The sequence below is a fragment of the Enterococcus infantis genome, from assembly GCF_049166715.1.
In the GTDB taxonomy this organism is placed as follows: Bacteria; Bacillota; Bacilli; order Lactobacillales; family Enterococcaceae; genus Enterococcus_C; species Enterococcus_C leclercqii.
In genome coordinates, this window is record NZ_JBMHFB010000006.1 from 1 (window position 1) to 114973 (window position 114973).

At 41.1% G+C, this 114973-nt stretch carries 112 protein-coding genes and 2 pseudogenes (1 of these 114 cut by a window edge); 74 read left to right on the forward strand and 40 right to left on the reverse strand.

Going from position 1 to position 114973, the window contains the following annotated elements; all coding sequences use genetic code 11:
• Positions 1-335: 335 nt before the first annotated feature.
• The 3 genes from ACOMA8_RS08095 to ACOMA8_RS08105 all read right to left on the reverse strand — a co-directional run bounded on the left by ACOMA8_RS08095 (position 336) and on the right by ACOMA8_RS08105 (position 1251).
• Positions 336-845, reverse strand: coding sequence for an FUSC family protein (locus ACOMA8_RS08095; RefSeq protein ID WP_421369922.1), 510 nt, complete (start codon positions 843-845; stop codon positions 336-338).
• Between the two features lie 119 nt (positions 846-964).
• Entirely contained in the window at positions 965-1087 is a 123-nt protein-coding gene (locus ACOMA8_RS08100; RefSeq protein WP_421369926.1) for a hypothetical protein, read from the reverse strand.
• A 14-nt stretch (positions 1088-1101) separates the two neighbouring features.
• Positions 1102-1251, reverse strand: coding sequence for a hypothetical protein (locus tag ACOMA8_RS08105; RefSeq protein ID WP_421369928.1), 150 nt, complete (start codon positions 1249-1251; stop codon positions 1102-1104).
• A 207-nt stretch (positions 1252-1458) separates the two neighbouring features.
• Between ACOMA8_RS08105 and ACOMA8_RS08110 the strand changes: the two genes are divergently transcribed.
• From ACOMA8_RS08110 to ACOMA8_RS08125, 4 genes and pseudogenes are all read left to right on the forward strand, one after another.
• Positions 1459-2841, forward strand: coding sequence for a bifunctional metallophosphatase/5'-nucleotidase (locus tag ACOMA8_RS08110; RefSeq protein WP_421369930.1), 1383 nt, complete (start codon positions 1459-1461; stop codon positions 2839-2841).
• A gap of 195 nt (positions 2842-3036) precedes the next feature.
• Positions 3037-3489 (forward strand): annotated as a pseudogene (locus ACOMA8_RS08115) (YutD family protein); the annotation flags it as partial.
• Positions 3490-3878: 389 nt separating this feature from the next.
• The gene (locus ACOMA8_RS08120; protein WP_161898416.1) at positions 3879-4649 is read left to right on the forward strand and encodes a TIGR01457 family HAD-type hydrolase; all 771 of its coding nucleotides are present in this window, start codon (positions 3879-3881) and stop codon (positions 4647-4649) included.
• A complete protein-coding gene (locus tag ACOMA8_RS08125; protein ID WP_421369932.1) occupies positions 4646-5362 on the forward strand; it encodes a TIGR01906 family membrane protein in 717 nt (238 codons plus the stop codon). The genes ACOMA8_RS08120 and ACOMA8_RS08125 overlap by 4 nt, the downstream gene beginning before the upstream one ends.
• 439 nt (positions 5363-5801) lie before the next feature.
• Here the strand turns inward: ACOMA8_RS08125 and ACOMA8_RS08130 are convergent, their stop codons facing one another.
• Both ACOMA8_RS08130 and ACOMA8_RS08135 read right to left on the reverse strand, forming a co-directional pair.
• Positions 5802-6311, reverse strand: coding sequence for a phosphatidylglycerophosphatase A family protein (locus tag ACOMA8_RS08130; protein WP_161898414.1), 510 nt, complete (start codon positions 6309-6311; stop codon positions 5802-5804).
• A gap of 258 nt (positions 6312-6569) precedes the next feature.
• On the reverse strand, positions 6570-7568 hold the full coding sequence (locus ACOMA8_RS08135; protein ID WP_161898413.1) for an NAD(P)/FAD-dependent oxidoreductase: 999 nt from the start codon (positions 7566-7568) through the stop codon (positions 6570-6572).
• A 306-nt stretch (positions 7569-7874) separates the two neighbouring features.
• Between ACOMA8_RS08135 and ACOMA8_RS08140 the strand changes: the two genes are divergently transcribed.
• Positions 7875-8465, forward strand: coding sequence for a peptidylprolyl isomerase (locus tag ACOMA8_RS08140; protein ID WP_161898412.1), 591 nt, complete (start codon positions 7875-7877; stop codon positions 8463-8465).
• Positions 8466-8853: 388 nt separating this feature from the next.
• On the opposite strand, the gene ACOMA8_RS08145 is transcribed toward ACOMA8_RS08140, so the two are convergent.
• Entirely contained in the window at positions 8854-10503 is a 1650-nt protein-coding gene (locus tag ACOMA8_RS08145; protein ID WP_421369935.1) for a MutS-related protein, read from the reverse strand.
• A gap of 17 nt (positions 10504-10520) precedes the next feature.
• Complete coding sequence (locus tag ACOMA8_RS08150; RefSeq protein WP_421369937.1) at positions 10521-11345, reverse strand: LysR substrate-binding domain-containing protein; 825 nt, start codon at positions 11343-11345, stop codon at positions 10521-10523.
• A gap of 198 nt (positions 11346-11543) precedes the next feature.
• On the opposite strand from ACOMA8_RS08150, the gene ACOMA8_RS08155 reads away from it, so the two are divergent.
• On the forward strand, positions 11544-12506 hold the full coding sequence (locus tag ACOMA8_RS08155; RefSeq protein ID WP_421369939.1) for a TDT family transporter: 963 nt from the start codon (positions 11544-11546) through the stop codon (positions 12504-12506).
• Between the two features lie 154 nt (positions 12507-12660).
• On the opposite strand, the gene nrdI is transcribed toward ACOMA8_RS08155, so the two are convergent.
• On the reverse strand, positions 12661-13113 hold the full coding sequence (gene nrdI, locus ACOMA8_RS08160; protein WP_421370233.1) for a class Ib ribonucleoside-diphosphate reductase assembly flavoprotein NrdI: 453 nt from the start codon (positions 13111-13113) through the stop codon (positions 12661-12663).
• Between the two features lie 185 nt (positions 13114-13298).
• Between nrdI and ACOMA8_RS08165 the strand changes: the two genes are divergently transcribed.
• Entirely contained in the window at positions 13299-13862 is a 564-nt protein-coding gene (locus ACOMA8_RS08165; RefSeq protein ID WP_161898408.1) for a GNAT family N-acetyltransferase, read from the forward strand.
• Positions 13863-14087: 225 nt separating this feature from the next.
• Here the strand turns inward: ACOMA8_RS08165 and ACOMA8_RS08170 are convergent, their stop codons facing one another.
• The 3 genes from ACOMA8_RS08170 to ACOMA8_RS08180 form a co-directional block, all read right to left on the reverse strand.
• On the reverse strand, positions 14088-14453 hold the full coding sequence (locus tag ACOMA8_RS08170; protein WP_161898407.1) for a hypothetical protein: 366 nt from the start codon (positions 14451-14453) through the stop codon (positions 14088-14090).
• A gap of 468 nt (positions 14454-14921) precedes the next feature.
• Positions 14922-15440 (reverse strand): LURP-one-related/scramblase family protein, encoded by a 519-nt coding sequence (locus ACOMA8_RS08175; RefSeq protein ID WP_161898406.1) that lies wholly within the window; start codon positions 15438-15440, stop codon positions 14922-14924.
• Positions 15441-15504: 64 nt separating this feature from the next.
• Positions 15505-16374, reverse strand: coding sequence for a Cof-type HAD-IIB family hydrolase (locus ACOMA8_RS08180; protein WP_421369942.1), 870 nt, complete (start codon positions 16372-16374; stop codon positions 15505-15507).
• 246 nt (positions 16375-16620) lie between these two features.
• On the opposite strand from ACOMA8_RS08180, the gene ACOMA8_RS08185 reads away from it, so the two are divergent.
• The 3 genes from ACOMA8_RS08185 to ACOMA8_RS08195 all read left to right on the forward strand — a co-directional run bounded on the left by ACOMA8_RS08185 (position 16621) and on the right by ACOMA8_RS08195 (position 19305).
• Positions 16621-17310 (forward strand): uracil-DNA glycosylase, encoded by a 690-nt coding sequence (locus ACOMA8_RS08185; protein ID WP_161898404.1) that lies wholly within the window; start codon positions 16621-16623, stop codon positions 17308-17310.
• A gap of 225 nt (positions 17311-17535) precedes the next feature.
• Positions 17536-18522, forward strand: a complete 987-nt coding sequence (gene pta / locus ACOMA8_RS08190; RefSeq protein ID WP_421369944.1) for a phosphate acetyltransferase — start codon at positions 17536-17538, stop codon at positions 18520-18522.
• Positions 18523-18771: 249 nt separating this feature from the next.
• Entirely contained in the window at positions 18772-19305 is a 534-nt protein-coding gene (locus ACOMA8_RS08195) for a 3'-5' exonuclease (protein ID WP_421369946.1), read from the forward strand.
• Positions 19306-19532: 227 nt separating this feature from the next.
• Here ACOMA8_RS08195 and ACOMA8_RS08200 read toward each other — a convergent pair whose 3' ends face one another.
• The gene (locus ACOMA8_RS08200; RefSeq protein ID WP_421369948.1) at positions 19533-21704 is read right to left on the reverse strand and encodes an alpha-galactosidase; all 2172 of its coding nucleotides are present in this window, start codon (positions 21702-21704) and stop codon (positions 19533-19535) included.
• Between the two features lie 90 nt (positions 21705-21794).
• Here ACOMA8_RS08200 and ACOMA8_RS08205 point away from each other — a divergent pair, with 90 nt between their 5' ends.
• A complete protein-coding gene (locus ACOMA8_RS08205) occupies positions 21795-22589 on the forward strand; it encodes a helix-turn-helix domain-containing protein (RefSeq protein ID WP_421369950.1) in 795 nt (264 codons plus the stop codon).
• 82 nt (positions 22590-22671) lie between these two features.
• On the opposite strand, the gene ACOMA8_RS08210 is transcribed toward ACOMA8_RS08205, so the two are convergent.
• From ACOMA8_RS08210 to ACOMA8_RS08220, 3 genes are all read right to left on the reverse strand, one after another.
• The gene (locus ACOMA8_RS08210) at positions 22672-23199 is read right to left on the reverse strand and encodes a GNAT family N-acetyltransferase (RefSeq protein ID WP_421369951.1); all 528 of its coding nucleotides are present in this window, start codon (positions 23197-23199) and stop codon (positions 22672-22674) included.
• On the reverse strand, positions 23196-23663 hold the full coding sequence (gene tsaE / locus ACOMA8_RS08215; protein ID WP_421370235.1) for a tRNA (adenosine(37)-N6)-threonylcarbamoyltransferase complex ATPase subunit type 1 TsaE: 468 nt from the start codon (positions 23661-23663) through the stop codon (positions 23196-23198). The genes ACOMA8_RS08210 and tsaE overlap by 4 nt, the downstream gene beginning before the upstream one ends.
• A gap of 196 nt (positions 23664-23859) precedes the next feature.
• Positions 23860-24615, reverse strand: a complete 756-nt coding sequence (locus ACOMA8_RS08220) for an exodeoxyribonuclease III (RefSeq protein WP_161898298.1) — start codon at positions 24613-24615, stop codon at positions 23860-23862.
• A gap of 213 nt (positions 24616-24828) precedes the next feature.
• Here ACOMA8_RS08220 and ACOMA8_RS08225 point away from each other — a divergent pair, with 213 nt between their 5' ends.
• The 3 genes from ACOMA8_RS08225 (at position 24829) to ACOMA8_RS08235 (ending at position 28546) form a co-directional block, all read left to right on the forward strand.
• The gene (locus tag ACOMA8_RS08225; protein WP_421369953.1) at positions 24829-25737 is read left to right on the forward strand and encodes a Gfo/Idh/MocA family protein; all 909 of its coding nucleotides are present in this window, start codon (positions 24829-24831) and stop codon (positions 25735-25737) included.
• Between the two features lie 325 nt (positions 25738-26062).
• Positions 26063-26962: a UDP-N-acetylmuramate dehydrogenase gene (gene murB / locus ACOMA8_RS08230; RefSeq protein ID WP_161898296.1), complete on the forward strand. Its 900-nt coding sequence runs from the start codon at positions 26063-26065 to the stop codon at positions 26960-26962.
• A 396-nt stretch (positions 26963-27358) separates the two neighbouring features.
• Positions 27359-28546 (forward strand): hypothetical protein, encoded by a 1188-nt coding sequence (locus ACOMA8_RS08235; RefSeq protein WP_421369956.1) that lies wholly within the window; start codon positions 27359-27361, stop codon positions 28544-28546.
• A 103-nt stretch (positions 28547-28649) separates the two neighbouring features.
• Here the strand turns inward: ACOMA8_RS08235 and ACOMA8_RS08240 are convergent, their stop codons facing one another.
• From ACOMA8_RS08240 to ACOMA8_RS08255, 4 genes are all read right to left on the reverse strand, one after another.
• The gene (locus ACOMA8_RS08240) at positions 28650-29294 is read right to left on the reverse strand and encodes an ECF transporter S component (protein ID WP_161898294.1); all 645 of its coding nucleotides are present in this window, start codon (positions 29292-29294) and stop codon (positions 28650-28652) included.
• A gap of 49 nt (positions 29295-29343) precedes the next feature.
• Positions 29344-29910, reverse strand: coding sequence for a phosphopantothenoylcysteine decarboxylase (gene coaC / locus ACOMA8_RS08245; RefSeq protein ID WP_161898293.1), 567 nt, complete (start codon positions 29908-29910; stop codon positions 29344-29346).
• Between the two features lie 74 nt (positions 29911-29984).
• Positions 29985-30755, reverse strand: coding sequence for a phosphopantothenate--cysteine ligase (gene coaB, locus ACOMA8_RS08250; RefSeq protein WP_421369957.1), 771 nt, complete (start codon positions 30753-30755; stop codon positions 29985-29987).
• Between the two features lie 9 nt (positions 30756-30764).
• The gene (locus ACOMA8_RS08255; RefSeq protein ID WP_421369959.1) at positions 30765-31742 is read right to left on the reverse strand and encodes a YhdH/YhfP family quinone oxidoreductase; all 978 of its coding nucleotides are present in this window, start codon (positions 31740-31742) and stop codon (positions 30765-30767) included.
• Between the two features lie 304 nt (positions 31743-32046).
• On the opposite strand from ACOMA8_RS08255, the gene ACOMA8_RS08260 reads away from it, so the two are divergent.
• From ACOMA8_RS08260 to ACOMA8_RS08300, 9 genes are all read left to right on the forward strand, one after another.
• Positions 32047-33138: an ABC transporter ATP-binding protein gene (locus ACOMA8_RS08260; RefSeq protein WP_161898290.1), complete on the forward strand. Its 1092-nt coding sequence runs from the start codon at positions 32047-32049 to the stop codon at positions 33136-33138.
• A gap of 11 nt (positions 33139-33149) precedes the next feature.
• A complete protein-coding gene (locus ACOMA8_RS08265; protein WP_421369962.1) occupies positions 33150-33959 on the forward strand; it encodes an ABC transporter permease in 810 nt (269 codons plus the stop codon).
• Positions 33956-34804: an ABC transporter permease gene (locus tag ACOMA8_RS08270; protein ID WP_421369964.1), complete on the forward strand. Its 849-nt coding sequence runs from the start codon at positions 33956-33958 to the stop codon at positions 34802-34804. The genes ACOMA8_RS08265 and ACOMA8_RS08270 overlap by 4 nt, the downstream gene beginning before the upstream one ends.
• A complete protein-coding gene (locus ACOMA8_RS08275) occupies positions 34801-35874 on the forward strand; it encodes an ABC transporter substrate-binding protein (protein WP_161898287.1) in 1074 nt (357 codons plus the stop codon). The genes ACOMA8_RS08270 and ACOMA8_RS08275 overlap by 4 nt, the downstream gene beginning before the upstream one ends.
• A gap of 299 nt (positions 35875-36173) precedes the next feature.
• A complete protein-coding gene (locus tag ACOMA8_RS08280) occupies positions 36174-36467 on the forward strand; it encodes an ArsR/SmtB family transcription factor (RefSeq protein ID WP_421369966.1) in 294 nt (97 codons plus the stop codon).
• 21 nt (positions 36468-36488) lie between these two features.
• Complete coding sequence (arsB, locus tag ACOMA8_RS08285) at positions 36489-37565, forward strand: ACR3 family arsenite efflux transporter (RefSeq protein ID WP_029487212.1); 1077 nt, start codon at positions 36489-36491, stop codon at positions 37563-37565.
• The gene (gene arsC / locus ACOMA8_RS08290; protein ID WP_421369968.1) at positions 37562-37978 is read left to right on the forward strand and encodes an arsenate reductase (thioredoxin); all 417 of its coding nucleotides are present in this window, start codon (positions 37562-37564) and stop codon (positions 37976-37978) included. The genes arsB and arsC overlap by 4 nt, the downstream gene beginning before the upstream one ends.
• Before the next feature lie 24 nt (positions 37979-38002).
• On the forward strand, positions 38003-38989 hold the full coding sequence (locus ACOMA8_RS08295; RefSeq protein ID WP_421369970.1) for a permease: 987 nt from the start codon (positions 38003-38005) through the stop codon (positions 38987-38989).
• Positions 38990-39012: 23 nt separating this feature from the next.
• Entirely contained in the window at positions 39013-39249 is a 237-nt protein-coding gene (locus ACOMA8_RS08300) for a thioredoxin family protein (protein ID WP_067624712.1), read from the forward strand.
• 273 nt (positions 39250-39522) lie between these two features.
• Here the strand turns inward: ACOMA8_RS08300 and ACOMA8_RS08305 are convergent, their stop codons facing one another.
• A complete protein-coding gene (locus ACOMA8_RS08305; RefSeq protein WP_067624709.1) occupies positions 39523-40335 on the reverse strand; it encodes a helix-turn-helix domain-containing protein in 813 nt (270 codons plus the stop codon).
• Positions 40336-40496: 161 nt separating this feature from the next.
• Between ACOMA8_RS08305 and ACOMA8_RS08310 the strand changes: the two genes are divergently transcribed.
• The 3 genes from ACOMA8_RS08310 (at position 40497) to ACOMA8_RS08320 (ending at position 43336) form a co-directional block, all read left to right on the forward strand.
• A complete protein-coding gene (locus tag ACOMA8_RS08310) occupies positions 40497-41729 on the forward strand; it encodes a replication initiation factor domain-containing protein (RefSeq protein ID WP_421369973.1) in 1233 nt (410 codons plus the stop codon).
• Positions 41730-41870: 141 nt separating this feature from the next.
• Positions 41871-42074 (forward strand): DUF3173 domain-containing protein, encoded by a 204-nt coding sequence (locus ACOMA8_RS08315; protein ID WP_002295027.1) that lies wholly within the window; start codon positions 41871-41873, stop codon positions 42072-42074.
• 59 nt (positions 42075-42133) lie between these two features.
• A complete protein-coding gene (locus ACOMA8_RS08320; protein ID WP_421369975.1) occupies positions 42134-43336 on the forward strand; it encodes a tyrosine-type recombinase/integrase in 1203 nt (400 codons plus the stop codon).
• Positions 43337-43545: 209 nt separating this feature from the next.
• On the opposite strand, the gene ACOMA8_RS08325 is transcribed toward ACOMA8_RS08320, so the two are convergent.
• On the reverse strand, positions 43546-44529 hold the full coding sequence (locus tag ACOMA8_RS08325) for a LacI family DNA-binding transcriptional regulator (protein WP_421369977.1): 984 nt from the start codon (positions 44527-44529) through the stop codon (positions 43546-43548).
• Between the two features lie 157 nt (positions 44530-44686).
• On the opposite strand from ACOMA8_RS08325, the gene ACOMA8_RS08330 reads away from it, so the two are divergent.
• From ACOMA8_RS08330 to ACOMA8_RS08380, 11 genes are all read left to right on the forward strand, one after another.
• Positions 44687-45982 (forward strand): ABC transporter substrate-binding protein, encoded by a 1296-nt coding sequence (locus ACOMA8_RS08330; protein WP_421369979.1) that lies wholly within the window; start codon positions 44687-44689, stop codon positions 45980-45982.
• A gap of 12 nt (positions 45983-45994) precedes the next feature.
• Positions 45995-46909, forward strand: coding sequence for a carbohydrate ABC transporter permease (locus ACOMA8_RS08335; protein WP_421369981.1), 915 nt, complete (start codon positions 45995-45997; stop codon positions 46907-46909).
• Complete coding sequence (locus tag ACOMA8_RS08340) at positions 46910-47722, forward strand: carbohydrate ABC transporter permease (RefSeq protein ID WP_421369983.1); 813 nt, start codon at positions 46910-46912, stop codon at positions 47720-47722.
• A 52-nt stretch (positions 47723-47774) separates the two neighbouring features.
• Entirely contained in the window at positions 47775-49424 is a 1650-nt protein-coding gene (locus ACOMA8_RS08345; RefSeq protein ID WP_421369985.1) for a glycoside hydrolase family 172 protein, read from the forward strand.
• Between the two features lie 178 nt (positions 49425-49602).
• Complete coding sequence (locus ACOMA8_RS08350) at positions 49603-52257, forward strand: sigma 54-interacting transcriptional regulator (protein ID WP_421369987.1); 2655 nt, start codon at positions 49603-49605, stop codon at positions 52255-52257.
• Positions 52258-52333: 76 nt separating this feature from the next.
• The gene (locus ACOMA8_RS08355) at positions 52334-52807 is read left to right on the forward strand and encodes a PTS sugar transporter subunit IIB (protein ID WP_421369989.1); all 474 of its coding nucleotides are present in this window, start codon (positions 52334-52336) and stop codon (positions 52805-52807) included.
• A 20-nt stretch (positions 52808-52827) separates the two neighbouring features.
• A complete protein-coding gene (locus ACOMA8_RS08360; RefSeq protein ID WP_421369991.1) occupies positions 52828-53613 on the forward strand; it encodes a PTS mannose/fructose/sorbose/N-acetylgalactosamine transporter subunit IIC in 786 nt (261 codons plus the stop codon).
• 2 nt (positions 53614-53615) lie between these two features.
• A complete protein-coding gene (locus ACOMA8_RS08365) occupies positions 53616-54428 on the forward strand; it encodes a PTS system mannose/fructose/sorbose family transporter subunit IID (protein ID WP_421369993.1) in 813 nt (270 codons plus the stop codon).
• Positions 54429-54452: 24 nt separating this feature from the next.
• Positions 54453-54848, forward strand: a complete 396-nt coding sequence (locus ACOMA8_RS08370; RefSeq protein ID WP_421369995.1) for a PTS sugar transporter subunit IIA — start codon at positions 54453-54455, stop codon at positions 54846-54848.
• Between the two features lie 9 nt (positions 54849-54857).
• Positions 54858-55979: a glycoside hydrolase family 172 protein gene (locus tag ACOMA8_RS08375; protein WP_421369997.1), complete on the forward strand. Its 1122-nt coding sequence runs from the start codon at positions 54858-54860 to the stop codon at positions 55977-55979.
• Positions 55980-56059: 80 nt separating this feature from the next.
• Complete coding sequence (locus ACOMA8_RS08380) at positions 56060-56932, forward strand: ROK family protein (RefSeq protein WP_421369999.1); 873 nt, start codon at positions 56060-56062, stop codon at positions 56930-56932.
• A gap of 499 nt (positions 56933-57431) precedes the next feature.
• Here the strand turns inward: ACOMA8_RS08380 and ald are convergent, their stop codons facing one another.
• From ald to ACOMA8_RS08395, 3 genes are all read right to left on the reverse strand, one after another.
• Positions 57432-58544: an alanine dehydrogenase gene (gene ald, locus ACOMA8_RS08385; RefSeq protein WP_421370001.1), complete on the reverse strand. Its 1113-nt coding sequence runs from the start codon at positions 58542-58544 to the stop codon at positions 57432-57434.
• A 180-nt stretch (positions 58545-58724) separates the two neighbouring features.
• Positions 58725-59465, reverse strand: a complete 741-nt coding sequence (locus tag ACOMA8_RS08390) for a C39 family peptidase (protein WP_421370003.1) — start codon at positions 59463-59465, stop codon at positions 58725-58727.
• Between the two features lie 499 nt (positions 59466-59964).
• Positions 59965-61914 carry an ABC-F family ATP-binding cassette domain-containing protein gene (locus ACOMA8_RS08395; protein WP_421370004.1) on the reverse strand — a complete coding sequence of 650 codons (1950 nt, stop codon included), beginning with the start codon at positions 61912-61914 and terminating at the stop codon, positions 59965-59967.
• A 569-nt stretch (positions 61915-62483) separates the two neighbouring features.
• Here ACOMA8_RS08395 and ACOMA8_RS08400 point away from each other — a divergent pair.
• On the forward strand, positions 62484-63125 hold the full coding sequence (locus ACOMA8_RS08400) for a redox-sensing transcriptional repressor Rex (RefSeq protein WP_421370006.1): 642 nt from the start codon (positions 62484-62486) through the stop codon (positions 63123-63125).
• An 80-nt stretch (positions 63126-63205) separates the two neighbouring features.
• Here ACOMA8_RS08400 and ACOMA8_RS08405 read toward each other — a convergent pair whose 3' ends face one another.
• A complete protein-coding gene (locus ACOMA8_RS08405; protein WP_161898279.1) occupies positions 63206-63571 on the reverse strand; it encodes a thioredoxin family protein in 366 nt (121 codons plus the stop codon).
• A 324-nt stretch (positions 63572-63895) separates the two neighbouring features.
• Between ACOMA8_RS08405 and ACOMA8_RS08410 the strand changes: the two genes are divergently transcribed.
• The 7 genes from ACOMA8_RS08410 (at position 63896) to ACOMA8_RS08440 (ending at position 69792) form a co-directional block, all read left to right on the forward strand.
• Positions 63896-64960, forward strand: coding sequence for a permease (locus tag ACOMA8_RS08410; RefSeq protein ID WP_421370007.1), 1065 nt, complete (start codon positions 63896-63898; stop codon positions 64958-64960).
• A gap of 2 nt (positions 64961-64962) precedes the next feature.
• Positions 64963-65985, forward strand: a complete 1023-nt coding sequence (locus ACOMA8_RS08415) for a TIGR03943 family putative permease subunit (protein ID WP_421370009.1) — start codon at positions 64963-64965, stop codon at positions 65983-65985.
• Between the two features lie 126 nt (positions 65986-66111).
• Positions 66112-67332, forward strand: coding sequence for a carboxylate--amine ligase (locus ACOMA8_RS08420; RefSeq protein ID WP_421370011.1), 1221 nt, complete (start codon positions 66112-66114; stop codon positions 67330-67332).
• Between the two features lie 3 nt (positions 67333-67335).
• Positions 67336-68340: a lipid II:glycine glycyltransferase FemX gene (locus tag ACOMA8_RS08425; protein WP_421370013.1), complete on the forward strand. Its 1005-nt coding sequence runs from the start codon at positions 67336-67338 to the stop codon at positions 68338-68340.
• A gap of 213 nt (positions 68341-68553) precedes the next feature.
• On the forward strand, positions 68554-68820 hold the full coding sequence (locus ACOMA8_RS08430) for an IreB family regulatory phosphoprotein (protein ID WP_161898274.1): 267 nt from the start codon (positions 68554-68556) through the stop codon (positions 68818-68820).
• Positions 68820-69254 (forward strand): Holliday junction resolvase RuvX, encoded by a 435-nt coding sequence (ruvX, locus tag ACOMA8_RS08435; protein WP_161898273.1) that lies wholly within the window; start codon positions 68820-68822, stop codon positions 69252-69254. Before ACOMA8_RS08430 ends, ruvX begins: the two co-directional genes overlap by 1 nt.
• A 217-nt stretch (positions 69255-69471) precedes the next feature.
• Positions 69472-69792 (forward strand): DUF1292 domain-containing protein, encoded by a 321-nt coding sequence (locus ACOMA8_RS08440; RefSeq protein ID WP_421370015.1) that lies wholly within the window; start codon positions 69472-69474, stop codon positions 69790-69792.
• Between the two features lie 86 nt (positions 69793-69878).
• On the opposite strand, the gene ACOMA8_RS08445 is transcribed toward ACOMA8_RS08440, so the two are convergent.
• Both ACOMA8_RS08445 and ACOMA8_RS08450 read right to left on the reverse strand, forming a co-directional pair.
• Entirely contained in the window at positions 69879-71024 is a 1146-nt protein-coding gene (locus tag ACOMA8_RS08445; protein WP_421370017.1) for a tyrosine-type recombinase/integrase, read from the reverse strand.
• 51 nt (positions 71025-71075) lie between these two features.
• Positions 71076-71597, reverse strand: coding sequence for a helix-turn-helix domain-containing protein (locus tag ACOMA8_RS08450; RefSeq protein ID WP_010753426.1), 522 nt, complete (start codon positions 71595-71597; stop codon positions 71076-71078).
• 196 nt (positions 71598-71793) lie between these two features.
• On the opposite strand from ACOMA8_RS08450, the gene ACOMA8_RS08455 reads away from it, so the two are divergent.
• The 3 genes from ACOMA8_RS08455 to ACOMA8_RS08465 all read left to right on the forward strand — a co-directional run bounded on the left by ACOMA8_RS08455 (position 71794) and on the right by ACOMA8_RS08465 (position 73908).
• Entirely contained in the window at positions 71794-72057 is a 264-nt protein-coding gene (locus ACOMA8_RS08455; RefSeq protein ID WP_262929036.1) for a DNA-binding protein, read from the forward strand.
• A 302-nt stretch (positions 72058-72359) separates the two neighbouring features.
• The gene (locus tag ACOMA8_RS08460) at positions 72360-73460 is read left to right on the forward strand and encodes a replication initiation factor domain-containing protein (protein WP_421370020.1); all 1101 of its coding nucleotides are present in this window, start codon (positions 72360-72362) and stop codon (positions 73458-73460) included.
• A 64-nt stretch (positions 73461-73524) separates the two neighbouring features.
• Positions 73525-73908, forward strand: coding sequence for a hypothetical protein (locus tag ACOMA8_RS08465; protein WP_421370021.1), 384 nt, complete (start codon positions 73525-73527; stop codon positions 73906-73908).
• A 236-nt stretch (positions 73909-74144) separates the two neighbouring features.
• On the opposite strand, the gene ACOMA8_RS08470 is transcribed toward ACOMA8_RS08465, so the two are convergent.
• Positions 74145-75710, reverse strand: a complete 1566-nt coding sequence (locus ACOMA8_RS08470; RefSeq protein ID WP_421370023.1) for a Sau3AI family type II restriction endonuclease — start codon at positions 75708-75710, stop codon at positions 74145-74147.
• 121 nt (positions 75711-75831) lie between these two features.
• On the opposite strand from ACOMA8_RS08470, the gene dcm reads away from it, so the two are divergent.
• The 3 genes from dcm to ACOMA8_RS08485 all read left to right on the forward strand — a co-directional run bounded on the left by dcm (position 75832) and on the right by ACOMA8_RS08485 (position 79260).
• Entirely contained in the window at positions 75832-77136 is a 1305-nt protein-coding gene (dcm, locus tag ACOMA8_RS08475) for a DNA (cytosine-5-)-methyltransferase (RefSeq protein ID WP_421370025.1), read from the forward strand.
• Between the two features lie 495 nt (positions 77137-77631).
• Positions 77632-78546, forward strand: a complete 915-nt coding sequence (locus ACOMA8_RS08480) for a hypothetical protein (protein ID WP_421370027.1) — start codon at positions 77632-77634, stop codon at positions 78544-78546.
• Between the two features lie 300 nt (positions 78547-78846).
• The gene (locus ACOMA8_RS08485) at positions 78847-79260 is read left to right on the forward strand and encodes a hypothetical protein (protein WP_421370029.1); all 414 of its coding nucleotides are present in this window, start codon (positions 78847-78849) and stop codon (positions 79258-79260) included.
• A 277-nt stretch (positions 79261-79537) separates the two neighbouring features.
• Here ACOMA8_RS08485 and ACOMA8_RS08490 read toward each other — a convergent pair.
• Positions 79538-79884: pseudogene (locus tag ACOMA8_RS08490) on the reverse strand (tyrosine-type recombinase/integrase); the annotation flags it as partial.
• Between the two features lie 325 nt (positions 79885-80209).
• On the opposite strand from ACOMA8_RS08490, the gene ACOMA8_RS08495 reads away from it, so the two are divergent.
• The 3 genes from ACOMA8_RS08495 (at position 80210) to ACOMA8_RS08505 (ending at position 81108) form a co-directional block, all read left to right on the forward strand.
• Positions 80210-80443, forward strand: coding sequence for a Blp family class II bacteriocin (locus ACOMA8_RS08495; RefSeq protein ID WP_076787193.1), 234 nt, complete (start codon positions 80210-80212; stop codon positions 80441-80443).
• Positions 80444-80455: 12 nt separating this feature from the next.
• Positions 80456-80638: a TmhB bacteriocin enhancer peptide gene (locus tag ACOMA8_RS08500; RefSeq protein ID WP_421370031.1), complete on the forward strand. Its 183-nt coding sequence runs from the start codon at positions 80456-80458 to the stop codon at positions 80636-80638.
• Between the two features lie 335 nt (positions 80639-80973).
• On the forward strand, positions 80974-81108 hold the full coding sequence (locus ACOMA8_RS08505) for a hypothetical protein (protein ID WP_022795486.1): 135 nt from the start codon (positions 80974-80976) through the stop codon (positions 81106-81108).
• 479 nt (positions 81109-81587) lie between these two features.
• Here ACOMA8_RS08505 and ACOMA8_RS08510 read toward each other — a convergent pair whose 3' ends face one another.
• From ACOMA8_RS08510 to ACOMA8_RS08540, 7 genes are all read right to left on the reverse strand, one after another.
• A complete protein-coding gene (locus ACOMA8_RS08510) occupies positions 81588-82613 on the reverse strand; it encodes a S41 family peptidase (RefSeq protein ID WP_421370033.1) in 1026 nt (341 codons plus the stop codon).
• 35 nt (positions 82614-82648) lie between these two features.
• A complete protein-coding gene (locus ACOMA8_RS08515) occupies positions 82649-82867 on the reverse strand; it encodes a hypothetical protein (protein ID WP_022795484.1) in 219 nt (72 codons plus the stop codon).
• A 631-nt stretch (positions 82868-83498) separates the two neighbouring features.
• Entirely contained in the window at positions 83499-83816 is a 318-nt protein-coding gene (locus ACOMA8_RS08520) for a bacteriocin immunity protein (protein ID WP_161898270.1), read from the reverse strand.
• The gene (locus ACOMA8_RS08525; protein WP_421370035.1) at positions 83810-83986 is read right to left on the reverse strand and encodes a leucocin A/sakacin P family class II bacteriocin; all 177 of its coding nucleotides are present in this window, start codon (positions 83984-83986) and stop codon (positions 83810-83812) included. Before ACOMA8_RS08525 ends, ACOMA8_RS08520 begins: the two co-directional genes overlap by 7 nt.
• A gap of 254 nt (positions 83987-84240) precedes the next feature.
• Positions 84241-84438, reverse strand: coding sequence for a Blp family class II bacteriocin (locus tag ACOMA8_RS08530; RefSeq protein WP_421370037.1), 198 nt, complete (start codon positions 84436-84438; stop codon positions 84241-84243).
• Positions 84439-84459: 21 nt separating this feature from the next.
• Positions 84460-84687, reverse strand: coding sequence for a hypothetical protein (locus ACOMA8_RS08535; RefSeq protein ID WP_421370039.1), 228 nt, complete (start codon positions 84685-84687; stop codon positions 84460-84462).
• Positions 84688-84739: 52 nt separating this feature from the next.
• On the reverse strand, positions 84740-85078 hold the full coding sequence (locus tag ACOMA8_RS08540) for a hypothetical protein (protein WP_421370041.1): 339 nt from the start codon (positions 85076-85078) through the stop codon (positions 84740-84742).
• A gap of 377 nt (positions 85079-85455) precedes the next feature.
• Here ACOMA8_RS08540 and ACOMA8_RS08545 point away from each other — a divergent pair, with 377 nt between their 5' ends.
• From ACOMA8_RS08545 to ACOMA8_RS08565, 5 genes are all read left to right on the forward strand, one after another.
• On the forward strand, positions 85456-87627 hold the full coding sequence (locus ACOMA8_RS08545; RefSeq protein ID WP_421370043.1) for a peptide cleavage/export ABC transporter: 2172 nt from the start codon (positions 85456-85458) through the stop codon (positions 87625-87627).
• Positions 87628-87718: 91 nt separating this feature from the next.
• Positions 87719-89032 carry a sensor histidine kinase gene (locus ACOMA8_RS08550; protein ID WP_421370045.1) on the forward strand — a complete coding sequence of 438 codons (1314 nt, stop codon included), beginning with the start codon at positions 87719-87721 and terminating at the stop codon, positions 89030-89032.
• Between the two features lies 1 nt (position 89033).
• Positions 89034-89792, forward strand: a complete 759-nt coding sequence (locus ACOMA8_RS08555) for a LytR/AlgR family response regulator transcription factor (RefSeq protein ID WP_161898264.1) — start codon at positions 89034-89036, stop codon at positions 89790-89792.
• A gap of 440 nt (positions 89793-90232) precedes the next feature.
• Positions 90233-90370, forward strand: a complete 138-nt coding sequence (locus tag ACOMA8_RS08560) for a hypothetical protein (protein WP_421370047.1) — start codon at positions 90233-90235, stop codon at positions 90368-90370.
• A 16-nt stretch (positions 90371-90386) separates the two neighbouring features.
• On the forward strand, positions 90387-90905 hold the full coding sequence (locus ACOMA8_RS08565; RefSeq protein ID WP_161898262.1) for a PedC/BrcD family bacteriocin maturation disulfide isomerase: 519 nt from the start codon (positions 90387-90389) through the stop codon (positions 90903-90905).
• A gap of 790 nt (positions 90906-91695) precedes the next feature.
• Here ACOMA8_RS08565 and ACOMA8_RS08570 read toward each other — a convergent pair.
• The gene (locus ACOMA8_RS08570; RefSeq protein WP_421370049.1) at positions 91696-92025 is read right to left on the reverse strand and encodes a hypothetical protein; all 330 of its coding nucleotides are present in this window, start codon (positions 92023-92025) and stop codon (positions 91696-91698) included.
• 474 nt (positions 92026-92499) lie between these two features.
• On the opposite strand from ACOMA8_RS08570, the gene ACOMA8_RS08575 reads away from it, so the two are divergent.
• A complete protein-coding gene (locus ACOMA8_RS08575; protein WP_421370051.1) occupies positions 92500-93198 on the forward strand; it encodes a hypothetical protein in 699 nt (232 codons plus the stop codon).
• A 167-nt stretch (positions 93199-93365) separates the two neighbouring features.
• Here ACOMA8_RS08575 and ACOMA8_RS08580 read toward each other — a convergent pair whose 3' ends face one another.
• Positions 93366-94127 carry a formate/nitrite transporter family protein gene (locus ACOMA8_RS08580; protein WP_421370053.1) on the reverse strand — a complete coding sequence of 254 codons (762 nt, stop codon included), beginning with the start codon at positions 94125-94127 and terminating at the stop codon, positions 93366-93368.
• Positions 94128-94794: 667 nt separating this feature from the next.
• Positions 94795-95787, reverse strand: a complete 993-nt coding sequence (locus ACOMA8_RS08585) for an AraC family transcriptional regulator (protein WP_421370055.1) — start codon at positions 95785-95787, stop codon at positions 94795-94797.
• A 208-nt stretch (positions 95788-95995) separates the two neighbouring features.
• On the opposite strand from ACOMA8_RS08585, the gene ACOMA8_RS08590 reads away from it, so the two are divergent.
• The 3 genes from ACOMA8_RS08590 to abc-f all read left to right on the forward strand — a co-directional run bounded on the left by ACOMA8_RS08590 (position 95996) and on the right by abc-f (position 101999).
• The gene (locus ACOMA8_RS08590; RefSeq protein WP_421370057.1) at positions 95996-97987 is read left to right on the forward strand and encodes a beta-galactosidase; all 1992 of its coding nucleotides are present in this window, start codon (positions 95996-95998) and stop codon (positions 97985-97987) included.
• Positions 97988-98093: 106 nt separating this feature from the next.
• Positions 98094-99839: a glycoside hydrolase family 35 protein gene (locus ACOMA8_RS08595; RefSeq protein ID WP_421370059.1), complete on the forward strand. Its 1746-nt coding sequence runs from the start codon at positions 98094-98096 to the stop codon at positions 99837-99839.
• Between the two features lie 624 nt (positions 99840-100463).
• On the forward strand, positions 100464-101999 hold the full coding sequence (abc-f, locus tag ACOMA8_RS08600) for a ribosomal protection-like ABC-F family protein (RefSeq protein ID WP_421370061.1): 1536 nt from the start codon (positions 100464-100466) through the stop codon (positions 101997-101999).
• Positions 102000-102220: 221 nt separating this feature from the next.
• Here the strand turns inward: abc-f and ACOMA8_RS08605 are convergent, their stop codons facing one another.
• Positions 102221-103714 (reverse strand): amino acid permease, encoded by a 1494-nt coding sequence (locus ACOMA8_RS08605; protein WP_161898254.1) that lies wholly within the window; start codon positions 103712-103714, stop codon positions 102221-102223.
• 167 nt (positions 103715-103881) lie between these two features.
• Between ACOMA8_RS08605 and ACOMA8_RS08610 the strand changes: the two genes are divergently transcribed.
• The 11 genes from ACOMA8_RS08610 to ACOMA8_RS08660 all read left to right on the forward strand — a co-directional run.
• Positions 103882-104385 carry a GAF domain-containing protein gene (locus ACOMA8_RS08610; protein ID WP_421370063.1) on the forward strand — a complete coding sequence of 168 codons (504 nt, stop codon included), beginning with the start codon at positions 103882-103884 and terminating at the stop codon, positions 104383-104385.
• A complete protein-coding gene (locus tag ACOMA8_RS08615) occupies positions 104372-105394 on the forward strand; it encodes a sensor histidine kinase (RefSeq protein ID WP_421370065.1) in 1023 nt (340 codons plus the stop codon). The genes ACOMA8_RS08610 and ACOMA8_RS08615 overlap by 14 nt, the downstream gene beginning before the upstream one ends.
• 1 nt (position 105395) lies before the next feature.
• Positions 105396-106028 (forward strand): response regulator, encoded by a 633-nt coding sequence (locus ACOMA8_RS08620; protein ID WP_161898251.1) that lies wholly within the window; start codon positions 105396-105398, stop codon positions 106026-106028.
• Between the two features lie 16 nt (positions 106029-106044).
• Complete coding sequence (locus tag ACOMA8_RS08625; RefSeq protein WP_421370067.1) at positions 106045-106758, forward strand: sirohydrochlorin chelatase; 714 nt, start codon at positions 106045-106047, stop codon at positions 106756-106758.
• On the forward strand, positions 106743-107186 hold the full coding sequence (locus ACOMA8_RS08630) for a precorrin-2 dehydrogenase/sirohydrochlorin ferrochelatase family protein (RefSeq protein ID WP_421370069.1): 444 nt from the start codon (positions 106743-106745) through the stop codon (positions 107184-107186). The genes ACOMA8_RS08625 and ACOMA8_RS08630 overlap by 16 nt, the downstream gene beginning before the upstream one ends.
• A gap of 575 nt (positions 107187-107761) precedes the next feature.
• Positions 107762-110200, forward strand: a complete 2439-nt coding sequence (gene nirB / locus ACOMA8_RS08635; protein ID WP_421370071.1) for a nitrite reductase large subunit NirB — start codon at positions 107762-107764, stop codon at positions 110198-110200.
• Positions 110200-110505 carry a nitrite reductase (NAD(P)H) small subunit gene (locus ACOMA8_RS08640; RefSeq protein WP_421370073.1) on the forward strand — a complete coding sequence of 102 codons (306 nt, stop codon included), beginning with the start codon at positions 110200-110202 and terminating at the stop codon, positions 110503-110505. Before nirB ends, ACOMA8_RS08640 begins: the two co-directional genes overlap by 1 nt.
• A 101-nt stretch (positions 110506-110606) precedes the next feature.
• On the forward strand, positions 110607-111437 hold the full coding sequence (locus ACOMA8_RS08645; protein WP_421370075.1) for a formate/nitrite transporter family protein: 831 nt from the start codon (positions 110607-110609) through the stop codon (positions 111435-111437).
• Positions 111438-111842: 405 nt separating this feature from the next.
• Positions 111843-112754 (forward strand): uroporphyrinogen-III synthase, encoded by a 912-nt coding sequence (locus ACOMA8_RS08650; protein WP_421370077.1) that lies wholly within the window; start codon positions 111843-111845, stop codon positions 112752-112754.
• A gap of 294 nt (positions 112755-113048) precedes the next feature.
• Positions 113049-114626, forward strand: a complete 1578-nt coding sequence (locus ACOMA8_RS08655; protein ID WP_421370079.1) for an ABC transporter substrate-binding protein — start codon at positions 113049-113051, stop codon at positions 114624-114626.
• A gap of 224 nt (positions 114627-114850) precedes the next feature.
• On the forward strand, positions 114851-114973 hold the 5' portion of the coding sequence (locus tag ACOMA8_RS08660; protein ID WP_421370081.1) for an ABC transporter permease. Its footprint extends 837 nt past the window's final position; the window shows 123 of its 960 coding nt (coding positions 1-123); the start codon lies at positions 114851-114853; the stop codon falls past the right edge of the window.

The window sequence follows — 114973 nt, forward strand, 5'->3', positions numbered from 1 at the left end:
AAATAGGTTTTCATCTGTTAAACCAGTTAAAATTCTTGTAGAATAGTCCATGGAGATATCCCTTTCTTGGTGAGTGTGTTTTAGTCGACTTCATTCTATCAATTTGGGTATCTCTTTTTCTATACTTCGCATACAAAAAAGTGTTGGAAGAAAATCGGAGATTTTCCACCAACACTAAATATTGTAGAACCCTTTTTCTCTCTATACGTATGGTAATGCGCCTTCTGTTGACTTTGTCACAAGGATTATCGCAACTATTTTGTAGCATGCATCTCTTGCTTAGTTGATGAAACCTTTGCTATTTACCACTTAGCGGTGGAGCGTTAATCAATCAGTCAAGAGGAAGACGAAGCGGCATCCGTATCGGAACAGCGTGAAGGGAGGATGCGATTCACGAGAATAGCGATGAACATTCCGATGAAACTGTCCAAGACCCGATTAAAGGCGTAAAAATAAGATTCATGAGGTGGAATCATAAAGAGAATGGTCAATAAGGTGGCACACGCACCCACTGTTCCCTCATGATAATCAAAGTGGGCGAGCAAGGCGATAATCAGCATGATTACAAGAGGAATGGCGATGAGTTGAACCAATTGGCCTTGACCAAATGTATGAAAGATAAAAATACAAAGCATAGAAGCCAGTGCACCGAATGTATTCCCCATGATGCGGTGTTTGCCATAGCGCAATGTGTTGATATGGTCTTCTCGCAAGGTAAAAACAGCTGTGATGCAGGCAACGACATAAGTTTCTCGCTGTAACAGAAAGCTCAGCAGGATACAGATAAAGACACTGACCCCAGTCTTGATATTGCGAAAGCCAAAACGCAGGCCCAAAATTTCCATGGCTGTCATCCCTTCTTTTTACTATTTAAACATAAACTTCCTCTTACAAAAAAAGAGCAGTGGACCCGCAAGCCCGCTGCTGCAACTCTATTTAGTATAACGAGTGGAACTATTGGCTGTCAATCCCCACTGTAATCGGAGTAAGAGGGGCCGTTAACTTTCAATTCAATCTGTTCTTCTTCTGAAAGCTGTTGATAGATATCTGATTCAGTTAAAAAACGTTCCCAGTCCTTTGTGATCATCTGATTTAAGGCGTCTACATTTGGATGTTCCCAAACTTCGATAACTTGGCCGTCTTCTTGAATGAACTGACCATTTTATTGGTAGGGCGATTTTTTAATTCTTCTAAATTATGATTCTTGGCAAAATGTTTTTCCCATTCCTTACGCAGTTTTTCCAACATCATACGCACGCTCCTGTTCTAATTGTGTTTGTAGACTGTCCCTATAAGTCAGGTCACTGTGGGAGCAGCTTTTTCTAACAGTCCTTCGTTAAAAGTGTAACACTGATTACCAAGAGTTGAAAATGATATGACACGAATAGCTAGCGACACCAATCGAGGGAAAATTTAGCTGTTTATGTTAGACTGAAGGGGAAGAAACGAGGGAAAAATATGGAAAAAATCACATTGATTCATACCAATGATCTGCATTCACATTTGGAAAACTGGCCAAAAATCCGTCGTTATATAGATCAGCGGCAGCGAGAGATCAAAGAAAAAGGCAATAGTGTTATCACAGTAGATTTGGGAGATTTTGTGGACCGTTGGCATCCTTTGACAGAGGCAACCAATGGGCAAGCAAATATTCGCCTGATGAATCAAATACACTACGATGCGGCTACGATTGGCAACAATGAAGGAACCGGCAACTCCAAGCGAGACTTGGATCATTTATACGACACAGCCAACTTTGACGTTTTATTGGCTAACCTTTATGACAATAAGACCTTGCAATTGCCGCAATGGTGCCGCCCTTACAAAGTGATTACCACAGGTCAAGGGACAAAAGTCGGGCTGATCGCTATGACCGCACCTTTCCCGCTGACTTATGCACCCAATGGTTGGGATATCCGCAATCCAATGGAAATCCTGCCACAGTTAACCGCGCGATTGAAAAAAGAAGTGGATGTGTTGGTTTTGATGAGCCACTTGGGGGTAGTGGATGATGTAGAAATTGCTCAGCAGCTGCCTGCCGTTGATGTGATTTTGGGTTCCCACACCCATCATCTGTTTCCGGAAGGGAAGATGGAGAATGGGGTCCAATTAGCTGCCGCCGGAAAATTTGGTCAATACATTGGCGAGGTGCGTCTTTACGTGGACGAGAACCATCAACTTACTGCTACCAAGGCACGGACGATTGCTACCGCTGATTTGACAGTCTTTCCCGAAGATGAAGAAGAGATTAACGGCTATCTTGAGGAAGGCCACCGATTATTGCGGAGTCAAGAGGTGGCTGTTTTATCCCATCCCTTGACCCTGGGTCCAGAAGATGAATTTCCCTTTATCAAGACAGCTTTAGAGGCAGTCAAAGTTCGGGGGCAAACAGAGGTGGCAGTGTTGAACAGTGGCTTGTTTTTGACTCCTCTGGCTAACGGAAAAGTCGATCAGGATATGCTTCATCAGGCATTGCCTCATCCGATGCATTTGATTCGAGTAACATTAAAGGGCTCTGATGTTGAACGAATGGTGTTGGAAATGGAGAAAAACCGCGGTTTCTTGCGCCGGTTTCCGATTTTGGGAATGGGCTTTCGGGGAAAAATTTTCGGTGAAATTGTCTATGCAGGCATTGAATATGACCGAGTGAACCATCAAGTCTTTTGGCTAGGACGTCCGCTGGATCCCCTGCGAGAATATACCTTCACTACAGTCGATCATTTTATGTTTGTTCCCTTCTTTCCCACAATCGAGATTATGGGCCGCTATGAATTTTTGTTTCCTGAATTCATTCGCTCGGTGGTGGCCAGCTATTTGCACAGTCACTATCCATTGACCTGAAAACAAGGTATAATGGAAGGCAGGTATGATTTTTGAAAAAAGGCGATTCCAGTGATTCCAAGCGCTGTTGAACGCCAATTTTCAACATACTTCAGCAGACAAATGACAGCCGTCGTGAATACAGTAAGCCACTTGATTTGTTCGGGTAGCTGATAGCTGACGGCGGCTTTTGGATAATCTACAGGTGGTGGAAAAATGACCAGTAACAAACAGGAAGAACAAAAAGAGAAGAGCCTTTCAGAAGAGCTGACACAGGTTTTGGAAGAAGTTGCAACAGAGGATACAGAAGCTGTCAAACCGCTCAAAGGAGAGCCTGTAACGATTTTAAACGAAACCGACCTCATGATTGGGGAACGGGAATACAAGCTGGTGGCTGATCATCGAGAAGGCTTCAATGCGGAAAAATTGGGGGAGCGCTTCAGTGATGTATTGGCTCGTTACGATTATATCGTTGGGGACTGGGGATATGAGCAACTCCGTTTGAAGGGCTTTTTTGAGGCAGACGACCGTAAAGCTTTGCCAGAGCAACGAATTGATACATTGGAAGACTATTTGTATGAATTCTGTAACTTTGGTTGTGCCTATTTTGTTATTAAACGAATCGGCGGTAAGCGGGAGAAGACTTCCAACCGTCGTCGTCGCAAACGGACAGGCAGAGAGGACTATGATTCTCAAGAAGCAGCCTTTCAAGCAAGCGAGACCGGAATGGAACCTGGCGAAAAAAATAGCGGTCAAACTTCTGGCAACAGCCAAAATCGCAACAGCCGGGATCGTCGCCGAAGCAATCGCAGCAACAGCCAGAACAATACCCGCAACAAAGGTGGCAACGCGGATCAGAAGAAACGTCGTAACCCGCAATCTGAAGGACAAGCCCATATCGAAGAACGCCGGGAGCCACTGGCTAAAAAGCGTAAACCAGTAATCAAGAGTCGTCAGGAGAAACAACCTGAGACAGCTGCAAATAAAAGCCAACCCGCCGCTAGTAAAGGTGGCAAAAAGGGTGGCTATACTATTAGAAAACGGGAAGAGTAGATAACGTGAAGTATACAGGCTATTTGATTGATTTAGACGGAACAATCTATCGAGGCAGCGAGCCAATCCCAGCCGGCAAACGGTTTGTGGAGGCTTTGCAACAGCGGCAACTGCCTTTTCTATTTGTCACTAACAATACGACCCGCGCACCAGAAACTGTTCAAAAGCGTTTAGCAGAGGTCTTTGATATTCATGTTGCTGCTGAAACGATTTATACAGCCAGTTTGGCGACAATCGACTATATGAAAGATGATGGCCGTGGAAAAAAAGTCTTTGTTATCGGAGAAGCCGGCCTCATCGACTTGATTTTGGCTGCCGGCTTTGTCTGGGAAGAGCTCAATCCGGATTATGTCGTGGTTGGATTAGATACTGAAGTCACCTACGAAAAAGTGGTGACAGCGACATTGGCAATTCAACGAGGAGCAACTTTTATTGGCACCAACCCGGACAAAAACATTCCGACTGAACGTGGCTTGTTGCCAGGCGCAGGTTCTTTGATCAGCTTTGTGGAAACTGCCACCCAGACTAAACCTGTCTATATCGGTAAACCGCAGGCGGTTATTATGGATAAAGCAGTGGCACACTTGGGGCTGCCAAAAGAACAGGTTCTGATGGTGGGGGACAACTACGAGACCGATATTCGCTCAGGAATTGATAATGGCATTGATTCGCTATTGGTGCTTTCCGGCTTCACACCGAAAGACGCCGTGCCGGGACTACCAATTCCGCCGACTTACGTAGTGGATTCATTGGACGAATGGAATTTTGACCGATGAAAAGGGCAGGTGAAACACGTCAAGAAACCGCCAGTGCAAAAGAACAAGACTCTTTAATTCTTGAAAAAAAACCGCTTTCTCCCGGTAAGCGGCGAATCCTAGAACTATTGGGATTGACTAGTTTGTTTTTAGCGCTGATTTCCTTGGCAATCGCAATCACCATCAATTTTCGACCGTTATATGTGTTTGATATCAGCCATTTGAATATCCTTGACTGGGTGGACATGAGCAAAGAAACGCTGTTGAAAAACTTCGATCAGTTGATGGCTTTTTTGAACAATCCGTTCAACCAGACATTGGCATTACCGGACTTTCCTATGTCGGCAGCTGGAAGAGGCCATTTTGTGGATGTCAAAAAGTTGTTTCTATTGGATTATGGAGTGTTATTAGTCACCATCCTGCCAGCCATTTTTTATCTGCGGCATTTGCAAAAGAGTGCCCGTTTGTATAAATTGGTCCGACCCTTTCAGTGGGGCATGGGGCTACCAGTAGTCTTAGGCGCGCTTATGGCAGTGGGTTTTGATACTTTCTTTGTGAAATTTCATGAACTATTTTTTGCCAATGACGACTGGTTGTTCGATCCTGCGACTGATCCAATCATTAATGTGCTGCCGGAAGCGTATTTTATGCATTGTTTTATTTTGGCCTTCCTATTGCTTGAGCTGTTCTTTTTGGTAATGGTAATCATCGGCCGACGCTCCCTTAAAAGATAAAAAAGTGATGGGGCTGTGAGAATCGTCTAGCCAACCTCCTCCGAAGCGGACAATAGCAAACGTAAGACCTCAAAAGCCGACGATCTTCCATTAAAATCAGTGGAAGATCGTCGGCTTTTCATTGTTAAAAAATTTCAAACGCTGACTTCCCTTGATTTCATCAAGGGAAGTCAGCCTAATTCACTTCTCTTTACACGGATGGTAGTGTTTCTTCTACGATTTTGAGACAGGAACTGTCGCAATTATTTGCTAACCTATATATTCTTGCCTTGTTGTTGAAACCTGCATCATCCACCACTTAGAAATGATTGATGTCATAGTCCAACTGTTTTTTATAGCTTAAGGTCCCTGGTTGTGGATCTGAGAAGAGTAAAAGCTTTCTGATGTTAGCAGGTTCTTTTTGGAAAAGCACTGTCTGTAAGCTCCTTGAAGCAGATGATTATTGTACGATGTAACGGGATTTTGCGGGATGGGAGTGAGCTAGACGACTAGCTGCCGCCGCTGCGATGGCACCGACGATATCATCGAGAAAAGTATGAACGTTTTTGCCGTCGTGACTGTTTAGGTCAGCTAGAATCCCCGGTTTAACTTTGTCGATATAACCATAGTTGGTGAAGCCAATCGTGCCGTAAACGTTGACGATGGAAAGGGCAAGAATTTCATCGATGCCGTAGAGTCCTTCATCTTCAGCTACGATTTCTTGTAGTGGGGCCAACAATTCGCCCTTTTCTGCCAAGATATCCAGCTGAATTCCTGTCAAAATGGTGTTGTGAACTTCTCGTTTGGTTAAGACAGCGTCCACAGACTCGATACATTCTTCAATTGTAATGTCTTTGATATAGTCTTTTTGTAGGAAGTAAACCAGTTCACCGATGTCTTTTAAGGTTACACCACGGCTGGTTAATAGCTCCCGGGCTTTTTCTTCCAGTGTTTTTGTTTCAATTACCATAGTTGATTCCTCCAAATCTTGAGTCGGAGCAAAGAGGTATGAGGGCTTTTACACAGGGTGCTCCGTTTAAATTATTTTTGGTAACAGGGTAGTTTCTAGTATCCCCGCAGCAAAACTGCAAACACTTACACCTGTTTATGGTAACACATTTCATTTCTTTTGAAAAATAATGGCTCACAATAAACGAACTAAAAAAATGTTTTGATAAACCGGCTTGCAAACTGCTGCGAGCCGGTTTTATCTATGATTCGTTGTTTTTCAATTTGAATCTGGCAGTTGGGCAAACAGGCTGGTGGAATGTCCTGGATGCAACCGGTTGGCAGGGTTCAAATAGTAAAGCGCATTGTTGACCGCGGTAGGTGCTTCGCCAAAGCCGGCAGCAATGAGCTTAACTTTACCCTGATAGGAAACAATGTCACCACAGGCATAGACACCAGGAAGGGAGGTACTCATGTCAGAAGCCACCGCAATGCCTCGCCGATCCCCTTCAAGCTGCCAGTTACTAAGGTCGAGATCAGTCGTAAAACCGTAGCTCACCAGCAACCGATCACAAGATAAGTTTTGGCTCTCACCAGTTTTGGGATGTGTGATGGTCAAGGCGGATAAGTCTTCTTCACCAGAGAGGGCGCTGATGACATAAGGGGTAGCGATGGTGATTTCCGGATGTGCTTTGACTTGCTCCAGGGTGTGTTCATGGCCGCGGAAAGTATCCCGACGATGGACGATTGTCACCGAGGCTGCGACTGGTGCCAGCATCAGTGCCCAATCCAGGGCTGAGTCACCACCACCGGCAATCACGACTTTTTTGCCAGCATAGGCCATCACATCAGTTACGAAATAATCGATGCCGTGGCCTTCAAACTTCTCTGCTTCCGCAAGTTTCAGTTGCCGCGGAGCAAAAGAGCCATTTCCCAATGCCAAAACCAGCGAGCGGGTATAGTGGGTCTCCTTGTCAGTAGTTAGAGTGATCAAACCATCAGGTGCTGTTTGGATAGTCGTGACCTTTTGTTCCAATGCGTAACTGTGGGAGAAGGTGGCTAGTTGACGTTTCAAATTAGCTACCAGATCCCCAGCTTTAATCTGTTCATAACCGGGGATGTCATAGATCATCTTTTCCGGATAAAGTGCAGCCAATTGTCCTCCCAATTGTGGCAGGCTGTCGATGATCTTAGTTTTTGCTTGGCGCATGCCGGCATAAAAACCGGCAAACATCCCCGCAGGTCCCGCCCCAACAATAGTAATATCATATATGTCCATGCAAATTCCTCGCATTCTCTAAAATAAGTAGGTACCAATTCGACTGACAACTATTTCTGTCAAAAGTAGTCCCGTCAGCTTTTAATCAGCAGAAGCAACGGCAAGAAAGTCGTTGAGTGAGAATAGTTCTCAGTCGCTAACTGGCATTATAACAAACCAAGTGGCAAACGAACAGTTTTCTGCTATCATATTAATTGAAAGAGAAGGATGCTGGTGAAAAATTGGGACAAGATGTGCCTTTTCACCATATTTGTCAGTAACCCTTTCTTAACAAAATCTATATCCCTATCAAAAGGAGTGACAGTCATGTCTCAATTTCCACAACTTTCATTAAAAGAACAAACTGGCCACAAAGCGCTGATCAAAACCAATCGCGGCAATATTTTGGTGCAGCTGTTTCCGGAATTGGCACCTCGCACAGTTGAAAACTTTGAAACCTTAGTCAAAAAAGGATACTACGATGGTGTGATTTTCCACCGAGTGATTCCTGATTTCATGATTCAAGGTGGCGATCCTACCGGTACTGGTATGGGGGGCGAAAGCGCATTTGGTGGTACTTTTGAAGATGAATTTTCAAAAGAACTTTTCAATGTTCGCGGCGCATTGTCAATGGCGAATGCCGGCCCTAATACTAACGGCAGCCAGTTCTTCATCGTTTCCAACCAAAACGTTCCTGGAAATATGTTGGGACAGCTGGAAGGTGCAGGTTATCCTTCTGAAGTTATCGAAGCTTACAAAGAAGGCGGGACACCTTGGTTGGACTTCCGTCATACTGTTTTTGGCCATGTGATTGAAGGCATGGATGTCGTTGATGAGATTCAAAACGTACAACGGGGCCCACAAGATCGTCCGGTACATGATGTAGTCATCGAAGGCATCGAGCTCTTAGAAGATTAATTTGTCATTTGGCAAATTGAAGAGACCGTGACACCAGTTCTGTCAACCTCTTTTGAAACAAACATTACCATAGGTGAGGAAAAGACAAGTAACTTCCATTGAAAAATAGTGGAAGGCACTTGTCTTTTTGTTGTTAAAAATTTTAAAGGCTGACTAATCTTGATTATATCAAGCCAAGTCCGTATCATTTGCTTTTCTTTGAGCCGATAGTCAGGTTTCTTAGATACAGTAATAGTCGCAACTATCTTCTTGTTTCAGAGGTTGAACTGTTTAGTAGCTACTATTCATAAATGATTGCGGGCAGACTTTCTTGTTTGGCGATAAGTAAGGCCGACGATCAGAAGAGAATCGTCGGCCAAAAAAGTGGGATTTGATTTGTAGGAGCTAGCTAATCCAGCACTTGCCAGCTGCGTTCTTTGTCGAAATAGGCAGCTTCGTTTTGCGCATTGGTGACTATCGCTTGTGGATATTTCAAAACTTTCAACAAAGCGATGGCATTGCGGCTGACTGCTGGACCGTCTTTCACTTTATAACTGAAGGTCACACCATCTTCATCAGTTACCGTCTCTTCAAAATGGCGGTTGGCACATTTGTTTTTCAAAATCTCAGTCAGCTCGATATCATGTGTTGCCACAAAGGCCAGACTGGGATGTTCTGCAATCCAAGCCACGACACTGGAAGAAGCGGCAATCCGTTCTACCGTATTGGTTCCTTTTAAGATTTCGTCAATGAAACAGTAGCAGCGGACATCGGTAGCGACTAAATCCAGTAACCGCTTGATGGATTTGGTCTCGGCGATGAAGTAGCTGTCCCCTTCAAAAATATTGTCCTCGACAGCCATGGAGGTAATGACATGACCCGCTTGCAGAGTGAAACTTTCCGCAACAGCGGTATTGATGGTTTGAGACAGGATACAACTGATAGCGATGGCCTTGACATAAGTGGACTTCCCAGAGGCATTAGAGCCGGTAATCAGCGTGTTTTTCTGCCAGTCTACCGGATTGACAATGGCTCCGTTTACCAGTGGATGATACACCGATTCAGCGGTGACTGCCCCTTCGCGAAATTCCGGAATACAGCTGAGGGGCATGTAGGTTCGGAAATTTAAGACGGCAATCGCAACTTCTTGATTCCCCAAAAGTTCCCAGAGGTTGATCGCGTGTTGTGAATGGTGGGCGAGCTTTTTTAACACGAAATTATAAGCGATAAAAGGGATCATAAACATCATATTCAGATAGTCCATGATTAACTCCATTTCAGAAGCACCTTTGGGACGGAAAGAAAAGCCCCAGGAAGCAATCCCTTTTAAAGGCTTTAGATTTTCTTTGATTGCCCCTTGGTCGGGAATCGGTTGTTTGGCGATTTTTTCTGCCAGAGCAATAGTTTGCACCAAGTAACGCATACTGTTGAGCTCAGTTTCCAACTCATTTTTTTTCATCATATAATAGATCACATTGATGACCATGGCACCTAAAAGCACGCCGATACCGATAAGCTGACCGAAGATCAAAAGCAAGATTCCGATAATCGGCAAGCAGCCCAAAAGGACAAAGAGCCAAAAATTCCCCAATTCTTTTTTGACACCATTGGCTAAATAATCTTTAGTGAAATTATTGTCTTGTTTACCGAGGCGGGCAAACAAATACTGGATATTTTCCCGAATTTGCGGGTTTTCCTGATAGTAGCGAATCAAGTCCTCGGTCTTATCCGCTTGTCCCAGATCAAAGTTGCGCAAGCGCTGATACAAGGCTTCTGATCCAACGCTGGAGTTCGTGGCATTGATCAGATCAAAGATGGCAAACATGTCCAGATCATACCAAGTCAGATCATCCACTTCGGAGTCTGACTGTCGGAAGCTTTTTTCAATTTGCCAAGCTTTCTTGAGGCTTTCTTCTTTGTCTAAGCGTGTTTGGTGAGGTTGCCGTCCCCAGCGATAACGCACCGTCCGCCGCAGCTTCTGCCGGCTGTAAAGGTCCAAGGCAATCAATAATAAAATAATCCCTATGATAACGATAACCGCAAATTGCAGTTCTTTCATATCCCTGATGCTCCCAACTATGATGGTTTTTCTGCCAGATATTCGTCGATACTGGTCAAGATGTGTTTTATTATATCTCGAAACCGCTGCTTTGGGGTCATTAAATAGAAATATCGCTGATTTTCTTCAGGCAGCTCTTGCCAAGAGAGGTCTTCTCGCACCGACAAGTTGGAAATGATGGCCTGACCCACTCCTTGGCTTAACAAAGACAGCAGCATTTCATTGTTGTTCACATGGACGAGGTGGGGATTCAAATTGTGGCGTTTCAGGTAGTTTTCATTGGCAAAACGCAAACCGGAATCATTTTCCCGCAACAACCAATAGGCAGACTGGGGATCTCCTGCTAAGACGAGCTGGTCTTGGTAAATGGCTTTCTGAGTTAGCAATTCACTGCGGACCGCTTTTTCGATAAAACCGATATCAGCTTTGTTTTGCTCCAATTGATGCACCACCTCTTCAGAATTCATCAATTGCAGCGAAAAATCCACGTGAGGATGGTGGTGGATCAAATAAGCAACGATTGCGGGAACGAAATAGACGCCACAAGTGTGGGAACAAGCAATCGTACAGTGTTCTCGAAAGTTTTCTTTTTCTTGTAGCCGGGCCGTTGTATCTTGCCAGGTTTCCAAAATCTGTAGAGCTCGGGGATAAAAGAAGTCAGCTTCTTCGGTGGGCTGGATTTCTTGTTTGCCACTGCGGATGAACAGGCTGGTCTGTAGTTGTTCTTCCAACTTTTTGATCTGTAAGGAGATGGTGGGTTGAGATAAAAACAACTGCTGCGCTGCCTGCGTAAAATTACGGGTTTCATAAACAGTGCCGAAGGTTTTCAATAATTGAAACATGGACGTCCTCCTTAGTTAGTAATGGGTGATTGTTAGCTACAACTATTATATTTCTAAATAGTTTTTATTTAAACTATTTATTTCTCAAAAGGTTAGTGAGGGACTATACTGGACTTGTTTCAAAAAACAATCAGTTATATATGTTGAAGCAAGGCTGCTTATTTTTGTCTAATTATGAAAACAAAAGGAGAGAATTACATGAAAGAATTTCTGAAAATCGTTCCTATCCCCATGTGTGGATTGATTTTGGGACTGGCATCACTGGGCAATCTGGTCAAGGGATACGGCTATTTGGCGTTGGGAAATGGCATGGGAATCTGCGCAGGGCTACTGATGGTGTTGGTTTTGGCAAAGGTGGTATTAACCTTTAGTCACGCTAAAAAAGGCTTGGAAGATCCAATAGTAGCTTCAGTGGCACCGACATTTACGATGGCACTCATGGTTTTATGCACCTATTTGTTACAGATTGATGCTATTGCGTCTTATGTAAAATATCTGTGGTTTGTCGTGATTTTGATTCACTATGGTTTGATGGTTCTCTTTACCTTCCGCTTTTTGATCAAGCCATCGGTAAAATGGGAACATCTGTATCCTAGTTGGTTTATCGTTTACGTGGGACTGGGTGTGGTGGCTGTGACGAGTGGCAGCTTTTCCCCTGTTGTGGGACAGGTAAATTTTTGGATTGGTCTGTTTACTTATCTAGTGCTGCTGCCCTTCATCATCTATCGGGTTTTTAAAGTACAAAATATGCCTGATCCAACCCTGCCATTGATCACGATTATCGCTGCCCCCGGTTCATTGGAATTGACCGGCTACTTGAAAGCCTTTGACCATCCGCAATTTAGCTTAGTCCTATTGCTTTTGGTGCTGTCTCAAGTGTTGTATGGCTTCATTTGGACGCGAATCATTAAACTATTTTCATTACCATTTTATCCCAGCTATGCAGCTTTCACCTTTCCTTTGGTAATCTCGGCTTTTGCTGCGACAGAAGCTGCACATTTTTTGGCAGAATCAGGTTATGCTGCCGACTGGCTGAGGGTTTTGTCAGGAGTTGAAACAGTGATTGCCGGGGCTGTAGTCTTATTTGTTTTAGGTCATTATCTTAACTTCTTGCGCAAAGCAGTTGTGGATTTGCGGCGACAAGCTATGGAGCTGAACTAAAAAAGTAGCGTTGCGTTTCCTCGTTGGTGGAGAACAAATAAGTGATACAGGTTGAATATCAAAAAGCTGAAAGCCAGTGGAAATTGGCTTCCAGCTTTTTTTGTTCAATTTATCAGAGCGCAAAAGACTTGCCAAGCTGAAATTATGAGCTGCCTCACGATTGGGCAGCCCGCTCTTTAAGAATTTCATAGATTTGTTTGACGTCTTGGTTAGTTCCGCGCAGTTCATAGTCTGCTAACAGGCTAGTGTTGAATTGCACGGCGTATTGTTTAGCTGTCAGACAGTACTGGCGGTTAAAGTTTTTATTACCGCTACCGACAATACCTAGACAGTGGGCGGCATTTTCCTGATAGTCGATGTATTCTCGCAGGCTTTCGGTTAAAATTTCTTGGTCACCATTATCGACACCGTTGCCGCCTTCCAGATAAGTAGGAACGAAGGCAAAGAAAGGAACGGCTTCTTCTTCAGGTAATGTATTGTCATCGATCTCTGTCAATTCGATTAGTGGTGCCGCTGAATTAGTAGCATGTTCGTTAGCAGCATATTCCTGCAATCGTTTAACAAAAGAGCGGGTATTGCCGGAGATAGAGATGTAAAGAATCTTAATCATAGCTTGGGCCTCCTGTATGGGTTGAAAAATCTCTTTCAACTTCTGATTATAGCATTTCAGATTTACAAGACACGTTTTTCTGCTCAACATTGAGCAAGTTGCTTGCTCTTAATAACAAGGATGTTATGCTGAAGAGGTGACCGAACAACTTGTTTCGGAATTTTTTAAAGAAGAGGGATAACATGATTCGCTATGCAGAAAAAAAAGACGCTCACGAAATCGCGCCGCTGATCCTAGTGATCTTGAAAGACATGGAATTGCCATTTGTGGCCCGTTATGGAGACGAACAAACGCTGGCGGTGTTAGAAGCAGGAATCGTGACAGAAGATTATCGCTACAGCTATCGACGCGCTTTAGTGGCTGAAATCGATGGGCAGGTTGCCGGTGTGGCTTTTGGCTATTCGGATAAAGCAGAAGCTCAAATCGACAAACCTTTGAAGCAGATTTTGACAACGCTGGGCCTTGATCCTGAGGAAAAACTATTCACTGATCCGGAGACGCTGCCGGGAGAATGGTACTTAGATACCATCAGTGTTTCGCCAGCTTTTCGAGGACATGGTGTGGGGACTCAATTGCTAGAAGCACTACCTCAAATCGCCCAACGTGACGGCGAAGAAGTGATTGGACTGTCGGTGGATCGACAAAATCCAGGTGCAAAACGGCTGTATACCAGAATGGGCTATGAAACGGTAGCCGATACCGTGATTAGTGGTCATGACTATGAACACATGCAGCGAAAGCTCTGAGCTTTATCTGAGCTTTAATGGATGAAGTCGCTCCCGGAAACACACGTAGACAATAGCAGTAGAAAGGTTAGTCAGCCTTTGGATTTCTAAAAAGTAAAAGACGGCAATCTTCCACTTATTTAATGGAAGGTCGCCGTCTTTTGTTGGTTCATGTTTGGTAGTATTCCCTTTGTCAAAAGGAACATGGCCCTTGCCACAGCCTTTTTCGAGGTCCTGTTTTTCCTCTTAATGGTGGGTGCGGTAGTAATGGTCGCACAGTGTATGGCCGACTTTTTCACCGGCATACCAAGACAATGCGACACTGGTGAATAGGTAAAGTAATGAGTCATAAAATTCGGGGCTGATAAAGCGCATCAGCGGGAATACAAAAGAAAACATCACTACCCCCACGACCAGACCAATCAGGCCGCAAAGAAACGCGGCATTGCCTTGATCGAATTCAGTCACGCCGTAATCTGGCAATACTTCTTCACCACCGATAGCAATTGCGGGGATGTAGTAAGCAGATACCGGATCTTGCGGATTGAACTCGGCTTTTGTCAATGCGGTTTTACTACGTTCAGCTTTCTTTTGATATTCTGTTGGTTCCATGGATAAGGCCTCCTCAATAAATTGATGTGATATGTAGGTTTGAGGCAAAGAGAACAACGGCTCCTGTTTTTCCGTTCTCTCTTTAACCATTTTCACATCCATATTGTAACGCATATGAAAGCGGTTGTATAGTTTGTATACCGCTCTTTATGTAAGATTAAAGATTCAGAAAATTCGTTGTTGTCCAAGAACTTTATGAAAAAATAGAGATAACAAATTTCATCCAAAAATATTTTTAGTATATACCGTTTTATTGGGGATTGCAGCTGTTTTCAGATGGAGGGGGAGAATGCTCGGATGCTTTGTATTAGTTCAATAACAAAATGGGCTATACCAACTACCTTTTTGGATAGGAAATCGCGACAAGAATCTTTTTGAGGCATGTCAGGGGGCAAAAAAAAAACACCTGCCTTTGACAGACAGGTGGCGTGAAAAAACAGTTGTGCAATACATCGGGCCCTTTTTTGATCAATTACTAGGCAGAAAATGCCAATTGAGGTTACGATTGGCATCTTTTTTACGGTTGTACAACCAGTAGTCCATTACAGCAGCAATACAGATACACAAGGGGGCGTCTCGATCGTCAGAGACATCTAAGACATAGTAATCACCTGTTAAAAGAGAAGCCTTATCCATGGTCATCACAGTCTGATTAAAGTGATGGATACTGTAGCGATGATTGTAAATATCCCCTTGGACTGTCCAGTGAAGCTGTTGAATATAGTAAAAATCTCCCGGCCAGTTGAAAATCTTTTGCAAGGTGCCGACTTTTTTGAAATCTTCGTAGATCTCAAAGCGAGTACCAAAAGTAAAACTTACCTGCTTGATACTGGCGACTAACTGTCCGTCCATGGCATATAAGGAGAGAGCGTCTCCTTTAGTTCCCCAGCGACCCACCAGCAGAAACAGAGACTTTCCGGCTTCATTTTTCACAATCGTCCGTGTGACACTGGAGAGTTGTTTGTCTTGAATGAAAAATTCCGACATTGCCGATGGCCTCCTTTACCGATTGTTTACTGCGACTGTCAGAGACTTGTTATTGAAGGCACGATTAAAGATCTTCTGCAATCGCGCGACGGATTGCTTTACCAACACCAGATTCTAAATAAGAGTCGGTGAGGTATTTGGCGTATTCTTTTAACTCAAGGTGGGCATTACCCATCGCAAAACTGACTCCTGCCAATTGGATCATGCTGACATCATTCAGATTGTCACCAATCGTCATGACATCTTTTAAGTCGATGCCGCGATCTTTGGCAATATGTGCAACTGCAATTCCTTTTTGTGCATTTTTGTGGTTGATTTCGATATTGTTGGTACCTGAAGAGGTAACTACCAAATCCCCATAACCGTCGATATCTGCAGCCACCGGGCCCAATACAGCGGGGCCTTCTTTATGAAAGCAAATCAATTTTAAGACTTGCAGTCCCTTGTCTTGAATAGCAGTGCGAATGTCTGGTACATAGTGGATTGGCAACTGCTCCAGCTGAGCAGCAGTCATGGCAATGGCCATCTTGCGAGTTAGATGGGGCATCATTTCTGCAATGTGTTCAGCAAACAATTCAATCCGCTCTTCACGACTTTCGGAATAGAGCCCTTGATCAGTAAAGACTTCATAATAAATTTGTCGTTCTTCTAACAGATCCAAAATGGCGCTCGCTTTTTGATACTCAATAGGAACGGTAAAAAGTGAGTTTCCTTCTTCGTCGAAAACGTGCGCACCGTTCAATGTCACCATAGCACAGGTGATGCCGGCTGCTTTTAACGCAGGAAGTGCTTCGGGACGATTGCGTCCAGTGGCAACGATGAACTCGATGCCGCGGGCTTGTGCTTCTCTGATGGCAGCTGTATTTTCATCTGAAATTTGCATACTATTGTCCAGTAAGGTGCCGTCCATGTCGGAGGCGATTAATTTGATCATGTCATTTCCTCATTTTCTGCTTCGTTTCGGCTTGGGAGAATCCTCAGACCCAAGACCTCTCTGTCATCAGTTTACCACAAAATACGGGCTGACTGACAGTTGGATTGTTTGGTCAAGCCAAGACAAAGCAGCCAAAATGACGTACAATAATGCTGACAAAACAGCTGGCCGCACTTTTTTAAGATTTGTTTGCTACAGCTGACTAACAAAAGCACGCGGCAGGCAGTAAGTGGAGAGGATAAAACAGTGAAGACCATTATTCATAACAGTTGGCAGGAGATCTTGTCAGAAGAATTCACAAAGCCCTATTACTTAAAACTGCGGGAGTTTCTTAAACAGGAATACAGCAGTCAACGAATCCATCCGGACATGTATCATATTTTTTCGGCGTTGGAACTAACTCCCTATGAGAAAGTCAAAGTCGTAATCTTGGGGCAAGACCCGTATCATGGAGTAAATCAGGCGCATGGATTGTCTTTTTCAGTGCAGCCTGGAGTCAAAGTCCCGCCCTCACTACAAAACATTTATAAAGAGTTAGAGGATGATTTAGGTTATCCGCCAGTCGCGCATGGTAATCTGGTTTCGTGGGCCCAACAAGGCGTTTTGCTGTTAAACACTGTATTGACTGTGCGGGAAGGACAAGCTTATTCCCATCGTGGTCAAGGTTGGGAGCAGCTGACTGACAAAATCATTGAAGTCTTGAATCAACGGGAACAGCCGATGGTCTTTATCCTTTGGGGCAAACCAGCGCAAGAAAAGCTCAAAATGATTGATCGAAAAAAACATGCCGTAATTATGGCACCCCATCCTAGCCCCTTGTCAGCGTACCGAGGATTTTTCGGCTCGCAGCCTTTTTCCAAAGCGAATGCTGCATTAGTGCAGTTTGGAGAAACACCGGTGAATTGGCAATTACCACAAGTTCCGGAACCTGTGTGATACAATAGTTAAGACTGTTATATCATAATGACCGAACTATGTGAAAAACGTAACGAAGATAAAGCTTTTTTTATGTAACAGCAAATTGAAACTGTTCTTTTTAAAAGGAATAGTGTATGATGAAATGGAAAATATCAGGCACTGATTCACAGCTATTTTATGTTTTTGTGCCTTGCCAGTGACTAATTATCAGCCACGGCTATTAACCAATTGGAGGGTACTCAAGTGGAATTATTTGAAAGTTTGAAGTCCAAGATCTATGACAAAAAAATCCGCATCGCATTTCCGGAAGGGACTGAACCACGCATTTTAGGTGCAGTCGCTCGCTTAAAAGCGGATGGTCTGGTAGAACCAATCCTGATCGGTAACGTTGCAGAAGTCAAAGCAGCTGCAGAAGACCGCGGTGTGTCTGTTGACAGCTTTGAGATCCTGGATCCAAACGATTATGCCAAATTCGATGAAATGGTAGCGGCTTTTGTCGAACGACGCAAAGGCAAAGCGACAGAAGAACAAGCCCGCGAGATCTTAAAAGATGTCAACTATTTCGGTACGATGTTGACTTATATGGGCATTACTGATGGTATGGTTTCTGGTGCGGTTCACTCAACTGGCGATACCGTTCGTCCAGCACTGCAAATCATTAAAACCAAACCAGGTGTCAGCCGGACAAGCGGTGCGTTTTTGATGGTTCGTGGTCGCGACCAAGAAAAATACCTGTTCTCTGATTGCGCAATCAATGTGAACCCTAATGCGCAAGAATTGGCTGAGATTGCCGTAGATTCCGCTAAAACAGCAGAATTGTTTGATATTGATCCTAAAGTGGCTATGTTGAGCTTCTCTACGAAAGGTTCTGCGAAAGCACCAGAAGTTGACAAAGTAGCAGAGGCAACTAAAATTGCACAAGAATTGGCGCCGGATTATTTGATCGATGGTGAACTGCAATTTGATGCTGCTTATGTGGCTGCCGTCGGTGCCTTGAAAGCACCTGAATCACCAGTAGCCGGAAAAGCAACAGTCTTTGTCTTTCCAGATTTGCAATCCGGAAATATTGGCTACAAGATTGCCCAACGTTTCGGTGGCTTTGAAGCGATTGGACCAATCTTACAAGGCTTGAATCAACCAGTTTCTGACTTGTCTCGTGGTGCCAATGAAGAGGATGTTTACAAACTGTCCATTATTACTGCAGCACAAGCCTTGAGCAACGAAAAATAATTTTTAACTGAAAGATCGCAGTCGGTATTCGTGTCGGCTGCGGTCTTTTTGGTAGAAAAAAAGATTTAGAACGACTTCGCTTCTTAGACGAATACAGCTCTTCGCAGTAAATTATCAGTGGAATTTGGAGAAGTATTTCCGTAAGCAAACCTTTCACTTTTGGTAAAATTTCCTTTAATGGCACCGGTTTTTAAACTGTTTGTGGTATATTTTTTTGAAAAAGATTATTGGAAACGAGAGTGGCAGAATATGAACTTTATCGCGATGGATTTTGAAACAGCCAATTTCAAACCTTACAGTGCTTGTTCGCTGGCGCTAGTCATGGTGCGGGACAGTCGCATTGTAGGGGAATATTATACATTGATAAAACCAGAGACCGAGTTTTTCTGGAAAAATATCCAGATTCATGGGATTCGACCTGCTGACGTAGCCCAGGCACCAAAATTTCCGGAAGTTTGGGAACAGATTGCCCAGTACTACAATCCGAAAAGCTTAATCGTCGCCCACAATGCACCTTTTGATAACGGTGTTTTAAAGGGGTGCTTGGATTATTACAATCTGGAACAGCCGGAGTTTTTGTCGTTGTGTACAGCCCGGACTAGCCGCAAGTTATATCCTGAGTTTCCTAATCATCGTTTGAATACGATGTGTGAAAAGTTGGCCATTCGCTTAGACAATCATCACGATGCACTAGAGGATAGTCGGGCTTGTGCGGAGATTTTATTGCGACAAGAAAATGATTTTGGCATTGAACCCTTGAAAAAACTGGTGACGATTCAATAGAAGAACGCTGATAATCTTTCTGACACTGTTTGTTGAAGCAAAAGCAAATGACAAGCAACCTCCACTGGTCTGTAGTGGGAGTTGCTTGTCATTTTATTGTTAACTATTTCAAAAATTGATATTTCTTTCACTTTTAAAATACAAATATCGTAATTATCACAGGCACTCTTTCTAGTCTATTACGTGGGGAACAAGTCTTGTTAGTTAGAAATATTTTACATAGGATTCTACAATTTTTGGTAGTGCCGGTAAAAACTTTGAAAATCACTATTCATAGGAGGAATCAAGATTCCAGCATGGTTCAGTTCGCTTCCGCTATAGCGTTCTTGACTAGTTGCTTCCAAGTAGTCTGCATCATCATCCAGATACTTCAGCTGTAGTTGGTGAATTTGCTGTGCTGACTGCGCGAGGCCATTGCTGTAGACTAACAATGCCTCAATCTCGTTTTTAAATAGCCAGGCTGTGGCGAAGAGGTGATCTGGTAACTGGAGACGATAAAATTCACCGAATTGAAGCAGCTGACGGTGGGCTTTATAAAAAGTGATTTGTTGCCGAATTATTTCCAGATCTTCTGGTGTTTGTTTTTGAAGAGACAATTCATAGCCAAAATTTCCGCTCATTGCAACTAGACCACGAGTTTCCAAAGGCGTAATTCGGCCTACTTGGTGATTAGGAACATCTGAGACATGGGCCCCCATCATAACTGGTGGATAAAGATAGCTGTAGCCAGATTGGATGCGCGTACGACAGAGGGCATCAGAGTTGTCACTAGTCCAAGTTTGAGGCATGAAAGCCATCATTCCCGGGTCAAAGCGACCGCCCCCGCTGGAGCAATTTTCAAACAGTACGTTGGGGTAACGCCCAGTGATAGTCTCTAAAATCCGATACAGTCCGAGAACATAGCGGTGACTGATTTCTTTTTGACTATCTGCTGGCATCAGTTGATTACCGACTTCTGTCAAATGGCGGTTCATATCCCATTTGATGTAATCTACATGGCCATCCTTGAGATAACCATCCAGCATATCAATCAAAAAATCTTGTACGTTTTTTTGACTAAGGTCCAGTACCAGTTGTCCGCGTCCTTCTGTCATGGGATAGTTGGCTACTTGCAGGACCCACTCGGGGTGTTGTCGGAACAAGTTACTGTTCTTTGAGACCATTTCCGGTTCGAACCATAAACCAAACAGTAAGTCTTTTTCGTGGATTTTTTTTGCTAGTCCAGTGATGCCTTCGGGAAGCTTGGTCGTATCTGGCTGCCAGTCTCCTAGAGAAGTCGTGTCGTCGTCTCGTTTGCCAAACCAACCATCGTCTAAAACAAAGAGTTCAATCCCAAGATCTTTAGCTTGCGTTGCTTGAGAGAGAAGCTTTTTTTCAGTAAACGAAAAGTAATTTCCTTCCCAAGTATTCAACAGAATCGGCCGAGCTTTATTCTGCCAAAATTCCGGGATTAAATGCTCTTGGTAGAGTTTGTGGAAGGTTTGTGACATTTTGTTGAAGCCGCTATCACTGAAATTTAACACCACTTCTGGTGTTTGAAATGCGGCTTTTGGCGAAAGTTTCCAACTGAATTCTTCTGGATGAATTCCCAGCTGGACACGGGTACTACCGTATTGCTCCACTTCTGCTTGGGCTAAAAAGTTGCCGCTGTAAATTAGGTGAAAGGCGTAAATCTTTCCTTGATCTTCAGTGGCTTGAGGCTCTGCTAAGGCGATGAAAGGTTGATGCTGTGGACTGCTAGTCCCTCGTAGGGAGCTAATTGCCTGAATGCCACTACGCAAATGACTGCGATTGATATTGGCTTCATCCGTGTGAGACCCATCCAATGTCACAAAGTCAAAGTCTTTTGAGGGAAAATCTAACAACATTGATCCCGCTTGTTCCAAGTAGACAATTTGTTCAGAGTCGTTGTGGTAAGTGATACTGCGAGTAATTACTGGACGGTCCGGGTAAATGGTGTAAGTCATGACTTGACTCAGCTGTTGAATAGTATCCACCAAAGTAATTTGTAGTGTTTCCGCAGCTGGACCACGTAGCGAAGGCAATCCGGCTAGCTGTGGCTTGCCGGTTATAATCTGATAGTCACTGAATTCAAAGGCGGTCACTCCTTCGCCAGCTAAATTGCGAAATCGATAATTGGAAACACGGTAATCGAGACTACCATTCGTGCTGGTTTCCAGAGGCAGCGTATTTAATGAAAAGTGACGCTCCTCGGCGATTGGATTGGTAGCAAAGCCACGACCAATCAGCTGTAGTTGATTGCTACCATGATAGCTAGTCAATGGGGGGCCAAAATAACGATGTGTAAGATATTTACCTTTTTCAATCCCGATGACATAGCTGAGTTGATCATTTTTTAAATGGAAAAACTGTTGTGATTCATCAAAAGTTATCAACATAATTAAGCCCTCATTTCTATTTGCTTAACCAGAGTGTACGCTGCATAATAGAAGACAACAAGACGAGATAATTGTAGGGAGGGTAAAATATTGCAGACATTTCTACGACAATACCATTATGTACAAACACGCCAGTTGCCGATATTGCAAGCAGCTAGCTGTGGGCAGGGAAATCAAGAGTACAATTGGGATGCTAGTGTACGCAAAGAGCGACTGGTAGTCTTGCAGGTGACCCTCAGTGGTTGCGGATTTTTGGAACACCATGGGGAGGTCAAAGAACTGCCGGCTGGAAGTGCCTTTTTAGCAGCGATGCCTGGGAATTTTCGCTACTATGGCGAAGATTGGCAATTCTTTTATTTAGAATTTTCATCAATCTTCAGCCAATGGTTAGAGCTACCCCTGGCAGTTTTTCAATTGACAGAGGAAGAATTGAACCATTGGCAAAAACAAATCCAACAGTTAGAGGAACTGCCTCTAAGTCTCTATAAAAATGCCCAAATGGCCATGACTCTTTTTTTGGAGATAAATACTTTATTGGCAAAAAAACAGGTACCCCAAGACCCACTCATCAAAAGAGTTAAAAAATACTTGGATCGTCATTTTCAAGAAGATCTGAGTTTGACTGAGGTGGCAGATCATTTTGGGTTATCCAAATACCAACTGATTCGCAAGTTCGAGGAAAACTACCATACAACACCGATTACTTATCTGAAGAAAATCCGTGTTATCCACTCATTGGAGTTACTGTTGGGGGAAGATAAAATTGCAACAATTGCTCGCCAAGTAGGCTATGCCAACGGGAACTATTTCAGTAAGGTGTTTCGCAGTGAGATGGGAATGAGTCCCAGTGAGTATCGAGATAGTCGCAAACGCTACGGGCAATGAATTTGTTATCGAAGTAGTAAGGCAAATGCAAAAAAAACGATTGCGACCTGTTTGATCGCAATCGTTTTTTTCTATGGGATTTTTAATCAATCATTCGGCTCATGAGCCAAACATCTAAAAAGCGACCGTCATCGGCACGGGCGCCTCGGACTAATGTTCCTTCAATAGAAAAGTCGAATTTTTGATACAAGGCAATTCCTCGCTGATTGTGGACTTGAACAGTGAGTTCTAAGCGTCGGATGATTTCAGTTTGTTCTGCCCAATAAATCACTTCGTCCAGCATTAAGCTGCCTAGGCCGACACCCCAGTATTCTTGTAAAAGGGCGATGCCGACTTCACCGATATGGCGGGTACGGGGATCACTGTCAGCTGTTACTGATGCAATTCCTGCTAAAGCTCCCGTGGAAGTTTCGGCTACCAACAACAAATTATTGGGACTTTCTTCAATGGCTGTCAATTGATGGCCCAATAGTTCCGGTGTAAGATCCATGCCGAAACGGTCCAGCGCGATGAACTCGGTTTCACTGCCTAAAAGCTGCATCAGCTGTAATAAGTTTTGGGCATCGGCAGCTTGGGCTTCTCGCAAATGAATTTCTACAGGCCCTTTCATGAAAGATTCTCCCAAGCAGCCAGAATTCTTTGTTCAAAAGCACTTCCTTGTGTACCGAAGACTTGGAAAGAAGCTTTGCGACGATCAGGATCTGCGCTGTCTTTCTCCAATATCAATTCCAGATAGTCTGCTGGCAGACTGTCTGCCAACATGTTGCCCCATTCAACTACGGAAAGGCCGTCACCTTCGAAATATTCATCTAAACCCAGATCGTCGGCACCATATTCTACCCGATAAATATCCATATGATACAGCGGCAGGCGACCGGCAGTATATTCTCGGATGATTGTGTAGGTGGGACTTTTGATCATTTGAGTGATCCCCAGTCCTTTAGCGATTCCTTTAGTCAAGGTGGTTTTGCCAGCACCTAGATCACCAGTCAATACCAAAACATCTCCCGGCTGTGCTACTTTTCCGATGAGCTCAGCTAATTTTTCAGTTTCTGATACATTTTGCAGCAGCATCTCAGTCATTCCTTTCACCACCGCCTGTCTGAAAAGTTCAGCATGCCAGCGGCCTCTTTGCTAGGGTCAGTATACCTGTTTACTGGTAGTAACGCAAAACCCGACATCCTTTAAGACAATTTGTATAAGAAACACCAAACAGCACCGTTTCTTTGCTACGAAACGGTGCACTGTAAAAACTCTGTGGGTCGAAAACTTACAAATGAATATCCAGTTCTACCGGGCAATGGTCGCTGCCGAAAATATCTGTGTGAATCTTGGCATCTGACATTTTGTCCTTCAAATCCTCGGAGACGACAAAATAGTCAATGCGCCAACCTGCATTGTTTTTGCGGGCGTTAAAACGATAGCTCCACCAAGAGTAGACCCCCTCTAAATCAGGGTAAAAGAAGCGGAAGGAATCGACAAAACCGGAATTTAGCAGTTGGGTGAATTTTTCCCGCTCTTGAGGAGTGAAACCAGCATTTTTCTGGTTGGTTTTCCAGTTTTTCAAATCAATGTTTTCGTGGGCAACGTTTAAGTCACCACAAAGGATTACCCCTTTTTTACTGTTCAACTGATTGAGATACTGACGAAAATCGTCTTCCCAAGTCATACGATAATCTAGTCGTTTCAGTTCGTTTTGAGAATTTGGGGTGTAGCAGCAGACTAGATAAAATTCTGGATACTCCAATGTGATGACCCGGCCTTCTTGATCATGAGATTCAAGACCAATACCATAACTGACAGATAAAGCCGGTTCTTTGGCAAAAATCGCTGTTCCGGAATAGCCTTTTTTGACAGCATAGTTCCAGTATTCGTGGTAATTTGGCAAATCCATTTCAATTTGACCGGCTTGCAGTTTGGTCTCCTGCAAACAAAAGAAGTCGGCGTCTAATTCATTGAAGACTTCCATAAAGTTTTTTTGCATCACGGCGCGCAAGCCGTTGACGTTCCAAGAAATCAATTTCACGTATCATTTCCTCCAGTTGGTTTTTAAAGCAGTGGCAGCTGTTATCGTAATCCAGGATTACTATTGCGAAAAATTTCAATCAATAGCAGGGCATCTGATGATACAGCCGGCTGTTAAAACCTGTTTCTCTGTTCATTTTAACGAAAGTTGCGGTAAGATGAAAGAAAACACCCCTGTCAAAATGAGACACGAAGCAGGAGAAAGAGGCGTATTATGAAAGTTGGAGTGGTTGGAATCGGAAATATCGCTCAAAAGGCATACCTGCCAATTTATGCTGAAGCAAGGGACCAGGCGGATTTTTACTTCGCCAGTTCACAGAAAAGTACCCGCCAGTTGCTGAAAAATCGCTATGGTTTTAAGCATGTTTATGAAAATATAACAGAGCTTTTGGCCGAAAAAATGGATGGCATACTGATTCATGCAGCCACCAAAGCGCATTATTCGTTGATTAAAAAGTGCTTGGAAGCCGGCGTTCATGTTTTTGTGGACAAACCGCTGACAGAATCAGCTGTTCAAAGTCTTGAATTGCAGCAGTTGGCCCAAAGACGCGGACTGCTCTTGATGGCCGGCTTCAATCGGCGATTTGCGCCGTTGGTTCAAGAGTTAAAAGCCACACCGGAAAAGCATCTCTTGATCTTGCAAAAACATCGAATTAATAAGCCGCAGCCAGTCAAATTTGTGATTTATGATCTGTTTTTACATCTGGTGGATACCGCAGTCTATTTATTAGAAGAGCCGGCTGTGTTTGCTGGCGGCGGGCTGATGGTCAAAGATGGGCTGTTACACCAGGCACATCTACAGTTGAAAACAGCAAGTAGCAGCGCTTTTTTGCATATGGATCTAGTGAGTGGTACCAATTTGGAAAATTATCAGCTGACAGCCACCAATGGCCGGTTAGAGCTAGCAGAATTGACTCGTCTGACAGTGACAGACCAACAACAAATCGTTGAAAAGCGGGGCAATGATTGGGAAACAACGCTAACTAAGCGAGGCTTTGCACCCATGGTCACGGCCTTTTTAAAGGGAGTCGAAACCGGTGATGGTAGTTGTCTACGCCAAGAACGGGTGTTGCTGAGTCATCAATTGTGTGATGAGTTATTGCAGCACGCAAGCCAAGATTAGCACATCAGCACGACAGCCCCAGAGCTCTGATTGCTGTTTATAATAGAGCAAGCCTCAAAGACTAAGGGCAGTCGCAGCTTTCACCACGGACTAGCCACCTTTTACAACTCGTGCTAAAATAAGCGAGATGTCAATTGACCGCTGTTTGTAGACTCTATCCGATAAAAAAGTACGAAACAGGATATAGCAAATGCGAGAAAAACAGTGAGTAAACACAGATTCTGAGTCGCTAAATGTGCAGTAACTTACCAAGAATTATAAAAGCAAACTGCAATAAATACTACGCTGACAGCAGAACCTGTCTATAAAAAGAGAGGGACTATTCTTGAAAAACGAATTTAAAGCACAATTTCCCACCATTACAATTTTAGTGGATGAGCCGCTAATGAATTATACCTTTACCAAAACCGGCGGACCAGCTGATTTGTTAGCCTTTCCTAAATCTGCGGAAGAAACGAAGGCGCTGGTGGATGCTTGCAGAATACAGCAGATTCCCTGGATGGTGTTGGGCAATGCCAGTAATTTAATCGTCAAAGATGGTGGTATTCGCGGTCTGGTGATTATGTTGTCAGACATGACAGCAGTCACCGTGACAGATACGCTGATTACAGCAGAAGCAGGCGCTAAGCTGATTGATACCACTTATGAGGCACTGGCGGCTTCTTTGACAGGATTTGAGTTTGCGTGTGGTATTCCTGGCAGTATTGGTGGTGCAGTCTTTATGAATGCCGGGGCTTACGATGGGGAGATTCGAGAGGTCTTTGAATCTTGCGATGTGCTGTTAGCAGATGGCTCGATTCTGACGTTAACCAATGCTGAGATGGATTTCAGCTATCGTCATACGATTATTCAAGAAATGGACGGCATCATTTTACGGGCTCGTTTCCGTCTGACACCTGGAGATCACCAGCAGATTGAAAAACGGATGAAGGAATTGACGGAGTTGCGCTTGCTGAAGCAACCGCTGGAATATCCATCCTGTGGCAGCGTCTTTAAACGTCCGCAAGGTTACTTTACCGGAAAATTGATCCAAGATGCCGGCTTGCAAGGCTTAAAATGGGGGGGCGCGCAGATTTCCGAAAAACACGCCGGCTTCATCGTTAATATTGACAATGCCACCGCAACAGATTATATCCAGCTAATCGCTCACATCCAACAAGTCATTAAAGAAAAGTTCGATGTGTCACTGGAAACGGAAGTTCGGATCATTGGTGAAGATCAATAAGCCGTTTGTTTAGATAACGAGTTATGTTTTATATCAGCAGCCACGAGAAACGAATCGCGGCTGCTATTTTTTGGCAACCAGCCAGCAAGCATACTAAAAAGATGAAAATGATTGTTTTTGATACTGTGAAAAATGAGGCTTCTGGAACCAGCCATCTGCTAGTGTATTAAACCGTTGATCTGTGAAAGAGCAGAAAATCAGACTCGGCTCAGCTGAAGTACCGTCAGTAGCGAGTGCGTCTCATCTGACTTGAAAGCGAAGGTAAGATAGTGCTTACAGTAAAAAATGCGAAAAACGATAATCAGAAAAAGCTTCCTATCTTGAAATACCCGTGCTCCCTTGGTATGCTCAAGTGGAAATAAAATAATTGTTATTTATGAGAAAAGAGGTAGAATCATGAAAAAGGTTAGGGTACTGGTAGGTGTTTTAGTAGGGTTCTTGTTACTGACCGGTTGTGGCAAGAAGGTGCAAGAAGAATATTATGGGGCGTTGAACAGCAACACGGAAAATAAAACCGTCGATATCAGCTTTAAAATCGATCAGTTGGAACTTGCTATGGCCAATGATGAGGATGCTGCAGCAGGGATGCTGGCAAACAGCATCTTGAACAGCTTGAAAGATGCGCAATTGACCGGCACAGTTGCCAATGATACAAAAAATGACCGGCTGCAGATGGATTTGGAAGTCAAAGTGTTAGGTTCTACTTTTCCAGTGGAAATTTTGACAGACAATAAAAAACAAATCGCTTATATGTCTACCGATATTTATCAGCAAATCATGACATTGGCCGGATCTCTGATGGGGAGCGGGGATCTGGGAGCAGCGGTAGATACAGAGGCTTTAAAAGGAAAGTATCTGGAATTAAACGCCGAAGACATGAAAGATTTACTAGCAAGTAGTGGCAGCCAAGAAACTACGGAAAGTGGTACCGCAGCAATCACCGCATTGCAGACAAATAGCGACCTCATGAAGAAGTGGTTGTTGACCTTGGAGGCGGATACTTTCAAAAAAGACGGCGATAAAATCAGCCACACTTTCACGAAAGAAGAGCTATCTGATTTTGTAGCCTATGCTGAAAAAAACGGTGACAAAGAAGCCAAAACGGCCGCAAGCCAGTTGAAAGAAACCTTACAAGATCTGACGGTCTTTGATTTGGCAACGACAGTGGATACCAAAAACGGTGCACAGGATATGAAAATGACGATGACCGGAGCGGCGGACGGCAATACGATCAATGCGGCATTCAGCGTCACAATGAAACCTACCGACAAAAAGGCGGAAGTCAAAATGCCTGCCGCAGATCAAATTGTGACAGAAGAACAGTTATCCGATCTGTTGGGGGCTGGCGATCTTTCTTCCGGCGATTTGACAGAGGAAGATTATGATTTTTATGATGAAGGCGACTATGAAGAAGAACCGCTGACAGATGAAGAATTCCAACAAATGTATGACGAACTGGCAGCCACCAAAGAAGATTACACACCAGAAGAGCTGCAAGATTATTTGGACATCTTTGAAGATTACGTGACACCAGAGCAGTTTGCTAAACTGCAAGAACTCCTTTCCGAGGGTAGTTCCTTGTGAGAAAAGCGTAGAGAAGAATACAATGATTGAATCAAAAAAAAGCGACCTGCAATCGGAAATTACCGAATCAGCAGATCGCTTTTTTACTTTTCACCTATAAGTGTTACAGAATTTCAGTTTCGTTTTTTCGGTTCAGACGCAGCAAAATGCTGGCAATTGCTGTAGTTAAGAGGCCGCCGACCAGAGCTTCGGGTACCCCTTGTGTACCAATGACGGCCAAAATAGCACCATAGACTTGATCTGCACCTTTATCAATCAGTTTTCCATACGCGTCCTTGAATAAAAAGTAAATCAGGTTCATCACCAGCAAAGTGTTGGTGAGACCTCCTGAGACACCGGCAATAAACAAGGCAACACCGTTTGCCTTGTCTTTTGACAGGCGACGGCAAAGTTTATAGACATAATAAGGAACAACACCAATCAAAATACGCGGAATGATTGCGACGATCAGTGCCTTCCAACTGCCGTGATCGGTTCCGATGATGGGAATAAAAGGTGAAAAGACAAATGCCAAAGCGCTGGGACGTGTCGTGGCATTGATGACACTCATCACACCGAAACTAGCTCCCAAAAAGGCGCCCAATCGCGGGCCTAAGACTACAGAAGCGATGATCACTGGTACGTGGAGAATCGTCGCATTTAGTGGTCCGATGGGGATGAAACCCAAAAACGGTACCACCGACATCAAGATCATGATTCCTAAAAAGAAGGCAGTCAATACGATATCAAAGGTTTTCTTATTTTTCATTGTGCTAACTCCTGTCGCAATGGATTATGGTGGGAAGATTGCCTGTCGTTCAGTCTTGGCTACGGTCGTTTTCCGCCAGTTCGGTTTCGATGGCTTTGACGATCATTTCGACTGTGGCCAGAGCCCCCCGTCCGAAATCACCGCAAGCTAGCATAGCTTCCCGCGGCTCTATCTCTTTATACCCAACTTCCTTCAAGTAAGCAAGATTTTTTTGATTGACGGGATTTTGATACATATAGGTATTCATAGCTGGAGCGATCATGCGGGGCGTTCCGGGACGAATCGCCATTGCAACCGTTGAAACCATGTCATCAGCAATTCCGTTAGCCAATTTACCGATGGTGTTGGCAGTAGCCGGTGCGACGACGAAGAGATCTGCCTGTTTAGCTAAATCAATGTGGTTGATCTGATCGGGTTGGTTTTCAGCCATGACATCGGTATGGACTGCTCGCTTAGATAAAGATTGTAACGTCAGTGGGGTGATGAATTTTGTAGCATTTCTAGTCATCAAAACGTCAACAGCATAGCCCCGCTTTGTGAGCTCATTGGTAAGATCGGCTGCTTTGTAAGCAGAAATGCTGGCGGAGACTCCCAGCAGGATATGTTTTTGTTTCATGAAGAAAACTTCCTTTCCATAAAGTATAATCGTGCACTAAGTCTCAATGGCTGAAATTTGAAAGCTATTGAGACTTAGCCTTTGTTGACAACTCTCGCTGCTACGGTGGTTAAAATCAGTTGAGCAATCGCAGATTTGGAATTGGCCTCGCCTTTGACGCCGGTATGATCTAACAGATAGCCGTGATGTTGTCCTTCTTTGATGGAGGTCAGGTCATTGGCCAATACATAGTCGGCTCGGTTTTTTGCTAGATTGTCTGCGGCTACTTTGAGTAATTCCTCTTTGGTAACGTCCACTAGCAATTTGAAGCCAACTAAAAGCGTCTGCGGCTGCTTTTCTTTAATCATGGCGATGACTTTTGGCGTCTGTTGCAATACCAAAATCAAATGCTCGGTTTGGGAGGATAGTTTTGTTTGAGTTTGGGTTTGCGTCGCGGTTTTTCGCAGCAATTCATTGAAGCGCTGCCCATCAAGCATCTCGTCGTTGTCACGAGTAGACAACCAATCATTAAAAACAGCTAACCAAGTATCCTGGTCGCTTGAAACTTCAGGGGTAAAGTCGCTGACTGCCATCGAATGGATCACTGCATCATAAGGCTGCTTCTCTAATAGAGCTGCCATTGTTTCATGTAACTGCTGCGTATTTTCGATTCGGTGCAGTCGGATGCGAGGATCGATTGGCGGTTCGACGGCGCCCTTGGCTATGATGTAATCAACAATGGTGGTTTGTTGGGCCAATGCTGCTTTTGACAATTCTACGCCTAACTTTCCAGAAGAGTGATTGGTAATGGCGCGGACCTCGTCGATTTTTTCGGAGGTACCACCGGCTGTAATCAAAATGTGCATATTTTTCACCTACATTCTAACGATAGTGCGGCCGCTGTGCGTACCGGCCAAAAGCGCTTGTGCAATTTGGGGAACTTCAAAAAGAGAGACTTCTGTAACCGGCAGATTCTGTAAAAAGTGCAGATTCTGCGCCAATTCCTGCCAGACCTGTACACGCTGTGTCATAGGAACATTTACCGAGTCAATACCTGCTAAGGTGATTCCTCGTAGGATAAAAGGCAAGACCGTAGTAGTCAATTTGATGCCGCCAGCATTGCCGCACAGTGCAGCTACCCCACCATAATAAACGGTAGGCAGAATCTGTGCCAGTAAATCGCCTCCGACTGTATCAATCACGCCATGAAATTCTTGTTTTGAAAGGGGCCGGGGCTTTTCTGTGATGAAATATTCCGGTTGGATGATTTCAGTAGCACCCAACTTTTTCAATTGATCGGCTACATCTTTTTTACGACTGACCCCTGTAATATTTTGATAGCCAAGCTGTGATAACAAGGCAATAGCAAAACTACCCACACCACCACTAGCTCCTGTGACTGCTACCGCTTGTTCAGGCGTTGTTTTAGCAACAACCTCGCGAAGTGCTAAAGCAGCAGTAAAGCCAGCTGTACCAATAAGTGCAGCCTCTCGGAGACTCATGGTTTCGGGCAGTGGCACGAGCCAAGAGGTTGGAACAGCCTGAAATTCACTGAGGCCACCGGGATGACTGACTCCCAGACCAAAGCCGGTCACTAGTACAGGCAAGCCCTCAGGAAATTGGGGATCGCGACTTTCAACGATGACACCAGCTAGATCGATGCCAGGCGTCATGGGATATTGACGAAGGACGCCGCCTCTTTCACTTAGCGCCAGCGCATCCTTATAATTGACTGCCGACCACTGTACGCGAATCAGCACTTCGTCGGCTTTGGGTTCGGGCCGGGGAATCTTTTCTACAGTAACGGCGAAGGTTGGTTCGTTTTTTACGATTAATGTGTGGCTTGTTTTCATGTTACAAATCCTCCAATCAAAAGAAAATGACAATTTGCAGAAAGTCGTCATTTCCCCATTTCTTTCCAATCAATGATACCATAAACACAGTATGCCGCCACAGGATATCTTCTTGGAAACAAAGGGGAAAGACCTGCCTGCAACAGGGATTTCCCTCTGAAAATATTTCTGGAAACGGGCCTGAATTTTTGCTTGTTTTTTCTGCAAGAATCAGTATGCTTATGAAGTAACTTAAAAAAACGGAAGTAGCGTTTCAAAAGGTGCCACAACGGCAACGAAACGCTATAAAAAGGGGAGGACGACAGTGGCAAAACCGATCATTTCATTCGAGCACGTGACTAAGCGCTATGAAGATACTGACGATGCGGTGCTGAAAGATATCAGTTTTGATATCGAGGAAGGAAAGTTTTACACATTATTAGGACCATCCGGCTGTGGCAAGACCACCATCTTGCGGATCATCGCTGGATTTTCCGAAGCAACCGAGGGAGACATTTATTTCGATCAGAAACGAATCAATGACATCCCCGCCAATAAACGCCTAGTAAACACGGTGTTCCAGGATTATGCGCTATTTCCGCATATGAATGTTTTCGAAAACGTAGCATTCGGCCTGAAGATTAAAAAATTGCCGAAAGCGGAAATCGAAAAGAAAGTAATGGAGGCTTTGCGCCTGGTCCAGCTGAAAGGCTATGAGAAACGTGAAATCAGCGAGATGTCAGGTGGACAACGGCAGCGGGTGGCTATCGCCCGAGCCATCGTTAACGAACCGAAAGTTTTGCTTTTGGATGAGCCATTGTCTGCTTTGGACTTAAAACTGCGGACGGATATGCAATATGAATTACGGGAGCTGCAACAGCGCCTGGGGATTACCTTCATCTTTGTCACCCACGACCAAGAAGAAGCGTTGGCGATGAGTGACATCATTTTTGTCATGAACAAAGGTAAAATTGTCCAAAGCGGCACACCAGTGGATATCTACGATGAACCCATCAGTCACTTTGTTGCGGATTTTGTCGGTGAATCCAATATCGTTTCCGGCACGATGATTGAAGACAACCTAGTCGAATTTGTAGGCAAACGTTTTGAATGTGTCGATGGCGGTATGCGGCCCAATGAGCCCGTCGAAGTCGTCTTGCGACCAGAAGACCTTTCTATCACGACAGTGGATCGGGGCAAGCTGGTGGTAAAAGTCGATACTCAGCTTTTCCGCGGCGTCCACTATGAGATTATCTGTTATGACGAAGACGGCAATGAGTGGATGGTCCATTCTACCCGTAAAGCCAAAGAGGGTAGCCAAGTTGGCCTGTATTTTGAGCCGGAAGACATTCATGTGATGCGTTTCAACGAGTCAGAAGAAGATTTTGACGCTCGTTTGGAAAGCTACGAAGAATAGGGGGCGCGGATATGACAAAAATGCGGCGCCTTTACTCAGTTCCTTATTTTTTCTGGCTGTTGTTGTTTGTGATTGCACCGGTATTGTTGATTGTCTACCAATCGTTTTTTGATATGGACGGCAACTTCACCTTTGCGAACTATCAAACGTATTTAGGCAGTGGCAAATACCTGACCATGACGCTAAATTCAGTCGTTTATGCTTTTTTTATCACTGTTTTGACACTAGTGATTAGCTACCCGGCGGCTTATTTTTTGACGAAGCTCAAGCACAAAGACTTGTGGCTGTTGTTGATTATTTTGCCCACCTGGGTGAATCTGCTGTTGAAAGCTTATGCCTTTATTGGGATATTCGGCGTTCACGGTGGCATTAATAATTTCCTGGGACTCTTTGGAATCGCACCGAAACAGATTCTCTTTACCGATTTCAGCTTTCTGGTGGTTGCCACTTATATCGAACTGCCATTTATGATTATACCGATCTTCAATGCCTTGGAAGAATTGAATCCGTCATTGATTTTTGCTAGTCGCGACTTAGGAGCCAATAGCTTTGAAACCTTCCGGCGAGTGATTTTCCCACTGTCTTTAAATGGTGTTAAAAGTGGTGTCCAAGCTGTCTTTATCCCCTCCTTGTCACTGTTCATGTTGACCCGTCTGATTGGCGGCAACCGAGTGATTACTCTCGGGACTGCCATCGAACAACACTTTTTAGTGACTCAAAACTGGGGGATGGGTTCGACTATTGGTGTGATTTTAATCATTGCCATGTTTATCGTGATGCTCCTCACCGGTGAAAGAGGGAAAGGGGGCCGCCGCGCATGAAGAAAAAGAAATTTCGTTGGTCAAATTTTTATTTGGCAATCGTCTTTATTATGTTGTACCTGCCGATTTTCTACTTGATTTTTTACTCCTTCAATGCCGGCGATTCCATGAACAGCTTCAGTGGTTTTTCACTCCAGCATTATCAAGCAGTCTTTCAAGACACTCGCTTGATCATTATCGTGTTGAACACGTTCATGTTGGCCTTTTTGTCGGCACTTTTGGCAACGGTTATCGGAACTTTCGGTGCAATGGCGATTTATTACACAAAAAAACGCCGTACGCGTACAGCGCTGCTATCGGCGAATAATATTTTGATGGTTTCACCGGATGTCATCATTGGTGCTAGCTTCTTGATCTTTTTTACGATGGTGGGAAGCGTCTTTAAAAGTTTCCAACTTGGCTTTACCAGCGTTTTGTTGAGCCACATAGCGTTTTCAATTCCAATTGTGGTTTTGATGGTCTTGCCAAAGCTTCAGGAAATGAATGATTCCATGGTGGATGCCGCACGAGATTTGGGTGCCAATAATTTGCAAGTGTTGCAGAATATCATTCTGCCTTTCTTGACCCCAGGTATCATTGCCGGCTATTTTATGGCTTTCACCTATTCACTGGATGATTTTGCCGTGACCTTCTTTGTTACGGGAAATGGCTTCACCACGATGTCCGTAGAGATTTATTCTCGTGCTAGACAAGGAATCAGTTTAGAAATCAATGCTTTATCGACACTGGTCTTCTTGTTTTCTATGATCCTGGTTGTGGGCTATTATTTCATCAGTAAGGAAAACCGCGTGAAAAAAACGGGACGCCAACGCCGTAAAGGATTGGAGGTGCCGGAAATCCGATGAAACGACTACAATCTTTGATTATTGGAATCATAGCGATCATTTGTGTGTTACTTTTGGGGGTTAAGCAGCTGGAACACGCAACGGGAATGGCCGGTGCCAAAGTCGTCAATATCTACAACTGGGGTGACTATATTGATCCTGATTTGATTGCAAAATTTGAAAAAGAGACCGGCTACAAGGTAAATTACGAAACTTTTGATTCCAATGAAGCCATGTTCACTAAAATCCAGCAGGGTGGCACTGCTTACGACATCACCATCCCTTCTGAATATATGATCCAAAAGATGATGAAAGAAAACCTATTGATTAAGCTAGACCACAGCAAGATCAAAGGGCTGGCGAACATCCACGAAGATTTCTTGGATTTGAGTTTTGATCCAGGCAATCAATATTCCATCCCTTATTTCTGGGGAACGTTGGGCATTGTCTATAACGATAAATTTATCAAAGAAGGCGCCCTCACTTCCTGGAATGACCTTTGGAACAAAGAGTACCGGGACACGCTGATGGTTATCGACGGTGCCCGAGAAGTCATGGGAATCGGGCTTCAAAGCTTAGGTTACTCTCTGAATTCCAAAGACGACAATCAACTACACCAGGCATTTGAACACTTAAAAGGGTTAACCCCCAATATCAAAGCCATCGTAGCTGACGAGATCAAAATGTACATGGCAAACGAGGAAAGCTCACTGGCCATCACCTTTTCTGGAGAAGCCGCGGACATGATGTCTGAAAATGAACACCTTCATTATGTCATCCCGAAAGAAGGCTCCAATCTTTGGTTTGATAATATTGTCATTCCAAAAACGGCTAAGAACGTTGACGGGGCCTATGCGTTTATCAATTTCATGTTGGAACCGGAAAATGCGGCACAAAACGCCGAATATATCGGCTACTCCACGCCAAATGAAAAAGCCAAGGAACTATTACCCAAAGAGGTTTCTGAAGATCCCCAATTTTATCCAACTGATGACATGTTGAAAAATATGGAAGTCTACGAGGATCTGGGCAAAGACTACCTGGGGATTTATAACGATTTGTTCCTTGAGTTAAAGATGTACAGGAGATAATGGTAAAACTCAGTAAGAATGGGGATTTATCAACGTTCTAAAGAGCTAAAAATCCTTCTTTTTCTATCTGAGTTTTCCAATCTTCTACCAAAAGCGGCTGAAAAGCCGCTTTTTTTGTGTTATTTTATTTTTTCTACCACGTTTTTCTACCAGAGATACTTTGCTAGAAAAACTTTGCGATAGAGATTTTTACCAGACGATGTTGAAAATAAAAAGACAGAAACGCTTGACCGTATATAGGCGTTCATCTATATTGTATATAGATAATTATCTATATATAATTCAATAGGAGGTCCTCCATGGAAAACTATGAACAGATTGCTACCATCATGAAAGCCTTAGCTGATCCAAAAAGGCTGAAAATTGTTGACTTACTTTCTACAGCTGACTCTCTTTGTGCATGTGAAGTGTTGGAGCATTTTGACTTTACTCAACCGACATTATCACACCACATGAAGCTTTTAGAGAAGGCAGGAATTGTCAAAGTAACGAAAAAAAGTCAATGGCATCATTACGCTTTACAGGAAGATCTTGTTGAGGATTTCCTAGTAATTTTGAAGGAACTTCTTATCAAAGAAAAATCAATTAGCTAGTAAACGATAGGAGCCTTATGGATGAACAATGTATCTACGGAAGTAACTGAAAAACCTGCAATAAATTTTTTCGAGAAGTATCTAACAGTTTGGGTATTGTTATGTATGGCAGCAGGCATGCTAATCGGAAAGTTTTTACCTAGTGTCGCAGACCGGTTAGAAAGCTATCAAGTGTTAAATACAAATATTCCAATTGCCGTTTTAACTTGGGTTATGATTTTCCCAATGATGATGAAAATCGATTTTAAATCAATACTGAATGTTCGAAAAACATATCAGGGAATTATGATTTCTAGCATTACAAGTTGGCTAATTAAGCCGTTCTTGATGTTTGGCTTAGCTTCCTTCTTCTTTTATGTTGTTTTTAGCAATTTTATCCCAGCAGACTTAGCAAAAGACTATGTGGCTGGAGCGGTTTTGTTGGGGGCAGCGCCATGTACCGCTATGGTATTTGTTTGGTCAAATCTTACAAAAGGTGATCCAGCGCATACCTTGGTTCAAGTATCAATTAACGATTTATTAATCATTGTCCTATTTGTACCAATTGTTTCCTTCCTTTTAGGAGTAAATAATGTGTTTGTACCATGGAATATTCTTTTTGCTTCTGTACTACTATTTGTGTTAGTACCGTTAGTTGGCGGGGCATTGACGAGATACTTCATGATAAAACGTAAGGGAATTGATTACTTTAACAATCGCTTCTTACCAAAGTTTGACTCCATTACAACGATTGGCTTGTTATTGACATTGGTAATCATTTTTACGTATCAGGGGGATATTATTTTAAACAACCCATTTCACGTTCTCATGATTGCCGTGCCTTTAGTCTTACAAAATATTATTACCGCAAACTTTGCTTATTTTACTTGTAAATGGACAAAACAGCCTCATAATGTGGCAGCGCCAGCAGCTTTGATTGGTGCTTCAGACTTTTTCGAGTTGTCGGTTGCCGTAGCAATTACGCTTTTCGGTGTCAATTCGCCAGTTGTACTTGTGACAACAGTAGGCGTTCTGACAGAAGTGCCTGTTATGTTGTTATTAGTAAAATTGATCAATGGAACGAAAGATTGGTTCCCGACAAAAGGAGAAAATGAATGAAAAAAATCTATTTCTTATGTACGGGCAATTCCTGTCGAAGCCAAATAGCGGAAGGATTTGCTAAAAAATACTTAGATGATTCTTGGGAGATTCGAAGTGCTGGCGTTGAAACTCACGGCTTGAATCCTAGAGCGGTGGCTGTAATGGAAGAATCTGGAATCGATATTTCGAATCAAACATCTGACTTGATTGATTTGGACTACTTTAATCAGTCCGATATGATTATCACTCTTTGCGGTGACGCAGCAGATAAGTGTCCCACGATTCCAAAGGAAAGCACTCATCTTCATTGGGATTTAGTAGATCCTGCCAAAGCGAAAGGATCTGAGGCAGAAATTGGAAGTGCCTTCCGAAATACAAGAGATGAAATCGAAAAGAGAATGATTGAATTATCGAAGCAGTTAAACGTGTAATTCAAAAAGGGGATGGGGTAAGGTATGTGGACTTGGATTAGCGACCAATTACTAAAAATGGTTTGGCTAAATGATTTGATGGGGAAATTGATTGAGCGTTTTGGACTTTCGCTAGACAGCAAGATAGGGGCAAGTCTTCAATTCTTTTTGTTTGATACAATTAAGATTTTTATTTTATTAACAATATTAATTTTTGTCATGGGGGTTATTCAGACTTTTTTTCCACCTGAAAGAACCAAAGTATTGTTGGGTGGCTTAAAAGGTTGGAAGGGGAATTTACTGGGAGCACTTTTGGGAACTGTTACGCCTTTTTGTAGTTGTTCTAGCATTCCAATTTTTATTGGGTTTACAACCGCTGGATTACCTTTGGGAGTAACCTTCTCCTTCCTTATTTCCTCACCAATGGTTGATATTGCCTCAATTATCTTGTTAATGTCTTTCTTCGGCTGGAAATTTGCGGTAGCTTATGTTCTTTTAGGATTACTGCTAGCTGTAATTGGAGGTACACTCATTGATAAATTACACCTAGAGAATGAAGTTCAAGATTATATTCGCGAAATGGAGGAAGGTCTTAGCCAAGTTGAAACCTATACCATTAAGAAAAGAATGTCTTATGGTTGGGGGCAAGTGAAAGAGGTTGCCAGTAAAGTCTGGCTTTATGTATTAATTGGAGTTGGGATTGGTGCGCTCATTCATAATTGGATTCCGACCAGTTTTATTCAAAGCATTCTAGGTAATAATAATCCGTTTGGGCTGATTATTGCGACCTTAATTGGGGCACCTATTTATGCAGATATTTTTGGTGTTCTCCCAATAGCAGAAGCACTATTCTCAAAAGGGGTGCCAGTGGGAACTTTGATGGCATTCATGATGTCTGTCACAACGTTGTCTTTGCCGTCATTAATCATGTTAAGTAGAGTAGTTAAACCTAAATTGTTAGGAATCTTTATCACAATTTGTATTGTAGGTATTTTATTGATTGGCTTTACTTTCAATAGTGTAGCTTTATAAAACAATAAGGGGATTAGATAATTATGGAAATCAAAATTGTAGGTCCAGGTTGTAAAAACTGTCAAAAGTTAAAAGAAAATGTGGAAACAGCAGTATCAGAGTTAGGTATGACACCAACAATTACAAAAGTCGAAGATATGGCTGAAATCGTGAAAGCTGGTGTGATGAAGACTCCAGGGTTGATTATTGATGATAAATTAGTTGTTAGTGGCCGGGTTGCAAAACCAAAGGAAATTAAACAGCTATTGCAAGAAGTTTGAAAGATATCATTTATATAAAAATCACTGGATGTTTCGAGATATTCGAAAGAAGTACAAAATAATACTGTAAAGACAAACTCCAGGTCGGGTTTCGCCACAAGCGAAATACCCGATCTGGAGTTTTGTCTATTGCAGGAAGGCGTAGCCGGACTGCATGAATAAAGCCCCCGGTTCTAACAGGGGGCTAACAAAGAACAGGAAACTGTGACAACTACCCATTGGGGAGTGTCCTAGCAGTATTTTCTTTGTCACATGCTTATAAAGCTTGTCACTTTATTTTGATGATGGATACGCTGCGTTTAACAGACGTTCTTTCTCGACTTCCATCACGAATGGTAGATAAAGATATCGTTGTTCTAGTAGATATTGATTGTCCTCTGTGTACTGATAAGAAGCGGTTTCTTTTGAATAGACCAACGGGGCAATTCGCACATCCCCGGTTGATTGATTGATCGAGTATAGAAGGATGGCTTTTTCAACAAGTTTCTTGGGCAAATGTTTCCCAAAATAGGAATAGGATTCTTGATTTGCTAAATAGACGAGTAAGCGATCCACACTAAAGTTGGAGAAGGTAAAGGGCATTATGTGCAGAATATGATTTTGATTATCATGTTGTAAATAGAGTTGCGCTTCTTTACCAAAATTAGTTGAACCAAGGTAAAGTTGCTTTTTCTCATCGATACATTGGAAAGTAAACTGGTCTTGTTCGGTTGGTGGAATGAGGTTTGTAATAAAAAATTCAATCATCCGATCCATTTCTTTTTCACTAACAAGACCGGCTTGTTTCATTTCGTCTACTATCAGTCCTTCAATCTTAGGATCAAGCTTACCAGCCTTTTTTTGAAGCATTTCTAAAATGTATTGATTTTCTTGATCACCATACAAAAGATATTCGTTTGTGACATGCCCCACCTCTGCAATTTGGTGAAGGGTTTCGGTTTTTGGAAGGTTAATTCCACGTTCCCAGTTATTGACAGTGCTTCGCGGTAAATCACCAATTAGTTTGCCAAATTTCTCCATACTCAACTTTAACTCTTGGCGAATCTGCCGAATTCGATTGCCCACTGCTTGCTTGTCTATCTCCATGAAAACTCCTCCTCAGGATGAATTCTTAAATTTAGTATACGTGCGTACTTAAAAAAAGTCAAAACATATTGACTTAAAATAAATACAAGCGTACAATTAATATGTACTTAAAATAAGTCCGGTAGTTCTTTGACAAGTAAATAGCAGAAGGAGGTTTTTCTATGAATCAAGTGAATCAACATGATCTCGGGGAATCGATTCGAGTTTCTCGAGAAGAAAGGGGGTGGACCCAGCGATATTTAGCAGAAAAAGTGGGAATTTCGAGATCGTTATTATCGAAAGTAGAAAAAGGAACGAGACAATTAAGTGCAGAAAAATTGAATCTTATACTGGATAGTTTGCAAGAAGAGCTAGTTCCAGTTAATCGTGTTTTGATTGATTATCTAACCATTCACTTTTTCTCGAATCAACATTTAAAACTGATTGAGGCAATCATTGGCATGCCCATTGAACGCTTTGAGGAACTGGATTATGCGCCAAAGGGCTATATTGGCCAATACGTATGGAATCAAGTAATCACAATTCGGTATTCCATTGACGATACGGTAAAAGGAACCGTGATGGAGTTTTCAGGTCAAGGCTGTAAACATCTTGCCATGCGTTTGAAGACCGCAAAATCAAACTGGCAAGAGTTCTTCCGTAAGGTATTAGCTTCTCAGGGAAACTTTACACGGATTGATTTTACTTTAGATGATTTTGTGGGGAGTCTCAGCATTCCAGAACTTAAGCGTAAGGTAATGCTAGGCCATGTGTGGACCACTTTTCAAGTGAGTGAATCCCATGGCGGGACGGATATCACAAATAATGAATCAAATGGCGAGACCTTGTATTTAGGCTCAAAGAAGAGTCAATGTCGCTTTTGTTTTTATCAGAAGGATTATGAACAACGAAAGCGACGAGGAATTCCTTTAGAAGAGGCAGAAGTGAAAAATCGCTTTGAACTACGGTATCGAAAAGAGAAAGCGCAAAGCTTAGCAAAGATTATTTCAAGAACCCATGATTTAACCAAACTGTTCTTTGAGTTACTTAATGGCGCAATTTGTTTTTATGACCGTGATCCAAATGATCCAGGGGCAAAAGTTGATAAAAAATGGGCAGCCTTTATTGGCAATCATGGCGCAATCACCATTTCTTTAGAGACAATTCCTCAAAGCTTTGAGAAAAGTATGAATTGGTTAATTCATGGTGTTTCGCCATCGCTAGCTTTTATTGCACAAGTGGATCAAACGTTTCATTCTTCCTTGTTGTCTTTGATTATTGAACAAGGAGAAATGAATCCAAGACAGATTAAACTTCTCCAAAATATGAAGGCAGACCCAGAATATTATCAGGAGGAGGTTGAGTATTATGAACGAAAACTACAAAGTATATCAAATGAGAAAACAAGCTACTAAAAAAGCAAAGTACTGCTTACACAACAAGTTGTGCAACGTACTCCGCCTCGACAAGACGAGTATAACACAACCATTGAATGAGAAACAATTGATTATAAAGAGGATTAATTTAAAAGGAGTAAAGTATCAGGGGGTGAGAGATTGGAAACAAAATGTGATTTCATGGTAAATCGTGCAATTTTGATAGAAATGGGCTTTAAACCTAGTCAAGCTGCACGAATGATTAAAGAGAGCAAAACGTATCTTGCACGGGTTGAAGGAATAGATTTTTATAATAATCGCCAAGTTGGTGTGGTGCCATCTCGAGTAATTGAACATCTTTTTCACATTCAAGTTGCGGAATAAACAGTACAAGCGCGGTACTATTAAAGTAGCTTTTCTCAAGCACAGGGAGGAATGGTACGATGCCAAAAATTAAAAATATTTACCAAGATAAAAAGACAAAAAAATGGTTCTTCCGAGCATATCTGGGCATAGATGAAGATGGAAGAAAGGTTCAGAAGACTAAACGAGGTTATGCTTCACAAAAAGATGCCAAAATTGCTTATGACAAGTATATGGAAACACATGATTTTAACAAGACAGTTCCTAATCAACTGTGTTCTACCAATCAAATGACTTTTGAAGAGTTTTACAAGGATAGGTTTGTAAAATGGTATGAGAGACAAGTGAAAAGTCAAACATATGAGAATGCACAATTCATATTCGAAAAGCGAATGCAGTTTTTCTATCATTTTCGTGTTCGAGATATTACAAGTCACGATATTGAGGATTGGCTATTTGAACTAAGCCAGACGGAGTCACGTAATTCACGGAAAAAAGTCAATGGCGAAATGTTATCAAAATCTTATATCAATCGGATTCGGGGACACTTAAAGATTGTATTGGATCGGGCTGTTAAAGAGGGGGTGATTGCTAAAAATCCCGTTGAAGATGTTTCTTCGCTTCCCTCTGAAAATAAGAAAGTTGAGTTTTGGGAACACAGCGAGTTTCTAAAAGTGATGAACGAAATGAAGGACGATAAGATTCAAACCCACCATCGGAAGATTGTGTATGAAATGCTCTTTTATACTGGTATTCGGATTGGAGAACTTGAAGCGTTGTCTTGGTCAAATGTAGATTTCGAGAAAAACACGATAACGATTGAGAAGACACTGATTTATAATACAAAAGACGATTGGTACTTTTCGACTCCAAAAACTAAATGCGCTTATCGAACGATTGGGATGGGGAAGAAGCTTTCGTTAAAGCTCAGACAGTGGTATGACTTGCAAAAACGTATTGGAAATTTTGAATATGTTGCTCAGTTGGACGGAACCTTTACGCCACCTTATTCTTTCGCAAACTGGTTAAAAGAGGCTGCTAAAAAAGCGGGTGTCAAACCGATTAAACTTCACGCGCTACGACATTCTCATGTTGCATTTCTAATTGAGCAGAATATTCAACCGCTATCTATTCAAGAACGATTGGGCCATGCGAATATTCAAATTACTTTAGGAACTTACGGTCACTTATATGCGAAGTCAGATCAACAAGTGGTAAATGCGATTGATAATGTTCAAGAGGGCGCTATTCTTTCGAAAAATGACGATTTATTGCCAGTCTGAGTTTTCCACTACGCTACCAGAAGACATATAAATGCTTTCGTACCAGTGTTTTTGGTTGAGTTGCTCCTGTTAAAGATGTATAGGAGATAATGGCAATTTTTTTGGTCCTTTCCATCTAGAAAAGTAGAGAATAAAAGAAAATCCAACAAAAAGCTGCAAGAATGCCGAGATGGGCAGTCCTGCAGTTTTTTGTTGGAGATGAATCTAGCTTACATAGTTGGGTACGGTTTTGTAGTCTTGCCATTTTTAAAATGGACAGGTAAAACTACTGGATCTCCAATATCTGCACCATTAATCAAATCAAAGAGGAGATCCAAAGCAGCTTGGGCCATTTCTTCGATAGGCTGTTTGATTGAAGTTATACTTGTTTCCAGACCCTCAAAATATTGAAAGCCATCGTAACCAATTATTTGGATATCTTCAGGAACACGAATTCCCTTTTTATCAAGATAGCTTAATAAGAGTAAAGCAGTCTGATCATTCATAACCAATAAGCCATCACAATTTTGATTTAAAGAAAAGAAACCATCAAAGAATCTTTCATAATTTAATATAGGCTCTGGCTTCTGATAGATGGCAACCTTATATCCGTGGATTCGTGCCATATCAACAAAACCATCTTTACGGCTTAAAGTATCATTTTTTTGTGGTGCAATAGCTGCAATATATCCAAGATTTTTACAACCACGCTTAATCAGTTCCTCAGCTGCAATTTCTCCGCCATGATAGTTGTCAGAAGTAACATAGGCAACTTTTTCACTGAAGTATCTATCAATACTAACAAAGGGGATATTAGAAGAAACATATTTTTCGATATTATTGTAGGTGAGGGCGATGATCCCATCGACCTTATTTTGCCTAATCATATCCAAAAATTCTAATTCAGCATAGGCATCAGTATTATTACTTGAAATTAATAGCCGGGTATTTTTTTTTCTGAGATGACTTTCAATATGGAACACGAATTCTGAGAAAAAGGGGTGCCAGATGCTTGGAACACTAACAGCAATAGTGTTAGATTTTTTTGATTTTAGTACTCGAGCATATTCATTTGGAAAATAATTCAGCTTTGCCATAGCAGATTCAACTCGTTGTCGAGTTTTTTCTGAAACCTTACTGCTATTATTTATTACCCGTGAAACAGTAGTCGTGCCAACTTTTGCCTCTTTTGCAATATCACGAATTGTTGTCATTTTATCCACCAACCTTAAAAAAGCGCTTGCATTAAAATTTGTATGATGCTAATATTAACACACAAGTGGTATCGTTACCAATAAAAAGTTGGAAATTACTGCCATATTTTTTTGAGTCAAAATGGTAACGATACCACTAAAAGAAAGGAAGATAGAGATGAAAAAGACATGGAAGCAAATTTTTTTTAGTTCACTAATTTTAACTGGCGGGGTTGTATTGACCGCTTGCGGTAATGGTGACTCTGCTAGCAATAGCAGCAAAACAAACATCAGTATGTTTTTGACAAAGGTGGAATATAAAAAAGAAATGGAAGCTTTTGTCGATAAATTTGAAGAAAAGAATAAAGATATCAATATTGATGTGACTTTTGTTGGCGGTGGGGAGGATTCTGAAGCATCCCTGAAAGCTAAATTCTCTTCAGGAGAAGAACCTACGATTTTCATGGCAGCTGGGTTAGATCAATTTAGTAATTATAAAAAGTATGCTGCTGATCTTTCTGATACAGAATCAGTTAAAACCGCAATTCCAAGTACCATTGAGGCGATGAAGCTCGATGATGGTGGCGTCGGTGCTGTCCCAATGAGCATGGAAGTATATTCATATATCTACAATAAGGATGTATTTGAAAAAGCCGGAATTAATGCGGATGATATCAAAACACAAAATGATCTGACCAAAGCAGTAAAACAAATGGATGCTCAGAAAAAGAAATTAGGATTAGAAGCCGTTTTCGCCTTCCCAGCCAAGGAAACTTGGTCAACTGGAATGCATGGTGGCGGTATCTTCGTAGCACCAGAATTTGACTATGATCCAGTCAAAGCTTTTGAGGCACCAAGCTTTGAGTTCAAATATGCTGACCAGATGAAGTACTATGTTGATATTCAAAATGATTATTCTATTCAGCCAACTGCTAGTCTGGATTATTCAACGCAAATTGACGATAAGTTCATCGGCGGGAAGGTTGCTATTGCAATGCAAGGAAGTTGGGTAGTTCCGACATTGGTCCAAGCCGATGAAGAGTGGGCTCAAAATAGCGTAGGTTTATTACCGATTCCTGTTGACAACACACCAGAACGATATATTGATGGTGGTTGTTTAAACTATTACGTTGTTAATAAAGAAGCAGGTGAAAAAGAAGTAGCTGCTGCTAAAAAATTCCTAGATTATATGAATTGCTCAGAAGATGGTAAGAAAAACACTGTAGAAAACTTCATGTTTATTCCGGCTTATACAGGATATGAAGACTATAAATCTGAGAATAAATTAATCAATGAGTACACAGAATATGTTAACAACGATCAATATCGGCAATCAGTATTCAATGCGGTTAATGTCGACTGGTTAAAAAATACAATTGGAACAGGCATTCAAAAATATGTCTCAAACGAAGCCACTTGGGACGACATTGTCACCGAAACAAAGCAGAACTGGCAAGCATCGGCAGATAATTAAGGAGGTGCAAAAATGGTTATGGTGGAAGAATCAATATCTACAAAAACAAAAACTCTTAGGAAAAATACAATCAATAGTCAAAAATGGTCATATAGCTTTATTTTGCCAGCAATTTTTGCCGTCACGGCTATCGTAATCGTTCCATTTGTAATTGGAATCTATTATTCATTTACAAAGTGGGATGGAATTAGCACCTCGACTTTTATTGGTCTGGATAACTTCAAACGTTTGCTTGAAGATACAGAATTTTTAACATCGTTGTGGTTTACGATTAAATTCTCTTTTGTAACAGTGATTTTGATAAATCTCATCGGTTTATCACTGGCATTAATTGTCACCCAAAAATTTAGGGGTGCAGCACTCTTAAGAACCATTTTCTTTATGCCAAATCTGATTGGTGGGTTAATCTTAGGCTTTATTTGGCAATTTGTGTTCATTAAAGGTTTTACTGCACTTGGCGAAGCGATTGGAGTAGAGCAGCTAAGTGGCTGGTTAGCTTCCCCTGGAACTGGGTTCTGGGGGATGGTAATCATGGTTGCCTGGCAATATGCCGGTTATATTATGGTGATTTATATTGCTTTCTTGCAAGGTATAGATGAGTCTCTGTTAGAAGCTGCGAGTCTGGACGGAGCAAGTGAATGGCAAAAATTCATCCATGTTAAGTTTCCGATGATTCGACCAGCATTTACAATTAGTCTGTTTATGACGTTATCTTTCTGTTTTAAAATCTATGATCAAAATTTGGCGCTAACTTCCGGTGGACCATTCAAATCCACGCAAATGGTTGCAATGAATATAGTGAATACGGCATTTTCTCAACGTGAAATGGGCTTAGCACAGGCCAAAGGAATGGTATTTTTCCTAATCTTAGCGCTTGTTTCGATTTCACAAGTCTATTTCAGTCGAAAGAAAGAGGTGGAAGTTTAGATGAAAAAGAAAATCAAATTATCGCCAATTTTTGGAATTTTTTTCGCTTTGATATGGCTGTTACCTTTTTATTTGATCGTAGTTAATTCCTTTAAGTCGAAGAATGAAATTTTTTCTAATACACTTGGTTTACCAGAAAACTTCACGATTGCGAATTATCCTGAAGCATTTAAAGAATTGGATTTTGCAACCTCTTTTCTAAACACGTTTCTAATAACGGTGGTGGCAGTAATTTTAATTTCATTGGTCTCATCAATGGCGGCTTACGCGATTCAGCGGTCAGACAACCGACTGTGCAAAATTTTCTATTTTGTTTTCATCACTGCTATGTTAGTTACGTTTCAGTCAGTTATGATTCCATTGGTCTCTATTTATGGTAAAGTGCACTTACTAAACAGAGTAGGGCTTGTATTCATGCATCTCGGGTTTAATGTTAGCATGGGCGTATTCATGTTTGTCGGAGCTTTAAAAGGTATTCCAAAATCCCTTGATGAAGCTGCTACTATTGATGGTGCGAGCCGGTGGCAAATTTTCTTCAAAATTATTTATCCGATGTTAAAACCAACTGCGGTAACGGTAGCCTTACTGAATGCCATTCTAATATGGAATGATTATCTGTTGCCATCTTTGGTTATTAATAAGCCGGGCATGCAAACAATTCCAATTAAAATGTTCTACTTCTTTGGTGCCTATACAAAACAATGGCATTTGGCACTAGCAGGATTGCTAATTGCCATTATTCCAGTTATTATTTTCTACTTCTTTATGCAAAAACATATCATCAAAGGTGTTGCCGATGGAGCAGTAAAATAAGATATTTTTTTACAATTCGTTTATAGAATTGATAGATTAAGGAGTTAAAGGGATGCAAGAAATCACTAAAAAAGCAAAAATCACTCAAGTAAAAGATTTATTAAATCGTTTAACCGATTTAAGTAAACTAGCGGAGCCACCTAAAGACGGGGAAAAATCTGGAACGTTTTCCAGCTATGATCGTTCTTCACAATACGATGCAGAAAATGACCAATATATCAAATGGGCGGCAAATGATGATGGTGATGGCATCATTAGGATTGACAATGACGAGAATGTCGTTGTTGAGATGGATGGACCTGGAGTGATCTGGAGAATTTGGTCTGCACAACCTGGAAATGGGAATATCAATTTTTACTTTGACGGAGAAGAAACACCGAGTTATTCACGTCCATTTAGACAGTTTTTCGAGCAGATATGTGACGACGTATCTCCAGCGGGATTCCCTAGTTTAATGCCTAAATTATCTGGGGGTTACAATTCATTTTTTCCCATTCCTTTTAATAAAGGAATTAAAATTACTTTTTCAAAGGACTGGGGTAAGTACTACCATTTTACTTATTCGAAGGTCCCAAGCGACGAAATATTACCCAATTTTTCAGATCTTCTTTCAAAAGAAGGATTGATTGCAGTTGCTGAACTGGATAGAAAGTTATATGCCAGAGGGGAGTCATTTTTTGACAATAAGTTTTTAGAACACTGTGTGATTGCTAAAGGCTCCGAGTTTACAATTCAAAAGAACGGTGCTGGCGTAATTAACTATCTAGGCTTTGAGTTTGATTATGAAAGCTATGCCCCAAGCGATTTGGAAGAAATCTTACGTAACACATTGTTAAAAATATATTGGGATCAAGAAGAAACTCCTTCGGTATCCGTACCAATTGGTGATTTCTTTGGTACAGCTCCAGGATATAATCAATTTAAGACACTGGTTAACGGGGTGTCCGAAAAACGGATGTATGCAAATTGGTATATGCCCTATTCAGAAGGATATAAGATCGTATTAGATAATCAGAGTAATATGAAATTGAATTGTCGGCTAGTTCTGAATAGCCAAGAGTCGTCCAGAGCACATACTGATACATTGCTTCGATTTCATGCAAAATGGCATAATGGTGATTTTTTAGATCAAGATGAAACCAAATTTCAGAAAGGCGGAGAGCGTTGGCCCGACTGGCCATTGTTATTGTTAAATGGTAAAGGCAGATTTTGTGGAGTCCATATGCATGTCTTTGACACTTGGCTTGATCCACAAGCAGAAAGCGACATGTGGTGGTATGGTCAATGGGACGATAAAACCATCGATTGGTGGTGGGGAGAAGGCGACGAAAAATTTTTTGTAGACGGCGAGAAGTTTCCTTCAACATTTGGCACAGGAAGTGAAGATTATATCGGATATGCCTGGGCTGCCGAGCCACCTTTTGCACTTTTCGATTCTGCCTATGCAACCCAATCTAGGATGCCAGTCAATGGAAATGGGCATACCTCAGTAATGAGGCTTCAAATTTGTGATAATATTCCGTTTAATAATAGTTTTGAAGGATTCATTGAGAAATACAAAGCTTGTAACTGGAACGGAAGAAATACCTGTGTCTATGAGGTAACACCTTTCTGGTATCAAGAAAAAGGAACGAATGATTGCTATTCAACATCTAGCGCAAGTGATAGAAATGCCACGTTGATAGACAAGCAAACTGACTAATGTAAAAACTTGTTTGAATGTCAAAAAGCTGTTACAACATTTAAAAAAGTCTGGTGACCATTAGTTTATTAGGTCACCAGACTTTTTTTGTGAGGATTAAGTATATGAAGTGTGGATGTTACCTGTTACAATCATAGTGTCGAAATAAAGCTAATAGTGTTAAGTAAGGGGATAAGTTATGCTGAAAGATCAAGTACTCTCGTATGTGACTGAGAACACTCAAAATAAGGATAAATGGCAAAATAACAATGCTAGGCAAATAGCAACTGAGTTTAATGTTAGCCGCAATATCGTTTCACAATATCTTAATGAGTTTTGTAAAGACGGTTTGTTGGGAAAAATTAATACAAGACCGGTAGTTTTCCTAAAATTAGCAAAACAATCAGTTGGCGGGAAAGACTTCGCGACATTGTCTGAAGCTGAAGAATGGATGAAAAAAAATCGATATTCAGCTTTAGAAAATACAATAGGAAGTAAGGGAAGTCTAAAAAAAATAATTGATCAAATTAAGGCGGCAATTCAGTATCCAGATTTTGGACTACCGATATTACTTCATGGAGCAACTGGCACGGGGAAGAGCTTTTTAGCAAAGGCCATTTACCAGCACCTTGTTACTTATGAATTTGTCGATGCTGATAGTAATTTTATCGCGGTAAACTGTAGTGAGTATGCAAATAATCCCGAGCTATTTCTGGCCAATTTTTTCGGTTTTGTAAAAGGCGCATATACTGGTGCTGAGAAAAGTCGGAAAGGTCTTGCAGAATTGGCTAATGGTGGGGTTCTTTTTCTTGATGAAGTACATGCATTAAGTAACGAATGTCAGGAGAAGCTCTTTCAATTTATGGATACGACTTATTTTCATCGCTTGGGGGATAATGAAACTAGGTATCAGTCAAACTGTCGGATTGTTTTTGCAACTTCTGAAAAACCGGAAGAAAATTTACTGACAACGCTTTTGCGGCGAATTCCAGTAAAAGTTACACTACCTACATTAAAAAGTCGTTCTCTCACCGAAAAGAAACAGCTGACTCAGATGTTTTTCAAAGGAGAGGAAGAAAAACTTAAGAGAAAAATTCGGGTTTCAAATCACTACCTAACGTTTGTTGCCAATTATGACTTCTCTGGCAATATTGGAAATTTGAAGAATATTATTCAACTAACTTGTGCAAATGCATATGCTTCTAATGATAGCAATTCGCATTTAGATGTTAAGATGGCGAATTTACCAGCGATTGTTGGGACACAATACGATCTAAATAAGCTAATGGTAAAAAAAGTTGAAATGATTGAACTGACCGATATCTTAAACATGGACCATCTTCTCTCTTACGAACAATTTTTAAGAGGAATAAATCAAATTTTTGTAAGGCGACAAGAGGCTGAGGATGTATTTATTGACTTGGATCGCTTCTTTAAAAGACAGTTTAACAAAATTCAAATGGAGACTAGTGATAATCACGCAAGTTATTTGGAATTAAATTTTAGACACTATGTGAAGATGCTTGAAAAAGAGTATCAACAAAATGTTGATTTTTTCTATTCAAAAATTGCGTTGTTTTACTTGAACCGTTGGATTAATGAAGATGTCTTAGGCCTATCAGAAAAAGAAGCTGCTGACTTGTTTGATTACTTTGTTGCTAACTGTAGCCGAGAGTTTATCATGGTTGAGGATTTTGGTAATAATTGCGATATTACTTTTAATAAAGTTGAATTGGTTGTTTTAACGGTGCTGTTCCGCTTAATGATTGATAAAAGTTATAGCCAAAATCGACTCGCATTGATTGTTGCGCACGGAGAATCAACGGCAACCTCGATAGCAAAAACTGCCAATACTTTAATCGGGGACTTTATATTTGATGGGATTAATATGCCTTTGCAAAGTACTTCTGAGGAAATTTCAAATCAAATTAATAGTTACTTAAAAGAGAGAAGTACCTTCGATGAGTTGATTCTATTAGTTGATATGGGCTCTTTGGAGAAAATACATGAGCGATTGGATATTCCAGCGAATAAAACCATTGGATTGCTTAATAATGTCACCACCAAAATGGCATTGGAGGTGGCGAATCAATTAACATTGAAGATACCCCTAAAGGATATTTTAAGTAGTATTCGTCATAATCATGAAATTAATGCAATCTATCAAGCGTCTAAGATAAAAAAAGATATGATTTTATGTTCTTGTGCCAGTGGTTTGGGAACGTCCTATAAGCTAAAAACAATTCTAGAACAAAGCTTCCCTAAACAAACGGATATTTTGATAGAAACTTGCGATTTTTACTCACTAGCTAACGAAAACTATATAGAAGAACTTGAACAAGAATATAATATCTTGTTTATTGTCGGCACACTGGATCCGGATTTAGAGGATATGATTTTTTATTCGATTGAAGAATTGATTCTTGGCTTAAATATTGAAGAAATTTCGAGCAAACTTACGAAGCATTTTTCAAGTTACGAAATGGAAGCTTTGAATCATAATATTCTGAAGAATTTTAGCTTAACTAATCTGATGGAACAGTTAACCATCTTAAATCCGACGAAACTACTAGAGCAAGTGACTGATGCAATTTATATTTTGCAAAACGATTTGAATGTCATCATTGATAATAATACTAGTTTTGGACTATATGTTCATATCAGTTGCTTAATCGAGCGTTTAGTTACACAATCGCATTTGCAGGATGAAATTAGTTTGAGTTTTGAAGACAAAAAGCTAGAAAATTTTTATTATAAATTTAAACGAGCATTCACTGTCGTTGAGCAGTATTATAGTGTCGAAATTCCACCTTTAGAAGTAAGTTATGTATATGACTATATGAAAAAAGCTTGATTTATCAAGCTTTTTTATTTTTGGCATGCTACTTGCTTATAGAAAAGTGTAAATCAAAATCTAGGAGGAAATAAATATGAGTATTGTAATGACAAGAATTGATAATCGCCTATTACATGGCATTATCGTAACACAGTGGGCGCCAATGTCAGGAGCAAATCGGGTAATGGTAATTGATGATAAGGTTGCAAACGATGATATCGCAAAAGCTAGTATGCGTTTAGCTCGTCCAGCTGGGATGGCGGTATCGATTATTACCGAAGAAACTGCCATTAAGAATTTCAACAATGGAAAATACGATCGCGAAAAAGTTTTTGTTATCACAAAAGAGCCAGAAACAATTTTGAATCTTGTAAAAAATGGCGTGGACATTCAAAAACTGATTATTGGTGGCACGGTGGTCAAAGAAGGTGCTAAACAATTATCACCACGAGCATATGCTTCTGCTGAGAATATTGAAAGCTATCAGGCGCTTTTAAATGCAGGTGTTGATATTGTCACTCAATTTGTGCCAGCTGATAAAGCACAGAATGTTTCAACACTAATTTAATAAAAAGGAGAGTAAAGAACATGCACTTATCAGTATTTCAAATTATTATGTTAACTGTTTTAGCCTTTATAAAACATGTGGATTATTACGGCATCCCCATGATTTTCGTAAACTATCCAGTTTTCTGGGGGCTGTTTACCGGGCTTTTGATGGGTGATATGAAAACAGGGTTAGTTGTTGGTGGGACCGTGCAATTAATGTCTTTAGGTGTTGCTGGCTTTGGTGGTTCATCAGTACCGGATTATGGGACTACAACGATTATTGCTACTGCTTTTGGTACTTCCCTTGGAGTGGAGGCCGGCTTGGCAGTTGGTTTACCAGTAGGAATGCTAGGCGTTCAATTGGATGTTATTGTTAAAATTTTAAATGGCTTTGTTGTTCGTAAATCACAAGAATATGCAAATAAACTTGAGTTCAAGAAAATGAACAGCATTTTATGGCTCGGTCCTGTGTTCTTTGGACTTTCAGCAGCAGTTCCAGTATTTTTATCTGTAACTTTAGGACAATCTGCTGTTAATTTCTTACTGGAAAGTATGCCAGCTTGGTTTATGAGTGGTTTAACCCTAGCCGGAAAAATGTTACCAGCCGTAGGTATTGCGATGTTACTTCGCTTTATGCCGACTGGTCGCTACATGAGCTACTTATTGATTGGATTTTTCTTAGCTGCTTTCTTGAAAGTCCCAATTATTGGTGCAGCCGTTATTGGCTTTGCCTTAGCTTTTAATGTATATCACCGCTCTGAAAAAGATGCACAATTGCAAGCTGCCGGCGGTGGTGGAGATAGTTTCATGGGGGAGGATGAATAATCATGGAAAATCACGTAGAAAATAGTCAATATAAAGTAACTAGGAAAGATTTACGTAAAGCTAACTACCGTTGGTTGATGAGCGTTTGTACCTTTAACTACCAATCCCAACAAGGGGCGTCAGTGGCCTATGCTTTATCACCAATTTTACGGAAAATCTACAAAAAAGATGAAGATTATGTTGAAGCTTTAAATAATCATTTTCAATACTATAATACCCAACCTTGGTTGGCGGCGATTATTTTAGGCGCAGTAGTAGCTATGGAAGAACGGCAAGGCTTAAAAGCCAAAGATGCTATTCAGGATTTTAAAGTCGGAACCATGGGCCCAATTGCAGGGATCGGTGATTCTTTATTGATGACGATGATTCCAACAATTATGGGTTCGATAGCTGCTTATATGGCTCTAGAAGGCAATCCTGTAGGTACACTATTATGGCTGGCCTTAATTCTAGTAATTTTCTTCTTTCGGATGCGAGCTTTTGAATTCGGCTATAAGCAAGGGACAAAAATTATTACTGAATATGGTGAGAAGATTACCTATTTGACAGAAGCAGCTTCTGTTTTAGGTCTGACGGTGGTAGGTTCGTTAGTTGCATCAGTTATCAACGTAACCACACCAATTAATTTTAAATTTGGTGAAGTTGCTATGGAAATTCAACCAATGTTAGATAAAATTTTGCCAGCATTAATCCCGGTAATAATCACTGGTGCAGCTTATTATCTGCTATCAAAGAAAAAAGTCAGCATGACTTGGTTGATTCTTTTAGTCATTGTATTTGCGATGGTGATGTCGGGTTTTGGAATTTTAGCATAATCATAATAAAGTAAGGTGGAGTATATGAGGAAGTTAGTTATAGCAAGTCATTCAAATTTGGCTAAAGGGTTTAAAGAAACACTAGAATTTTTGACAGGTCAGACGGATCGAATTAAGGCAGTATGTGCCTATGTTGAGTCAAATGAAGATATAGACCAACAAGTTGCAGAGTTAATGTCTGAGGAAGGAGAGACAATCGTTTTGACGGATATGGCTGGCGGTAGTGTTAACCAAAAGTTTTTTCCATATATTTCGGATAGAGTTCATGTTATTGCAGGTCTAAACTTGCCATTAGCTATGAGTATTTTATTACAAATTGACGCACCTACATTGGATTTAAATAAGCTAGTGTTAGAATCTCAGCAACAAATTCAATATATGAATGCTCAATCTAACGATACCATTGAAGAAGATGAGTGAGGGATAAAAATGAAACAGCTGAGTAATATTTGGATGCATCAAGGAGAACAAAGCCGTACAATAACACCAGAAAATAAATCCGGTGAGAAGGGTAAAGCTGCTATGACTGCCAGCCACTTAGGTGTAGGGCGAAAAGGGTCACCATCGGTACCAATTAATGCCGGGGAGACAATCACTCTGGCAGAAATAGAGGGTCCAGGGGTCCTCCGTCATTTTTGGATGACGGTAACGGATAAAACAACAGCGGGAAGTTTTGTACTACGAGACTTGATTCTGCGGATGTACTGGGATGATGAGACAACACCTTCAGTGGAATGTCCTTTAGGAGATTTTTTCTGTAATGGATTTGGAACTCGATGTGACGTTAATTCGTTACCAATCGTTGTAAATCCTACCTCAGGGATGAACTGTTACTTCGAAATGCCATTTAGGAAAAAAGCGAAAATCACCTTGACTAGTGAGCATCCTGAATTTATTAAGCATATCTTCTATACTTTCAACTTTGCGTTAACAGATGTTCCTGATGAAGCAATGTACTTCCACGCAAAATGGAGTCGGGAAAGAATCACGCAAAAAGGTGTGGATTACACGCTAATTGATAATATTCAAGGCAAAGGGTACTACGTAGGAACTTATATGGCACTGTGTGCATTAGAAAGATATTGGTGGGGTGAAGGTGAGTTTAAATTTTATTTAGACGATGATCAAGAGTTTCCCACAGTGACTTCTACTGGTGCAGAAGACTATTTCGGTGGGGCTTGGGCATTTCATAAAAAAGAGTTTGGCGAAATGGCCCATGCTGAAAATTTCAATACATTATACATGGGTTATCCATTCCAATCAAAAAGAGATCATACCCGTGACTTCTTTAGTGCTGGTAAACCAAATCCAAATCCAGTTCATGGTTTTGGCGATGATGCATTACCAATGCATGGGTTATATCGCTGGCATTTGCCAGATCCAATTTCTTTCCATAAAAACCTTCGCGTTACATTCCAAGATTTAGGTAACGATGATATTAAACTGTATGAAAGAGAAGATGACATTTCTACCGTAGCTTATTGGTATCAAAGTGAGCCCCATCAAAAATTTGCCAAATTATTGTCAAGGGATGAACGAATCCCACGATAGAGACAAACAAGTAATTGAACTTCTGATTAAGATCGACAGTTTACTTTTAAAAATGAGATTGTCAGAAAAGAGGAATATATATGTTGCTGGGTTCAATTGAAGCTGGCGGTACAAAATTTGTATGTGCTGTCAGTGATCAAGAATTATCCATTCAAGAAAGAGCTAGTTTTCCGACAACAACCCCAGCTGAAACAATGGAGTTAGTGATTGATTTTTTTAAGAAATATCAAGAGGATTTAGCCAGCATCGGTGTGGGGTCTTTTGGTCCCATCGATATTCATCGAGAATCGGATACTTACGGATATATCACTTCTACACCGAAAATTGCTTGGCAGAATTTTGATTTTGTAGGAACCTTAAAAAGATATTTTAACATTCCAATTGCCTGGACAACGGATGTTAATGCTGCTTGTTACGGGGAATATGTAGCTGGTAATGGCAAGAGACTTTCAAGTCTTGTTTATTATACAATTGGAACTGGTGTCGGTGGTGGTGCCATTCAAGAGGGCCGTTTTGTTGAAGGATTTAGCCATCCAGAAATGGGGCATATGTTAGTTCGGCGACATAAAGCTGATTCCTATGAGGGAAATTGTCCATTCCACCATGACTGTCTAGAAGGTATGGCTGCGGGACCAGCGATTGAAAAAAGGGCAGACATAAAAGGACAAGATTTGCCAGAAGACCATCCTATCTGGGAAATTGAAGCAGATTACATTGCTCAGTGCGCATATAACACTACTTTGATGTTTTCGCCGGATGCTATTATTTTGGGTGGTGGTGTTATGAAGCAAAGCCACCTAATGAAAAAGATTCAAGTGCGTTTTAAGGAACTCATGGGCAGTTACATCGACTATCCTAATGTAGAAGAGTACCTCCTCATACCTGGACTGGGTGATAACGCTGGAACGATGGGGTGTTTAGCATTAGCCAAGGAGAGTAAGTTACATTCCTAAAGTGTATTTAACGAAGTAAGATAAGTAGTAAATGAAAAGTGACCGATGGATAGACCCTGTATTTGTTTATTCATCGGTCTTTACATAGGTACGAGCATGGTAAGTATTTTTTAGTACAGTACTTCTAAACTTTGTCTTATAAGCTGGATAATTTGTCGTTTCATTTTCTCTGGGTGATATATATTTTAGTGAGAGGAACAGCTAAAACTAAACAAAATTTTCATAAGTTTAGCTTATTTTCCTGATTACTTTGGATGATTCTTTATATTGTGGAAATAGTTATTGGGAGGGGAGGTTAATCTTGCTGTCGGGAACCCAATAATCTCCCCCCTATTTTCATCAACTCAGTTGATGAAAATAGGGGGGAGAGCATAGACGTTAAGAATCGATCTTTCGAGAAAAATATAGGAACCCAATCATAAAAATAAACTATTTGTGCCAATGCTGTCTGCATTTATATAAATCGAACGTGTTCTTTCAACTTCTCCGTTACTGCAAATCAAATCATTTCAGCTAACTCTGTGTAAGGCAAATTTAAATCTTCAGCGGCGGCTTGTAACGTTAGTTTTCCTTGGTACGTATTGACACCGCGATACAGGTCGGGGTTTTCATTCAAAACGTCTGCTAACGGTTTGGCTGCCAAGCGTTTCATGTAAGGAAGAGTGGCATTACTCAATGCGTAGGTTGAGGTTTGCGGGACAGCACCAGGCATATTGGCAACGGCGTAGTGGATGATTCCTTCACGGGTATAGATAGGGTTGTCATGAGTGGTGACCTTATCGCCGGTCTCAAAAATGCCCCCTTGGTCGATGGCAATGTCGACAATTACGGAACCTTCTGGCATACCGGCTACCATTTCCCGAGAGACCAGGCATGGAGCTTTGTGCCCGGGAAGAAGGACGGCGCCGATTACCAAATCAGCTGTTTGTAAAGCTTCTCGGATATTGGTGGTATTGGAGGCGAGAGTTTGAATCTGGCCATTGAATTGATTATCCAGTTCTTTCAGGCGATTTAAGTCGATATCGATGATTGTGACCTGCGCACCAAAACCGTTAGCAATCTTAGCCGCATTGGTTCCGGAGATGCCGCCGCCAATTATCACGACTTTTCCTTGTCTGACGCCGGGCACGCCAGACAGTAGGATACCTTTGCCGCCAGTCTGTCGTTCTAAAAATTGGGCCCCCAGTTGCGGCGCCATCCGGCCAGCAATTTCACTCATCGGTGCTAAAAGGGGGAGACTTCCAGTTTCTGTTTGAACATTTTCGTAGGCAATCGCATTTACTTTTGCTGCTAACAAAGCTTCAGCCAGTTCTTTGTTGGCAGCCATGTGCAAATAAGTGAAGAGGGTCAAGCCTTCTCTAAAATAATGGTATTCTTCTTTGACGGGTTCTTTGACTTTCAATACCAGTTCGCAAGCCCAGATCTCATCAGCGGAGTCTACGATTTTAGCACCGACTTGGCGATAGTCACCATCAGTAATAGCTGACCCAATACCAGCCCCGGTTTCCACCAGTACTTCGTGTCCTGAATTCACTAGCTCCAACACACCGCTAGGAGGCAGCGCGACTCGATTTTCGTTGTTCTTGATTTCCTTTGCAATCCCGATTTTCATCCCAACACCTCGTTTTTTTGTCTGAATAATTTGATTTATTTCTAATTATAGCAAAAAGAAAGCGACAGATAAAATGAATCCCAAATCAAAAAAATCCTCTGCTGAGATGTGTCAACCTAAAAAAGCCCCTCGAGCGTGTTCCACTCGAAGGGGTGAGAAAGGCTTGTTTTTACTTGTAAATCAGAGGGCCGGCGCGTCAGTGAAGGCCCAGTAGTTGACAATCTGATCTTGGAGTTCATCAGGAGAATAGCTCGTGTAGCTGTGACTCTTGTCGTTATCATCAGCCGGATCTAGAACGGTGATCATTTCATTTTCCATACGGGCCAATACCATGATGTGGCCGCGTTCTGTGAATTCGCCAGCAGTCACGGAAACCACTACGGGAATTCCTTTTTTCAGATAGACCTGTGCTTGAGTAAAGTCATTTTTGAGGTCATGGCAGACATACCCCTGTTCTTTGGCGAAAGCTGGGAAAATACTCCAAGCGGTACCTTCGCCTTGGCGATAATAAGTTTCACCTGCCCAAGAAGTGATGTCCAAAGGATTGATCTCTCGCTGTTGGAAATAGGAATGAATCATGGCAAGTGAAGCAATTGCACAGCCGTTTTCGTAAATGTTTTGGGCGCCGTCATTTCCGTAAGGTTCACCAGACCAACGCTCATCTGTTTGAAGAATTAGCGGTGTTTTGACATTCTCGTTTTTCAAGTATTCGTTTGCTTCCTGAGCGTAAGTCTGGGGAGTGTCCCAATAGCCAGTCTGAGCCATATTTTCAATGACTGCTTCACCTTCCACGTAGGATGATTCATAGACTGACCAGTCCGCTCGTTGATGGAGCGCAATACCTAAGCCTAACAAAATGAAGCTGACCCCGAGAATGAATTTTCCCAGTTGAGGAATAAGGACGTAACGATGATGGCGCATGGGACTTCCTCCTTTAAAAGTTTGATTTATCTACAGAATGGAGCGAAAAGTGGCGCAAAATTTTGCTTTTCAGTGGAGATACCGTTCTTATCTATTGAAACAAAAGAGGTTCTAAAATGCATCAGTCTAAAGTCCTATAGCTTGAAAATATGCAAATAACGATGGGGATAATCAAGCAAAGTTCTTTGCTTACTAAATTTGACTAGCTGGGAAAGTGTGACTGCGATATCAATCATTTCTAACCGATAACTGGTGAACATTTCATCTGATTAAGAAAGAAACTAGATGCTAACAAATCGTTGCGATAATTCTTGTGTCAAAGTCTGTATTTGAAATTTTTAGCACTGAAAAGAAAGTCACCTCCACTTTTTTTTAATGGAAGTGACTTTCTTTTCAGTGTAACTCACGTTTAGTGGTGTTCATTTCAAAAGAGGATGACAGGAATATTTTCACCGTCCCTTGTTGAAAATAGCGGCTCGCGCTAAAACGTCACGGTAAATTATGAGCGGTTTTCCTGGTAGTCTTCCAATTCCAACGAAAGCTCTTCCCATTCTTCTAACAAAGTTTCTTGCTGCTGCTGGGCCTCTTCCAGCTGTTGGTTCAGCTGATTGAGCTGAAGGTGATCATCCAAGACTTTAGGATCGGCCATTGCCAGTTCCAGCTGGTGGATGACTTCTTCTAAGTGGGCCATTTTTTCCTCAGCTTCAGTCACTTTTCGTTGCAGAGAACGCAGTAATTTTTGCTGCTCTTTACTCTGCTGGAAGTTTTGTCGGCCACTGGAAGGTTGGACTACGGCTGTTTCTTCACCGGCGATCATGGCGGCAATTTCTTCTTCTTCGCGCTTTTTCTCCAGATAGTAATCGTAATCTCCCAAATACAGTTTGCTGCCGGTTTCGGAAAGTTCGATGACTTTAGAGGCGATTCGGTTGATGAAGTAGCGGTCATGAGAGACAAAAAGCAGCGTCCCTTCATAATCAATCAGCGCATTTTCCAATACTTCTTTGTTATCTATATCCAGATGGTTGGTGGGCTCATCTAGAATCAGAAAGTTTTCTTTATCCATAGACAGCTTGGCTAGTGCGACCCGAGCCTTTTCGCCGCCAGACAAGAGGGCGATCGGTTTTTCCACATCCTCGCCGGAAAATAAGAAGCCTCCCAGTACATTGCGAATCGCTACTTCCGGTGTTCCGGGGTGTTCATCCCACAGTTCTGATAAAACGGTTTTGCGGCTATTGAGATCAGCTTGTCCTTGATCGTAGTAGCCGATAGATACATTGGTACCCATAGTGACTTCCCCGCGAAGCAGTGGCAATTTACCAATCAGTGATTTCAACAGCGTGGATTTGCCAATCCCATTTGGTCCCACCAGAGCAATTGCATCTTGGCGACGAATATCCAGATCAATTGGTTCAGAGAGGATTTCTTCTTTGCTGTAACCGATGGCAGCGTCTTCTAATTGACAGACGGCATTGCCGGAAGGTTTTTCAATTTCAAAGAGAAAGTGGGCGGACTTTTCATCTCCTTGAGGACGATCTAGGCGGTCCATTTTCTCCAATTGTTTGCGGCGGCTTTGGGCCCGTTTGGTGGTGGAAGCACGAACCAGGTTGCGGGCTACGAAATCTTCCAGCTTATTGATTTCTTGCTGTTGTTTTTCATAGGCCTTCCATTCACTTTGCAGCTGTTCAGCCTTCAAATCCAGATAGCGGCTGTAGTTGCCTTTATAATGACGCATGCGGTGACGGCTGAGTTCGTAGATTTCCGTGACGACTTTATCAAGAAAATAGCGGTCGTGGGAAACGATTAAAAGGGCGCCACTGTAATTTTGCAAGTAGTTTTCCAACCAGGCCAATGTCTCGATATCCAGATGGTTGGTAGGTTCATCTAAGATTAAGATGTCTGGACGGGTCAACAACATACGAGCTAATGCCAGACGGGTCTTTTGTCCGCCGGAAAGGGTATTGATCTTCTGTTCGTAAAAACTTTCATCAAATTGAAAGCCGTGAAGCACCGAACGAATCTCGGTTTCATAACCGTAGCCGTTTTTCTCAGTGAAATCGTGCTGCAGCTGATCGTACTCCTTTAGCAGTTTGGTGTAGGCTGTTGAAGCGTGGTCTTGGGTGTCAGCAATCGCCTGTTCCAAAGAACGTAGGCGAGCTTCCATTTTACGGACTTCTTCAAAAGCGGCCAGCATTTCGTTCCAGATGGTTTCCTCTGAATCCAGACCAGTATCTTGGGCTAGATAACCCATGGTGGCAGTTTTGTTTTTGGCAATTGATCCTTCATCCGGTGCTTCTAGTCCGGAAATGATCTTCAACAATGTAGACTTGCCGGCACCGTTGCGACCCACTAATCCGATTCGAGAGTGATCAGCCACCTCCAGTTGAATATTTTTGAATAAAACTTCAGCCCCGAAGAGCCGAGCGATTTGATTGGCTTGTAGTAAAATCATAGTTTTCAGTTCCTTTATTGTGATATGAGGGAATCTTTCTACTCAGCGGCAAAAGTTTACAAAAATTTGCGGTTTTTGTCGCCTAGACGGACTGTTAGGCACTTAGCTAACCAGACCTTCAATCGCAGGTAATGATTGGCTTCTAACTTGTGAAAAAAAGCGTCATTTTGTGACGAGCCATCAGCAAGCGAGGGATTCCTCGTAAGTCTATCATATTTTCCTGACCGGCGCGACGGCACTGCCTAAGGAAAAACTTAGAAAAGGTTCGTTTGTGAGCAATCTTGTTGTTTTTTCACAAGAATCCTGTTATTATCCCGATAGCAAGTGAAAAATTCACAAATAATCGGGGCTTTTTTCGTCAAGCATTTGAGAAAAATGATCCGGAACTGATAAGAATCACTAAAGTTTCTCTGTTATTAGCGGAAACCAGCTGAGGAGACTGAGGGTGGCCTGTGTTTGTAAGTGGCGCGAGCCGGTTAAAACAAGCAATCAATTGCAGACAAATGGTTGACAGGAGACAGTCAGTTTTCCAAAAAAATATTCACAAATCATATTGAGGAGGATTTTCTTTGAAAGAGCATGCTATTCCAAAGGCAACTGCTAAACGCTTGCCTTTGTACTATCGATATTTGCGTATCTTGAACAATTCTGGTAAACAAAAGGTGTCTTCTACTGAGCTTAGTGAAGCCGTCCAAGTGGACAGTGCCACCATCCGTCGTGATTTTTCTTATTTCGGCGAGCTCGGCAAACGCGGCTATGGCTATGATGTAGAAGCCTTGATGAACTTTTTTGCCAAAACATTGAACGATGACCACATGTCAAATGTGGCTTTGGTGGGGGTCGGGAACTTGGGTAGTGCGCTGTTGAAATACAAATTCCACCAATCCAATTCTATCCGCATCAGTGCAGCGTTTGATGTCAACGATGATATCGTGGGACGAATCGTGGACGGAATTCCTGTGTATCCTCTGAGCGACATGGCCGAACAAATCAAACTCCAACAAATTGATATCGCAATTTTGACAGTGCCTGCTGAAACTTCGCAGCCGATTGTCGATGAGCTGGTTAAATCCGGAATCAAAGGAATTTTGAACTTTACACCGGCGCGTCTGCATGCACCGAAGAGCGTCTTAGTCCAAAACGTTGATTTGACTAATGAGCTGCAGACCTTGATTTACTTTTTACATGCCAACGAAAAAACGACCGACTAATAGTTAAAAGACCCGCCGAAAATCAGGCTGCGTATGCAGTGCCTGCTTTCGGCGGGTCTTTTAAAATGACAGGAAAAACTTTAGTCTGTTTTGGTGGCTCCAAACAGTTGTGCATAATCAACGGGTTCATTGCCGGCAGATTGATAATCACCAATCTTTTTTTCCAACCGATCAAAATCGATGAAGCGTGCTTGGCGATCCACCTCTTTGCCTTTTGCAAAAAGCAGTACAGCGGGAGCAGTCATCACTTGAAATTCACCGGCGACTTCGGGTAATTGGTGAGCATCGAATTGATAGATAGGTACCTTGAAATCAGACAAGCGTTGAATCAACTGTGGTTTGACTGAGACGCAGACGCTACAGCCGGGTAGCGACACATAAGCCACTGCCAAATCTGCGGCTGCCAATTGTGATAACCCATCATTGAAATCTGTTACTGGGATCATGACATTCACCTCGAGTAGTTGGTTTGCTGAAATGCTGTTGGCCCCAAAGACAGCAGGTTTTGTTGTTTATAAGGGAAAATCAACACACATCAGTTCTTTATCTGCACTTTAAAGCCTGCCGTCGCTATTGTCAAAACCTCTGTTTTCTCGTGAGGTTTTCCTAATTTTTCTTTAGAAGATCTGGAAAGTCTTGTCAGGAAAATAACCCGGCGGTATAGTGTGTGAGATGTCAGGACAGCATGGCTGGTCTGGCGGGTAGTCAGCGAGTGATTTACATAAAAAGAACAACAGGTCATGAGTTGATCTGTTCAGGGAGGTTGGATTATGTTTGCTAATTTGCCGGATTCAGTTTTGCAGATGAGCATGATTTTTTTATCCATCGTAATTGAGGCACTGCCTTTTGTTTTATTGGGCTGTTTGATCTCGGGCGCACTGCACGTATTTTTAACACCGGAGCGGGTGAGACGCTTTTTGCCAAAAAATCGCTTGGCATCGGTAGCAGTAGGGTGCGTGATGGGGGTCTTCTTTCCTTCGTGTGAATGTGGGATTGTGCCTATCGTCAATCAGTTTGTAAAAAAAGACGTGCCCCAGCACACGGCCTTCGCCTTTATGCTGACGGCGCCCATTGTCAATCCTATCGTAATTTTTTCTACCTATATTGCTTTTGGTAATTCTTGGCGTTATGCTGCCTTGCGAGTTGTTGGTGCAGTATTGGTCGCTATGGTCGTGGGAATCTGGCTCGCTTATTTCAACAAGCAAGACATTTTAAAACAGCCTAAAGCCGCTCTTCAGTCTGCCGATACAACTTGCCAATTGACACCAACTGCTGAATTTGGTGCTGCGGCTGAACCCGCCACTGCCGCTTTTTCTACGCTGACCTCAGAGAAGGCGCTGTTTGATACTGCTGATTTTGATGCGCCAGTTGAGGCTGCGGTTTCCAATGGGTTATCGACAGCTGCAGAAGCAAAGACAGTTGCAATGGGATTTAGACACTTTCAAAGCCAGCTAAGTCATTTGTTAAAGCACAGTTTAGACGAATTTTTTGATACCGGTCGCTACTTGATGATTGGGGCGCTGATTGCATCTGCTATGCAAACTTATTTGCCAACTGCTGCCCTTTTGACGCTGGGTTCATCGAAGCTGCTGGCAATTTTAGTGATGCTGGTATTGGCTTTGGTGATGTCGTTGTGCTCTGAAGCAGATGCTTTTATTGGCTCCTCTTTATTGAGCCTGTTTGGTACGGCGCCGGTTGTAGCCTTCCTGGTTTTCGGCCCTATGGTAGATATCAAAAATCTGTTGATGATGAATCGGTATTTCAACAGTAAATTTATTCTGAAGCTAGTGGCAATCATCATGATCTGCGTGACTGGCTATGCATTGGTGGTGTGAAGATGGCGCGCTTTTTGATATTAGCAGGTTATGTGGAGTTGATGTTGTATCTGCAAGTGACAGGCAAACTGGATCAGTTCATTAATGTGCATTACCAATACTTAGCCACCTTGTCGACTGTTCTGGCATTGATTTTGGCTCTGGTACAACTGTATTTCTGGGTCAAAGAAGATCCTGGCAAAGCTGTGGTCAATGAAGAAAATTCAACTGAGGCAGCCATCGAGTTGAAAGAAACTGCGACTGTGACAAATGGCAATCAGGTTGATGTAACAGAGCATGAAAACCACAAACAAGATAAACCTGAAGGACAACTTTCACATGACTATGAAGATAATCATGAAAATGACCATGAACATCATCATCATTCCCATGATTTAGAAGATGAACACGACCACGGACTGAAAAAACGTTATCAGCGGGTCATCGCTTATGCGCTCTTAGCATTGCCAATTATCGTAGGGACATTTTTTCCCACCGTCTCTTTGAATACTACCATTGTTGAAGCAAAAGGCTTCCAATTTCCGTTGGCTAAGGAATCGGTAGGGGATCCTCAGATGGAGACCCAGTACCTGCAACCCAATACTAGTATTTATTTCAACAAAGAAGATTATCAAAATCAGATGGAAAAATTGCAGAAAAAATATGGGAACACAGGAACCTTGACAATTACCGATGAAAATTATTTGGAAGTCATGGAGCTGATTTATAATTACCCAAGCGACTTTATCGGCCGTAAGATTGTTTATGAAGGCTTTATTTTTCATGCGACCCAAGACGATGCGCAAGAGGATTTCGTCTTTCGCTTCGGTATTATTCACTGTGTAGCCGATTCGGGGGTTTTTGGTCTGCGGGTACATCTGCCCCAAGAGACGAAGACCTTGAAAAATGATCAATGGGTGCGAGTCGAAGGCGTGATTCAGTCGGGTTTTTACAAGCCATTTAACCGAACGTTGCCGATGGTACAAGCGGAAAAAGTGACGACAATCGCAGCGCCGCAAAATCAATATGTTTATCGCTCATTTTGATCGGTTCTTTCTGAGAATTTCATAAAATTATGTTATACTGTTTAAAGCTGATTTTTGGGAAAACGCGGCCTTCTTTTAAAGGCGTATCTGCGATTTTCACCATAAAAAAGAACAGGAGCCGACAAAATGAACTTTTTACCAGTGATTTTAGGTACGGATGTCAACGCATACGGAATCGCCCGTTCTGTCCATATGGCATACGGTGTTAAAAGCCTTTGTGTAGGTCAAGGCAAGCTGTTGATGACCAATCATTCCAAAATATTAAAAATCCAAGTCGTCGAAGGATTGACTGCGCCAGAAAACTTTGCTGACGCGTTGATTGCCGTGGCTGACGAACAATTGAAGCACTATGACAAACTGATCTTATTTGCCGCTAGTGATGGTTATGCCGAATTAGTCATCAATAATCAAGAGCGCCTTAAAGATTACTATGCGCTGCCGTTTGTGCAACAAGACCTGCTGCAAGAACTGATCTTGAAGGAAAACTTCTATGACCTTGCCGAAGAGATTGGGTTGGACCACCCAGCCACAGTTAAAGTCAATGGAACCAACTATCAAAAAGTGAGCTGTCCTTTTGGTTTTCCAATGGCGGTGAAACCAAGCAACAGCGTAAAATACGCTGAAGTGGATTTTGAAGGCAAGAAAAAAGCGTATATCGTTAAAGATGAAGCGGAACTAAAGGAAGTTTTGGCGGCGGTTTACAGTTCCGACTATCAAGAAACAATGCTGATTCAGGATTTCATTCCCGGGCCAGATTCTAATATGCGCGTCTTGAATGCCTATGTAGGCAAAGATGGTAAAGTCCAGCTGATGTGTCTGGGGCATCCCTACTTAGAAGATGTGACACCGATTTTGGTGGGCAATTATGTCGCAATCAAGTCGACGGCCAACATGGAAATTTATCAGAAATATCAAGATTTCTTGGAAAAAATTGGGTATCACGGGTTTGCCAATTTTGATATGAAATACGATCCTCGTGACAGCAAGTTCAAAATCTTTGAGATCAACTTGCGTCCAGGCCGTTCTAGTTTTTATACCACGCTGGCAGGCTGTAATTTAATGCAGGCTGCTATCGAAGATTTGATCTTCGAAAAGGATGTGCCGCAAACCGTCTATGGTGACAAAGAATATCTGTGGCTGGGCGTACCAGAATCAGTCGTAACGACCTATACGGAGGACCCGAAATTGCAAGCGGAAGCTGAAAAGCTGATTAATGAAGGCAATTACGGCCTCACCTTGATTTATGACGAAGATAAATCGCTGCTGCGAAATCAAGCAGTTAAAAAGTATTATGCAGGATATCCAGAACGTTATCAAAAATGGTTTGAAAAAAAGGGAGATGCTTAATCGATGCCAATGGTGGATGTACATGACGAAGCCGCAATGACACGTTATACCGAATTCGTCAGAAACAGTCCCTATGCTCAGGCTTGTCAAGATCCTGCCTGGAGCCAAGTGAAAAACAATTGGCAGCCGTTTTATTTCTTCCTTGAAGAAGACGGCGCCATCCTTGCTGCTATGTCTGTTTTGACGATTACCGCAGCCAAAGGGAAAAAATTAGCTTATGCCAATCGTGGACCGGTTTGCGATCCCCGAGATGTTCAATTAGTGAAACGGATGTTTGATGAAGCAGAAAGCTATTTGCAAAAGACCGAAGATATCTTTTTGCTTCGCTGTGATCCGGAAGTCTTAAATGATCCGCAGCTGCAAGCAGCCTATGAAAAAGCTGGCTTCATCGTTCGCAATTCGGAAAAAGAGCCCCATGCCACAATCCAACCGCGAATGAACATGCGCTTGGATACCGCTGGTCAGACCGAAGGAGAACTCTTGGCGAGCTTTCATTCAAAAACCCGTTATAACATTCGTCTGGCGGCTAGAAAAGGGGTCGAAGTCAGTTGGTCGCAAAGCGAGGAAGCAGTGAAGGCTTTCTATGATACCCATGAAATTATGAGTACACGTCAGGGAATCACTCACCGACCATTGGAATATTTCCAGCGGGTAATGGCAGCATTTGGTGACAATGCGCGAATCTATCTGGCTACCTATGAAGGAGAAGTTCTATCCGGTGCCCTATGCCTCAGCTATGGAACCTGTACGTGGTATATGTACGGCGGTTCGACTAATAGCCACCGCAATTTAATGCCCAACTACCTCATGCAATGGGAAATGATTAAGTGGGGCTTAGAGCGTGGCACACGTTGGTATGACTTTGGCGGAATCTTCGAAATCGATGAAACAGATGGTCTTTATAAGTTTAAACGCGGCTTTGTCGGGGAAGACAACGTCACTGCCTACATCGGTGAATTAGACCGGGTCTATGATGACGCGGCCTATCAAGAGTATTTGAACAAATAACCGCATTTTCTAGAAATCTTTGTAGATTGTTCGGACAGCTGTCTTGTATTGTCAAGGGAAAATCGGTAATCTTGCAGTTTGTAGATAATCATTTGTTTGTAGTTTACAGTGGGATGAAGTACAATTAACATAGGAAAAACCCATAGTTAAATTTCTGAAAAATCGCGGGTTTTCCGCATTTTTTCACTAAAATAATCAAAAGAGGTGTAAAGCATGGGCTATACAGATGAAACAGTACGTTTTGATTTTGACGACAGTCGCAAAAAAGAAATCAGCGAAACTTTGGCAATCGTCTACAAAGCGTTGGAAGAAAAAGGTTACAATCCCATCAACCAGATCGTCGGGTACCTGCTTTCCGGAGACCCGGCTTATATCCCTCGCTACCGGGATGCCCGTAACTTGATTCGTCGTCACGAACGAGATGAAATTATGGAAGTCTTGATTCGGTATTATCTGGGCAACCACGGGATTAACCTGTAATGCGGATCATGGGATTAGACGTCGGCTCCCGAACCGTGGGGGTGGCGGTCAGTGATCTGATGGGGTGGACTGCACAAGGAATTGAGATCATTCGCATCAATGAAGACGAAGGCGAATTCGGCTTTGCTCGTTTAGGTGAGTTGGTAAAAGAATATGAAGTCGAAAAATTCGTCGTCGGTCTGCCTAAAAACATGAACAACTCCATCGGTCCGCGAGCAGAAGCGTCTATGGCCTACGGAGAAAAAATCGCTGAATTATTCGGTTTGCCGGTAGACTATCAAGATGAGCGTCTAACTACCGTTCAAGCAGAGCGGATGCTGGTGGAACAAGCCAACACTTCCCGTGCCAAACGAAAAAAAGTCATCGACAAAGTTGCCGCAGTGATGATCCTACAGAACTACTTGGATCGGGCCAGTGGCGGATTTTTGTCATGACCTTGTAAACTGAAACGATTGCCAAGTCTATAGAGAAGTGACTACAAACAAGATTTCTTTTTTCATAGATTCAGCAGTCTCGGTTCATGTTTATTTCACAATCAAATAGTATAATTAAAGTGAATTTGAGATGTGCATTGCGGGTGTTTTCGACAGAGCTTCTGTTGGAGCAAGACCGCAGACCGCGTGTCGAAACACTTAAAAAGGAGAGCTTATCATGGCAGAACACAATCATCACGACCATAACCACGATCATGACCACGAAGGACATGAACATATCACTTTGGTGGACGACCAAGGCAATGAAACCTTATACGAAATTCTTTTGACAATCGATGGTCAGGAAGAATTCGGTAAAAACTATGTCCTGTTGTATCCAGCAGGTGTTTCCGAAGAAGAAGACGTAGAGCTTCAAGCTTACGCATATTTGGAAAACGAAGAAGGCACAGAAGGCGAACTGCAACAAATCGAAACTGAAGCCGAATGGGACATGATTGAAGAAGTCTTTAATACGTTTATGGCAGAAGAAGAAGAATAAGATTTTATGAGGGCAGAATCCTTAGTATATAGGGATTCTGCTCTTTTTTTTATTTTTTGAATGCCAAATTGAATGCCATTAGATTATCAAGCATTAAGATGTTGAACAAATTTATCAACAGTTTGGACTTTTGTCTCTTTACTTAGATGACCATAAGTATCCATTGTAATTTTGATTGAAGCATGTCTTAGTCGATCTTGTACGTCCTTTAATGATGCACCAGCGTCTAGAAGAAGGCTAGCATGTGTATGCCTTGTCACATGGATACCTAGAAAAGGAACTCCAGCTTTTTCGGTAATTGTTTGTAACCGTACATAGATAGCATGATGAGTTACGATTTGTTTATAAATACCGCAAAAAATCATTTCAGGATTGGTTAATCCAATGTGCAACATAAATTCTTTTTGATTTAATTGCCATTTTTTTAGGAAAGATAAGGTAACATCATCAACTGAAATTGTGGCTGTGCTGGTATCTGTTTTCGGTGAAGAGACCTTATAGCCGTGTTTTGTTTGACTGAGAGTTTTGTTGATAGTAACTGTTTTTTCATCGAAGTTGATGTCATTCCAGTTTAAGGCAAGAGCCTCGCTGATTCGACAACCTGTGTAAAATAGGAATCGCATAAGTGTCTTATCATATTCAGAACGATATGTTCCACTCTTTGACTGAAGATACTCAGAAATTTTTTTTACTTCTTCCTTGGTGTAGGCTTTAACCTTTTCTGTGGTTATTCGCTTTTCACGTTTTGGCATCATAATATGTGACAAGGGATTGTTTGTTATAATGCCAAGATTTATCGCATATTCAAATACTCTTTTTGCAGTTGAATGCAGTATTCGGTACTGATCTGTTTCTTTTGCCCATTGATTAATGATTTCTTGTGCCATCCGTACAGTCACTTTATTCACTCTTAGGTCACCATATTTTGGTAGAATCCATTTTCGAAACTTAATTTCGGTTTTCATGAAGGTTACTTCTTTTACAGTAGTTTTATAAGTGTCTAGCCACAAATCATAAACTTGTTGAAAAGTCTCATTTCCATCTTTTTCGAGACCTTTTTGTTCAAAGTCCACTTGCAATTTAGCTAAAGCAAGTTGGGCTTCTTTTTTTGTTTTAAAATTTCTTCGAGTGGTTTTAATGGGTTTACCTGTTACTCTGTCAGTTCCTAAATAAGCTTGGAACTTCCATGCTTTATCTCCATTCTTTTTTTCATATTGATCAAAATTAGCCAATTTAATTTTCCTCCTATTGTGTGGGGCACATAGGAAAGGAATGAACTTTCGTTACTTGTTCTGTTGAGCTTCTTGAATGAAGGCTAAGTCTTTTGCGGTTTTCTCAATCTCCTCAAATGGTAAGTTGTCAAAGAAGACTGGTTTCATCTCGGGTTTCCCATGACGATCCAAAATCGGATTTCCGTCTTCATCCAAACGCATTTGTGGGGTAAAGAAACGTTGGATAAAGGCTAACTTTTCTGCTACCTCGTCTATTTCTTTCACTGTGTGGCTATTCAAAATTTTCGCCAAAGTAAACAAGTTTTGGACTTTTTGATCGTACTCGTCGATGCGATCGAGAATAACCGTTGTTTCGGAGACCGCAATCTCTTTTGGTGAACCAAAGAGCTGAATCGGTGTCGCATGAAAGACCGTCGCAAATTTTTCCAAGCTCTCAAAGGTCGGGTAACGGATTCCCCGTTCGATATTGGAGATGGTTTGTTTTTGTACACCAATCTTTTCGGCCAATTCCGTTTGAGAAAGTCCCATTTCTTTTCGTAAACGTGCGACATTGCCGCCAAAGTTTTCTATCATTTTCCTCACCTCGGGTCTATCATAAGCGCTTTCCTTAAAAAATTCAAGCAAAAAATAAACTAAATAGTATTTCAAGTAAACTTTTAAAATATACTTGACATCTTTTTTGAATCGCGGTAGAGTGTATGAAAAGATACTATTTTATTTATTTATAGTCCTTTTAGTTTTAAAAAGAAAATGCAAGGAGGTGAAAAGAATGTCGGTATTGGAACAAGCGCTCCTGGATTGGCAAAAAGATCAAACCAAGCAATTCTTTGCCCTGTTAGAAACCCGCTTGGAAGAAACACAAACCCAACAGGATATCGTCAAACAAAAATATTGTGCGGCGCGTTTCGATGTTAGTGTTAACACATTGAAAGAATGGGTTCTTCAGGGCTGTCCAGAAATTCGATTGGACTCAGGTATGGTTTTATACAGCATTCAGGCGGTAAGAAGATGGTTATTAACCTATCAAAACTAAACAAAGGTGTGGGGCCAAGGAAAGGAGCCGGTGTCGGGTTGGGGTGGTTGCCGCAGCCGTTGCCTCGACTGTGATGGCTGAAAGCTAATCAGCAGGCGAGGCTTACGGACGCGTGGAACGCACAGGTCTTTTGCGAACACCAGACACTGGCTAAGCGTAAGGTGCCTTTCTAATAGCACCTTATAAAGAGAAAAATAATGGCTAATAACTACCGGAAAAATGCAAAAAAAGCCGATACTACCAAGCTTTTTCACGACAAAAATAATTTGCGAACAATCACAAATTTTAAAGGAGGTGACCAAATGACCAAAAGTACCCAGAATGTGCTAGGAAAAGTAGATTGGTTTCAAGCGGTCTTGCATCAAGTCAGTTATCAGACCGTCTTTCAAGACTTATTAAAAATCAGTTTAGAATCCGTCTCGATTCAAGCAGGCAGTTTAAAACATGAAGAATACGATATTGTGTACACCTGTGGCTTTCTCAAATACTATACCTATCACCAACCAGAAAAGGCCAAAGAACGCGGAACCCTTGTCTTAAGCGGGCAAGCCTGTACCACCTATGAATGGATTTTGCTTTCGTATAACCCCAAGGCGAATGTCTTTCAAGAACTCGCCACCCGTTTTTACGAGTATGCTAGTCAAACTGCCTTCACCTTTGAAATCAAGCGGCTAGATTTAGCCTTAGATGATTACAATGAAGTGCCCTACTTCACGGTAGAACAACTCCACAATAAGTTGAAACGGAAGCAATTCCTTTCAAAAGGACGAAGCTATCAACTCCATGACAGCGAGTTTGATGCCAAACAACGGGCAAAAACGGTTAGTATCGGCGCTCGAGGATCGGCTTGTATGTTTCGAGCCTACGACAAAGCCAAAGAAATGGCCAAAGATTTTGATGGAGCAAAACAAGAGGAAATTCTGGCTCGGGCTCCACAAATTCGGTTGGAAGTTGAAACTCGAAATGATGTGGCAGAAAGTCTCTTTCGAACGATTGCTTTTTTACCACAAAATCAATGTGTTGCGAACTTAATTCGAGGTTTTCTGCAAACGGAGCTTACCTTTTATACTGACGGCTCTTTAAAGCAGGTCTGTCGTTGGTGGCAGGACTACCTTAAGCCAAGTCTGGTTCCTACTATCACTCGGCAGTATCAAGTGAGTAGCTTTGATCGTTCCTTGAACTGGTATGAATACGGTGGACCCATGGCATTAACTCAGGCACTCTTTTTCTTGCATCATGAGGGTGTCGGGATTGATCCAAGTTTGTTAGAGATTCGCCCCAATTATGAATGGACACCCGAACTTTCTGATCGCATGATTCAATACGTCAGCGAGCAACAACGTCCCGATTTAATTCCACTTATTCAAGAACGCACCAAAAAAGCGTCCGTCACTTCCCAATAAGTGAACGAACGCTCTGTTAAAAAATTTTCTAGAACAAGTATAGCAAAGAAAGGAAGAAAACACGATGCCAAAAATGTTAAGCATCAACGATTTTGATTTCGGAGCCATTGGCCCAACCTTTGAACTAGATGAGGTCACTCCGAAGTTTGCGACTGAAACCCGAACCGATGAAAATGGTCAAGTCATTCTAGATCGCGAAAACAAACCAAGAAACTTCTATACCGATGAGATTATCGGGTACAAATATTCGGTGACCATCCTAGAAGGACAGTTCCGTAAAAAAGCAACGCAAGTCACCGTCAACACCTTAGATCATCCGATTGACAATGACGAAATTATGAAGCGTGAGAGTGTCAAATGCCGGTTTGAGAATCTTCAACCAAGCATGCCAGGACATCCAATGTATTACAAGGCGGATAAGATTGTATTGTTAGGGAATCAGAAATAAAACAATAAGCGTTTAAGGACGTCTAACTTCAAAATGGAAGATAGACGTCCTTCGTTAGTATTATATTATTGATAAAGATATACCAAGTAATCTGCATGCGAAATTCAATGGAAAGTTCGTAATATTTGAAGTGCATTTTTTTATTGATTAACAAAAAATCAAATGCACTCAATATTGTCCCTATATTCTCAAATTACAGCGAGCCTACTGATAAACAAGTATTTGCAATCATGTTTTTATTGGTTAAAAAGACTATCCACTTGTTGATACATATAATCAGGATTCAACCAAAATGCTTGTTTACCCATATACCCATCAGTCAGCTCATCCACCATATTTAGAGGACGATTAATCCATTTGTTTGCAATCGGGACGGGTAGGGCGTTATGGTCATTTTTATAAGAAGCGACTTTTGCATCAGGTCGGACATGCAAAATCATTCGATCACTGGGGTTGGGTAGATTATTCATGACTTGATAGTTTCTTCCAGTTCTAGTGGCCTTTTTCCCTAATTTATATGTGAGTTCGATTCCTTCTGAGATTATCTGCTTAGTACGTTCCCAGGTCTCTTTGACTGGACCTTCTAAATCAGAATATGGCATGCTCCAAAATTTTACTCCCTTAAAGATACTATCATCTCCAAGCAACTCAAAGACTGCAAGTAAGAATTTAGTTTCTGATAAATACTCATAAACAGTACTTTCTTCCCAGTCAATTTTGACAATTTCTTCGTAGTCAAAGAAATTTTGTAATTTGAATCCTTCTTTGGTTTTTCTATTTTTGGGAGATTTTGACAACTCTGAGCTTTTTACAACGATGGTTTTCAAAGCAATACCTGCTTTGGCAAACTCTTCTGTATCTTCCACTTCTCCCGATAATCCTAACATTTTTTTTGCCAGTAGTCTTGTGCTCGCTTTATCATTTTTCGGTAAAATCTTGATACCAAATTTTTGAGCAAGCTCTGATTTTTTCAATCCCTTATACTGCTCGAATCGTTGTAAGATGATATCTTCAAATCGATTTTTCTTTAGCTCGTTAGTATTTTTAATAATCTTTTCTGAAATCAAATAGTGGTTCACATCGTTTGCTGCTTTAAATGATTTTCCCTTATCAGCGTTTTCAACTTGTTTCATCACTTTTTTTGCAATCACACTCATGTAACTACCTTTTAAGGTGAAAGAACGTCGATGTGCCTTTTCTGAGCTAAAAGGCTGTGTAGTCATATTTTTCTCTGATTTCGACCCTTTAGTTGTTGCACCCAGGTACTGTGTCAAACTATCTGATAACTCATGTGCCCGACCAGCCTTAATCATTTCGATGATTTTTGTCCAGTCTTGCTCGATTATCAATATGTCTTCTTCTGGAATATTGCGAAGGTTAAAGAGTGTTGCAGCAAGCATTTTGAGCTCTGGACTTGGAATGTCTTTTTGATACTCATAATAAAGCATTTCTATTAGATTAGCTTTTTCTAAGAAGGATGCATTTTGAAATTCACGCTTGTACTCATCATTGTAATCAAAAATATTGAGTACCAGCCGTTCTTTTGCACTCCAACCAGTTCTGGTACGCTTAATTGGTGTGACTTTTATCTCTAGATTCAAATAAGGAATATCCGCTTCATGTCTAGAGTTATTTGGTATCTCAAACCAATCGCTCTCGATAGAGTTCCCAATCCAACCTTTATTATTTGGCTTATCATAATACTTTTGGAGTGTCTCTGGCTTGACGATTTCTCTAATTTTCTTACCCACAGAATCACATGCATGGTTATGTACTTCTTGTACTGACTCCCATTTCTTCATCTCTATCGCTCCTACTACTGTTTATTTAACAGAATTATAACATTTTTTAGATTCGATCTTGATCTTTTTAGAGTTTTAGTGTATAATTGGTTTAGTAAAAATACGAAAGGATGTTCGCATCGTGGTGAAACAACTTAATGTACTAGAACTATTTGCTGGTGTCGGCGGTTTTCGCGTAGGCTTAGAGAACTCCAACCCAAATTTATTTAAAACAAAATGGGCAAATCAATGGGAGCCCTCAAGAAAATCCCAAGATGCATTCGAAGTCTATGATTACCATTTTCCAGATAGCGACAATATCAATATAAGTATCGACGATATAACAAACGAGACATTCGAGAAAATGGATGCGGATATCATCGTCGGTGGGTTTCCTTGTCAAGATTATTCCGTTGCTCGTAGTAAAAAACATGAGATGGGAATCGAAGGTAAAAAGGGCGTTTTATTCTGGCAAATTATTCGTGCAGTCAACCATATCAACCCAAAATATCTAATTCTCGAAAATGTGGATCGTTTATTGAAATCCCCTTCCAAACAGCGAGGACGTGATTTTGCCATCATGTTGGCAGCATTCAATGAATTGAATTATTCGGTTGAGTGGCGCGTTATCAATGCTGCTGAATATGGACGAAGTCAACGTCGGCGACGTGTATTCTTTTTTGTATACCGTAATGATCTTCCTTTTGCAAAAAAAATCGATAAGAAATACGAAATAAATAAAGTTGAATATTTTGATGATACTTTTTATGATGATCAGCAATATGATGATTACATTTTCAAAGACGGATTGTTCGCACGACAATTCCCAATTAAGCAAAAACCAGTAAAAAATCGACATGCATCCTATGAACTTTCCGATGATATTGTTGATATTTCCGATAACTTTTCTGGAACAGTATGGAATACTGGCATCATGCGTTACGGTAAATACTTTACAATTGAAACTGAACCTAAAGGTGATGAAAAACCAATTACTTTAAGTGAAATTCTACAATCAGAAGAAGAAGTAAATGAGAAGTATTATTTAACTGATAAAGAGAAACTTGGAAAATTCGAATACCTTCGTGGCCCAAAAAGAATCGAACGAACAACAGAAGAAGGACATAAATATATTTTTTCTGAAGGTGGGATGTCTCCTCATGATGATTTGAATCTTCCGGGTCGAACTATGCTGACATCAGAAGGCTCAGTCAATCGTTCAACTCACTTATTAAACGTAAATGGTCGTTACCGTTTGCTGACTCCAGTGGAAGCAGAGCGTTTGCAGGACTTTCCTTCCAACTGGACGAAATACAAACGAACACCGCTAGGAGAAACGGTAGAGGTCTCGGACCGTATGCGTTTCTTCTTCATGGGTAATGCCTTAGTAACTGAAATCGTCAAACGCATCGGTGATGAATTACAAAAAATCGAAGAAGTTAAATAACTTCTTCGTTTTTTTTTTGTTTTTTTGATAGAACATATTTAAAAGAAATAGAAAAGCATATAAACAAGGAAAAAATATTTTTAAAAAAGATACATGTTCAAAAAGCTCTTTTTGTACAAATCAAATAGCTTTTTTACTAGAGTAGCTCTTCTCTAATTGATCATATACAGTATTTTTTCTCTGCCACAAATTCATTACTAATCATTATGTGAATAATGACTAAATTCCTTTTCTATATGCCCCACATTTTTTGTTTTCATGAACCTAAACTATTATCTAAATTAGTCAATAATGGTATTGTGAAAGTACTGATATAGCAGGGATTTATTGCGCTTGCTACTAATACAGAAGCTTGTTAAGTGATTACAAAGAGCTTTTTTGACCAAAGAATTCAGAGTTAAAGGTAATGTACAGAAAGATTCTATTTGATTGATTTTATTGTAAATCTAAATAATTATGTGTGGATGGAAAAAACACGAATGGAGGCTTGTAACTGTGAATAAGGATAGAAGATTTTTTCTGAAGGATACAGAGTTCCAAGAAAGTATTGAACAGGTAATAACTTTAATTTCTGAAGTTGACAACGAGATATTTTCAAGGTATGTAGAAGTAACGAGGCATATCATGGAGTTAAATAAATTATTTTATGTTTTTAGGTACAACTTGAAAAATTTACTCGATCATTTCGTGTTAAATACAAATGACTTGATTGAGAGCAAAGATGCACAGTTGTCTGATGATGAATACTATTATCAAATAAACGCTTTAACGATAAACTTCATTAGCTCGGCAAAAACTTTAACTGATTCCATTGAGGTTTGTATGAAATCATTTTTATCTGCTGCTGATTTTTCGTCATTTAAAGAAAAAGTGATTAGTAAACAATATGACGATAAATTTTCATATAGGTTTTTGATCCATATGAGACATTATGCGCAACATGGGCATTTACCAATAAATATTCATGAACAAAAAGCATACTTTGATTTAGATGAAATACTATCAATGCCTCATTTTGACCTTAATAGAAAATTGAAAAACGAAATTGATGAATTAAAAGCTGACATATACAACCAATTTGGAAACATGCCCTATATTTCATACGTATTTACAATAGCAGAGTTTAATTTAATCATAACGGAAATCTATTTCAAATTTTTAAACGAAGTTAAACCTATCTTAGTTGAATTAAACAACAAGAAAAATCAAATCTTGAATGAGCATCCAGAATATCGGTTTGTTAATCCTGACGGAAGTATAAATGCAATGATTTTTTACTATAATGATGTAGAGAGTTTCCATTGTTTTAATGGGAATGATAACAGTATAGAGATGTACGCGAGTATGAAGAGAGAAGTAAAAAAAATCTTGAAAAATGAGACACATCAATACAACAAATTAAGAATATAATTACGGCTTGGCCCATCGCTATTAAGAAGATTTCTTGTTAAAACACACCACGAGTTTTAATGATTCGGATGGTTTTATTATTAAGAAAGTTATAGCAGCAAAAACTAGCGGTAATTTTTTAGATAAGATTCTGAGTTCAATTTGGGGATCAGCATCGAATGGGTCTTCTGCAGTTCAAGATTGGGTTGCACCTTCTAGTTCTTTGATTCCCGAAGACATATCTACACAGGGAATGAAAATCTATCAACCTACAGCTAGCCTTCAGGAAGAAGTATACGGGGGAACGATTAGGTCAAAAAAATGCAGCCCCAACGAAATCATTTTATAGAAGAATCGTGGTCAAATGGTTACATACCTATAGGAATTCCTATTCTCGTGGATTCAAATAATGAAGGCCCCTTCCTTACTTTTGTTTCAACGAACTATGATTCAGTAGGGGTCACTTCTGAAGTGATGGCGAAAGAGACAGCAGAGTTCATGGACAGTATCAGAAAACTTCCTGAAGGAAAGATTGTTATTAGTAGTAAAAAGGGTGATTCTAAACTAAAAGTGATTGCGATTCTGCCGATTCCAAATGATAAATATTCAATAAATGATATTCGTTCATCTATAGATGTTATTGAAATAGAGGATGGTAAAGTAAAAGTTAAAGATTCTGTCCTGTCGTTGAATGGTTTATTCAGTATTTTTTTGCCACCAGAAATTCGTTACTAATCATTATGTGAATAATGACTCAATTCCTTTCCTATGTGCCCCAATTTTGAATGCCAATTTGAATGCCATTCCTTTGATTTTTAGTTTGACTTAGTGATGGTTATAGTTTTTTTCTACCTCGCAAATTGTTGGTATTACATAGAATGATGTCTAGTGCTTCATAGACATCATTCATGACCGAAGAAGAATAAGAATTTTAGAGGGCAGAATCCTTAGTATATAGGGATTCTGCCCTTTTTCTTCTTTTTTGAATGCCAAATTGAATGCCATTAGATTATCAAGCATTAAGATGTTGAACAAATTTATTAACAGTTTGGACTTTTGTCTCTTTACTTAGATGACCATAAGTATCCATTGTAATTTTGATTGAAGCATGTCTTAGTCTATCTTGTACGTCCTTTAATGATGCACCAGCGTCTAGAAGAAGGCTAGCATGTGTATGCCTTGTCACATGGATACCTAGAAAGGGAACTCCAGCTTTTTCGGTAATTGTTTGTAACCGTACATAGATAGCATGATGGGTTACGATTTGTTTATAAATACCACAAAAAATCATTTCAGATTTGTTAATCCAATGTGCAACATAAATTCTTTTTGATTTAATTGCCATTTTTTTAAGATATAACTTGCGACGAACTGTAATTTCAAAAAATCACTACTTTTAGTGGTAGAAAAAAGTATGATGTCTTTTTCGATTATTTTCATCAATTACTATATTTCAAAGTAGATTTTAACTCATATACGTTCTCTCACATATCGTAGATTTTCAGAGGTTTTATTTGATTCTAAAGAAACAATCAAGTTGCTAATCTATCACGACAATTTAGAAAAGAACCACTTTTTACGTTTTAGGATAGTTTTTTATTGTCTTGAGATAAAAAAACAAATAGAAAAGAAATCAGTAGTATCTTGTACATGTAACATAAATCTTTTGAGAGGAAGTTTTATTATGCAAAAGTTTCAAAAACTAAATGAACAAGAAATGAAACAATTAATGGGGGGGTATAGTTCAAAAGATTGTCTAAAAGACATTGGTAAAGGGATAGGAGCGGGAACAGTAGCTGGAGCAGCTGGTGGTGGATTAGCTGCTGGATTAGGTGCTATCCCGGGAGCATTCGTCGGTGCACATTTTGGAGTAATTGGCGGTTCAGCCGCATGTATTGGTGGACTATTGGGGAATTAGGAGGAGCTATTAATGAAAAAAGAAATACTAAATCAAGAAGAAATGTTGAAAGTAATTGGGGGAAAAATCAACTGGGGTAGTGTAGGTGGTTCTTGTGTTGGTGGCGCGGTAATTGGTGGTGCGTTAGGCGGACTTGGTGGAGCCGGTGGGGGTTGTCTGACAGGAGCTGTTGGAAGTATTTGGGATCAATGGTAAAAGCATTAATTTTCTCTGCTGTAATCTCTTTAATTGCAGTCGGCAACTATCTAAAGAAGAAAGATTTACCTTCAAAAAAAAAAATGAATGTAACAGTTACCATAGCAATCTTCTTGATTATCTATGAATTTTTCTGGAGTATTCTAACTTGATAGATAATGTCATTTACATTTTAGAGAACAGAATAAAGACAAATTGTTACTAACTTAAAATTTTTTGAGAAATTAATCTGCATCATGGATTTGTATTGAGACGTTCTATGATGCAGATTTCTATTTTTTTAACGATTTATTAGCTAATAATTCAATTAATTGAAAAAATTGAAGGTGTTCGTTTTGAAAAAAATTGTCAAAGCAGCAATAAGTGTACTAATTGTAGTATCAATTTTCTCAGCTTACCTGCCACAAACTGTTTTTGCAGCAGAATCTGTCATTGATACAAATGAACAACAGCAATCAATAAAAAAGTAACTACAAATGAATAAATGTTAAAAGTAAAATAATATAGAGTCATTACTAAAATAATGGTGGTGGCTCTATTTGGGTATTGTCTAGCCTTAAGCTAATTTATCTCCATTTGTGAGGTACATGACAAAAGAATTAAGGCTAAATTACTACCAAGCAAATTAAATGTATTGTTGTACTAGAGATTATTGGAAGAAATGCTAGGTTGAACGGGAATCAATCGGATTAAGATGATAAGAATCAATTGAAAAATAATCCAAATGATTGGAGAGCCTAAAAAATTCTTCATTTTTCCCTTACGAGAAGCTAGGGAAATATTGTATAGAACAAACTATTTGGGTAAATAAAAAAGAAAACTCCTTAGACTCTATCTTTTAAACCATAAAGAAACAAGGGCATGCAACTCTCTATCTTTTCAAATAGGGATTCTGACCCTTAGTTCTGATTTTAATATAGAAAATCTTTGTTTTGGATCTACAGATACATCAGGAGTCGGAAACAAACCAGTTATTAATAGTTTCTAACAAGTTATCTGTTCCTTGAGAAGATAGAAGATCTTGATCACTATCCTTTAGTAATGAAAAATCGACCTTATAATCTGGAGGAATGGGTTGGTTATTAAAAATACACTGTCCATTTATTGGGAAGTTAACTTCATAATACCCTACGGTGTAAATAAGCCACCAAAGCTCCTTTGAGTTATGATTAGAAAAAAAGCGATTCATATTAACTGAAGTATAACCGGCGGATGGGAGGCCAAAAACTCTTACGTTAGGATTATTTCGTAGTGCTAGTATAAGGCTTTCTGCTGCGCTGGAAGTTTTATCATTTGTTATAACAGCGACTTTTTGATTTAAGATTTTTCCTTGTTGTGAAGGAAGCCAAGATGTAGATAACGTATTGATAGTGCCAGGAATACCTCCGAGTAGTTGAGCATTTTTTAATAATACAGGGTATCTATTTCTGTGGTTGTCTATTTCGTTAAAAAGTACACCATCAGGAATCAAAGAACTGGTACCAAGAATCATTGGTTCTCGAGCGCCTCCGTGATTATTAGATAGATTTAAAACAATATTTCCTGATGCGTGATTAATCAGTTTAGCAAGTGTAGAAGCATAATATTCTAAAAAGTTCTTATCGTCTGGACTGTATGCACTTGGAATGTTGATGATTGTCAAGTTTTTATATTTTGAGATTGTAGGGAAATTACTATTTTCGAATGTTTGAAACTCTTCATCAGAAGTAATTTTCACTAAAGAGCTATGTTTATTGATACTATAAAGCAACCCATTCCAATCATCTACATTATTTATTTTTTTCCCGTAACTAGTTAGTTTTGAAATAGTTTTCCATGTGGGTTGATCGTTGATAATTTCATATTGTGATAGAGTAGAAAAAATTTCATATCCACGGGAATCAATTGATTTCGGACGTATCCAAAATAGAGAAAGAGAACAAAAAATAATGATCCCGATACCGCTGATAAAACTTAGATATTTTTTGATACGCATAATGCTGCTCCTACAGATAAATTAAACAGATGATTCTATCTTTTACGACAAAGGTTCTGACCGCCACCGATGTAACCAAGTGTATCGGAATCAATTGGGCAGGCGCCTTGATGGGGATAGGTAGTGCCACCTAATGCCATATCGTAAGGATTAGTTTTCCCATCAGGATTAAAAAAGGCACCTTTGGGAGGTGTAACTCCACCCCCACTGATTTTAGTCAATTTCAAATGACTTAGTTCTTTCAAGTTTTGCATAATAAAACTTCCTCTCAAAAGATTTATGTTACATGTACAAGATACTACTGATTTCTTTTCTATTTGTTTTTTTATCTCAAGACAATAAAAAACTATCCTAAAACGTAAAAAGTGGTTCTTTTCTAAATTGTCGTGATAGATTAGCAACTTGATTGTTTCTTTAGAATCAAATAAAACCTCTGAAAATCTACGATATGTGAGAGAACGTATATGAGTTAAAATCTACTTTGAAATATAGTAATTGATGAAAATAATCGAAAAAGACATCATACTTTTTTCTACCACTAAAAGTAGTGATTTTTTGAAATTACAGTTCGTCGCAAGTTATATCTTATTTATTTTATCAATTCGTTTTTCCAATTATTTCCTAAAAATAAAAAAATAGATAATTTGAACCGCCCCCCAAAAGTTAGACCAAAAATCTAGGCTTTTGGGATCGGTATTTTTATGTCTAAATATAGTTTTGAATTCAAATTGGAAATTGTTCAAGAATACCTGGATGGGAAAGGGGAGTATGTTTTTTTAGCAGAGCTGTAGGCAGTCAAGCAGGGAGCTAAATCAGAGATTGGATGAATTTTCCTACCGTGAGCTCGGCGGCACTTCAGTTCTTAACCTACTGCTTTTTCAATGATTAAAATTGGTTTTTATCACCATAATCTGATCGGTAAACTCCGTTCAACCCGGCTTTCCTTCCAATGGTACTTAGCTCCATTATCCATTCATTTTGCATAGAGGAAAACTTGAGCTTTTTTGTAATAGCAGTAAAAGAAATGTAATTCACGAGCCGATTGACCAGTGGGGCCTGTTCAATCTTAGGATCGTCAAGTTTTTGATAAACTTTCATTAATACATCTTGAATATCCTTAAACGAGCTATCTTTGCTTTTTTCAAGATCGTTGAAGAGATCATGAATAATTTTCTGTGCTGATCGTTCCCTTTGATCTAACATTTTCCTGGCACTGCACCACCAAGCCAGCCTCCAATTGCGTACTGGGCTAGACAGCCTCCAGTGATTCCCCATTCAACCCAGCACTTCTTTGAATTACAGTATAGACCATTACCATAGTAAGTTGCTCCTCCGGTTACTTTTTTTAATTCTACTAATGAGATTTTCTCCACGTTTTTTATTTTCTATTCCTTCTTTCCAAATTATATTATTTGAAATATCACTTTTAAGCTAGCGATACTATTTTGGGCTTTTCTTTGTAATTGAATGAATATTTAAAAGTAGTACAACTGCTAAAATAACTATCTTAATAGTTAGCGACCCTGTATTTTTGTATGGCTTTAAAATAAAGAAGAATAAGCTAAATGTAATTACTAGAACAAAAATATCTACTGGTTCCATCCGTTCTTTTATTTCATTGCCTTTTTTAAGGAGCATTATAGCCGATAACTCCTCCAATAATTCCTCCAATTACACCACAACCAGCCATAGCCCACGGTCCTCCAGCAGTACACCACTTTACGCCCGTTGCAGCACCACTTAAGCCACCGGTTAATGTATTAGTAGCTTTTCCACCACCTGTAATATCTTTTAAATTGTGCAATTCTAATATTTCGTATTTCATTTTTTTCACCTCAATCTACTTTTATTTTTTTGAATCAAGCCCAGCTGTAAATCCTCCAGCTACTGCACCGTATATTGCTCCTAAAGCGCTACAGGCTGGAGAACCAACTACTGTTGGTGCGCAAATTGCCGCTCCCAACGCTGCACCACCGGCAGCTCCGCCACCCATAGCATATATAAGATCCTTAAAAGAGCCACCTCCTTGAACGACCTTCATTTCCAAAGTTGATAATTTTTCCCCTATTTTCATAACAAACACACTCCATTTTTTATTTTTTGGTACGAGAAAATTGTATTCAAATCTACATCTTTGATATGATTTCTTCAATTTTATAAAGCTTAGAAGATGCTATACCAGTTCCTAGTACAGTATAATTTTTTAATTGGTTCCGAGTGACTTGAGTAGCTTCATAAATATTTTTTTGTAAAGTAGTATCGATTCTATTTAAATAATCCGTAATTAATCTGCGCTGTTTCTTTTTTCTGATTTGAACTGGTAGAGTAGTTAAGACTATTATGCCGATTAATAAAAACGATATCGCTAAACTATTCAAAAGTGCATTTGAAAAGTATATTGCTGTCAACCCAATTATCGCTATAGAAGCAGTTAAAAAGAGATCCTTTTTTTCGTTCTTCGGCATAGTCATCCTCCTTATAAAGATTTATTTTTGTGAAATCCAGTCTTGTCCTGCACCGACTAGAAGTATCAATTCTTCTTTGCTTAAACTTTGAACATTTTTCATAGTAAAACTTCCCATATATTTTTTTATTACGAAAAAAATATCATTCGAATTGAGTTTTTAATGTAAATTGTCTCAAGATGATAATATTTTGTACTGAAATGTAAACGAGCCTATCCACCTGTGTCTTTTTAGTGTAATTTTTGCTTATTTTCGTTTCAGCTGTAATTCTATTCACTTTAGGATATGAATGAGAGATTTCAGGACAATTCTGAATAATATTCTATTAATACAAGTATATTTACACCATATTAAGCGCTAGAAAAGGTGTAGTTTCAATGAGAAAAATAAAATTGATTAAGCAACATGATGAAAAAGATTGTGGTGTTGCCTGTCTTTCTATGATTCTAAATTTTTATGATACGAGCGTTCCTATCAGTAAATTACGTTTAATGTCAGGGACAAACAGCCAAGGTACCTCAGCCTTTGGATTAGTCCAAGCATTAAATCATTTCCAATTTCAAACGCAGGTTTTTCAAACTGATGAATCAATTTGGAAGGAAGAAGACGTGACCTATCCATTGATTGCCCACGTAATCATCGATGGAGCATTTTTCCACTACGTTGTCGTTTATGGTATGAAAAATGGAAAGTTGCTTCTGGCTGATCCGGCTAAAGGAAAAATTGAACGAACCCCAAAAGAGTTTGCTTCTATATGGACAGGAATCTTATTAACTACTGCTCCTACTGAGAATTATCATCCCACACAAGATCAATCCAATGGTTTATTCTCTTTTGTGCCGTTATTGGCAAGTCATAAGAAGACAATCGCCGGTATTGTACTTCTTTCTTTTATATTAACCGGGTTTGGCATCATAGGTTCTTATTATTTTCAAACGATAATTGATCGAATTGTTCCCTCAAGATCTGTTAACCTATTAGAAATAATATCAATAGGTCTTTTATCAATGTATGTGATACAAATACTATTCCAGTATTTGAAACAGTATCTTTTAATTAGGTTAGGACAACAGTTAAGTTCTTCGATTATGCTGAAGTATTTCAATCATGTTTTGAATTTACCAATGAACTTCTTTTCAACAAGAAAATCAGGGGAGATTGTGTCAAGATTTTTAGACGCCAATAAAATCATCGATGCTTTGGCGAATGCGACACTATCCCTATTTTTAGATGTGTCAATGGTTGTACTTATTGGAACAGCTTTATTTTTACAAAATCGTCTTTTGTTTTTAATTAGTTTCAGTACACTTCCAATTTACGGCTTAATCGTCTTTCTATTTATGAAACCATTTGATCGAACAAATGAAGAGCAAATGGAATCTAGTGCTGTAGTCAACTCTCAGATTATTGAAAGTTTGAAAGGGATAGAGACAATAAAGTCTTTTAATGCGACAAATCAAGTATTTGAGAAAGTTCAGAGTCAATTCAAAGAGATGATGGATAAATCATTCAAAAATGCGAATCTTGATAACCTACAATCGAACTTAAAAACGGCGCTTCAAGTAATAGGTTCTACCATGTTATTGTGGGTAGGTACGTACTTAGTAATCGAAGGGAACTTGTCTATTGGGCAATTGATTACTTATAATGCCCTGATGTCTTTCTTCACAACACCTTTGCAAAATATCATTAATCTTCAGGTAAAGATTCAAACAGCTAAAGTAGCTAATGATCGATTAAATGAAGTTTTCTTTCTGGATCGAGAATTTCTGGGTGAAGCAACCAGTCAACCAGCGAAAAATGTTGAATTGTTTACGAAAGAGCCATTAATCAAAGTAAATCACTTATCCTTTGCATATGGATTTGATGAAAACGTTCTAAATGATCTTTCCTTTTCAATTAAACCAAATGAGAAAGTAGCCATCGTTGGAATGAGTGGATCAGGAAAATCGACTTTAGCTAAATTGTTCGTAAACTTCTATACTGCTCAAAACGGCGAAATAGAAATTCAAGGAAAATCTATTCAAGATATTCCAAGAATCGATTTGAGAAATAAGATTGGATATGTATCACAAGAAACCTTCTTTTTTAATGGCAGCATCTTTGAAAACTTAATTTTTGGTTTAGACTATCAACCCACGGAAGAACAGATTTTTTGGGCATGTGAAATAGCTCAGATAAAAGAATACATTGAAGGGCTGCCCCTTAAATTCCAGTCTCCTATTGAAGAAGGTGCCAGCAATCTTTCAGGTGGTCAGAAACAGCGTTTAGCTCTTGCGAGAGCGCTGTTAAAGAACTCAGAAATTCTCATACTCGATGAAATAACTAGCGGTTTAGATACACGCTCAGAGCATCAAATAATTCAAAATTTGATGAACCTAGAGAATAAAACCATTCTGTTCATCGCCCATCACTTATCCATTGCAAAAGATTGTGATCAGGTATTTGTCTTAGATAAAGGGCAACTTGTCGAATCTGGAACTCATACCCAATTAAGAGCACTACATGGGACCTATGAAGAACTTTGGGAAATGATGGCAATCGCTTAAAAAAGAACAATATAGATTGCTTTAAACACCCTGCCTATTTTTATTGATCCTTGTTATAATTAGTTATCTATAATAATAGGGAAGTGTTTATATGGTTTTTGTAGATTCTTTCTCGTATTTCTTTAAAGAATTATTTGATCTGTTACTTTTTCTATTTATGATTGGGCTACTAACAAATATTCGAAAAAAATCATTCTATTTTGCTCTACTTATATTCCTTTTTCCACTCACATTAATTTCAGTAACAGATGCACTTTTGACTGGAATCGCACTGATATCTTTAATTGTGATATTAAGATTTAAGTCTTGGCGAAAGGAACCAGAAGCTAAATTTAACGAGTTATTGGGTCTTTTGCTTTCCTTAACGATTTATTGCGTAGTGCCACTCTTTTCATCCATCATTGTATCTAGAATTTTTAAACCCGAGTTCAACGTATTGAATGAACATGGATCTTTGTTAGTAGCTATTTTGATTGGATTGGATTGGATTCTGTCAATCATCATTTCGTTGACAATAAAATCAAGGGTAATGAAAAATTCAATTCCTTCCGAAGAAGCAAAAGTATATTGTATGCAGTTGGGAATATTTTTGACGTTTGTCTATTTGTTTGGAGAAGTATTAAGAAGGATGCAGATACTAGGCATTTTTCAAATCATAATGATTGGTTTTTTAGTTGCTCAATTTTCGGTTACGATGTATTTTACTTATCTTACTTTGAAAAAGAATCACGAAAAAACCGAATTGAGCAATCTTAAAGAACAGATGGAAATGATGCGAGTCTATACTGCGGACATTGAGAGAAACTATCAGGAATTGCGTAAATTCCGCCACGACTATAAAAATATGCTACTAGGTCTCAAGGCAATGCAAAATGAATCTACGATTGATGCAGGGTATTTAAATAAAATGATTGATTACTCTCATCAGATGATAGATAACAGTGTGATGCGTTTTTCAGGACTAAGCAGCTTAAATGTAGACTCCGTAAAATCTTTGATGATAGCAAAGTTAATCCATGCAGAACAATCTGGCATTGAGGTAAATTTTGAATGTCTTTTTCCAATAGCAAATATCAATATGGATGAAATAAAACTTGTCCGAATCTTAGGTATATTAATCGACAATGCGGTAGAAGCAGCAATTGAATCAGAAGAAAAAAAAATGAACATATTGTTCATTGATTCCACCGATTCGCTTGAGATTTCAATTGAAAATTCTTTTCTTGGCAAGCTGCCTTCTTTATCGGAAATGAAAAAATTAGGGTTTAGCAAAAAGGGAAAGAACAGGGGGCTAGGCTTATCCAATGCACAAGATATCATTACTGCAACCAAGCAAGCTGATCTGGCACATTACTCAAATCTAGGAATGTTTGTTTCTACACTAACTATAAGAAAGAGTGAATAATATGACATTACCAATTATTCTCTGCGAAGATGACATAATATTGATGTCACATTACAAGGCAATTATTGATAATTGGGTCATGATCAATGATTATGATATGCAATTGGTTTTAGCAACGACTGATCCGGAAGATATTTTCTTGTATTTATCAAAAAACAAGGTAACAAATAGTTTATACTTTTTGGATATCGATCTTGGAAAAGATTTTGATGGAATTGATGTCGCACAACATATTAGAACTGATAACGAGTTCGCCCAAATCGTCTTTATCACTTCTCATCAAGAATTGGCAATGGAGACGTTAAAAAGACAAATAGCACCGTTAGATTATATTGTTAAGGACGAACAAAGTGAAAAAGGACAAATAGAAAATGTATTAGATGGGCGCCACAAGTTAACATTTGTAGACAATAGAACCAATGAACGTCATCTATCCTTTATGATTGGTGCAAGGAATTTTAGAGTAGATATTACTTCGATTTATTTCTTAGAGACGTCGGTTACGCCTCATAAAATTATATTATACGGCGAAAACCTGATGTATGAATTTTATGGAAAAATGAATGATTTAGAAAAAGAATATCCTGAATTACTTCGTGTTCATAAGTCGTTTTTAATCAATCCAAAAAAAATAATTTCTGTAGATTATAAGAGTAGAATGATATTTTTTCCAGACGAGTATTCTTGTAGGTTTCCACTGGCAAAAAACAAAATCTTAAGAAAAACCCTAGATAGCATTGAAAGATCAAATCGTAAATAGGTGCGCTATTATGCTATAACGATTGATAGAACGATAAACAGGAATAATCAGCGAATTTAGTTAAATGATGCTGCAACAATTTAGTGGTGGCATGTAATTTATTCTTGTAATTTTTCGATAATATTAAATTTCAGGACCCTTAATCATAATACATTACCTAATATCTATTGGTGTTTTTAGATAATCTCAATTCGAATAGCTAATTACGATTTAACATTAAACTGTAATAGATTAATAGATTAAAAAACTCAAGAACCTGCGCTCTTGAGTTTTTTTCTATTGTGGAATTATCTTTTGAGGGAAATTATAAAAGAATCAGCTTTTGAACTCAAAATAGGGATTCATTTCAAGATACAAATTGTTGATTTCCGGATATAAGCCACTAAATAGTCAAAGATAAAAATATACTAATGTTATCAATTAGAAGGAGAGTGGTTCATATGACAAATCGAAAAATATTACCAAAAGAAGAATTGAAAAAAATCAAAGGAGGAACTCCTGGAGGAATTGATTTCATTTCTGGCGGTCCTCATGTCGCCCAAGACGTATTAAATGCAATAAAAAACTTTTTTAAATAGAAGTGGAGAGAGAAGAATGAAGAAAAAATTTTTACCCCTAATAGCATTATTATTTTCAATTACAGTTGGGCTGTCATTTTCTCCGCAAAATTCCTATGCGGATGAGAATAGTCCGGGCACAAATTCTACTGAGGTTGACCATCAAAATGCGACAAATGTAACAGAAGAAGAATATCTACAAAACATATCTGGTATTAAGGAAGTAAATGATTCAGAACTAATCAATCTACTGAAAAGTGATGATTCATATTTTATGTTGATTGGTTATAAAGGATGTCCGTACTGTCGAGAGTTCTCAAAAGTGTTGTCTGAATTCAAAGAGACTAGTAAATTGCCGATCTATTATGTCAATTTAGAAAAAAAATATGGTGATACGTTATCAAGTGAAGACAAACAATTGATGCTATCATTCTTTAACGAAAAAGTTGGACCTCTATATACTCCAACGTTTATTAGAATCGATCATCAGATTCCAGTAAATGGGTTTATTGGCTCAAACACTACATTAGTTGATCTTCAGTCTTTGAATTACTAATTCAAAGCAACACTATTATGAATGAAAATTCAATTTAATCAGTAGGGGACGAGATTGATATCTTGTCCTCTATTTGTTTTGAAAGAATCATCTTTCTGAAGAATGTTACTTTTTGCGAATATTACTTTTTCGAAAAGATGAAAACAATTAATACGTATATCTGAGGAGCGCAGACATCTGCATATTGGCTGACACTTGGATATTCACGAAAATGTTCACTACATGTGGTTTAAGTCCTGAAATCATTATTAACGCCTAATTATTTGAACGTTTCAGTTAAATGAAGTCACTTTGGAAGTGTTGGAACTAAAATTACTCTATATTACTTTCCTATGTGCCCCAATTTTGAATGCCATTCTTTTGATTTTTAGTTCTATTTAGTGATATTTGAAGGTTCTCTCTGCTTTTAAAAATCTTGATATTCCATAGAATGATGTCTACTGCTTCGTAGATATCATTCATGTCTGAAGAAGAAGAATAGACCTAAAGTGATGGCTGAACTCTTGATGGATAAGAGTTCAGCTTTTTTGTGCTTTGGAGAAAATGTACTTCGCTGATGCTAAAATCTCTTTTCGTAGAAATTGGCTCAGCTATTCAATTTCAAGAACTAAAAAGTAATAAGTAGGTGAACATTGCAATTTCTAAAGGAGTTAGCAGCTGTTGTTCTTTATTGTATGTAAATGTCAGCTTTTGAATTATTGAGCTGGAGTCTAGTCTGACAATTTGGAGGCATTTTCCTTCGTATAAGAAATGAATTTCGGGAGTTGCGGGAACTTTTCTTACCATAACTTTAGCTTCTTGTTGGGGCAAGTGGATATAAAAGAGTGGGTCGGAAACTCCAAGGTTCGTTGAGAATGGTAAAACTGCCAAGTTGTTCCGAGGTTCCTTGCCAAGAACGAGCAAATTTTTGATTTGAAAAGAGTTCTTCTTTGAGTGTGACTGTATGGTGATTACTATTTTCACCTTTCATATCAATAATGGAATGGGGGCGAACACATTCAAAAGTACGGTGACCAATATTTCGAAAAGTTTTTCGAAATGAGGCAATTTGCATATTTTCGTGCCAGACAAGAATATTTTTCCCAGCTGTTTTGAATAAGGGAATTTCAATAGTGTACATTACAAAACCTCCTTATTTTTAGTATATCATGGGATTAAAGTGTGAAGATAGCAGCAGAATTAGACGAATTCGAATAAAAGTAGTTCGGATAAAGTTAGTTATTACGAGCGAAATCATAGTGACGATTAAGTGCAGAAGTGATCACAGAATGATAGGTAAGGTCTCGTTTGACGGCATTTTTACTTTATGATTAAATAAAAGATGTAATAAAATCTTCCATAGAAAATTACGACACGATGCTGCACATAGTGATAATTTGGAAGAGAACGAGTGACTAGTAAGTAGCTTGTAGTCCACGATTTAGATACTGGTAATTGTTGATATGGAGCGGTATGACTAATATGAGGCTTTAAAGAACAGTGTTAAGAGGCTTTCGAGTAGTATTGATACGAGAATCATAGCTTAGAAGACGGCAGCTTATCAGAACGATAGGCTGTTTTTTTTACGTAGGGAAAAATTAGGGAGGCATCTTAAATGCAACAAAATAGATTCAACAGTTTTCGAGAGCTTAGACAATATATGGCAAAAGAGGAGTATGAAAAGAAAAAACGTGAAAATGAACAGAACCGAATCGTGTGGAAACAGAGCCAACGTAAATGCGAAGAGCTTTCTGTGGAGGAACACAAGAGAATCGCGGCGCTCACCTCGCTGATGGAAAAATTACAGCTGCCAGCGATTACTTCTGCAGACCATGCAATGGGGTATAACTGGTGTTTTGAACAATTTTTACTCAGGGCAATGAGGAGATATCCTATTGATGGTCAGTTCTATCTTGAATTGAAAGCACAACGAGACGGGGATTTAACTAAAATTGCTGAACTGCTTTCTGAGCACAAAAAAATAGTGGGAAGTCATGAAATGTCTCGAAAAAAAATAGCTGTTGAGCAAACGACAAAAAAGAAGCAGTATTACGGAAACAAAGGCAAACCTCAGAAAAAGAAGAGTAAAAAGCAAAAAACTGGACACCACGAACTGGAACAGCAATCAGCTTTAAAAGTAATATGTGGTGCAGATGGTACTGTACTGGGAATTCGGCCAATTGATGACAATCGTCCGTTAGTTACCGGTGAGGGGCTAAAAGAGGAAGGCTTCGATTATTGGAACCATACCGGCACAATGGCAGACAACCTGGATTATCGAGATTACCAGGACTTTTATGATCGTTATTCTTGAAATTTTCTTTATGCAATAGTTGAAGTTTGTTGTGGGGAAGAATTTTTTGCATAGAATCTAAATTTTCATCTAAGTGAGTCTACTATTCTCTTACCACCCAAAATATCACCCGAATAACTAAAAACACCGCCTAACAATTGAGCTGTCAGACGGTGAGGAGGATTCGATTAGTGATGCTTGTAGCTCAAATAGTAAAAGCCGGAAACGAAGATTGAGCCACCGATGATGTTGCCGAGGTAGACGAAAAGGAAGTTTTGTAGGAAATCAATCCAAGTGGCTTGTCCTTCAAAAATTGCAGCGGGGATGATGAAGCAATTGGCCACACTATGCTGAAAGCCGATTGCAACAAAGACCATTACTGGAAACCAGATGCCCAGAATCTTACCAGCGCCGTCTTTGGCCCCATAGCACAGCCAAAGAGCCAAGCCAACAAACCAGTTACAGCCGATACCGGAGATAATTCCCTGAAGCGGTGTAGCCTCAATTTTATGATGCGCCAAATTGATGACAGTATCCAAATAGACCCCCGTATGAGTTAATCCCACTAGATAGCCAAAAAAATAGGCTACAAATAGGGCGCCGACTACATTTGCCAGAGTGATAGTAATCCAGTTGAGGAGCAGTTCTTTAAAGCTGACCTTTTTGTCAAAAAAGGCCATTGCCACTGCCATCATATTGCCGGTGATCAGTTCACCGCCAGCTAGTAAAATCACGATCAATCCGATGGGAAAGACGCTGGCCCCCACCAATGCGGCCACGCTAGCAAGGTCAGCAGGGATAGAAGCTGAGACCCGCACATAAGCCAGATAGCCCAGCGAGATCATAGCCCCACCAATAAAGCCTAGAATCAGTTTGGCTAGAAACGGTTTTTGAATTTTTTTGATACCATTGTCGATGGAAATATCGACGATTTCATAAGGGGTGTACATATGAGAAGTGCTCCTTTCGATAGTTGGCTGGGAAGATAGAGTAGTCGATGAAAAAAGGACGGAGAATGTGCCCGTTTTGGTCGTCTGTCATTTGCAGACCTGTTCAACTCAACTTGTCTGTCTCGAAGCCGTTCTTTTTTGGTGGTCAAGGGCGAATCGTTGTTCGATAGTCAATGACAATCCAGAAAGTGGGAAGGATGTCAATGAGAAGACAGCAGATCCGTGACCACTGAATTTGATAAGTCCGTTGTTTACTTTACGGATTTTTGTGAAAAAAGCAACAAGTTTTTGCGGGTTTCCTGAAAGTTTTCGTGATTTGGCAGAATTTTTTTGAATTGCGGGTGGTTTCAGTAGGGGAATAGCGAAAAGACAGATGGCTACAGGAAGAGCCCCTTGTCTTTGAGAGACAGGGGCTATAGGCAAAATTGAGAACTGGAACAAAAAAGTTCACTTATCAGTTTGCTTGGTCCATTTATTTAGAAGTTGGCTATCTTTTTAATGTTACCTTGAACATGGGAGTAAAAGGAATGAGATAGAGACAGGGGTCTTCAGAAATTTTTTGATAAGCTCACGTCACTTCAGAAGTTTGCTGCAAATGAACCCTGGCTCAATCTTATCAAGGATACATTGCAAGAAGACCAGTCTAGGTTTCAACTCCTTTTTATGGTCACTCCCCCCGCCGAAAGCGTCCCGGGGTCACTCGGTTCTTTTCTTTAAAGACCTGCACAAAGCGACTGGCGCTGGCAAAGCCGACTGCACTGGCAATGTCTTGTACTGAGAGTTCCTGATGATTCATCAGGAACTCTTTTGCTTTGTTTAGGCGGAAATCCAGCAGATATTGCTGGGTTGATTTTCCGGTGAAACGGCGGAATAGGCGGGTGAGGTATTGTGGCGTGATGAATAGTGTCGCAGCTAGTTCCTCTACTGTCAAATCCTCGCCAAACGCCAACTCGATGTGTTCGATTGTCGGTAGGACGAATTGCTGAAATAGCGGGTGGCTGATTGCCAGTTGATTTTCGTAGCCTTTTGATAGATACATTAAAAAGCGATAGCAGTCTGCTGAGGCTTGCGCGGAATCAAGGGTGCGAGTGGTGAGGTCGGCCACTACGGCGTCAATCCAGCGGGAAAAGGAAAACTCCGGAGTATCATTGGAAAAAATGACTCGATTGGTGCCGAGTATTTCTGAAAAATGGTCCTCCAACATGCCATTGAAGGTGACAAAGCGGGTCTGCCAGCCGTTATTCTCGTCTGCATTTTTTTTGTCAGCTGTTGACAGGTGGTCTGTCAACGGCTTTTCAGTATTTGCTACGTCTTGGTGAATCTTGTGATCTGACCGAATGCCGTACTCATTGATTAGTTGTGGAGCGCGCCCCAAACCAAGAGTGCCAGTGCTGTTTTCGGAACGACTGCCAATTTCAATAACTGCCTCATCAGCAAAATAAGCGTGGGGGGTATAAGGCGGCAGCAGGACACCTTCACCTTCACGCAGCGTGACCAGTTGTCCTGCCACCTGCACCTGTCCTTGGCCTTTTTCAGTTTGCAGCCAATGATAATGAGAATAGCCTTGTTTGCGAGAGACGCTTTCTTGGCCCCAATGATTTCCGATGGATTCTAATGAGAATGGGAGTGTTTCGCTGATGGGTTGAAAATAGATGGGCATGGCAAGGTACCTCTTGTTTCGATTTTTTATATTTTTTGTTTGTGGAATCTATACTAACATGCGTCGCTAGCGTTTACAATGAGGGTATTAAGCAATGGATTGGCAATGCCTGCGACAAATACAATTTTACATTTCAAAACACTAAATCTTACATAACCTTGCTGCTGTTTATATTTTTTGGCAGCAGCAAAGAAAAGGAGACTACACTATGTTTAATCGAATCCTCTATGGGGGCGACTACAATCCGAATCAATGGGAAAAGGAGGTCTGGTCAGAAGATCTGCGTATTTTTAAAAAGGCTAAGATCAATTCGGCCACGATCAATGTCTTTTCATGGGCGAAGATCCAACCTTCTGAAAATGTCTATTACTTCGACGAGTTGGATGAAGTTATCGCGATGTTGTCAAAGGACAATTATGATATTGTTTTGGCCACATCCACGGCAGCGATGCCTGGCTGGATGTACAAAAAATATCCAGAAGTCGCTCACGTGGATTATGACGGTCGGACACACAAATTTGGTGGACGCCACAACAACTGTCCGTCTAGTGAAATTTTCCGCAAATATTCTGCTCGTTTGGCGGGTAAACTGGCAGAACGTTATGGCAGCAATCCTCATGTGACCTGCTGGCACGTCAACAACGAGTATGGCAATTACTGTTATTGTGAAAAATGTGAAGCTGCCTTTCGAGTGTGGGTGAAGGACAAATACCAGACCATTGATGCCGTAAACAAAGCCTGGAACATGGAATTTTGGGGTCACACGCTCTATGATTTTGATGAGATTGTTGTACCAAATGCCTTGTCAGAAGGAATCGGCTACGACAAGACAGCTTTTGCGGGGATTTCCATTGATTATTGCCGATTTATGTCGGATTCTCGTCTGGAGACTTTCAAGCTGGAAAAAGCTGCCATTCGCCAGCATGACAAAGACACCGCGATTACTACTAACTTGATGGGGACTTATAAGGGGCTGGACTACTTCAAATGGGCTAAGGAATTGGATATCGTTTCTTGGGACAATTATCCGGCTTACGATACGCCCTGGAGCCAGGTAGCGATGACGCATGATTTGATGCGGGGGGTCAAAGATCAGCAGCCGTTTATGCTGATGGAACAAACACCGTCACAACAAAATTGGCAAGCCTACAATTCACTGAAAAAGCCCGGCCAAATGCGAGCCCAAAGCTACCAAACGATTGCCCATGGTGCAGACACGATTCAATTTTTCCAATTGCGGCGTAGCATTGGGGCATGTGAGAAATTCCATGGAGCAGTAATTGAACATGTGGGAACAGAAAATACCCGAGTGTTCCGGGAGACGGCTGAGTTGGGAGAAGAGTTGACCCGTTTATCTGAAATACTTGGAGCCAAAACACCTTCTGAAGTGGGAATGATTTTCGACTGGGACAACTACTGGGCACTGGAGTATACCAGTGGGCCGTCTGTTGATTTGAAATACGTGGATCAGATGCACAAGTATTATCGCTATTTTTACGATCAAAATATCTCTGTGGACATGCTTGGTGTAGCAGCAGACTTCTCCAAATATAAAGTGATTGTCGCACCGGTTCTATACATGATTAAAGAGGGAATGGCCGAAGCACTGGAAACCTTTGTGGCAGAAGGTGGTACGTTGATCACTGGCTTTATGAGTGGAATCGTGGATCAATCTGACAATGTACATCTGGGCGGCTATCCAGGCCCACTGCGAAAAATGTGCGGGGTTTGGGCCGAAGAGATTGATGCGTTGGCTCCGGAACAAAGCAACAGTGTCGTATTTACGGATGGGACAAGCGGGAAAGCGCATCTCTTGTGTGACATTCTCCATCTCGAAGGAGCAGAAAGCCTGGCAGCATACACGAGCAACTTTTACGCGGGTTCCCCAGCGGTGACTAAAAATGCATTTGGCAAAGGAACTGTCTATTATGTTGGAACGGAATTGGAGCCGGTTTTACTAGACAAGGTTCTGACAGAGGCAGCCGCCGGTGTATCCCCTGTCTTGGCTGAAGCCACTAAACTGGAAATTGCGGTTCGGGAAAAAGAAGGGCAGCGCTATTATTTCATCATGAACTTCACAGATGACGCACTGCCATTGCCAAAAGCTTTTGTCGGAGCAACAGACTTGTTAAAAGGTACGGTGCTAAAAGCCCATGACTTGGCAAAATATACCACCTATCTGGTAAAACAGGCGCTTTAAACTAAGTGCAAAGTATTTTGTTAGTTAGGTACGGGTCGATTCATTGTTAAGTGTGGCGACAGTTGTTGTTAGGCTGTCGGCTACATAAGAAGCAGGAGGAACGAAGATGAGTTTTGAAATCAAAGATGAGTTTTATTTGGAAGGAAAGCCTTTTAAAGTTATCAGTGGATCCATCCATTATTTCCGCGTGGTGCCAGAATACTGGCGAGATCGGTTGGAAAAACTGCGATTGCTGGGCTGTAACACGGTGGAGACGTATGTAGCCTGGAACAAGCATGAGCCTAATGAAGGAGAATATGATTTTTCTGGAGGCAATGATCTGCGGCGCTTCATTCAGATTGCTCAGGAAGTGGGCCTATATGTGATTTTACGTCCGGCGCCTTATATTTGTGCGGAGTGGGAGTTTGGGGGGCTGCCTTATTGGCTACTGCAAGACCCGAAGATGAAACTGCGCTTTTCCTATGGCCCTTTTATGGAAAAAATTCAACGGTATTTTGATCAGTTGTTGCCGCAAGTGACGGATCTGCAAATCACTCACGGCGGCCCAATTCTCATGATGCAGGTGGAAAATGAATATGGGAGTTACGCCAATGATAAAAAATATCTGCGACAGATGGCACAGTTGATGCGAGACAAAGGTGTGGTCGTTCCATTGGTAACTTCTGATGGTCCGTGGCATGACATGCTGGACAATGGCACAATTCCAGACATCGCCTTGCCGACGATTAACTGTGGTTCAGATATCAAAAAGTGGTTCGACGTGTTACGAAAATTTCATGGGACAAAGAAGCCGCTGATGGTGATGGAATTTTGGATTGGCTGGTTTGATGCTTGGGGAGATGAGCATCATCACACTACCTCAGTGGAAGCTGCCGCCAAAGAGTTGCGGGATATCTTGACAGAAGGCAGTGTGAACATCTATATGTTTCATGGCGGCACGAACTTCGGCTTTACTTCCGGTGCCAACTATTACGAAAAACTGGCACCGGATGTGACAAGCTATGATTATGATGCTTTGTTGACAGAGTGGGGGGACATTACACCGAAATACCAAGCTTTTCAAGAAATTATCGCCCAATACACAGAGCTTCCCGAGTTTGCGCTTTCTACGAAAATCGTGAAAAAGGCCTATGGAAAACTTCAGGCAAAAGACCGGGTCTCTTTGTTTAGCACATTGGATAAACTGGCTGAACCCGTGAAAAGTCCTTACCCATTATCGATGGAAGCGTTGAATCAGGCTACCGGTTATGTTTACTACAAGAGTGCTATCGGCGCCCCTCGTCACATTGAAGATTTTCGGCTGATTTCTTGCATGGACCGAGCCAATATCTTTGTCAATGAGTCACTGTTGATGACACAATACGATCAAGAAATCGGCGTGTCTCAAAAGATTGAGTTAACGGCAGAGTCAAATGAGCTGGGGATTCTCGTGGAAAACATGGGACGAGTGAATTACTCTGTTAAGATGAACCATCAGCACAAAGGAATTAAAGACGGTGTAATCGTCAATGGTGCCTATCGTGCCGATTGGGAGATGTACAGCCTGCCAATGGATAATTTGGAGCAAGTGGACTTCAGCGGTGACTATCTTTCTGGGCAGCCAAGTTTCACTCGCTTTGAATTAGAGGTAGGTGAAGTGGGAGATACTTTTATTGAGCTTACCGGTTGGGGAAAAGGCTTTGTGACCGTCAATGGCTTTAATTTAGGTCGCTTTTGGGAAGTCGGTCCGCAAAAACGGCTGTATCTGCCAGGACCACTATTGAAGAGCGGGAAAAACGAAATCATCGTGTTCGAATCTGATGGCAAGGTTGGCGAAAGCATCACCTTTTTCGATCAACCGGATTTAGGTTGAGACAAGTTATTCTGGAATAAACAAAGATCTCTTGAATCAGCTGCTATTTTCTGGTTAAAGAGCCTGAGTATCTGATTGAGAGAGAACTATGTAGTTAGAGACTTGACTGTCCATTAGTTTCATGGAATACGTGAAGATAGCGCAGCAAGTATGGAGTTAGCGCTGCAAAGGGGAGTAAAAAATTTGGCGACGTCTTTTGTTTGACCCTTTGATTTAGCCATGCTACAGTAAAACCAATAATAGGAGAGCGAGGGATCCTGATGATCATTATCACCAAATAAGGCAAAAGCTGCATTCAGACTGTCCGTAGAGAACTTTACGGGATTAGTGTGCAGATTTTCGCAAGAACTGGTGGTAAAAGATGATTCTTCAGGTCCAATAAAAGAGATGATGAAAAGATAGAAGTACGGCTGTAATAGTTGTGTTTTGCAGTGGTTCTAACATCTTTTTTGTCGCATTCTTTCATACCGACTTGATGACCAGTCTGCCCAGTTTTGCGAAGATAACTGAGGCGGGCTGGTCTTTTTTTTCTATTGATACTTGGTTTGCTAAAAAGTGTCACTGGAATCTTTCCAGGCTGCTTCTGTCTGCCCTGTGTGAACAGGGATGGAGAAGTGAAGAAAAATGGCAACTATAAAACTTGAAAATTTGACTTTCGGCTACGATCGTATGGGAAGTTTGTTATTTGATGAAGCCCGACTGATGATTGATACTCAATGGAAATTGGGTTTAGTAGGCCGAAATGGTCGTGGCAAGACGACCTTACTAAACCTGCTACAAGGAAAGTTACCTTACCAGGGGCGAATCAGCCAACCGTTGGAACTTGATTATTTTCCACAAAAAATAGAAAATCCTCACCTGTTGACCTTCTATGCTCTTTACGAGATACAGGAATTCGAGCAGTGGCAGTTAGAAAGAGAGCTGAATCTGCTGGAGTGTGATCCAGAAGTACTGTGGCGTCCTTTTACGACACTTTCCGGTGGTGAGCAGACCAAGGTACTACTTGCACTTTTATTCGTAAATGAAGGGCGCTTCCCTTTAATCGATGAGCCGACCAATCATCTGGATATTACCGGTCGTAAACAAGTAGCGGGATACTTACAACAAAAATCATCCGGCTATATCGTGGTAAGTCATGATCGAGGATTCCTGAATATGGTGACAGATCATATATTGGCTATTGAAAAAAGTCAGTTGGTTTTATACCAAGGGAACTTTTCACTGTATGAAGAAGAGAAAGCTCGTCGAGATGCCTTTGAACAGGCTCAAAATCGTAAGTTGAAAAAAGAAATCAATCGACTACAGCAGACGGCGCTTGAGAAGGCGGAGTGGTCTCGAAACCGGGAGCGTGATAAGTATAATCCATCTCGTGGGTTTATTGATACTGAGGATCGTCGAAAAAGTCCTGGTGCAATTGGCGCTGATTCTGCTCGTCTGATGAAACGCTCCAAAGCAATTTTACAGCGGGTAGAATCTCAAGTCATTGAAAAAGAAGGTCTTTTGAAAAACATCGAGCAAATTGATCAATTAAAAATGTGTTATTCACCTGCTTATAACCGGCGCTTGATCCAAGTAGAGGAGCTGACTTTAAGGTATGCTAGTGGCCCAGACCTTTTCAACAAGCTTTCTTTTGAACTGCTTCAGGGAGAGTGTTTGGCAATAACAGGAGCAAATGGGAGCGGTAAGAGTTCGCTTTTAGCTGCTCTATTAGGAGAATTTGCTGGTGAATTGCGGCGAGGTAATTTAACGATTGCGACAGGAATTGTGATTAGTCAGGTTCGACAGAATTATGGAGATAATCGAGGAACTTTGAAAGATTTTGCGAGGCAAGAAGGACTTGATTATTCCCACTTTTTGAATAATCTTCGAAAAATGGGTATGGAACGGAATGTTTTTGAAAATGATATTCAAGAGATGAGCATGGGGCAGAGAAAAAAGGTTGAGCTGGCTAAGTCTCTATCCCAGCGTGCGAATTTATTTGTTTGGGATGAGCCGCTAAATTACTTGGATGTCTTTAATCAAGATCAGTTGCAACAGTTACTTTTGTCTGTGAAACCTTCCATGATTTTAATCGAACATGATGGCTGTTTTATTTCTGAAGTAGCAGACAAAGTCATTCACTTGGATAAAGGAGGGGTGACAGCAATCATTTCTAAATGATAATTAGCGAACTTCTAGACATCTCATACACGATGAAAAGAGAAGCAACTTCCAATCTTTAATGGAAGTTGCTTCTCTTTTGGGAATATATAAGATAACCGATATCAGCTTATTTTCTATGCAATGCAATGCCAAAAAGGCCAATGGATTGAAGCAAAAATTGAGTAGGGATTCTTTCAATTAGTGGAGCAAAACTTAATGTAAATAGATGCTTTTCCCTGCTATTTCGCTGGCAGCTGTCGGCTTTCACCTCGACGATAGAGGAGCATCGCCACTGCGGCAAAGAGAAGGGGACCACCCACCAGCGTCAATGCGTCGCTATAATGTCCCAGTGAAAAGGGTTGCCAGATTTGAAAGGCAATGGCAAAGACGATACAGCTGCAAACGCTCAGTGAAAAGGCTGTACTCAATTTTTGGTTGGCAACGAAGAGGTCGTTTGCTGGTACGAGTCGCTTTTTCAAAAAGAATGGGAAGCTAGCAGCAACGACAAAGTAAGGCATCGCCCGGGCTACGTTAGTCATATAGGTTAATTGATTGAACAGCTCACCGGCGACTTGAGTATTAAAGGTGATGGCCAAAATCACCAGACTGATCACCAGTCCTTGTAGCCGCAGTGCTTTTTCCGGCATGTCCTGTCGGTTAAGGGCTGTTAAACGCTGAGGCCAAAGTGCTTTCGGGGTGCCTTGAATCAAACTTTTTAGCGGTCCAAAGGTAATTGAAGACAATAGTCCTAAGTAAGAGACGAACAGGACAAAAGCTGTGTAGCGGATGTAAATTTGGTAAACGAGAGCAGCGGTGTTACCCGTCAAGCCAAGACCCGCGCTGACGGCATGGGCCAAGCTGCCCATCAAGCCGTACATGAGATTACCAAGGTGCATCTGATCGGTTTGTCGTAAGTTTCCCAGATCATTGGCCCCGCTCCACAACAGAATCCCTCCAATATAGAGGAGGAGAATCAAGACACCGCTATACACCAGTCCCCGAGGAAACTGGCGGCGGCTGTTTTTGGTTCGGTCAGACAAAGCGGCGACGGTATCCAGACCGCCAAATGCAGTGATGGCAAAAATAAAGAAAGGCAGTTGGCTGAGGAGATTATCACCGGTGCCGGCAAAAAAACTAGGGGCTGATAAGCTGTGTTGTAGGTTGTGCCACATATCTGTCGGCTGGCGCAATACCAAAAAAAAGTTACTGACAGCCGAGAGCAGCAATAAGCCTGCCATGGCCAGACTAGAGATTTTCAAAAAGCGCAATACCGTACCAAAGCCGCGACTGATAAGCCAAGTCAAAATTCCCACCGCAGCGATTCCAAAGAATGCCACCAGCCATTGTGTCGGGATTTCAAACCAAGAGGGTTCTCCGGTGATATCCTGACCAAAGAGCAGGATGGATAATGGGATGACCAGTTTCATAAAGAGGCTGACCATCCAAGTGAAATAGCTGCAGTACCACAAAAAGGCAGTGACAAATGCCGCTTTTGGAGACAGCGCGTCTTTTAGCCAGTCATAAACTGTGCCGGAGCGATCGCCATATTTGCGAGTATACTGAGCGACAATCAAGGCGTAAGGAATGAAGTAACCAAATCCAGCCAGTAAAAACCAAGGCAGAGCCTTGATTCCCATCATGTAAAAGGCAGTGGCCATACTGGAAAAAGAATAGACTGTGGTTGTGATAATCAGCACCAGTTGCGGTAAAGAGACGTGTTTTTTTGCAGGCATCTGTGAGTCTCACTTTCTTGTTATGGAAAACGGCAACTCGTAGTTATCGGGAATTACCGTTGTTTCGTTATTTTCAGGAAATCTGCTATTATAATAGTGATCGTAGGCGGGGATTGCAATAGGATTGTGCGTTTTTGCACAAATTTTAGGGAATTGGAGTAGTCGATATGGATGCTGTGAAAGCTTGGCTGAAAAGTGAAAGAATTGCGTGGGATTGTGATTTTATTGGAATTGCAGTGAACACAGCACCACCGCAAGAGGCAAAAGAGATTCGTTGGCTGTATACGGAGGGGCCCAAAAACAATGCCCATCAAAAAATTCGGTTGCGCATTGGCCGGGGAATTGCCGGTATCGTTTGGAAGACTGCTCGTCCACAAAGCGAAGATCACTTGCAGTCGCAACCGGAAAAGCTGATGGAGTACCCCATCTCCCGTACGGAAAAGCTGGAGTCTGCTTTGGCAGTACCGGTGTTTGCGCCGGTGGTTGAAACGCCGCTTTTACGCCAGGACCAGACTTTTATCAGCACCCAGACAGAAGTGATTGGCGTATTGATGGTAGGCTTTCGCCGTTCCCGTAAGTTTAACCAAGAGGAAATAACTAAGCTTACGGCTTGTGGAGCAGACGTCGCCTATTTGTTACAAAAGGAGGCGGAAAAAGATGACCGTTTCTGATCAGTTGTTTACGTTGATTCAAGAAGCTGTTTGGCTATTAGATGATGCCGATCATGTTTTGCTGAAAACAACAGCAGCGAAGCAAATCGAAAAAGACTATGTGTGGGATCTGAAAAAGGTACTGGATATTCCCCGAGGGAAGGGCTGTCTGCTGCATAGTACCAAAGCGGTTTGTCTGGAATGTCCGGTGGGGGAGGTGGATCCTACAGGTTTTCCTTTTGTGCTGTTGGATCCAAAGGGCGAGCTGTATGATTTTTGGGGCAGTCTACACACAGATCTTGACTCGCACCAGCAGCTGTTGCAACTAACCCCACAAAATGCTGAAAATTTTGGAGCGGAGCAGGCGTCGATGTTTGATTATTTGAATGACGCTCGAGAAAAAGAACGAAAAAAAATCGCGCAAGACCTCCACGACGGTATTGCCCAAAGTATCTATAGTCTGATGTTGGAAACCCGTGGACTAAAATGGATGCCGGTGGCGGATCAACCGGAGCAGATGATGCGGATTGACCGACATTTTGCGGAGGTTCTAGAGGAAGTTAAAGAACTGGCCGGGGAGCTGCGGCCGATGACGCTGGATGCGTTTGGCTTGGAACCGGCGTTAACTCAATTTGCTGACCGGACGTTGGAAATGACGGGTTTTTCCATAGTCCAACATCACATAGGCAGGCCGCGCCCGTTGTCAGACGCCCAACGAACGGCGATTTATCGAGTGGTGCAAGAGGCGGTCGCCAATGCATTGAAGTACGCCGGTGTCAACGAAGTACAGGTTACATTGGATTATCAGTCGGATTACATGGCAGTGACCATAAAAGATGAGGGAACCGGCTTTTTACTAGCCGAAAAGGCCCATGGTTTTGGCTTAGCCAATATGAAAGAACGCATCGCCGCTATAGGTGGGATGTTGACGATTCATACCGCAGTAGGCAATGGCACCGAGATTGTGATTCGCTTACCTTATGAGGACGAAAAAACGAATCTAGCATTTAATGAAAAAGGAGCTGGCTGAAATGAATATCTTGATCGCTGACGACCATGCCATGATTCGTAATGCACTGGCCTTCATGATCAACGCGCAACCAGATATGAAGGTGGTGGGGGATGCCGCTGATGGCAGTGAAGTCTTTTTGAAGGCAGAACAGCTGCCAATTGATATTCTGCTGATGGATATCTCCATGCCGCCAGGAGAAAATGGCTTACAGACGACTCGTCGCCTCAAAGAAGCACATCCCGATATTAAAGTGATCGTTTTGACGATGCACGACGAAGAAACCTACATCAGAGAAGCTTTAGCAGCTGGGGCTGATGGGTTTATTCTAAAAAGTGCCCATGAGGAAACGCTTCTTGAAGGGATTCGCCAAGTAGGTCGCGGTGATCGTTTTTATGACGGGTACGATGATCAACAGTTGAATAGTTTGGCAAAAATTGAGCAGGACCCTTTGTATGAAAGTCTCTCCAAGAGGGAAAAAGAGCTGTTGCCATTGATTGCGCTAGGGTATAACAACAAGGAGATTGCCGAAAAGCTATTTATCTCTGTGAAGACGGTAGAAGTCCACAAAGCGAATATCCGTAAAAAGTTGAAGCTGGATAATTACGCGGGCTTACTGCAATACAGTTTGAAGCATCATCTGGTAGATTTTTAGGAAAGAAGGCAAGACGTTGAAAGGAATTATTTTTGTGCTTCACGGGAGGCGAAATCGCATCGCTCGTGGAAATTTTGCTGCGGTGGAACAACTTGTCTCCCTGCTAGAAAAAGATGGTTTTTTGTGTCGGATTGGTCTCTTGGAAGGTGATCATCAGACGTTGGAAGCGGCATTGACCCAATTGCAGGAATTAGGGGTGACAGAGTATCTATTGGTGCCGGTGCTGTTGTTTGGTGCGACTCATTTTAAGCAGGATTTACCAGAGCGGACCCAAAAAATCTTAGGTGAGGCCAAGGTTCAACTGCTGGCACCTTTGGGCACGACACAAGCGATTTATCAGTCTTTGAAACAGCAATTGATGACAAACTTAGCAGAAAAGCCGGGGACGAGGGGCCTTTTGATTGCTCACGGCACGCCCCATTATCAGGAGCCTGCAGTGCAATTGCAACAGATTGCCGCCAAGATGTCACAAGAAACGGGGTATCAAATCCTTGCTGTAAATTATATCGGCTCCAATGATTACCAAAGCTTTCTTACTGCACATCCAGAGGAACGCTTTGTGATTCAACCTTTCTTTTTGACTCACGGCCATCTCGTGGAAAAGATCAGTCAGTGGATTAAAAAAAATCATTTGCCAATGGATGTGATTTTACCAACTTTGGAAGAAAGTCCAGCGTTAGTTGAAGCATTGAAAGAAAGGCTGGTGGAAGCAGGATGTATCCCGTCTTAATCGAAATCAGCCACTTGCAGGTATTGGTGGTGGGAGGCGGTCGAATTGCCAGCCGAAAATTGACTGAATTAATTGCAGCAGGCAGCCGTCCGGTGGTTGTTGCGCCGAAAGTCAGTGAGAGGATTCGTGAGTGGGCAGATGCAGGGCTGGTAACTCTGAAACAGCGGGACTTCTGTAGCGGCGACACTGAAGCATTCGACATGGTATTTATCGCCACAGATCAGCCAAAAGTGAATGATGCTGTCTTTAGTGAGCTGCGACCAGGACAATTGGTGAACGACACCACAGTGGCTTCTCGAGGGAATTTTATGAATTTAGCCCTAGTGAAAAAAAGAGCGGGGACAGTGGGTATTACGACTTTTGGTACCGATCCCGCCACAGCCAAACACTGGAAAGAAAAAATCAATCGTCTGCTGGCTGACGACTAATTGTTTTTTATGAAGCGAGGGGCTGTGACAATGGTTGAGTCACCCTCCGACGAACCGAACAATACCAAACGTGAGGCCCCAAAAGCCGACAATCTTCCATTAAAATCATTGGAAGATCGTCGGCTTTTCATTGCTAAAAATTTCAAAGGCTGACTAACCTTGATTTCATCAAGCCAAGTCAGTCTAATTCACTTCTCTTGATACGTATGGTTTTGTTCTCTCTTCGGACTAAGACATTAAGAGGCTCACAAATTTCCCTCATCCATACAGTTTTATTAGTTTTGATTAACAGCCGTCGTTTAGCACTTGAACATTACTTATCACATTTTCTTTCCTACGATTAGGGATTTGAGCGAAATGCTCGGAAAGCTCGGAAACGCTGTTATTATCGACAGCGGAAGCATTAAAAGGTTAATTGAGAACGATTCTTGATCAGTAATGCACAATACTAGGGAATCCCCTAATTTTCATTTTTTTCCTTTTCATTTATTGTGAATTTTGTAACAAATGATCTGAGATATTGGATTATTTTTGTCTGATTCGCTGCTTGTAAAATAATCTATGAGGTGAACAAAATGAAAGAACGTTTAGTCGTGATCGGTAACGGGATGGCCGGTGTCCGCACTGTGGAGGAGATCATTGCCCGGGACCCAGATCGTTATGAAATCACTATTATTGGGAAAGAAGAGTATCCAAATTACAATCGGATCATGCTCTCTAATGTGTTGCAAAATAAAATGACGGTGGACGAAATCATCACAAATCCACTGGCATGGTATCGAGAAAATAACGTGACACTGATCAACAACGAGCCAGCCAAAACTCTCGATCACCAAAAGAAAACTGTCACAACAACTGCCGGAAATACACTGTCTTATGACAAATTAATCTTGGCTATGGGCTCAAATCCCTTTATTTTGCCAGTTCCGGGAGCGGATAAAGAAGGTGTCGTAGCCTTCAGAACAATTGATGATACTGCTGAAATGCTGGCGGCAGCCGGAAAGTACCAAAAAGCTGTCGTCATTGGTGGTGGACTTTTAGGTTTGGAAGCTGCTAAAGGCTTGCAAGATCAAGGCATGGATGTCACAGTCGTTCATTTGGCCAAATGGTTGATGGAGACGCAACTGGATGAAACTGCCGGCAAATTGCTGCAGGCAGAACTAGAAGAGCAGGGTCTGAAGTTCTTAATGGAACACGCCACTCATGAAATTCTTGGTGACCAACGTGTGACGGGACTGAAATTTGGTAACGGAAGTGAAATTGAAACGGATTTGGTAGTGATGTCTATCGGAATTCGTCCAGCTGTTGAATTGGTGAAAGAAAGTGGCATTGAAATCAACCGGGGAATCATTGTCAACGACTTTATGGAGACGAGTTTGCCAGATATTTACGGTGTGGGGGAATGTGTCGAGCACAACGGCATCTGTTACGGCCTGGTAGCTCCGTTATTTGAACAAGGCAAGGTGCTGGCAGATCGGTTGACTGATCAAGCGGATATCAAGCCGTACCAAGGATCGACAACCTTCACCTCTTTAAAAGTTTCCGGTGCAGATCTGTATTCAGCGGGAAATATCTTGAATACGGAAGGATTAGATACTATCGAAGCTTTCGATAGCGCTACTCGCAAATACAAAAAGATTTTTTTACAAGACAATAAGATCGTCGGGATTGTGTTATACGGGGATACCGAAGACGGTAGCCGTTATTACAATATGATGAAAAAAGGCGCTACTATCGAGGACCTGCAGTCGATTTCAGTATTGACGGCACATGGGTGTGATGGCGCAGCTGGCGGCGATGTACTGGAATGGGAAGACGACGAAACAGTCTGTGGTTGCAACGGCGTTTCCAAAGGCGATATTTTACGAGCAATCCGGGAAAAAGGCCTCACCAGTGTAGCGGAAGTTGGCAAAGTGACGAAAGCAGGTACTTCTTGTGGAAAATGTAAAGGGGACATTCAAGTCCTGTTGGAAGCGGAACTGGGAGATGCGGTGACAGCAGCTACCGGAATTTGCGGTTGTACGGATTTGAACCGCGATCAGGTGATGACTCAGATCTACGCCAAACATTTGACTAGTACAAAAGCAGTATTTGAAGCTTTGGCTTGGCGCAATCCAGAAGGGTGTTCGAAATGTCGGCCGGCAGTCAACTTTTATTTGAACGTGGCGTGGCCAGCCGAACACGAAGATGAACGGACTTCACGAGTGGCCAACGAACGCATGCATGCCAATATCCAAAAAGACGGAACCTTCTCTGTAGTTCCACGGATGCGAGGGGGGCAAACCAATCCTCAGCAGCTGATCCAAATTGCCAAAGTCGCTGAAAAATACAATGTTCCGTTGCTGAAAGTGACTGGTTCACAGCGAATCGGCTTGTATGGTGTCAAAAAAGCAGATTTACCGGCAATCTGGGAAGAATTGGATATGGTAGCGGCACAGGCTTATGGAAAAGTGTTCCGCTCGGTGAAAACCTGTGTCGGCAAGAGTTTTTGTCGTTTTGGGACCCAAGATACGATGGGGCTCGGTGTGAAATTGGAAGAAACCTTTGAATACATTGATACGCCTCATAAATTTAAAGTGGGTGTGTCTGGTTGTCCCCGCAGCTGTGTTGAATCAGCGGTTAAAGACTTTGGGATTATTGGAGTAGAAAATGGCTTCCAAATTTATATCGGCGGCAACGGCGGGACCGAACTGGTGGAAGCACAACTGTTGACGACAGCTGAAACAGAAGCAGAAGTTATCGAACTTTGCGGTGCAATGTTGCAATATTACCGTGAAACAGGGATCTATGGGGAACGAACAGCGCCGTGGGTAGAGCGGATGGGCTTTGAAAACGTCAAAACTGTCTTATTAGATGCTGACAAGCGCAAAGAGCTTTGGGAAGCCTTGAATTTTGCTTCAGAAGCTAAAGGGCGCAAAGATCCTTGGGGACAAATCGTTAAAAGTCCGGATCTGCGAGAAAAAATGTACACATTGGACCATCGGGAAGTCGTTTTGGCAGGAGGTGTCAACTGATGAAAGTATTGGCCACACAAGTTTCAAAACTGATGCCGCTGGTGGGACGTTCAGTTACTGTTAACGGGGAAAAAATCGCCATTTATCAAATTTCCGATGGGCGAATTTTTGCCTTGGAGGATTATTGTCCATTGACTGGCGCACCCATTTTAGAAGGCCTCGTTGCGGGGGAATATGTTTTTGATCCGATGCGGGATTACAAGATTTCTCTTTTAGACGGCAAGATCCAAGAGCCGGATGAAGGTCAGCTAAAAACGTATCCGCTCACAGTAGAGGGCAATAATATCTATTTAGAGATCGCCTAAATCAAATTAGAAGGCAATTGCCATAAGTCGTGGCCTGCCTTCTAAGGCTACATACAAACGGTTTTTAAAGAACCAAATTCAAAAGAAAATGAGGAAATGTTATGAGTTTATCACCGAAAGAATTAGTGGATGAAGCAATTAAACGAGGCAAGGCGAAAGCCGAGTACAGCACGTTGACTACGGCAGTTTTAGGGATTATGGCAGGGGTATTTATCGGTCTGGCAGGAGTGGCAATGATCCGTACGATGGGTTCAATGCCGGCAGAATGGGGCACTTTTGTGAATCTGCTGGGAGCATTAATTTTTCCTTTTGGTTTGATCTGCCTTCTCTTAGTAGGCGGGGAATTGGTTACCGGAAACATGCTGACGGTGACGATGGCCCTCTATGGGAAAGTGATTACTTTCCAGCAGTGGCTGCGCAATATGTTTTTGGTTACCGTCTTCAATTTTGTCGGTGCCGCCGGTGTCGCTGTTTTCTTTGGTTACTTTTCCAACACACTGCAAGGTGCTTTTGTGGAGCGAACAATTGCTGTTGCTATGGGACGGGTTGCTGATGCGCCATTGCAAGCCTTCCTCTCAGGAATAGCTTGTAATATATTGGTGTGTACAGGGGTATATATGAACATGGCTTCAAAAGATTTTATCGGTAAAATCTTTGGAACATTGTTGCCGATTACTGGCTTTGTGATTGCTGGTTATCAGCACGTAGTAGCCAATATGTTTTTGATTATGGCGGGCATTTTAGCCGGTGGTGTAACTTGGTCGCAATTTGCTTCTAACCTGCTCTTTGTCTGGCTGGGCAATCTGGTGGGCGGTGGCGCAATTTTGGCAGGCAGCTACTTCTTAGCTTTCAAAGTTGGAATGAAACAAACGACAACGACTTCTAACGCCGTTAAAAAAGGCCCAGTCGAAGGGATTTTAGAAAACGAATAATCCAGGTCGTATCCAAGATGATGACAATCGTCTTGCCACCGGTTTTCGAAACGAATCCCCCAAGTGAGTGACAAGCAAAAGACGAGTAGCTTTTGGTTTTTTACCAGAAGTTACTCGTCTTTTCGTTGTGAAACAGTTTGAATGTTGACCAGCCTTAATTTTTATTAAGCCCAGTCAGTGTCATTCACTTTTTTAGACGTAAGGGGCTGTTCATTTTGCAGATTCAGTTGCAACATTATCGACCACTTTTTTTCACTGCCAGTTGCCATGTTGAATAGCTTGAAAGATTCACTAGTTACCATTAAAAAATGAGTGCTGTTAAAAGTATAGAAAGACTTAAAAAGCGCTATACAAGTCAACTGAGATTGCGTACAATAAAAAAGATTTGAGACAGGAGAATGAAGGATGCCCCCATATTCACAAAAAAATCAGCCCGGCAGTCGCAGCGCGCGACATGAAGCTCTAGCCAAGAGACCAGAGCTTGTAAAAGAGCCTAAAGTCTCGGCTATCAGTCGCCAAGTAGCCCGTTATATTGCCACACAGGGTACGGATCTGGCAGGTTACATGACAGCATTGAAGGAGCGAAGTAAAAGGATCTGGGAAAATAGTCAAAAACAGCGAGGACAGGGTCTGGTTTTATTAACACGAGGCAAAGGACTGAATCAAGAAGACCGTGGTTTTTTTGAAGGTGCGGGCTTTCGGACGGTGAACGTTTCTTTGACTGGCATTGAACCAATAACTTTTTCAAAAGAAATGGTAGCAGCGATTCGTCATGCACAATGGCTAGTTTTTACCAGTCAAGCACCAGTGGCTCCTGTGTTGCAACAGGCGACTTCTGGAGTCAAGATTGCCGTCATCGGTGAAAAGACCGGAGCTGCTGTGGCTGCTGCAGGTTTTACCGTGGATCTGATCAGTCCCCAAGAAACCAAGCAGGCATTGGTGGAGGAGCTGAAGCGTCGGTTACCTTTGGGGACGCAAGTAGTGTATCCCAAATCTCAGCTGGCAGATACTTCTTTGGAAGAAAACTTGGCAGAGCAGTTGCGGGTGACTAGTTTTACAGGGTATCGCAACATTCTTCCAGAAAACAGTCAAAAGCGGATTTTAGAACTGTTGACAAAAAAGCGATTGACGGCAGTTTATTTGACTAGTCCATCAGCTTGGCGCCGTTTTCGAGAAATTTATGAAACGTTACCGACTGCTTCTGACGAAAAGCTGCAGTTGATTGCCATTGGGAAAACGACCTTAGCAGCGATTCAAAAAGATGGTTACCAAGCCCTGTTGAAGCAAGAGTGGCTGGCGTTGACTAAAGGTGAGTAAGAAAAAAACGTGCTCAAATCAGCTCTGCCTGAATAGATAACTCATTCAAAGGTCGCTCTTCAATTATTGGAAGGGCGACCTTTTTAGCGTTGTATCTATACTTAGGAGAAGCAGTAGTTGCAGATGAAAAAACATCCATAAGAAAAACCTATGACCAGCTATCAAAAATACCGATTTTTCATTTGTTGAAATTCCCCGTATACTTGCTGATAACTTGGCAACTTGGATTGAAAATTGGTTTTTACCTTTTTATTCTAAGCTTGTTGAAATTAGCAGCTTTCAGGAGGAAACGATATGAAAAAGCGAAATCAATTACTGGGGTTACTGGGTACTACCGCTCTTTTGTTGGCAGCTTGCGGTGGACAAAAAGCTGCTACTGACGAATCAGTTGATAAAAAAAGTCAAACAGGAGCTGCTGATACTTTTACGTATGCAATCAGTGGAGATCCCACTTCTTTAAATCCCATCAACACGAGCGATCGTTGGGGACTGACCGTTACTAACATGATCTATTCACCACTAGTACGGGTCGAAGGTGACGGGACATTGAAAAATGAATTGGCCCAAGATGTGAAGACTTCTGAAGACGGTTTAACGGTAACTGTCGATTTGAAACCAGATATCAAATGGTCCGACGGTCAACCTTTAACTGCAGATGATGTCGTCTTTACCTATGAACAAAAGGTTAAAAAAGAAAACGGCAATGCCGACAGTCTCTGGGTGGCAGACAAACCAATCACTGTAGAGAAAGTCGATGACGACACTGTAGATTTCAAACTGCCTTCTGTCAGCGGTGCGGCTGTTAATAACATTGCAACAGAAACTTATATCATTCCAAAACACATCTTTGAAAAAGAAGCGGATTTTTCTGTCAATGAATTGTCGGCAAAACCGGTGGGAACCGGCCCTTACAAGCTGACTGAATACAAACGAGGGGAATACTTGCGTTTTGAAGCCAACGACAGCTATTATGGCGGCAAACCGCAAATCAAAAATGTTACTCTGCGGATTATCGCTTCAGCGGATACCACCAAAGTTGCCCTGCAAAAAGGTGAAGTGGATGCTAGCTTCGTATTGCCAAGTGACATTGCCGATTTGGATGCTAAAACCATCACTACGTATCCCTACAGTGAAAATCGAATCGGTTATCTGGGCTTGAATACACAAACGGACAATTTGAAAGACGTCAAAGTTCGACAAGCAGTGCTTTATGCGCTGGATAAAGCTGAGCTGGATAAAGCGGCCTATCTTGATTCGCAATACTATGAAGAACCAGTTTCCATATTGCCGCCAGCCAATCCGTTTGCAACTAAAGATGTCGAAGCTTATCAAACGGATACTAATAAAGCGGCAGCCCTTTTAAAAGAAGCCGGTGTTTCAGGCTTGAAACTGACTTTGGGCTTCAGCTCATCTGATCCCGCTCAGACCATTCAAGCCACACTAATTCAACAACAGTTGCAAAAAGCCGGAATCACGGTGGACTTGCAAGGTGGTGACGGGACGGCAATCTTTGCTGAACTGAAAAAAGCGGGCAGCACTAAATATGATCTCTTTTTGGGAGGTTATATTATGGGAAATGATCCTGATCTGTACAGTGCCCTCTTCAAATCTGGTGGCTCGGCGAACTATTTCCAATATGCCAGTGCAACGACCGACGAACTTTTTGAAAAAGGTGCTGCAGAATTAGATGAAACAAAGCGTAAAGAAATCTACAATCAACTACAAGAGCAAATCGCAGAGGATGCAGTGATTTATCCGATTGTTGACAATAAAAAGATTCTTGCAGTCAATAACCGGATCACAGATGTAGAAAAAGCCGGCTTGATCCCAATCTATACCTTTGAAGACTTGTCAAAACTTGCCATCAAATAAGTGTTGAAGGTCAAAAAAAGAACAGTTGCAGCTTGCGGCGGCGACTGTTCTTTTCGATTTTTTGCAAGTGGTGTTTCACACCAAAGTCAGAACCGCAGCCAGATAAGCAAACTTCTCTGTCGCTGTCTAAGTTCTAAGCTGATGAAACCCTTTTTGCTAAAAACGACTGCCGTTTTTCATAGTACCGGCTGATACGAAAAATTTATTCGGAGAGGATGTTTGCTTTGTCTCGTTTTATTTTTAAACGTCTGCTTCAAGCGATTCCGATGCTTTTGATTATTTCCTTCATTGTATTTTCGCTGATCCAGGCGGCGCCTTATGATGTCATCGATTCTTTGACCACGCCG

Excerpts from the sequence above, each read along its gene's own strand:
- ACOMA8_RS08095 (WP_421369922.1), bottom strand. The coding sequence starts at position 845 with ATGGAAATTTTGGGCCTGCGTTTTGGCTTTCGCAATATCAAGACTGGG.
- ACOMA8_RS08615 (WP_421370065.1), top strand. The coding sequence starts at position 104,372 with ATGACCGTTTCTGATCAGTTGTTTACGTTGATTCAAGAAGCTGTTTGG.
- ACOMA8_RS08500 (WP_421370031.1), top strand. The coding sequence starts at position 80,456 with ATGAAAAAAGAAATACTAAATCAAGAAGAAATGTTGAAAGTAATTGGG.
- ACOMA8_RS08415 (WP_421370009.1), top strand. The coding sequence starts at position 64,963 with ATGGCGCGCTTTTTGATATTAGCAGGTTATGTGGAGTTGATGTTGTAT.
- ACOMA8_RS08235 (WP_421369956.1), top strand. The coding sequence starts at position 27,359 with ATGAAAAAGGTTAGGGTACTGGTAGGTGTTTTAGTAGGGTTCTTGTTA.
- ACOMA8_RS08225 (WP_421369953.1), top strand. The coding sequence starts at position 24,829 with ATGAAAGTTGGAGTGGTTGGAATCGGAAATATCGCTCAAAAGGCATAC.
- ACOMA8_RS08210 (WP_421369951.1), bottom strand. The coding sequence starts at position 23,199 with ATGAAAGGGCCTGTAGAAATTCATTTGCGAGAAGCCCAAGCTGCCGAT.
- ACOMA8_RS08140 (WP_161898412.1), top strand. The coding sequence starts at position 7,875 with ATGTCTCAATTTCCACAACTTTCATTAAAAGAACAAACTGGCCACAAA.
- ACOMA8_RS08645 (WP_421370075.1), top strand. The coding sequence starts at position 110,607 with ATGAGTTTATCACCGAAAGAATTAGTGGATGAAGCAATTAAACGAGGC.
- ACOMA8_RS08255 (WP_421369959.1), bottom strand. The coding sequence starts at position 31,742 with ATGAAAACAAGCCACACATTAATCGTAAAAAACGAACCAACCTTCGCC.
- ACOMA8_RS08545 (WP_421370043.1), top strand. The coding sequence starts at position 85,456 with ATGAGAAAAATAAAATTGATTAAGCAACATGATGAAAAAGATTGTGGT.
- ACOMA8_RS08540 (WP_421370041.1), bottom strand. The coding sequence starts at position 85,078 with ATGCCGAAGAACGAAAAAAAGGATCTCTTTTTAACTGCTTCTATAGCG.
- ACOMA8_RS08390 (WP_421370003.1), bottom strand. The coding sequence starts at position 59,465 with ATGCGCCATCATCGTTACGTCCTTATTCCTCAACTGGGAAAATTCATT.
- ACOMA8_RS08270 (WP_421369964.1), top strand. The coding sequence starts at position 33,956 with ATGAAGAAAAAGAAATTTCGTTGGTCAAATTTTTATTTGGCAATCGTC.
- ald (WP_421370001.1), bottom strand. The coding sequence starts at position 58,544 with ATGAAAATCGGGATTGCAAAGGAAATCAAGAACAACGAAAATCGAGTC.
- ACOMA8_RS08340 (WP_421369983.1), top strand. The coding sequence starts at position 46,910 with ATGAAAAAGAAAATCAAATTATCGCCAATTTTTGGAATTTTTTTCGCT.
- ACOMA8_RS08605 (WP_161898254.1), bottom strand. The coding sequence starts at position 103,714 with ATGCCTGCAAAAAAACACGTCTCTTTACCGCAACTGGTGCTGATTATC.
- ACOMA8_RS08580 (WP_421370053.1), bottom strand. The coding sequence starts at position 94,127 with ATGTACACCCCTTATGAAATCGTCGATATTTCCATCGACAATGGTATC.
- tsaE (WP_421370235.1), bottom strand. The coding sequence starts at position 23,663 with ATGCTGCTGCAAAATGTATCAGAAACTGAAAAATTAGCTGAGCTCATC.
- ACOMA8_RS08360 (WP_421369991.1), top strand. The coding sequence starts at position 52,828 with ATGCACTTATCAGTATTTCAAATTATTATGTTAACTGTTTTAGCCTTT.
- ACOMA8_RS08555 (WP_161898264.1), top strand. The coding sequence starts at position 89,034 with ATGACATTACCAATTATTCTCTGCGAAGATGACATAATATTGATGTCA.
- ACOMA8_RS08450 (WP_010753426.1), bottom strand. The coding sequence starts at position 71,597 with ATGATAGAAAACTTTGGCGGCAATGTCGCACGTTTACGAAAAGAAATG.
- ACOMA8_RS08240 (WP_161898294.1), bottom strand. The coding sequence starts at position 29,294 with ATGAAAAATAAGAAAACCTTTGATATCGTATTGACTGCCTTCTTTTTA.
- ACOMA8_RS08485 (WP_421370029.1), top strand. The coding sequence starts at position 78,847 with ATGCAGCCCCAACGAAATCATTTTATAGAAGAATCGTGGTCAAATGGT.
- ACOMA8_RS08275 (WP_161898287.1), top strand. The coding sequence starts at position 34,801 with ATGAAACGACTACAATCTTTGATTATTGGAATCATAGCGATCATTTGT.
- ACOMA8_RS08300 (WP_067624712.1), top strand. The coding sequence starts at position 39,013 with ATGGAAATCAAAATTGTAGGTCCAGGTTGTAAAAACTGTCAAAAGTTA.
- ACOMA8_RS08195 (WP_421369946.1), top strand. The coding sequence starts at position 18,772 with ATGAACTTTATCGCGATGGATTTTGAAACAGCCAATTTCAAACCTTAC.
- ACOMA8_RS08420 (WP_421370011.1), top strand. The coding sequence starts at position 66,112 with ATGAACTTTTTACCAGTGATTTTAGGTACGGATGTCAACGCATACGGA.
- nirB (WP_421370071.1), top strand. The coding sequence starts at position 107,762 with ATGAAAGAACGTTTAGTCGTGATCGGTAACGGGATGGCCGGTGTCCGC.
- arsB (WP_029487212.1), top strand. The coding sequence starts at position 36,489 with ATGAACAATGTATCTACGGAAGTAACTGAAAAACCTGCAATAAATTTT.
- coaB (WP_421369957.1), bottom strand. The coding sequence starts at position 30,755 with ATGCACATTTTGATTACAGCCGGTGGTACCTCCGAAAAAATCGACGAG.
- ACOMA8_RS08470 (WP_421370023.1), bottom strand. The coding sequence starts at position 75,710 with ATGAAGAAATGGGAGTCAGTACAAGAAGTACATAACCATGCATGTGAT.
- ACOMA8_RS08510 (WP_421370033.1), bottom strand. The coding sequence starts at position 82,613 with ATGCGTATCAAAAAATATCTAAGTTTTATCAGCGGTATCGGGATCATT.
- ACOMA8_RS08335 (WP_421369981.1), top strand. The coding sequence starts at position 45,995 with ATGGTTATGGTGGAAGAATCAATATCTACAAAAACAAAAACTCTTAGG.
- ACOMA8_RS08350 (WP_421369987.1), top strand. The coding sequence starts at position 49,603 with ATGCTGAAAGATCAAGTACTCTCGTATGTGACTGAGAACACTCAAAAT.
- ACOMA8_RS08560 (WP_421370047.1), top strand. The coding sequence starts at position 90,233 with ATGACAAATCGAAAAATATTACCAAAAGAAGAATTGAAAAAAATCAAA.
- ACOMA8_RS08590 (WP_421370057.1), top strand. The coding sequence starts at position 95,996 with ATGTTTAATCGAATCCTCTATGGGGGCGACTACAATCCGAATCAATGG.
- ACOMA8_RS08175 (WP_161898406.1), bottom strand. The coding sequence starts at position 15,440 with ATGTCGGAATTTTTCATTCAAGACAAACAACTCTCCAGTGTCACACGG.
- ACOMA8_RS08610 (WP_421370063.1), top strand. The coding sequence starts at position 103,882 with ATGGATGCTGTGAAAGCTTGGCTGAAAAGTGAAAGAATTGCGTGGGAT.
- arsC (WP_421369968.1), top strand. The coding sequence starts at position 37,562 with ATGAAAAAAATCTATTTCTTATGTACGGGCAATTCCTGTCGAAGCCAA.
- ACOMA8_RS08630 (WP_421370069.1), top strand. The coding sequence starts at position 106,743 with ATGTATCCCGTCTTAATCGAAATCAGCCACTTGCAGGTATTGGTGGTG.
- ACOMA8_RS08430 (WP_161898274.1), top strand. The coding sequence starts at position 68,554 with ATGGGCTATACAGATGAAACAGTACGTTTTGATTTTGACGACAGTCGC.
- abc-f (WP_421370061.1), top strand. The coding sequence starts at position 100,464 with ATGGCAACTATAAAACTTGAAAATTTGACTTTCGGCTACGATCGTATG.
- ACOMA8_RS08330 (WP_421369979.1), top strand. The coding sequence starts at position 44,687 with ATGAAAAAGACATGGAAGCAAATTTTTTTTAGTTCACTAATTTTAACT.
- ACOMA8_RS08370 (WP_421369995.1), top strand. The coding sequence starts at position 54,453 with ATGAGGAAGTTAGTTATAGCAAGTCATTCAAATTTGGCTAAAGGGTTT.
- ACOMA8_RS08455 (WP_262929036.1), top strand. The coding sequence starts at position 71,794 with ATGTCGGTATTGGAACAAGCGCTCCTGGATTGGCAAAAAGATCAAACC.
- ACOMA8_RS08460 (WP_421370020.1), top strand. The coding sequence starts at position 72,360 with ATGACCAAAAGTACCCAGAATGTGCTAGGAAAAGTAGATTGGTTTCAA.
- ACOMA8_RS08410 (WP_421370007.1), top strand. The coding sequence starts at position 63,896 with ATGTTTGCTAATTTGCCGGATTCAGTTTTGCAGATGAGCATGATTTTT.
- ACOMA8_RS08515 (WP_022795484.1), bottom strand. The coding sequence starts at position 82,867 with ATGCAAAACTTGAAAGAACTAAGTCATTTGAAATTGACTAAAATCAGT.
- ACOMA8_RS08465 (WP_421370021.1), top strand. The coding sequence starts at position 73,525 with ATGCCAAAAATGTTAAGCATCAACGATTTTGATTTCGGAGCCATTGGC.
- ACOMA8_RS08570 (WP_421370049.1), bottom strand. The coding sequence starts at position 92,025 with ATGTACACTATTGAAATTCCCTTATTCAAAACAGCTGGGAAAAATATT.
- ACOMA8_RS08495 (WP_076787193.1), top strand. The coding sequence starts at position 80,210 with ATGCAAAAGTTTCAAAAACTAAATGAACAAGAAATGAAACAATTAATG.
- ACOMA8_RS08550 (WP_421370045.1), top strand. The coding sequence starts at position 87,719 with ATGGTTTTTGTAGATTCTTTCTCGTATTTCTTTAAAGAATTATTTGAT.
- ACOMA8_RS08620 (WP_161898251.1), top strand. The coding sequence starts at position 105,396 with ATGAATATCTTGATCGCTGACGACCATGCCATGATTCGTAATGCACTG.
- ACOMA8_RS08585 (WP_421370055.1), bottom strand. The coding sequence starts at position 95,787 with ATGCCCATCTATTTTCAACCCATCAGCGAAACACTCCCATTCTCATTA.
- ACOMA8_RS08180 (WP_421369942.1), bottom strand. The coding sequence starts at position 16,374 with ATGATCAAATTAATCGCCTCCGACATGGACGGCACCTTACTGGACAAT.
- ACOMA8_RS08155 (WP_421369939.1), top strand. The coding sequence starts at position 11,544 with ATGAAAGAATTTCTGAAAATCGTTCCTATCCCCATGTGTGGATTGATT.
- ACOMA8_RS08345 (WP_421369985.1), top strand. The coding sequence starts at position 47,775 with ATGCAAGAAATCACTAAAAAAGCAAAAATCACTCAAGTAAAAGATTTA.
- ACOMA8_RS08655 (WP_421370079.1), top strand. The coding sequence starts at position 113,049 with ATGAAAAAGCGAAATCAATTACTGGGGTTACTGGGTACTACCGCTCTT.
- ACOMA8_RS08130 (WP_161898414.1), bottom strand. The coding sequence starts at position 6,311 with ATGGTAATTGAAACAAAAACACTGGAAGAAAAAGCCCGGGAGCTATTA.
- ACOMA8_RS08110 (WP_421369930.1), top strand. The coding sequence starts at position 1,459 with ATGGAAAAAATCACATTGATTCATACCAATGATCTGCATTCACATTTG.
- ACOMA8_RS08530 (WP_421370037.1), bottom strand. The coding sequence starts at position 84,438 with ATGAAATACGAAATATTAGAATTGCACAATTTAAAAGATATTACAGGT.
- ACOMA8_RS08395 (WP_421370004.1), bottom strand. The coding sequence starts at position 61,914 with ATGATTTTACTACAAGCCAATCAAATCGCTCGGCTCTTCGGGGCTGAA.
- ACOMA8_RS08320 (WP_421369975.1), top strand. The coding sequence starts at position 42,134 with ATGCCAAAAATTAAAAATATTTACCAAGATAAAAAGACAAAAAAATGG.
- ACOMA8_RS08405 (WP_161898279.1), bottom strand. The coding sequence starts at position 63,571 with ATGATCCCAGTAACAGATTTCAATGATGGGTTATCACAATTGGCAGCC.
- ACOMA8_RS08170 (WP_161898407.1), bottom strand. The coding sequence starts at position 14,453 with ATGGAACCAACAGAATATCAAAAGAAAGCTGAACGTAGTAAAACCGCA.
- ACOMA8_RS08100 (WP_421369926.1), bottom strand. The coding sequence starts at position 1,087 with ATGATCACAAAGGACTGGGAACGTTTTTTAACTGAATCAGATATCTAT.
- ACOMA8_RS08145 (WP_421369935.1), bottom strand. The coding sequence starts at position 10,503 with ATGAAAGAACTGCAATTTGCGGTTATCGTTATCATAGGGATTATTTTA.
- ACOMA8_RS08355 (WP_421369989.1), top strand. The coding sequence starts at position 52,334 with ATGAGTATTGTAATGACAAGAATTGATAATCGCCTATTACATGGCATT.
- ACOMA8_RS08305 (WP_067624709.1), bottom strand. The coding sequence starts at position 40,335 with ATGGAGATAGACAAGCAAGCAGTGGGCAATCGAATTCGGCAGATTCGC.
- ACOMA8_RS08165 (WP_161898408.1), top strand. The coding sequence starts at position 13,299 with ATGATTCGCTATGCAGAAAAAAAAGACGCTCACGAAATCGCGCCGCTG.
- ACOMA8_RS08440 (WP_421370015.1), top strand. The coding sequence starts at position 69,472 with ATGGCAGAACACAATCATCACGACCATAACCACGATCATGACCACGAA.
- ACOMA8_RS08310 (WP_421369973.1), top strand. The coding sequence starts at position 40,497 with ATGAATCAAGTGAATCAACATGATCTCGGGGAATCGATTCGAGTTTCT.
- ruvX (WP_161898273.1), top strand. The coding sequence starts at position 68,820 with ATGCGGATCATGGGATTAGACGTCGGCTCCCGAACCGTGGGGGTGGCG.
- ACOMA8_RS08150 (WP_421369937.1), bottom strand. The coding sequence starts at position 11,345 with ATGTTTCAATTATTGAAAACCTTCGGCACTGTTTATGAAACCCGTAAT.
- ACOMA8_RS08105 (WP_421369928.1), bottom strand. The coding sequence starts at position 1,251 with ATGATGTTGGAAAAACTGCGTAAGGAATGGGAAAAACATTTTGCCAAG.
- ACOMA8_RS08125 (WP_421369932.1), top strand. The coding sequence starts at position 4,646 with ATGAAAAGGGCAGGTGAAACACGTCAAGAAACCGCCAGTGCAAAAGAA.
- ACOMA8_RS08380 (WP_421369999.1), top strand. The coding sequence starts at position 56,060 with ATGTTGCTGGGTTCAATTGAAGCTGGCGGTACAAAATTTGTATGTGCT.
- ACOMA8_RS08135 (WP_161898413.1), bottom strand. The coding sequence starts at position 7,568 with ATGGACATATATGATATTACTATTGTTGGGGCGGGACCTGCGGGGATG.
- ACOMA8_RS08325 (WP_421369977.1), bottom strand. The coding sequence starts at position 44,529 with ATGACAACAATTCGTGATATTGCAAAAGAGGCAAAAGTTGGCACGACT.
- ACOMA8_RS08520 (WP_161898270.1), bottom strand. The coding sequence starts at position 83,816 with ATGTTAGATCAAAGGGAACGATCAGCACAGAAAATTATTCATGATCTC.
- ACOMA8_RS08535 (WP_421370039.1), bottom strand. The coding sequence starts at position 84,687 with ATGAAAATAGGGGAAAAATTATCAACTTTGGAAATGAAGGTCGTTCAA.
- ACOMA8_RS08200 (WP_421369948.1), bottom strand. The coding sequence starts at position 21,704 with ATGTTGATAACTTTTGATGAATCACAACAGTTTTTCCATTTAAAAAAT.
- ACOMA8_RS08650 (WP_421370077.1), top strand. The coding sequence starts at position 111,843 with ATGCCCCCATATTCACAAAAAAATCAGCCCGGCAGTCGCAGCGCGCGA.
- ACOMA8_RS08565 (WP_161898262.1), top strand. The coding sequence starts at position 90,387 with ATGAAGAAAAAATTTTTACCCCTAATAGCATTATTATTTTCAATTACA.
- coaC (WP_161898293.1), bottom strand. The coding sequence starts at position 29,910 with ATGAAACAAAAACATATCCTGCTGGGAGTCTCCGCCAGCATTTCTGCT.
- ACOMA8_RS08640 (WP_421370073.1), top strand. The coding sequence starts at position 110,200 with ATGAAAGTATTGGCCACACAAGTTTCAAAACTGATGCCGCTGGTGGGA.
- ACOMA8_RS08595 (WP_421370059.1), top strand. The coding sequence starts at position 98,094 with ATGAGTTTTGAAATCAAAGATGAGTTTTATTTGGAAGGAAAGCCTTTT.
- ACOMA8_RS08295 (WP_421369970.1), top strand. The coding sequence starts at position 38,003 with ATGTGGACTTGGATTAGCGACCAATTACTAAAAATGGTTTGGCTAAAT.
- ACOMA8_RS08280 (WP_421369966.1), top strand. The coding sequence starts at position 36,174 with ATGGAAAACTATGAACAGATTGCTACCATCATGAAAGCCTTAGCTGAT.
- ACOMA8_RS08265 (WP_421369962.1), top strand. The coding sequence starts at position 33,150 with ATGACAAAAATGCGGCGCCTTTACTCAGTTCCTTATTTTTTCTGGCTG.
- ACOMA8_RS08425 (WP_421370013.1), top strand. The coding sequence starts at position 67,336 with ATGCCAATGGTGGATGTACATGACGAAGCCGCAATGACACGTTATACC.
- ACOMA8_RS08375 (WP_421369997.1), top strand. The coding sequence starts at position 54,858 with ATGAAACAGCTGAGTAATATTTGGATGCATCAAGGAGAACAAAGCCGT.
- ACOMA8_RS08575 (WP_421370051.1), top strand. The coding sequence starts at position 92,500 with ATGCAACAAAATAGATTCAACAGTTTTCGAGAGCTTAGACAATATATG.
- ACOMA8_RS08365 (WP_421369993.1), top strand. The coding sequence starts at position 53,616 with ATGGAAAATCACGTAGAAAATAGTCAATATAAAGTAACTAGGAAAGAT.